A 115343-nucleotide genomic window follows, 5' to 3' on the forward strand; every position below is an offset into this window, starting at 1 on the left:
CTACATCAATACTTCCAGATTCATTTGCTTTGGTTACGACCACTTTCATTCCTGCCATTACTGCACTTGCCGGATTGGTACCGTGAGCGGAAGAAGGAATTAAACAAATATTTCTGTGATGATCTCCGCGAGATTCGTGGTAAGCTCTAATTGCCATTAATCCTGCAAATTCTCCTTGAGCACCGGAGTTGGGCTGAAGTGAGGTTGCAGCAAAACCAGTAATTTCAGTTAACTGATCTTCTAATTTTTTTAATACTTCTTGGTAACCTTGTGCTTGATCAATTGGTACAAAAGGATGAATATTTCCCCATTGAGGGTAGCTTAACGGAAGCATTTCTGCTGCAGCATTTAGCTTCATTGTACAAGATCCTAAAGAAATCATAGAGTGATTTAAAGATAAATCTTTACGCTCTAATTTCTTGATGTAACGCATCAATTCAGTTTCAGAATGGTATTTATTAAATACTTCATTCGTCATGAAATCACTATCTCTCGCTACATTTTCTTTATCGATAATATCTTTCTCTAAAGAAGTAACTTTGATAGAAGCTTTTCCTGCTACGTGAGCAAAAACAGCAATAATATTGTTAAGATCGGTTAAGCTAGTTGCTTCGTTTAAGCTAATAGAAACCGTGTCTTCTTCTGGGTAGTAAAAATTGATTTCACTTGCTTCGGCCACTTCTTTTATTTTGGCAGCATTCGCTTTAATACGAATTGTGTCAAAATAATAATCGTTTTCTTGGTAATAACCTAATTGCTCTAGAGCATCGGTAAGTTCGGCTGCAGAGCGGTGAACTTTATTGGCTATATATTGTAAACCTTTTGGTCCGTGATAGACACCATACATAGAAGCCATTACAGCTAGTAATACTTGTGCAGTACAAATATTTGAAGTGGCTTTGTCTCTTTTTATATGTTGCTCACGTGTTTGTAAAGCCATTCTTAAGGCTACATTTCCGTCAAGGTCTTTAGTTACCCCAATAATTCTTCCTGGGATATTTCTTTTATATTCTTCTTTGGTTGCAAAATATGCTGCGTGTGGTCCTCCATAACCTAATGGAATACCAAAACGTTGCGTGGTACCTACGACTACATCTACACCAAAGTTACCTGGAGCTTGTAGTTTTACTAGGCTTAAAATATCTGCAGCGACAGCAATTTTAATTCCTGCTTCTTTAGCTTGAGCGATAAACGGAGCGTAGTTGTAAACCCTTCCGCTGGTTCCTGGATACTGAAGAATGGCTCCAAAGAAATCTTCAGAGAAATTAAATTCTTCGTGGTTTCCTACAACTAATTCAATCTCTAATGGATTGGCTCTGGTTTGTAATAAAGAAAGTGTTTGTGGTAAAATCTCTTCAGAAACAAAAAACTTTACCGCTTTTCTTTTCTTTTGGTCACGATCTCTAACCGCAAACAAGAGAGTCATGGCTTCCGCAGCAGCGGTAGCTTCATCTAAAAGTGAAGCGTTTGCCAACTCCATTCCGGTAAGATCGGCCACCATGGTTTGAAAGTTAAGAAGGGCTTCTAATCTACCTTGAGCAATTTCTGCTTGGTAAGGAGTATAAGCTGTATACCACCCTGGATTTTCTAATACGTTACGCTGAACTACAGGGGGAGTAATAGATTGGTGGTATCCTAAACCTATATAGGTTTTAAACATTTTATTTTTAGCAGCAAGTTTGGTAATGTGCTCCAAATATTCTTGCTCGCTTAAAGCTTCGTTTAAATCTAGGTCTTTTTGTAACCTTATATTGTCTGGAATGGTTTCGTAAATCAATTGATCTAAAGAATCTACTCCTACAGTTTTTAGCATTTCTGCTATGTTTTCTGGTCTGGGACCAATATGTCTTAATGCAAAAGAATCTGTGTTCATGTATTAAAAAATATAGTTGTGTTTGTGGTTTGCAAAAGTACATTTTTTCTAAAGAAAACAATGTTAATTCTGTAGCTTATCAGTATACTTTAAAAGGCATAGTTAAGGTGTCATTTTAAAGCTTTATTTTTGAATTATGAACCTCTTTAAAAAAGCGATCAACTTTTACATCAACAGTAGTATTCACGTAGCTTTGGCGGTTACTGCTTTAACAGCAGTAACAAGCTTAAGTTTTCTAGGAGTGTTTAATATTAATATTCTTCTTTTCGTGTTTTTAGGGACTATTTCTGGCTATAATTTTGTGAAATATGCAGGGATTGCAAAATTGCATCATTACAGCCTTACAAAGAATTTGAAAATGATTCAGGTTTTTTCATTATTCGCGTTTTTAGGTTTGCTTTACTTTTTTTCTCTTCAATCTACTAATTTTTTAATTCTCACTGGCTTTTTGGGTTTTTGTACCACATTGTATGCTATACCTTTTTTACCAAAGCAGAAGAACCTAAGAAACTTAAAAGGGACAAAAATTTTTATCATCGCTTTTGTTTGGGCAGGAGTTTGTGTTTTACTGCCTCTAATAGATGAGGTTGCTTTTTTAGAATATAAAGTATGGGTAAAATGGCTTCAAGTTTTTTTATTTGTGATTTCGATCACCATTCCTTTTGAGATAAGAGATCTAAAATTTGATGATGATGGTTTAGGTACTTTGCCTCAATTGGTAGGGGTAAAGCAAGTGAAAAGGATAGGTTATTTGCTAATTGCATTGGTAATAGGTATGCAAGGAATTTTAAGTGAATTGGAATTTATAAAGATGTTGCCAGTAATTCTTATCGGAATTTTAAGCGCAATTTTTATAAAGTTAGCAAGAAAGCAGCAGCGTGAATTTTATGCTTCTTTTTATGTAGAAGCAGTTCCTATAATATGGTTTTTATTAGAATTAGGAATAGGGTATATAGAATGGTAGGAGGAGACTTATGAATTTTTAGAACTTGAATTTTGCATTTGCTTTTGAAGTAGTATTTTAAAACTCTCTTGTTCTTCTGGGGTTAAATTACTAAGCTTCGCATTTTTAATTACTTCGCTAAGCTGAGTGTTTTTTTGAGAATATTTTCGGCATTCTCCACACATAAATAAGTGGAATTTTAATTTGAGTTTTTCCCAAATACTTGCTTCGTTATATTGACATTTATCACAGAATACTCCATATTTTTCGCAGAGTGAATGTCGTAAATTGTTTGATGTACTCATATTATAACCATTTGTCTTCCATACAATCAGCCATTTTTTTTCTGGCTCTATGTATAATTACCCATAAATTAGACGGACTAATATTTAAATCATTACAAATTACTTCGGTATCGTAATTGTCAATGGTTTTCATTTTAAAGACTTTTGCTTGTTGTTTTGGGAGGGAAGAAAGACAATTAAATATAGTGCTTTTTAGCTCATCATTCATTAAATTATCTTCAGCAGTAATGTCGTCATGATCAGCTACTTTTTCCTCTAACCAATCTCCATCATCGCCTTCGTTATTATAGTTTATCTTAACTTCAGCTTTTCCTTTATTAGAATTTATTTTACGGTAATAATCAATAATCTTGCGTTTTAAAATGGAAACTAACCAAGTACGTTCGGTGGCTTCCCCTTTAAAATTCTTCATAGATTTTAATCCAGCAAGAAAAGTTTCAGAAATAAGGTCTTTAGCAATATCTCTATTGTTTACTCGTGTTATGGTATAATTAAAAAGAAAATCAGAGTAACGATCTACCCATTTTTCTGGATTAATTTGATTTTCTTTGCTCGGTGGCATGATAGAATATTAATTAGTGCGATAAAGCTACAAATAATATAAGGTATATTTTTGTTGTTAACTGTGAAAAAAAACATAAAATGAAGCAACTTCTTATCATAGGTTACATTTGGCCAGAGCCTGCTTCTTCGGCGGCAGGGAGTAGAATGATGCAACTCATAGATCTATTTTTAGAAAAAGGTTACCAAATAACTTATGCCTGTCCTGCTAGATTTTCTGAATATGCAGTTAATTTAGAGGAAATGGGGATAGAACAAGTACAGATTGAAGCCAATAAAAGTGAGTTTGATAGCTGGTTAAAAGAGCTTGATCCTACTATAGTGATGTTTGATCGCTTTATGATGGAAGAGCAGTTTGGATGGCGAGTAGCAGAGCAATGCCCTAATGCTTTTCGTATTTTAGATACCGAAGATTTACATTTTTTTAGAAAAGCCCGTTATGAGGCGGCAAAGAAAAACAGGGTGTTAACCAAAACCGATTTGTTTTCTAAGGAAGCCAAAAGAGAAATTGCCAGTATTCTACGTTGTGATCTCACCTTAATTATTTCTGAGGCAGAAAGAGATTTGTTAACCGAAAAATTTAAAATAGATAGAGATCTTTTACTCTATATTCCGTTTTTAGTACCTCAAGAGCGTACCTCTCCCTCAACCGAGCTAACTAACTTTGAAGAACGCGAAAATTTTATTTTCATAGGAAATTTTTTACACGATCCTAATTGGGATGCCGTGCTATATTTAAAACAAAGCATTTGGCCTATTATTAGAAAGCAATTGCCAAAGGCAGAGTTGCATATTTATGGGGCTTATGCTACCCAAAAAGTAGAACAATTAAATAATAAAAAAGAGAAGTTCTTTATAAAAGGGAGAGCCACCGAAGCGTTAAGTACTATAGAGAAATATAAGGTATTACTGGCGCCTCTACGATTTGGAGCAGGAATTAAAGGTAAGTTTATCGATGCTATGCTCACGGGTACTCCCAGTGTAACTACTACTATAGGAGCTGAAGGTATATGTGGGATTTACCCTTGGAACGGAGAAATTTCTAACAATGATCAAGAAATTGCCGATGCCGCATTTATGCTGTATACGCGAGAAAAAAGATGGAATAAAGCTCAGCAGAACGGTTTTAAAGTGATTCAGAACCGATTTCAAAAAGAAAATTTTAGCTCTCATTTTTTCGATACAATTAGGCGTTTGCAAGAGCGTCTAGAAAAGCATAGGCAACAAAATTTTATGGGATCTATGTTAATGCATCATACCTTACAAAGTACAAAGTACATGTCTTTATGGATAGAAGAAAAAAATAAAAAGAGCTAATGGCAGGTATTTATATACATATTCCATTTTGCAAACAAGCTTGTCATTATTGTGACTTCCATTTCTCTACAGGGTTAAATAAGCAGCCCCAAATGGTAGCAGCTATTCATAAAGAAATTTTGCTCCGCAAAGAAGAAATTAAAGAGGAAGTAAAGACTATTTATTTTGGTGGAGGTACGCCAAGTTTGCTAACCAAAGATCAAATTAAGGTTTTACTCGATACGATTTATAAGAATTATGATGTTTCGCTTAACGCGGAAATAACTTTAGAAGCAAATCCAGATGATTTATCTCTAGAGAAAATTCAGGAATTATCACAAACTCCAATCAACAGGTTAAGTATAGGAGTGCAGTCTTTTTTTGAAGAAGATTTACAACTTATGAATCGGGCTCATAATCATGAGGAGGCGTTAACTTCTATTCGGGAAGCGAAGAAGTTTTTTGATAATATTTCTATAGATCTCATTTACGGAATACCTGATATGAGTAATGAACGTTGGCAACAAAATCTCGATATTGCTTTATCTTTAGAGGTTCCTCATATTTCTAGTTATGCATTGACGGTTGAGCCTAAAACAGCTCTCAAAAAAATGATAGAAAAAGGAAAAGTAGCTCCTGTAGATGATGCGCTTGCTGCTGCACATTTTAAAATTTTACAAGAAGTAATGAGTTCGGCAGGTTTTATCAACTATGAATTTTCAAATTTTGGAAAACCTGACTACTTTTCAAAAAACAATACAGCTTATTGGATGGGAGAATCTTATTTAGGAATAGGTCCGTCGGCACACGGTTATCATCAAGGGGTGAGAAGTTGGAATGTATCTAACAATCCTAAATACATACAGGCCATCGAAGAAAATCAACTTCCTATAGAAAAAGAAACCTTATCTAGTAATGATGCGTACAATGAATATGTAATGACGCGTTTACGAACGATGTGGGGAATTAGCTTATTGGAAATAGAAGAACTTTTTGGAAATAAATATGTGAATTATTTACAGAAAGAGCTTCCTGTTTTTATAGAGAAAGGACTTATAAAAAAGAATGAAAATAATTATACCATCACTCAAAACGGAAAATTTTTAAGTGATGGTATAGCATCAGACTTATTTTATATAGCGTAGTTTTTGCGTTAGGGATTGAGCGGTTTGTCTAAGCTCTTTTGTTTTGATAAAAACAAAAAGCGAGTAGCGAAAGCCCGACCCGTAGGGAACGCCCAAAAATTAACCTAAAATATTGGCAACCTCTTTATTGATGTTTTCTAAGAAAGTTTCATCTTCTTTGGTGAAAGGATCTGGAGTATTCGAATCAATATCAATTTGTCCTATATTTTCACCATTTACAAATAAAGGAATCACGATTTCACTTTTCACATTGATATTGCATGAAATGTAATTGTCTTGTTCTTGTACATTAGGAACTATAAAGTTGGCATTAGATTCTGCTACCTGACCGCAAATTCCTTTTCCAAAAGGGATAATGGTATGTTCGGTTGGTTCTCCTGCATAAGCTCTTAATTTTAGCTCACGTTTATCACCATTTTTAAAGTAAAAACCTACCCAGTTGTAGTAGGAAATATTTTCTTTTAAGAGAGAGCACACTTCGTTAAGACGGTGATCAATCGATAATTGGTCGTTTTGAATAAGCTCTGTAGCTTTAACTTGAATTTCTTGTAAGGTCATTTTCAATTTTTTACGCAAAAGTATTTATAAAATATCGCTTAGTGAATTTCTAATTCTATAAATTTGTATTAAAAGTTATTCCCTTGATAGAACTTATAAAAAAAAATAAGGCCGTTGTAAAGTTTCTTCTTTTGTTTGGCGGCTCTTATGTGATCTTGGCCTTAGGCTATCAATACTACTTGACTCATTTTTCTTCTCAAGAATACTATCCAGACTATATTACCCATTTGGTGACTAAACAGAGCAAATATGTAGTAGAAAGTTTAGGGTATGATGTGCGTATAGCTCCTCATCCCAATGATTTATCTATGAAGTTTATTATAAACGACAACTATGTTGCTAGAATTGTAGAAGGTTGTAATGCTATAAGTGTTATGATTCTTTTTGTTGCTTTTATTATAGCTTTTCATACTAATTTTAAAAAAACTTTTCTTTTTGCATTTTCGGGTGCCACGCTTATTTATGCTCTAAATATCATTAGAGTAGGCTTGCTTTGTATAGGAATTCATGAGTATCCAGAATATGCTTCTTTTTTACATGACATTGTTTTTCCTGGATTTATCTACGGAGTCGTTTTCTTGCTTTGGATGATTTGGGTGCGAATGAGTACGGAGAGAAAAAAAGTTAACACATGAAAATCATTAAATGGGTTTTAGGAATAGGTTGTTTAATTCTCCTAGTGAGCGTACGCTTATTTGAAGAAGTTCTTTTTCATGATCCTTTGGTAGATTTTTTTAGATCTAACTTTACCCAGGCAGAACCGCCTGCATTGGAGAAATGGAAGTTGATGAGTTTGACCTCTGCCAGATTCTTTATAAATACGCTTTTATCATTAATCATATTATATCTAGCATTTTCAAAGAAGAGTATTTTAAAATTTTCGGGGTTGTTCTATGCGGGAAGTTTTATTATTTTAATAGGTGTTTTCTACTATCTCCTTTCTCCGCTTAAAGCGGAAAACTATATGTTTTTATTTTATGTGCGTCGATTTTTAATTCAGCCTCTCTTCTTAATTTTATTATTACCGGCATTTTATTACCAACAAAACATAAAAAAAACCGACTTGTAAGCCGGCTTTTAAATGATAATTAATAGTTGGAATTATCTTATCCTCTAGGATCTAAAATAATATCTATTCTTTCTACTAAATCTTGTAAGTGGTATCTACTCATTTTATCTGATGTTCTACCAATAGCACGTTGTACTTCTCTTTTCAGATTATTAAGTTCTGCTCTTACTACAGGACGAATATCACTTTGCTCTACATTAATATCACTATGATTAATCCAATTTCTATATTTTGCAGGAATTGATTTTTGCTTTTCTTTCATTAAATAAGCCATTCTATCTACATAGGCTCTTTGAAGGTTTCTTCTATAGATATCTATTGTATTTCCTCTAGAAAGTTCACTAAATACTCCAGATCTTAAATCGCTCATCATATCTAATAAACCATAAGCATTTTCATTGATGGTTTCATTTTCAATTAACCTTGCCATTCTTCCAAAATCTAGAATATTATTTAATGTTCTTACTTGGTAGCTTCTTAAACGCTCCACGCTTCCGTCAAATTCAATTTTATTAAATATAGATGCATCTAATAACCACTCTGGTGTGGTAAACAATTGATCTTGTAAAAAGCTCATAGCTCTTTTTTGTTTTTCCGTGTCAACGTGAGTATAAACCGCGCCTTCTTGATCGTAAGTTTTGTAATGCTCATATACACCTCCAATATTAGCAGTCACATGACCCATATATCTATTATACTGACTTAATATTTGTTTATATAAATCGTTTAAATCTTGATAGTCTTTACCGTCTTCTGCTGTCCATTCTATAAGATTAGGCACTATTCTTTTAAGGTTTTTAATACCATACTCACTAGCTAACATGCTATCATCTCCTAAATCTTCGGTTTGAGAACTTGGGTCGATAGTACTACCACTTTGTTGACTCCCGAAACGATACATTGGGTTTCCTGCATGTTCTAAAATCCATTCATCTAAAATAGGTTTTTCTTCTTTTGCAGATTTATCTAAAATAGGTCTGTAACCCCAATTAATAGAATACTTATCGTAAATACCAATATTTGGCATTAAAGCAACATCACCATCTCCTGGTTGAGCGATATAATTGAAACGTGCGTAATCCATAATAGATGGAGCGGTTCCATATTTTTTAGTGAATTCTGGGTTACGTAAATCTTCTACCTTATAGGCAACACTACTTCCCATATTGTGTGGTAAACCTAAAGTGTGACCTACTTCATGTGAAGAAACAAAGCGGATAAGTCTTCCCATCACCTCATCTTTAAATTCTACATCACGAGCGTCCTCATTGATGGCTGCGGTTTGTACAAAAAACCAGTTTCTCAATAAAGTCATTACATTGTGATACCAGTTAATATCTGATTCTAAAATTTCTCCCGAACGTGGATCACTAACGTGGGGTCCATTTGCATTAGGAATAGGAGAAGCTAAATACCTAACTACAGAATATCTAACATCTTCTGGACTCCAATCTGGATCTTCTTCTTTGCTTGGAGCTTCTTTAGCAATAATCGCATTTTTAAAACCTGCAGCTTCAAAGGCAACTTGCCAATCTTCAATCCCTTGTTTAATGTAAGGAACCCATTGCTTTGGAGTCGCTCTATCTATATAATAGACAATTTGTTTTTTTGGCTCTACTAATTCACCATTTAAAAACTTTTGCTTGTCTTCTTCTTTTACTTCTAATTTCCAACGGTCTAAATAGGTAACCTCTTTACTTTTTTGTGCGCTTAAACCATAATCGGTTTGACTTCTTGCAAACCAGCCCACACGCTCATCGAAATAACGCCTTTTCATTGGAGTTTTTGGTAGCAATATCATAGAGTTGCTAAATTCTAAAGAAATAGAACCCGTAGCACTATTTGATGGTGGTTGCGAAGCGTTGTAAGTTTTTACGTGTCTTACCTCAATGTTTTTAGGGAAACTTCTAATTGTATCAATGTATGATCTATCGTCATCTAAACGAGATATTTTATAGTTTTTTCTTCTTGATTGTGGAAAACCAAGTGCAGCAATATCTTTCTTATATAAATCGGTTACTTCAATTACCGTATTATTATTGATAGAGTCTTTATGGAATGCTTTAATAGGAAAAGAATATAAAATAGGCTCAAAATTAGAGTTGACCACCGCTTCATGAACAGGAAGAGAATCTGCAGCTACCACTTCGTGAGAAACTACTCTAAGTAAAACATCATCGCCTTTTTTTTGCCAGCGAAGTACTTGAGTGTTTTGTTTTCCTCCCCCAAACCCCAGTCCGTTTGCAGTTTTAGCAATTCTTGTCACCATTAACATTTCACGGTTAAAAAGTGTATCTGGAATTTCGTAAAAATACTTTTTGTCTAGTTGATGCACGGTAAATAATCCTTTGTCAGATTTTGCATCTTTGGTAATTACCTTTTTGTAATCTTTAATGTCTCCTTTCTTAGAGGTTTCGGCTTTAGCTTGCGGAGCTTGTTTTTTTTGAAAAATAGCACAACTGCTTAACGAAAGGCTTATTCCGATAAGACAAGTTTTAAATAATAATGATTTATTCATGAATATATAGTTGATTTAAGTGGTACTTACTTGTTTGACCGAAAAAAATAATAATGGTTTAACTCTTTGTTAAGAATTATATTTTCCTCTAGATTAACTTTTAGATGATTAATACTTTGTTGTTGTTTTATTTTACGGAAATCAAATTTTGATACATACTTTTTTTCCATAAATGTTCTCGACCAAAAACTACGCTTTATTATAAAAAAAGGGTCTTTAATCATAAACAACGGAATAAAGTAATACCACTTAATCCCTTGTCGTTTATAAAATGACACCGCTTTTTCTTTTAGTCCTAATTCTTTAGAGGCGGTAATGATAGCACTTCTTTGACATTTTGATCCTTTGTAATGATTCGCTGTTTTAGTATTAAATCCGTAAATGTAAAATAGATCTTTTACTCGTTTATAATTTTGGTAACGTGACCAACCATCCATAAGAACCAAGAAAATATGTACAAAAGAAAATAGAAAGCTTACTAGCCACAATACAGAGAATAAAACGGAGGTATTTTGTAAAGCTTTATATAAAAAGTACCCATATATATAAGATTCTAAAACAAATAAGAATAAAGAAAAATAAAGAAGTTTCCCTACCTCTAAATAAGATATTAACCAATGTCGTTGTTTAGGAAGTTCTTGAGGGAACATATAGTTAGCTTGCTTGATAAAAACACAGATAAGTTATGCATCTAATTTACTATAAAAAAACTTAGTGTTTCTATTTTCTTTAGTCTGTAAAGCCATGAAAAATAAAAATACGTAATCTCATATAAATTAATTAACTTGTTATCGCAACTTAAACAAAATATATAATGGCATCAATTTTAGATTTATTAAAAACAGAAGCAGGTCAAAATTTAATCAATGGAGCAAGCAAAGAAGCAGGCGTTTCTAAAGAAAAAACAGGTTCGGTTCTTTCTATGGCTTTGCCCGCCATATTAGGCGCTATGAAATCTAACGCTAATACCAAAGAAGGAGAAGAGAATCTTAATAAAGCATTAGAGTCTGAAGAACATGATGGTTCTATTTTAAATAACCTTAGCGGAATGTTAGGTGGAGATAACAGCGGTTTATTAAGTAAAGGAGCTGGAATTTTAGGAAATGTTCTGAGCGGTGGAAAAGAATCTGCCTTAACAGCAAACATTAGTAAAATGACAGGAGTAGATGCTTCATCAGTTGGGAAAATCATTAAAATGGCGATGCCTTTGGTTATGGGCTTTCTAGGAAAACAAAAACAAAATAGTGGTGGTGGTTTGACATCTTTATTAGGTTCTGCGATGGGAACAAGTGGAGATAAAGATGCGTCTATGTTAGAAACTTTATTAGATGCAGATGGTGATGGTAGTATGCTGGATGATGTTGCCGGAAAATTTTTAGGAGGCAATAAAAAAGGTGGCGGTGGTCTTGGAGGACTTTTCTAAATAATTTTATCAATATAAAAAATAAGCCTTTTTAAGAATTTAATTTTTTAAAAAGGCTTTTCTTATTAATACTTCAATTTATCTATTTGGTTAGGATGAGATGAAGAGTCTAAAATATTTAAAAGTACCCCATAGACATCTTCTTTTTCTATTTTCGATTTTATCCAAGCATAAAACCCTAACATTAAAATATCGGCAGGTTTTTTTGAAGCATCTAAAAAACTATTTTCTAATTGACGTTTTAATTTTGAAGATCTGTCTTGCTCGGGATTATCGTAATAAGCTTTTATTAATTGTGTAAATTGAAGAATTCGATCTTCACCTAAAGTTTTAAGTCGGTTGCCAAAGCGTTTATAGAAAGAATGAAAGTGTTGATATACTAAATCTACTTTATCCAACTCTATAAGAATAATAATTTGAATCACATTCTTTTTAATTACCCACAATAAATCTACTTTTTTCTCGTACCAGTGATCGCTATGCTGAAATTCTTTTAATAAATGATAAGCTTTTTGATGCTTTTGTTGAAGAATAAAACAAACCGCTAAGGTGAGGTTGAGGTTAGGACTTTTAAGATTAGAATCTTCTAAAGTTATTATAGCGTTTTCAAGTTGATTGGTGTAAATAAGGTCGAGTGCTTTAAGTAAAATTAAATCTTCCTGAAAAATATCACCAAATTTATTGTCTTGAGATTTCTCTTTTAATTCTGCTATAAGTAGAAGTGATTTTTTAAAATTCTTAGTTCTAAAATAAATATTAGCCATCAAGCTTAGCATGTGTAGATAATAATATTCATGTTTTTCTATAAGGTGAGACTTCTTTTTTACGATGCTAAAGAGTGTAGTAGAATACTCTAAAATATCAAAATAATCACTTTGTTGTTTTGCTGCTGCGGATAAAATACTGAGTAGCTGGAATAAAGATTTATAAGTAAGGGTCTCTTCTGCTTTAATATGAAATTTTGAAAACACATTTTCAACTAGCTTTTTCGAGTTCTGAAGCGGATTCTTTTTAAGTCCTGTTTCTATTTCGGCATAAGCCATGTTGAGCTGAAACTCGTTATTAAAAGACGCTAAGTTTTTGTTGGCTTCATTAAAAAGATCAGATAAAGACTTGCTTTTTTGGTGTTTCGCGTATTGTATTTTGGTATGATAAACTTCATTAAGAATACTATATAACTCAAATTCTTTAGCCAAATCTTCTGAACGTTGTAGCGTTTTTACTGCTAAAGGAAAAACTTGCTTTTCAAAAAATATACGACTGGCTAATAATAATTTTAAACATGTGATTTCTTCAGATGTTTCTCCCGAAAAACTTTGCGCAGCAACAACTTCAACGATATTTTCCTGAAGTCGGTTACAGAGCGCATAAAATGCATTTTTGGATGGTTTACCGTAAATTCTTTCATCTAAACGATCTGTTTTTCCTTTACGGATATAATTAAACAATAAAATGTTCTTAGCATCACCGCGTTGATTATTGTCTTTTAAAAATTTAAGAACTTTTTGTTGCTCTTCAGCGCTTAAGGACTCTATTAAATTAATTAACAGCATAATTTAATCGTAAGTTAAATGTGCTAATATACTAGTAAAATTGGCATATGTTTAAATTTTAATACTCAATTAATCGTAAGAATATCTAAAATTTAGATTAGCTGTAGGTTGAAGCTTCTCGCATCTTTGTAAGTACAAACATCAAAAACAATAAATTATGGAAATGCAAACAGATTTTAAAAATGAACAAGTAGAATTAAAGAAAACTAAAAGAAATCCGTTTAACGGAAAACCTACAGGAGCATTTGTATCTGCTTCTTGGTCGGCTTTATTTATAGGAATGATATCCTTTTGTATTGGATTATGGAATGCAGAGATGCTACTTAATGAAAAAGGCTATTATTTTACCATCCTTTTATTCGGACTTTTTTCTGTGATTTCGGTACAAAAAAGTGTGAGAGATAAACAAGAGTACATTCCTGTAACCGATGTATATTACGGTATTAGTTGGGTAACAACCATTGCTTCTATTTTGTTATTAATTGTAGGACTTTGGAACGCCGATTTAGAACTAAGCGAAAAAGGGTTCTACGGCATGTCGTTTACCTTAGCTTTATTTAGTGCTATTGCGGTACAGAAAAACACAAGAGATATAAAATGGATTGATAGAGAAGATAAATAAAACACCAAAACAGAACTTTCAATAAGTTCTGTTTTGATGTTTATAAAACGACTCTAAATAATTATTTAGAGTCGTTTTATAAACATCAAAACAGAACTTATTGAAAGTTCTGTTTTGGTGTTTTATTTATCTTCTCTATCAATCCATTTTATATCTCTTGTGTTTTTCTGTACCGCAATAGCACTAAATAAAGCTAAGGTAAACGACATGCCGTAGAACCCTTTTTCGCTTAGTTCTAAATCGGCGTTCCAAAGTCCTACAATTAATAACAAAATAGAAGCAATGGTTGTTACCCAACTAATACCGTAATATACATCGGTTACAGGAATGTACTCTTGTTTATCTCTCACACTTTTTTGTACCGAAATCACAGAAAAAAGTCCGAATAAAAGGATGGTAAAATAATAGCCTTTTTCATTAAGTAGCATCTCTGCATTCCATAATCCAATACAAAAGGATATCATTCCTATAAATAAAGCCGACCAAGAAGCAGATACAAATGCTCCTGTAGGTTTTCCGTTAAACGGATTTCTTTTAGTTTTCTTTAATTCTACTTGTTCATTTTTAAAATCTGTTTGCATTTCCATAATTTATTGTTTTTGATGTTTGTACTTACAAAGATGCGAGAAGCTTCAACCTACAGCTAATCTAAATTTTAGATATTCTTACGATTAATTGAGTATTAAAATTTAAACATATGCCAATTTTACTAGTATATTAGCACATTTAACTTACGATTAAATTATGCTGTTAATTAATTTAATAGAGTCCTTAAGCGCTGAAGAGCAACAAAAAGTTCTTAAATTTTTAAAAGACAATAATCAACGCGGTGATGCTAAGAACATTTTATTGTTTAATTATATCCGTAAAGGAAAAACAGATCGTTTAGATGAAAGAATTTACGGTAAACCATCCAAAAATGCATTTTATGCGCTCTGTAACCGACTTCAGGAAAATATCGTTGAAGTTGTTGCTGCGCAAAGTTTTTCGGGAGAAACATCTGAAGAAATCACATGTTTAAAATTATTATTAGCCAGTCGTATATTTTTTGAAAAGCAAGTTTTTCCTTTAGCAGTAAAAACGCTACAACGTTCAGAAGATTTGGCTAAAGAATTTGAGTTATATAGTATTCTTAATGAAGTTTATCATACCAAAATACAATACGCGAAACACCAAAAAAGCAAGTCTTTATCTGATCTTTTTAATGAAGCCAACAAAAACTTAGCGTCTTTTAATAACGAGTTTCAGCTCAACATGGCTTATGCCGAAATAGAAACAGGACTTAAAAAGAATCCGCTTCAGAACTCGAAAAAGCTAGTTGAAAATGTGTTTTCAAAATTTCATATTAAAGCAGAAGAGACCCTTACTTATAAATCTTTATTCCAGCTACTCAGTATTTTATCCGCAGCAGCAAAACAACAAAGTGATTATTTTGATATTTTAGAGTATTCTACTACACTCTTTAGCATCGTAAAAAAGAAGTCTCACCTTATAGAAAAACATGAATATTATTATCTACACATGCTAAGCTTGATGGCTAATATTTATTTTAGAACTAAGAATTTTAAAAAATCACTTCTACTTATAGCAGAATTAAAAGAGAAATCTCAAGACAATAAATTTGGTGATATTTTTCAGGAAGATTTAATTTTACTTAAAGCACTCGACCTTATTTACACCAATCAACTTGAAAACGCTATAATAACTTTAGAAGATTCTAATCTTAAAAGTCCTAACCTCAACCTCACCTTAGCGGTTTGTTTTATTCTTCAACAAAAGCATCAAAAAGCTTATCATTTATTAAAAGAATTTCAGCATAGCGATCACTGGTACGAGAAAAAAGTAGATTTATTGTGGGTAATTAAAAAGAATGTGATTCAAATTATTATTCTTATAGAGTTGGATAAAGTAGATTTAGTATATCAACACTTTCATTCTTTCTATAAACGCTTTGGCAACCGACTTAAAACTTTAGGTGAAGATCGAATTCTTCAATTTACACAATTAATAAAAGCTTATTACGATAATCCCGAGCAAGACAGATCTTCAAAATTAAAACGTCAATTAGAAAATAGTTTTTTAGATGCTTCAAAAAAACCTGCCGATATTTTAATGTTAGGGTTTTATGCTTGGATAAAATCGAAAATAGAAAAAGAAGATGTCTATGGGGTACTTTTAAATATTTTAGACTCTTCATCTCATCCTAACCAAATAGATAAATTGAAGTATTAATAAGAAAAGCCTTTTTAAAAAATTAAATTCTTAAAAAGGCTTATTTTTTATATTGATAAAATTATTTAGAAAAGTCCTCCAAGACCACCGCCACCTTTTTTATTGCCTCCTAAAAATTTTCCGGCAACATCATCCAGCATACTACCATCACCATCTGCATCTAATAAAGTTTCTAACATAGACGCATCTTTATCTCCACTTGTTCCCATCGCAGAACCTAATAAAGATGTCAAACCACCACCACTATTTTGTTTTTGTTTTCCTAGAAAGCCCATAACCAAAGGCATCGCCATTTTAATGATTTTCCCAACTGATGAAGCATCTACTCCTGTCATTTTACTAATGTTTGCTGTTAAGGCAGATTCTTTTCCACCGCTCAGAACATTTCCTAAAATTCCAGCTCCTTTACTTAATAAACCGCTGTTATCTCCACCTAACATTCCGCTAAGGTTATTTAAAATAGAACCATCATGTTCTTCAGACTCTAATGCTTTATTAAGATTCTCTTCTCCTTCTTTGGTATTAGCGTTAGATTTCATAGCGCCTAATATGGCGGGCAAAGCCATAGAAAGAACCGAACCTGTTTTTTCTTTAGAAACGCCTGCTTCTTTGCTTGCTCCATTGATTAAATTTTGACCTGCTTCTGTTTTTAATAAATCTAAAATTGATGCCATTATATATTTTGTTTAAGTTGCGATAACAAGTTAATTAATTTATATGAGATTACGTATTTTTATTTTTCATGGCTTTACAGACTAAAGAAAATAGAAACACTAAGTTTTTTTATAGTAAATTAGATGCATAACTTATCTGTGTTTTTATCAAGCAAGCTAACTATATGTTCCCTCAAGAACTTCCTAAACAACGACATTGGTTAATATCTTATTTAGAGGTAGGGAAACTTCTTTATTTTTCTTTATTCTTATTTGTTTTAGAATCTTATATATATGGGTACTTTTTATATAAAGCTTTACAAAATACCTCCGTTTTATTCTCTGTATTGTGGCTAGTAAGCTTTCTATTTTCTTTTGTACATATTTTCTTGGTTCTTATGGATGGTTGGTCACGTTACCAAAATTATAAACGAGTAAAAGATCTATTTTACATTTACGGATTTAATACTAAAACAGCGAATCATTACAAAGGATCAAAATGTCAAAGAAGTGCTATCATTACCGCCTCTAAAGAATTAGGACTAAAAGAAAAAGCGGTGTCATTTTATAAACGACAAGGGATTAAGTGGTATTACTTTATTCCGTTGTTTATGATTAAAGACCCTTTTTTTATAATAAAGCGTAGTTTTTGGTCGAGAACATTTATGGAAAAAAAGTATGTATCAAAATTTGATTTCCGTAAAATAAAACAACAACAAAGTATTAATCATCTAAAAGTTAATCTAGAGGAAAATATAATTCTTAACAAAGAGTTAAACCATTATTATTTTTTTCGGTCAAACAAGTAAGTACCACTTAAATCAACTATATATTCATGAATAAATCATTATTATTTAAAACTTGTCTTATCGGAATAAGCCTTTCGTTAAGCAGTTGTGCTATTTTTCAAAAAAAACAAGCTCCGCAAGCTAAAGCCGAAACCTCTAAGAAAGGAGACATTAAAGATTACAAAAAGGTAATTACCAAAGATGCAAAATCTGACAAAGGATTATTTACCGTGCATCAACTAGACAAAAAGTATTTTTACGAAATTCCAGATACACTTTTTAACCGTGAAATGTTAATGGTGACAAGAATTGCTAAAACTGCAAACGGACTGGGGTTTGGGGGAGGAAAACAAAACACTCAAGTACTTCGCTGGCAAAAAAAAGGCGATGATGTTTTACTTAGAGTAGTTTCTCACGAAGTGGTAGCTGCAGATTCTCTTCCTGTTCATGAAGCGGTGGTCAACTCTAATTTTGAGCCTATTTTATATTCTTTTCCTATTAAAGCATTCCATAAAGACTCTATCAATAATAATACGGTAATTGAAGTAACCGATTTATATAAGAAAGATATTGCTGCACTTGGTTTTCCACAATCAAGAAGAAAAAACTATAAAATATCTCGTTTAGATGACGATAGATCATACATTGATACAATTAGAAGTTTCCCTAAAAACATTGAGGTAAGACACGTAAAAACTTACAACGCTTCGCAACCACCATCAAATAGTGCTACGGGTTCTATTTCTTTAGAATTTAGCAACTCTATGATATTGCTACCAAAAACTCCAATGAAAAGGCGTTATTTCGATGAGCGTGTGGGCTGGTTTGCAAGAAGTCAAACCGATTATGGTTTAAGCGCACAAAAAAGTAAAGAGGTTACCTATTTAGACCGTTGGAAATTAGAAGTAAAAGAAGAAGACAAGCAAAAGTTTTTAAATGGTGAATTAGTAGAGCCAAAAAAACAAATTGTCTATTATATAGATAGAGCGACTCCAAAGCAATGGGTTCCTTACATTAAACAAGGGATTGAAGATTGGCAAGTTGCCTTTGAAGCTGCAGGTTTTAAAAATGCGATTATTGCTAAAGAAGCTCCAAGCAAAGAAGAAGATCCAGATTGGAGTCCAGAAGATGTTAGATATTCTGTAGTTAGGTATTTAGCTTCTCCTATTCCTAATGCAAATGGACCCCACGTTAGTGATCCACGTTCGGGAGAAATTTTAGAATCAGATATTAACTGGTATCACAATGTAATGACTTTATTGAGAAACTGGTTTTTTGTACAAACCGCAGCCATCAATGAGGACGCTCGTGATGTAGAATTTAAAGATGAGGTGATGGGAAGACTTATCCGCTTTGTTTCTTCACATGAAGTAGGTCACACTTTAGGTTTACCACACAATATGGGAAGTAGTGTTGCCTATAAGGTAGAAGATTTACGTAACCCAGAATTCACTAAAAAATATGGAACCGCTCCATCTATTATGGATTACGCACGTTTCAATTATATCGCTCAACCAGGAGATGGTGATGTTGCTTTAATGCCAAATATTGGTATTTACGATAAGTATTCTATTAATTGGGGTTACAGACCTATTTTAGATAAATCTGCAAAAGAAGAAAAACCTATTTTAGATGAATGGATTTTAGAACATGCAGGAAACCCAATGTATCGTTTCGGGAGTCAACAAAGTGGTAGTACTATCGACCCAAGTTCTCAAACCGAAGATTTAGGAGATGATAGCATGTTAGCTAGTGAGTATGGTATTAAAAACCTTAAAAGAATAGTGCCTAATCTTATAGAATGGACAGCAGAAGACGGTAAAGACTATCAAGATTTAAACGATTTATATAAACAAATATTAAGTCAGTATAATAGATATATGGGTCATGTGACTGCTAATATTGGAGGTGTATATGAGCATTACAAAACTTACGATCAAGAAGGCGCGGTTTATACTCACGTTGACACGGAAAAACAAAAAAGAGCTATGAGCTTTTTACAAGATCAATTGTTTACCACACCAGAGTGGTTATTAGATGCATCTATATTTAATAAAATTGAATTTGACGGAAGCGTGGAGCGTTTAAGAAGCTACCAAGTAAGAACATTAAATAATATTCTAGATTTTGGAAGAATGGCAAGGTTAATTGAAAATGAAACCATCAATGAAAATGCTTATGGTTTATTAGATATGATGAGCGATTTAAGATCTGGAGTATTTAGTGAACTTTCTAGAGGAAATACAATAGATATCTATAGAAGAAACCTTCAAAGAGCCTATGTAGATAGAATGGCTTATTTAATGAAAGAAAAGCAAAAATCAATTCCTGCAAAATATAGAAATTGGATTAATCATAGTGATATTAATGTAGAGCAAAGTGATATTCGTCCTGTAGTAAGAGCAGAACTTAATAATCTGAAAAGAGAAGTACAACGTGCTATTGGTAGAACATCAGATAAAATGAGTAGATACCACTTACAAGATTTAGTAGAAAGAATAGATATTATTTTAGATCCTAGAGGATAAGATAATTCCAACTATTAATTATCATTTAAAAGCCGGCTTACAAGTCGGTTTTTTTTATGTTTTGTTGGTAATAAAATGCCGGTAATAATAAAATTAAGAAGAGAGGCTGAATTAAAAATCGACGCACATAAAATAAAAACATATAGTTTTCCGCTTTAAGCGGAGAAAGGAGATAGTAGAAAACACCTATTAAAATAATAAAACTTCCCGCATAGAACAACCCCGAAAATTTTAAAATACTCTTCTTTGAAAATGCTAGATATAATATGATTAATGATAAAAGCGTATTTATAAAGAATCTGGCAGAGGTCAAACTCATCAACTTCCATTTCTCCAATGCAGGCGGTTCTGCCTGGGTAAAGTTAGATCTAAAAAAATCTACCAAAGGATCATGAAAAAGAACTTCTTCAAATAAGCGTACGCTCACTAGGAGAATTAAACAACCTATTCCTAAAACCCATTTAATGATTTTCATGTGTTAACTTTTTTTCTCTCCGTACTCATTCGCACCCAAATCATCCAAAGCAAGAAAACGACTCCGTAGATAAATCCAGGAAAAACAATGTCATGTAAAAAAGAAGCATATTCTGGATACTCATGAATTCCTATACAAAGCAAGCCTACTCTAATGATATTTAGAGCATAAATAAGCGTGGCACCCGAAAATGCAAAAAGAAAAGTTTTTTTAAAATTAGTATGAAAAGCTATAATAAAAGCAACAAAAAGAATCATAACACTTATAGCATTACAACCTTCTACAATTCTAGCAACATAGTTGTCGTTTATAATAAACTTCATAGATAAATCATTGGGATGAGGAGCTATACGCACATCATACCCTAAACTTTCTACTACATATTTGCTCTGTTTAGTCACCAAATGGGTAATATAGTCTGGATAGTATTCTTGAGAAGAAAAATGAGTCAAGTAGTATTGATAGCCTAAGGCCAAGATCACATAAGAGCCGCCAAACAAAAGAAGAAACTTTACAACGGCCTTATTTTTTTTTATAAGTTCTATCAAGGGAATAACTTTTAATACAAATTTATAGAATTAGAAATTCACTAAGCGATATTTTATAAATACTTTTGCGTAAAAAATTGAAAATGACCTTACAAGAAATTCAAGTTAAAGCTACAGAGCTTATTCAAAACGACCAATTATCGATTGATCACCGTCTTAACGAAGTGTGCTCTCTCTTAAAAGAAAATATTTCCTACTACAACTGGGTAGGTTTTTACTTTAAAAATGGTGATAAACGTGAGCTAAAATTAAGAGCTTATGCAGGAGAACCAACCGAACATACCATTATCCCTTTTGGAAAAGGAATTTGCGGTCAGGTAGCAGAATCTAATGCCAACTTTATAGTTCCTAATGTACAAGAACAAGACAATTACATTTCATGCAATATCAATGTGAAAAGTGAAATCGTGATTCCTTTATTTGTAAATGGTGAAAATATAGGACAAATTGATATTGATTCGAATACTCCAGATCCTTTCACCAAAGAAGATGAAACTTTCTTAGAAAACATCAATAAAGAGGTTGCCAATATTTTAGGTTAATTTTTGGGCGTTCCCTACGGGTCGGGCTTTCGCTACTCGCTTTTTGTTTTTATCAAAACAAAAGAGCTTAGACAAACCGCTCAATCCCTAACGCAAAAACTACGCTATATAAAATAAGTCTGATGCTATACCATCACTTAAAAATTTTCCGTTTTGAGTGATGGTATAATTATTTTCATTCTTTTTTATAAGTCCTTTCTCTATAAAAACAGGAAGCTCTTTCTGTAAATAATTCACATATTTATTTCCAAAAAGTTCTTCTATTTCCAATAAGCTAATTCCCCACATCGTTCGTAAACGCGTCATTACATATTCATTGTACGCATCATTACTAGATAAGGTTTCTTTTTCTATAGGAAGTTGATTTTCTTCGATGGCCTGTATGTATTTAGGATTGTTAGATACATTCCAACTTCTCACCCCTTGATGATAACCGTGTGCCGACGGACCTATTCCTAAATAAGATTCTCCCATCCAATAAGCTGTATTGTTTTTTGAAAAGTAGTCAGGTTTTCCAAAATTTGAAAATTCATAGTTGATAAAACCTGCCGAACTCATTACTTCTTGTAAAATTTTAAAATGTGCAGCAGCAAGCGCATCATCTACAGGAGCTACTTTTCCTTTTTCTATCATTTTTTTGAGAGCTGTTTTAGGCTCAACCGTCAATGCATAACTAGAAATATGAGGAACCTCTAAAGATAAAGCAATATCGAGATTTTGTTGCCAACGTTCATTACTCATATCAGGTATTCCGTAAATGAGATCTATAGAAATATTATCAAAAAACTTCTTCGCTTCCCGAATAGAAGTTAACGCCTCCTCATGATTATGAGCCCGATTCATAAGTTGTAAATCTTCTTCAAAAAAAGACTGCACTCCTATACTTAACCTGTTGATTGGAGTTTGTGATAATTCCTGAATTTTCTCTAGAGATAAATCATCTGGATTTGCTTCTAAAGTTATTTCCGCGTTAAGCGAAACATCATAATTCTTATAAATCGTATCGAGTAAAACCTTAATTTGATCTTTGGTTAGCAAACTTGGCGTACCTCCACCAAAATAAATAGTCTTTACTTCCTCTTTAATTTCTTCTTTGCGGAGCAAAATTTCTTTATGAATAGCTGCTACCATTTGGGGCTGCTTATTTAACCCTGTAGAGAAATGGAAGTCACAATAATGACAAGCTTGTTTGCAAAATGGAATATGTATATAAATACCTGCCATTAGCTCTTTTTATTTTTTTCTTCTATCCATAAAGACATGTACTTTGTACTTTGTAAGGTATGATGCATTAACATAGATCCCATAAAATTTTGTTGCCTATGCTTTTCTAGACGCTCTTGCAAACGCCTAATTGTATCGAAAAAATGAGAGCTAAAATTTTCTTTTTGAAATCGGTTCTGAATCACTTTAAAACCGTTCTGCTGAGCTTTATTCCATCTTTTTTCTCGCGTATACAGCATAAATGCGGCATCGGCAATTTCTTGATCATTGTTAGAAATTTCTCCGTTCCAAGGGTAAATCCCACATATACCTTCAGCTCCTATAGTAGTAGTTACACTGGGAGTACCCGTGAGCATAGCATCGATAAACTTACCTTTAATTCCTGCTCCAAATCGTAGAGGCGCCAGTAATACCTTATATTTCTCTATAGTACTTAACGCTTCGGTGGCTCTCCCTTTTATAAAGAACTTCTCTTTTTTATTATTTAATTGTTCTACTTTTTGGGTAGCATAAGCCCCATAAATATGCAACTCTGCCTTTGGCAATTGCTTTCTAATAATAGGCCAAATGCTTTGTTTTAAATATAGCACGGCATCCCAATTAGGATCGTGTAAAAAATTTCCTATGAAAATAAAATTTTCGCGTTCTTCAAAGTTAGTTAGCTCGGTTGAGGGAGAGGTACGCTCTTGAGGTACTAAAAACGGAATATAGAGTAAAAGATCTCTATCTATTTTAAATTTTTCGGTTAACAAATCTCTTTCTGCCTCAGAAATAATTAAGGTGAGATCACAACGTAGAATACTGGCAATTTCTCTTTTGGCTTCCTTAGAAAACAAATCGGTTTTGGTTAACACCCTGTTTTTCTTTGCCGCCTCATAACGGGCTTTTCTAAAAAAATGTAAATCTTCGGTATCTAAAATACGAAAAGCATTAGGGCATTGCTCTGCTACTCGCCATCCAAACTGCTCTTCCATCATAAAGCGATCAAACATCACTATAGTAGGATCAAGCTCTTTTAACCAGCTATCAAACTCACTTTTATTGGCTTCAATCTGTACTTGTTCTATCCCCATTTCCTCTAAATTAACTGCATATTCAGAAAATCTAGCAGGACAGGCATAAGTTATTTGGTAACCTTTTTCTAAAAATAGATCTATGAGTTGCATCATTCTACTCCCTGCCGCCGAAGAAGCAGGCTCTGGCCAAATGTAACCTATGATAAGAAGTTGCTTCATTTTATGTTTTTTTTCACAGTTAACAACAAAAATATACCTTATATTATTTGTAGCTTTATCGCACTAATTAATATTCTATCATGCCACCGAGCAAAGAAAATCAAATTAATCCAGAAAAATGGGTAGATCGTTACTCTGATTTTCTTTTTAATTATACCATAACACGAGTAAACAATAGAGATATTGCTAAAGACCTTATTTCTGAAACTTTTCTTGCTGGATTAAAATCTATGAAGAATTTTAAAGGGGAAGCCACCGAACGTACTTGGTTAGTTTCCATTTTAAAACGCAAGATTATTGATTATTACCGTAAAATAAATTCTAATAAAGGAAAAGCTGAAGTTAAGATAAACTATAATAACGAAGGCGATGATGGAGATTGGTTAGAGGAAAAAGTAGCTGATCATGACGACATTACTGCTGAAGATAATTTAATGAATGATGAGCTAAAAAGCACTATATTTAATTGTCTTTCTTCCCTCCCAAAACAACAAGCAAAAGTCTTTAAAATGAAAACCATTGACAATTACGATACCGAAGTAATTTGTAATGATTTAAATATTAGTCCGTCTAATTTATGGGTAATTATACATAGAGCCAGAAAAAAAATGGCTGATTGTATGGAAGACAAATGGTTATAATATGAGTACATCAAACAATTTACGACATTCACTCTGCGAAAAATATGGAGTATTCTGTGATAAATGTCAATATAACGAAGCAAGTATTTGGGAAAAACTCAAATTAAAATTCCACTTATTTATGTGTGGAGAATGCCGAAAATATTCTCAAAAAAACACTCAGCTTAGCGAAGTAATTAAAAATGCGAAGCTTAGTAATTTAACCCCAGAAGAACAAGAGAGTTTTAAAATACTACTTCAAAAGCAAATGCAAAATTCAAGTTCTAAAAATTCATAAGTCTCCTCCTACCATTCTATATACCCTATTCCTAATTCTAATAAAAACCATATTATAGGAACTGCTTCTACATAAAAAGAAGCATAAAATTCACGCTGCTGCTTTCTTGCTAACTTTATAAAAATTGCGCTTAAAATTCCGATAAGAATTACTGGCAACATCTTTATAAATTCCAATTCACTTAAAATTCCTTGCATACCTATTACCAATGCAATTAGCAAATAACCTATCCTTTTCACTTGCTTTACCCCTACCAATTGAGGCAAAGTACCTAAACCATCATCATCAAATTTTAGATCTCTTATCTCAAAAGGAATGGTGATCGAAATCACAAATAAAAAAACTTGAAGCCATTTTACCCATACTTTATATTCTAAAAAAGCAACCTCATCTATTAGAGGCAGTAAAACACAAACTCCTGCCCAAACAAAAGCGATGATAAAAATTTTTGTCCCTTTTAAGTTTCTTAGGTTCTTCTGCTTTGGTAAAAAAGGTATAGCATACAATGTGGTACAAAAACCCAAAAAGCCAGTGAGAATTAAAAAATTAGTAGATTGAAGAGAAAAAAAGTAAAGCAAACCTAAAAACGCGAATAATGAAAAAACCTGAATCATTTTCAAATTCTTTGTAAGGCTGTAATGATGCAATTTTGCAATCCCTGCATATTTCACAAAATTATAGCCAGAAATAGTCCCTAAAAACACGAAAAGAAGAATATTAATATTAAACACTCCTAGAAAACTTAAGCTTGTTACTGCTGTTAAAGCAGTAACCGCCAAAGCTACGTGAATACTACTGTTGATGTAAAAGTTGATCGCTTTTTTAAAGAGGTTCATAATTCAAAAATAAAGCTTTAAAATGACACCTTAACTATGCCTTTTAAAGTATACTGATAAGCTACAGAATTAACATTGTTTTCTTTAGAAAAAATGTACTTTTGCAAACCACAAACACAACTATATTTTTTAATACATGAACACAGATTCTTTTGCATTAAGACATATTGGTCCCAGACCAGAAAACATAGCAGAAATGCTAAAAACTGTAGGAGTAGATTCTTTAGATCAATTGATTTACGAAACCATTCCAGACAATATAAGGTTACAAAAAGACCTAGATTTAAACGAAGCTTTAAGCGAGCAAGAATATTTGGAGCACATTACCAAACTTGCTGCTAAAAATAAAATGTTTAAAACCTATATAGGTTTAGGATACCACCAATCTATTACTCCCCCTGTAGTTCAGCGTAACGTATTAGAAAATCCAGGGTGGTATACAGCTTATACTCCTTACCAAGCAGAAATTGCTCAAGGTAGATTAGAAGCCCTTCTTAACTTTCAAACCATGGTGGCCGATCTTACCGGAATGGAGTTGGCAAACGCTTCACTTTTAGATGAAGCTACCGCTGCTGCGGAAGCCATGACTCTCTTGTTTGCGGTTAGAGATCGTGACCAAAAGAAAAGAAAAGCGGTAAAGTTTTTTGTTTCTGAAGAGATTTTACCACAAACACTTTCTTTATTACAAACCAGAGCCAATCCATTAGAGATTGAATTAGTTGTAGGAAACCACGAAGAATTTAATTTCTCTGAAGATTTCTTTGGAGCCATTCTTCAGTATCCAGGAACCAGCGGAAGGGTTTACAACTACGCTCCGTTTATCGCTCAAGCTAAAGAAGCAGGAATTAAAATTGCTGTCGCTGCAGATATTTTAAGCCTAGTAAAACTACAAGCTCCAGGTAACTTTGGTGTAGATGTAGTCGTAGGTACCACGCAACGTTTTGGTATTCCATTAGGTTATGGAGGACCACACGCAGCATATTTTGCAACCAAAGAAGAATATAAAAGAAATATCCCAGGAAGAATTATTGGGGTAACTAAAGACCTTGACGGAAATGTAGCCTTAAGAATGGCTTTACAAACACGTGAGCAACATATAAAAAGAGACAAAGCCACTTCAAATATTTGTACTGCACAAGTATTACTAGCTGTAATGGCTTCTATGTATGGTGTCTATCACGGACCAAAAGGTTTACAATATATAGCCAATAAAGTTCACCGCTCTGCAGCCGAACTTACCGATGCTCTAGAGCAATTAGGTTATTACCAAGAAAACGATTATTATTTTGACACAATTCGTATTAAAGCGAATGCTGCCAAAATAAAAGAAGTGGCCGAAGCAAGTGAAATCAATTTTTACTACCCAGAAGAAGACACGGTTTCTATTAGCTTAAACGAAGCAACTAGCTTAACCGATCTTAACAATATTATTGCTGTTTTTGCTCACGTAGCAGGAAAAGCTTCTATCAAAGTTACTTCTTTAGAGAAAGATATTATCGATAAAGAAAATGTAGCGAGAGATAGTGATTTCATGACGAATGAAGTATTTAATAAATACCATTCTGAAACTGAATTGATGCGTTACATCAAGAAATTAGAGCGTAAAGATTTATCTTTAAATCACTCTATGATTTCTTTAGGATCTTGTACAATGAAGCTAAATGCTGCAGCAGAAATGCTTCCGTTAAGCTACCCTCAATGGGGAAATATTCATCCTTTTGTACCAATTGATCAAGCACAAGGTTACCAAGAAGTATTAAAAAAATTAGAAGATCAGTTAACTGAAATTACTGGTTTTGCTGCAACCTCACTTCAGCCCAACTCCGGTGCTCAAGGAGAATTTGCAGGATTAATGGCAATTAGAGCTTACCACGAATCTCGCGGAGATCATCACAGAAATATTTGTTTAATTCCTTCTTCCGCTCACGGTACCAATCCGGCAAGTGCAGTAATGGCAGGAATGAAAGTGGTCGTAACCAAAGCAAATGAATCTGGAAGTATTGATGTAGACGATTTAAAGGAAAAAGCTTTAAAACATAAAGATAATCTTTCGGCAGTTATGATTACTTACCCATCCACACACGGGGTGTATGAATCTGCCATAAAAGAAATTACACAAATCGTTCACGATAACGGCGGACAAGTTTATATGGATGGTGCAAATATGAATGCGCAAGTGGGCTTAACCAATCCAGGAAACATTGGCGCAGATGTTTGTCACCTTAATTTACATAAAACCTTTGCTATTCCTCACGGAGGTGGAGGCCCTGGTGTTGGACCAATTTGTGTTGCAAAGCAATTAGTTCCATTTTTACCAGGAAACCCAATCATTAAAACGGGAGGAGAAAACGCTATTAATGCAATTTCTGCCGCACCATGGGGTTCTTCTTTAGTATGCCTTATTTCTTATGCCTACATTACTATGCTAGGCCCTAAAGGATTAAAATCTAGTACAGAGCATGCTATATTAAATGCGAATTACATTAAAAATCGTTTAGAAGGTCATTTCACTACGTTGTACTCTGGAGAAAGAGGAAGAGCAGCTCATGAAATGATTATCGACTGCAGACCTTTTAAAGAAAAAGGAATTGAAGTAGTAGATATTGCGAAGCGTCTTATTGACTATGGTTTCCATTCTCCTACAGTTTCTTTTCCAGTAGCAGGAACAATGATGATAGAACCAACAGAGAGTGAAAGTAAAGAAGAATTAGATCGTTTTTGCGATGCTTTAATTTCTATTAGAGAAGAGATTAAAACGGTTGAAAAAGAAGAACCTAACAATGTTCTTAAAAATGCTCCGCATACATTAAAAATGCTTACTTCTAGTGACTGGGACTTTCCTTATACTAGAGAAAAAGCAGCTTATCCTTTACCATATGTGTCAGATAATAAATTTTGGCCATCAGTAAGACGTGTAGATGATGCTTACGGAGATCGCAATCTTATGTGTACTTGCGCACCAATGGAAGAATATATGTAAACTCTTATTTATTAAAATAGAAAAGCCTGTAAATTAATTATGGGCTTTTTTATTTTTATAAGTTTTAAACATTAATTGACTCTTAAAAACTAAATATTTTACCATTTTAATAAAAAAGTAAAATATTTTAAAGCTTAAATTATCATACTTGCATTTTTGTAGATAAAAATTTATTAATTCAATATTTTGAAATTTTTTTAACAATTAAAGTCTTCTTTAAGGTTTCTTAATTTTTAATAAAATATTCTTTAGGATATAAAGAAATGACTACATTGTACCAATATTTAGATCTATGGCTGAAGTAATTATAGGGGTTGGAAGCTATATCCCTCAAACAAAAATCATCAATTCTCATTTTTTGAATCATCGTTTTTTAAATGAAGATGGTTCTGCCATTAATGATACTAACGATAATATAATTAGAAAATTTCAAGCCATCACGGGTATAGATGAACGGTTATACGCACCAGAAGGTGTTACCGCATCTAACATGGCAAGCATCGCAGCTCAAAAAGCTATAGAAGATGCTAAAATTGATCCTGAAACGCTAGATTATATCATTGTCGCCCATAATTTTGGCGACATGCAAGATAAAAATGTTCAAGGAGATACTGTTCCTAGTTTAGCGACCCGAGTGAAATATGAATTGAAAATCAAAAATCCTAATTGTGTAGGTTACGATTTACTTTTTGGTTGTCCAGGTTGGCTCGAAGGAATGATTCATGCCAGAGCATTTATAAAATCGGGAATGGCCAAACGCATTTTGGTTATTGGTACCGAAACCTTATCTAGAGTGGTAGATGATCACGACCGCGATAGTATGATTTTTAGCGATGGTGCAGGCGCTACCATTGTAGAATATAAAGATAGCGAAGATGTAGGTATTATCGCACACAAATCGGCTACGTACGCTTCCGCGGAAGCAAACTATTTAACTTTTGATGGTTCTTACAATAAAGAAAATTTGCAACCTACCAAGTATATTAAAATGAGTGGAAGGAAAATCTACAATTTTGCACTTACCAAAGTTCCAGCTGCTATGAAAGCTTGTTTAGATGAAAGTGGATATACTATTAAAGATGTAAAAAAATTGTTAATTCATCAAGCTAACGAAAAAATGGATCAGGCTATTTGCGATCGGTTTTATCAACTTTTTGATGTTCCTGCCCCTAAAAATGTCATGCCTATGAGCATTCAAAAATTAGGAAATAGCTCGGTGGCTACTTTACCAACTTTATTAGATTTGGTCACAAGAAAACAACTCAAAGATCAATCGATAGAGAAAGGAGATGTAGTACTCTTTGCCAGTGTTGGAGCAGGCATGAACATTAACGCCGCTGTTTACAAATTTTAAGCTTACACCATTGTACGAGAAAAATTTTCCGCATAAGCGATACCAAGAAACCCTAGATTTTTTAGAAAAACATATCTCGAAAGATTCTCAACTTTTAGATTTAGGAGTTGAAAACCCGTTAACGGAACGTCTTAAATCGACTGGGTATCAAGTCGAGAATACCAAAGGGGAAGATTTAGATCTTGATTTTTCATCGGTTATTCATTCTAACGCAAATGTTGTTACCGCTTTCGAAATATTTGAACATCTTATCGCTCCTTTTAACGTGTTACGAGAAATTAAAGCTGATAAACTTGTAACTAGCATTCCATTGAGTCTATGGTTTTCTCCTGCCTACAGATGTAAAACCGATAAATGGGATCGCCATTATCACGAGTTTGAAGATTGGCAATTTGATTGGTTATTAGAAAAAGCAGGGTGGAAAATAATCGACTCTAAAAAGTGGACGAACCCTGTGAATAAAATTGGCATAAGACCTTTACTTAGAAAAATAACTCCACGTTATTATATTGTCTACGCCGAAAGAGTATCATAAATGGAGATTTACATCATTATCCCCGCTCATAATGAAGCTGCGTTTATAGGCAAAACTCTGCAGTCTCTAACAAAGCAAACACTTCTTCCTAAAAAAATAATGGTGGTTAACGACCACTCTACCGATAATACCGAAAATATTTTAAAAGCTTTCGCTGAAAAATATAGTTTTATAGACTACATCAACATTTCCTCTAGCGAAGAACATTTACCTGGCAGCAAAGTAATTAATGCTTTTCATAAAGGTCTTGAGAAGTTAGATGACAATTACGATGTGCTATGTAAATTTGATGCCGATCTTATTTTCCCTAATAATTATCTAGCCCATATTTCAAAGGCTTTTCTTGAAAATCCTAAAATTGGAATGGCTGGTGGAGTCTGTTTGATTCCACACAAAAATGAATGGAAATTAGAATCCTTAACCAATAAAGATCATCTTAGAGGTGCTTTAAAAGCATATACAAAAGAGTGTTTTGACAAAATTAACGGACTTAAAAATGTGATGGGTTGGGACACCGTTGATGAACTGCTGGCAAAGTATCATGGATTTGAAATAAATGTTTCTTCAGACCTACAGGTAAAACATTTGCGTCCTACTGGAAAAACCTATCATGCCAAAGCTCGTTATAAACAAGGTGAAGCTTTTTATAAGATGCGATACGGGTTTTCAATTACTTGTATTGCCGCCCTTAAATTGGCGTTGAAAAAGCAACAACCTCGCTTGTTTATTGACTACATCAAGGGGTTTCTTATCTCAAAAAAAAATAACCTTCCTTTTATGGTCTCTCCCGAAGAAGGGAAATGGATAAGAGCTTACCGCTGGAAAAAGATGAAGCAGAAGCTCTTTTAATTTCCGTTTATTATTTCTTTTCTAAAACTTCTTGAATTACCTCTCCCGTTACGGCATTAGGAAATGCGATTCCTAATAAAGCTGAAATGGTTGGCGCAATATCTGTTATTTCTGTTTTTGCATAGGTTTGTCCTTTTTGTATTCCCATACCATAAAAAATTAAGGGCACGTGGGTATCATAGGTCATAGAACTACCGTGAGTACTTCCCACTTCTGAATAGGATATAAAAGCTGGATCATACAAGAAAATTACATCTCCGCTTCTTTGTTGATGAAATCCATTTTCTACAAAGTGTTTTAACTTGTTGTTGCTATTCATAGCTTCCACTTCTCCGCGGGTATATACCTTATAAAGATGAGGCTGACCAATTAAAAAGTCTTTTAGATGATTAGCTAAATCTGTAGCTTTAATGTTTTTCTCTTTCTGTACCTCTTTATCGAAAAAGATCTGATTATTAGAAACATTTTTAATGAGATCTAAAATACCGTATTCTTCTCCTAAAAATTGATTCACTTTTTCTTTCAACGCTTTACTATTCATATAACCCGCAGGAATCTTTTTACTTTTTAAGTAATTAGGTACATGAACGGCTCCGTGATCGGCAGTTAAAAATAAAGTGTAATTACCTTTACCTACTTTTTCATCTAAATTTTTAATCAATCGTGCAATGTCTTCATCTAAACGCACATAATTATCCTGAACTTCTTTTGAATTGACGCCAAAACTATGACCTATATAATCTGGACTAGAATAACTTAGCGTTAAAAAATCGGTGAATTCATCTTGTCCTAACTGCTCTCCATCGATGGCAGCAAGAGCAAAATCGGTTGAAATATTATTTCCGTAAGGTGTTGATTTTAGAATATCGTAATCTCCATTTTCTTCGCTTAATTCTTTTAAGTCATAAGGGAATGTTGCCGTTTCTTTTCCGCGAAAGGGTTGTTCAAAATCATTTTTATCAGCTCCACTTTCTACATAGGTGGTGATATCTTTTAAAGTATTCCAAGGCTTTAAATAACTTTCTACTTTACCTGAAGCATTAAAATCTTTCACCCATTGCGGTAAATCATTTCTATAAAATGAACTGGTTATAAATGCACCTTTATCTTTTCCATAAAACCAATAGGCTGCATTTGCTGTATGACCAGCAGGTAAAATTGCTCCACGATCTTTTAAAGCTACTCCAATTGTTTTCCCTCTAAATTGGGTATGTAAACGATTTTGGTCTGATACCGTTGTAGTTTGCATTCTCCAAGGAGACATTTGCCCTGCAGTAGTTTCGGCGCCAATGGTTTCTCGTGTATCATCTTGTGCGCAATACACATATTCGTTAGAAAACTTATCATACCAACTGTTAGAAATAATACCATGATTTTTAGGTGAAGTACCCGTATAAATAGAAGCGTGACCAGGACCCGTATAAGTGGGCACGTAATTGTAATGATTATTATTACAAGTAAACCCTTCCCCAACTAATTTTTTAAAACCGTCTTCGCGGAAGTGATCCCAAAAACGGGTAAGGTAATCGTAACGCATTTGGTCTACTACTACTCCAACTACCAATTTTGGTTGTTGAGAAAGCGGATTAGTAGATGTAGAATTTATACCGACCGTAGTCGAATTATTTTGGTCTAATTTTGATGTTTTACACTGATAAAAAAGTGTAACTAAAATCAATAAGAGAGTTATTTTTTTCATGAGTTTTCTTTAAAAACACAAAAATACACATGTTAAAAGGATTTAAAATTAATTGTAAGTTAAATACTTTTGTTTTTGGGTATTCTATTTTAGATTTACAAAAAATATATTTGAATGAGGTACCTTCACGATATTGGTGAGTATTTTATAATGTTAAAAGACATCTTTAGAAGGATGACAAAACCTTCGGTGCTTAAAACATTAATCTTTAAAGAAGTTGATGATCTTATTATCAATTCTATGGGTATTGTTATATTCATATCATTCTTTATTGGTGGAGTTGTTACAATTCAAACAGCTTTAAACTTAAACAACCCTTTAATACCAAAAAGTTTAATTGGTTTTACAGCAAGACAATCTATTATTTTAGAATTTGCCCCTACTTTTATTTCTATCATTATGGCAGGAAAAGTAGGCTCTTACATTACTTCTAGTATAGGAACTATGCGTGTAACCGAACAAATTGATGCCTTAGAAGTCATGGGTATTAACTCACTAAATTATCTAGTGTTGCCCAAAATCGTAGCTATGTTATTATATCCTTTTGTTATTTCTATCGCTATGTTCGTAGGGATTGGAGGAGCATATATGGCTGGTGTAATGGGAGGATTTGTAGCGAGTGATCAATTTTTAGAAGGCTTACAAAACGATTTTATACCTTTTCATTTAGCTTATGCTTTTATAAAAAGTTTCATCTTTGCTCTTATTTTAGCGACCGTACCTTCTTATCATGGTTATTATATGAAAGGAGGAGCCTTAGAGGTAGGACAAGCTAGTACCACTTCCTTTGTGTGGACTAGCGTCATTTTGATTATCGCCAATTATGTACTCACTCAATTATTACTAAGCTAATGATAAAAGTAAAAAATTTACATAAAAGCTTTAGCGGAGAAGAAATTCTAAAAGGTATAGATACTGAATTCATTCAAGGAAAAACCAATCTTATTATTGGTCAATCTGGAGCAGGAAAAACAGTATTTTTAAAGTGCTTATTAGGACTAATACTTCCTACCGATGGTACAATTGAGTATGATGGGAAAGCGTACTCTACTTTAGATAAAGAGCAGCAAAGAGAACTTAGAAAGAAAATGGGAATGGTTTTTCAAGGTAGCGCCTTGTTTGACTCTATGAGTGTTGCCGAAAATGTGATGTTTCCCTTAAAAATGTTCACCAAACAACGTAAAGAACAAAGAATGGAACGCGTTAGAGAAGTTCTTGATCGTGTAGATCTACTTAAGGTAGATAATAAGTTCCCTTCTGAAATTAGTGGAGGAATGCAAAAAAGAGTTGCTATTGCTAGAGCCATTGTAAATAAACCTCAATATCTTTTTTGTGATGAACCTAACTCTGGTTTAGACCCTAAAACTGCAATTTTAATTGACAATCTTATTCACGAAATAACTAAAGAGAATAACATTACTACCGTGATAAACACCCATGATATGAACTCGGTGTTAGAAATTGGTGAAAATATAGTTTTCTTAAAAGATGGTAGACTAGAATGGCAGGGAGATAAAAGCATTATCTATAAAACCGATAATGAATCTCTAACTAGTTTTGTATACTCATCAGATTTGTTTCAAAAAGTTAGAAAAGCGCAATTACAAGGTCTTTAAAGTTATTTAACTTTTAGCTTTCGCTGATTTTTTAGGTGAAACTTTCTCTATACTCGATTGCATAGAAATAGTATCTAAACTTAATTTAAACTGAAGCCACCTTTTTAACTTAACCTCATCTTTATTTCTCTTTTCTTTAGTTATACTATCATTCCAAACTACATTAAATTCTGGGATAGTATCAACTTTATTGAAATCTGAAATTATTTTTTGTGCATAACCAAAGGCCCGAATGTCTTCATAATTTAACTGAGCTTCTTTACTAATTTGCTGAAACGGAATTTCATTCTTACTAAATCTAGCTAATTTAGAAACCTCATCTTCCAAATAAGCAATACGCTCATCTTTATTGAGAATATTTAAGGAGTCTCGTCTTTTAAACTCTTTCATATACTCTAACTGATCGTAAGATTCTGTATTCTCATTTTGAAGAATAATAAGTGAAGTATTTTTTAAATTAGGATACCTCTTCATTTTCTCCCTCCATAAGCTTATGACAGAATTAGGAATTTCTTTTCCTAAGAAAGATACTTCAATTTTAGGATCGTTTCCACCATCAAAAGTAGCAATCGTCGAATTCTTTTGAAGAAAAGACTCTTTATAAATCATCAATTCCTCCTCTACAAATTCTTGGGCATCTTGCTTAAAGTAAGACTCCTTTAGCATATTGTAAAACAAATAAATACTAGGAACCATAACTATAATCGCAATCGCCGAAGCCATTTGGGCAATAAACCTTCTTCGCTTAGAATTGGCATATTTCACCAATGGAAAGCCTAATAATTTAGATACTACAAAGGTTGAAAGTGCAATAAAAGTAGCATTAATAGAAAATAAGTAAAGAGCTCCACCAGCATCCGACCAGCTGCCTTGAGCCAAACCATAGCCTACAGTACATAAAGGAGGCATTAAAGCGGTAGCAATCGCAACCCCAAAGATTACACTCGCTATCGTCCCCTTTTTAGTTTTAGCTACAATAAGTGCCAAACCACCAAAAATAGCTACGAGAACATCTAAAATAGTAGGATATGTTCTTGCTTCTAATTCGGCATTACTTCCGTTTAACGGAGAAATTAGAAAGTATAAGAATGCGGTAAGCACACTCAAAACCACCATCACTCCTAAGTTAATAAGAGAACGCCTAAGCATATCTACATCATTAATAGCAACAGATAGCCCCATCCCCACGATTGGTCCCATAAGAGGGGAGATTAACATCGCTCCAATCACTACGGCAGTACTACTTACATTTAGCCCTATTGATGCGACAAAAATAGAGAAGATAAGAATCCAAGCATTATGCCCCTTAAAGGTAATGTCTTTCTTTACAGCTTCTATAGTAGAATCCCTATCGGTATCTGTTCTTATATCTAACAGATCTTTTAGAAACTGTTTGAGGCTATTGAAAGTTCCCTTTAAATCTCGTTTAACGATTTCTTTTTGACTCTCCTCTGCTGGATTGGTATGTGTATTGTTTTCTTCCAAGTACTAAATTAAATAAGTTCGTCTCCAAATTTTTCCTTTACGGAATTTCTCAACACTTTAATTTCTTGTTCGTCTTTCTTAGGACAAATAAGTAAAACCTCTTCATTTTCTACCACAATATAATCATTTAGATCTTTAAGCACCACTGTTTTTCCTTTAGTAGTTCTTATGATATTCCCAGTAGAATTTTCAATGTAGGATTGAGCATTAACGACTACGTTTTTAGCTTCGTCCTTTTCTAATTTATCGTAAAGAGAACCCCAAGATCCTAAATCGTTCCAATCAAATTTTGCGGGTAAGACGGAGACGTGTTCAGATTTTTCCATAATCCCATAATCAATAGATATATTCTCTGACTTGGAATAATTCTCTTCTATAAATTGCTTTTCGGTAGCGGTATTATAATCTTTAATTCCTTCCGCGAAAAGCGAATACATATCTGGTAAACAGTTTTGAAAAGCAGCAGTAATTGCCTTTACACTCCAAATAAAGATACCCGCATTCCATACATAGTTTCCTTGTTGTAAAAAAGATTTTGCCGTCGCATAATCTGGCTTCTCGGTAAAATTGGTTACCTTTTTTATAGGTGTTGCCTCTTGTTCTTGATATTGAATATACCCATAACCAGTATGGGGAAATGTAGGTTGAATCCCTAAGGTCATTAATAAGCTTTGATCTCTTTGGCAAGCATCAAAAGTAGTTTGTACATTCTCAATAAAAGCATCTTCATCTTCTATCCAGTGATCTGAAGGAGCTACGATCATCACTGCATCTGGATTCTCTTTTTGAACCTTTAGAGAAGATAATAAAATACAAGGCGCGGTGTTGTTCATAGAAGGTTCTAAAACAATTTGATGATCTTGTACTTTTGGTAATTGCTCTCTAACTAAGTCATCATACAATTCGTTAGTTAAGATGTATATATTTTCTGCAGGTATTAGTTTTTCTAATCTAGAAAAGGTTTTTTGAATAAGCGTTTCTCCCGTTCCTAACATATCGTGAAATTGCTTAGGATAGCTTTTCTTACTTACTGGCCAAAAACGAGAACCTACGCCTCCTGCCATTAATACTGCAAAATAATTTTTATTATCCATCAATTTCAAACTTTTATTAATTCTACTTGAGCATTAGGTTGAAAAATATAAACTTTTCCACTTTCCATTTCTAAGCACTCATAGCGCTTCACTCTTTTTTTTCCTTTCTTAAATATTTTCCCATTAGGAATTCTAAAAGTGCTTCCCATAGGAATTTCAAATATATAGTTTTTATCACTAGTGGGATCGTATTCTTTTAATGCTACAGATAAAACAGCATCGGTATCACTACTCGCCGTTGGGTTTTTAAAATGTCTTGCTAATAATGGTAATAACCTTGACGGAAATATAGACGGATTTAATAAAGGTAGCATTAATTGTTGAAAGGTATGTTTCCATTCCTTCCCATGGGGTTTTATAAATCTTCCATACTTTTGAAAAGCTACTAAATGAGCAATCTCGTGAACCAAAGTAATTAAAAACCTATACTTATTTAAATTGGCATTGATTGTAATTTGATGCACTTGACCCATCTGGCGGTAATCACCGTGCCGCGTTTTGCGTTCATTTACAATCTTTAAATGAATTGCATGATTTTCGATTAACTGAAACAAAGGCTGTACAGCTCGCTCTGGGAGATATTTAGCTAACACCTGTTGCATGAATCTATTTAAGGAGTAGAATTAGAAACCTGAAGCATTTTACCATTGTAATATTTATTTCCGTTAAGGGAAAAATCTGCTATATATTGAGCCATTTCGTTAGCAGAAGTTGGCGCTTCATAACCAGGAAATGCTTCTTGTAACATTTCGGTTTGTACCGCTCCTAAAGCCAACACATTAAAACTAGGTCCGTTTTCTTTGTATTCTTCTGCAAGTAATTCGGTAAGATTAATTACAGCAGCTTTACTAGAACTATAAGCCGACAAGCCTGCAAACTTCATACTCCCTTGTACTCCGCCCATACTGCTTATGGTCACTACATGTCCGTTTTTGGACATTTTCCCTACCAATTGTTGTGAAAGCTGAAAAACACCAAATACATTGGTTTGATAAACAGTCATGAGTTCTTTAGCTGAAATTTCTTCGAAGGGTTTATTCACCAAACTTCCTGCATTATGAATAAGAACATCTAAACTTCCATCCCATTCTTTCTCCACAAACTCGCTTACTTTATGAAGATCTTCTTCTTCATTTAAATTAAAAGGAAAGCTATGAATATGAGCATGCTGTAAATCTTTAACTGGTTTTTCATTCCGCGAAAGCGCTAAAATTTCATGTCCTTCATTAGCAAGAATCTGCACTAGTTCTAAACCTATTCCTCTACTTGTACCTGTAACAATTATTCTTTTTTTGCTCATTCTTTTATTTTAACTGTATCGTTTTTTCATTCTCATTAGCTAATGCTTCGATTCCTATCACCACTTCTTTTAATAAATTCTCCATATGTGTAGTGTCTAAAAATTCCATTTCATCATCTACATGGTGATAGTAAGGATAGTTAGAAAAATCGAATGTACACAACGTCTGTGCAGGAACATTTAGTTCTTCATAAAAGGGATAATTATCACTTCGTTTGAACAGTTGAAAGGATTTTGCTTTCTCAAAGAAACCAAAGGTATTTTTCCCCGTTTCTTCATTAAAACGCTCAGCTAAAGTAGAATTCTCAAAGCCTGTGAGATAAGCCAGATAATCTTGATGTGGCAGCGGAACCCCGATCATCTCAAAATTAAGCATAAAATAGACAGGTGCTTTTTCTTCTTTTAGTCGCTTTGCTAAATGTTTAGAACCCAAAAGCCCCATCTCTTCAGCTGAAAAAAGCACAAACATGAGACTTCTTTTCGTCTCTTTATTTGCAAAATACTTAGCCATTTCTAAAACCGCTACGCTACCTGCCGCATTATCATTCGCCCCATTGGCAATAGAATCGTTATCTATAATTCTCTTACTTTGTGTTTCTACACCAATATGATCGTAATGAGCCCCCAACACAATAATCTCATTTTTTAATTGAGGATCTGTTCCTTCTTTAAAAGCAACCATATTGTATCCCGTTTTTCCCTTTACCGCAAAACTATCTCGGTAACTTTCAAAATAAGGTTTTAATTGGTAGTTTTTAAAAATATCTTCTGCATAAGAAGCTGCCGCTTCTATCCCTTCGCTACCAGTACTTCTTCCTTTTAATTCATCTGAACTTAAAACTTGAAGTGATTTTTTAATTTCAGCTTCTTGGAAATTGTAATTTTTAGAAGATGTTGATGAATCCACTTTTTCCTTTCCTTGATGCTGTCCACAAGCCGAAATCGCAACGAAAACGATTATATATACTATTTTTCTCATAAGGCTAAAGATAAAAAAATCCCGCTTTTTAGAGCGGGATTTTTAAGGTTTTATAAAACAGTAATGTGGGTTAGGCCAACATGGTTACTGGATTTTCTAAATAACGTTTTAAAGTTTCTAAGAATTTTGCTCCTGTAGCACCATCTACGGTTCTATGATCACAAGCCAAAGTTACTTTCATCGTATTACCAACCACAATTTGTCCATCTTTCACTACTGGCTTTTCTACAATAGCACCAACAGATAAAATAGCTGAATTAGGCTGATTAATAATACTGGTAAACTCTGTAATTCCAAACATCCCTAAGTTAGAAACGGTAAAAGTACTTCCTTCCATTTCTTTAGGTTGCAACTTTTTATTACGCGCCTTTCCTGCGAGATCTTTTACATTTCCTCCAATTTGAGTCATACTCATTTGGTCAGCAAAATTAAGTACTGGTACTACCAAACCTTCATCTACAGCCACAGCTACTCCTATATGAATATGCTTAGCAATTTTAGTAGCATCACCTGTCCATTGCGAGTTCACTTGTGGGTGTTTTCTCAATGCAATTGCAGAAGCTTTGATCACCATATCGTTATAAGATACTTTAGTATCTGGGATCGCATTAATTTGCTTTCGAGAAAGTATAGCGTTTTCCATATTCACTTCTACCGTTAAGTAGTAGTGTGGCGCTGTAAATTTAGATTCTCCTAAACGTTTAGCTATAGTTTTGCGCATTTGAGAATTTTTAATCTCCTCAAAACTTTCTTCTCCTGCTGGCATATAAGCCTCAACCTTACTTTCATTTTCGGTTTTAGTAGCAGGTTCTGATTTTGCTTTCGCGGAAGCTTCTTGCTGTTGTGGTTTATGGTTCTCGATATCTTTTTTAACGATACGACCGTTTTCACCAGAACCTTTTACCTTCCCTAAATCAATACCTTTATCGGCAGCCATTTTTTTAGCTAATGGAGAAGCAAAAATTCTGTCTCCACTTTCATCTTCATGTTGCACCTCTGAAGATTCTTTCTCTTCAGAATCACTTTTAGATTCTTTAGCTGAATTGTCTTTTTTACTGCTTGAAGATTTTTGAGCACCTCCACTGTTATTGTTGAGAACAGCAGAAACATCAGTCCCTTCTGGTCCTATAACAGCTAAAACGGAATCAACTGCAGCAGTTTCACCTTCGGCTACACCAATGTGAAGTAAAGTTCCTTCATAGAAAGACTCAAACTCCATGGTTGCTTTATCGGTTTCTATTTCGGCTAAAATATCTCCTTCTTCTACCTGATCACCTTCTTGCTTTAACCAAGTTGCCACGGTACCTTCTTCCATGGTGTCACTTAATCGAGGCATTTTTATAACCTCTACACCTTCTGGAATTTCATTAGTGTCATCATCCTCTGATTTATTTTCAGATTCTTCTGTCGCTTCTGATTTATCGTTTTCTTTTTCAGATTCCTCTTCCTTTTTAGAAGATTCTTTATCGTCTTTCTTTTCCTCTTTTTTATCCGCTTTAGCAGAATCATCACCATTGATCAAATCTGAAATATCTTCTCCTTCTTCTCCTATAATTGCTAACAATTGATCTACCGGAGCGGTATCACCTTCAGCAACCCCAATATGAAGTAAGACTCCCTCATGAAAAGACTCAAACTCCATGGTAGCTTTATCGGTTTCAATCTCAGCAAGAATATCTCCTTCTTCAACTTTGTCACCTTCTTGCTTAAGCCATTGTGCCACCGTACCTTCTTCCATGGTGTCACTTAATCGAGGCATTTTAATTACTTCTGCCATAAGAATTATATTTTATGAGGAGTGAAAGGGTAATCTTCTTGTTCGTAAACCGCATCGTACATCAAACTCGTTGATGGATATTCAGATTCATCTGCGAATTTCTCACATTCGCTTACTAAATCTTTTACGCGTTTATCTATCGTTTTTATTTCTTCATCGGTTGCCCAATCGTTCTCTTTAATTTTATCTAAAACTTGAGTAATAGGATCAATTTTTTGATATTCCTTTACCTCATCTTTAGTTCTATATTTTTGAGCATCACTCATAGAGTGACCTCTATAACGATAAGTTTTTAAGTCTAAAAAAGTAGGTCCTCCTCCAGTTCTAGCTCTTTCGATAGCTTCATCCATCGCTTCTGCTACTTTTTCTGGATTCATCGCATCTACAGGTCCGCAAGGCATTTCATAGCCTAAACCTAACTTCCAGATATCTTCGTGGTTAGAAGTTCTCTTTACGGAAGTTCCCATAGCATAACCATTGTTTTCTACACAGAAAACTACTGGTAATTTCCAGTTCATTGCCATATTGAAGGCTTCGTGTAAAGTACCTTGTCTTGCAGCTCCATCTCCAAAAAAGGTTAGCGTTACATTATCTCTCTTAAAGTATTTATCTCCAAAAGCCATTCCTGCACCTAAAGGAATTTGACCACCTACAATACCATGACCACCATAAAAACGGTGTTCTTTAGAAAAAATATGCATAGAACCTCCCAAACCTTGAGATGTTCCTGTTTTTTTTCCGTAAAGCTCTGCCATTACTCTTCTAGGATCTACGCCCATACCAATAGGCTGAACGTGATTACGGTATGCGGTAATCATCCTATCTTTCTCTAAGTCCATCGCATGTAAAGCACCAGCCAAAATTGCTTCTTGACCGTTATATAAGTGCAAAAATCCACGTACTTTTTGTTGAATATATACTTGCGCTAGCTTGTCTTCAAACTTGCGCCAAAACAACATATCTTCATACCATTTAAGGTAAGTTTCTTTGGTGATTTCTCTCATGAAAATTTAATTTTATCGCTAAGCCATTTTTAGCGAGAAGCAAAAATAATATAATAACTACTAAAGGAAAAACACTTTAGTGCTTTATAATTTAAAATTACAAAAAACTTGCATCAAAAGCCAAAGGTAAGAGGTCTAACAATGCTTTTGCTTTGATTACATTTCCTTTTTCCCCCATAAAATAAATTTCTATAGGCTGTTGTTGCTTTACCTCATATTCTGCTATAGCTTGCCTACAAGCACCACAAGGAGGTGTGGGTTGTGTAATTACCTTTTGTGGTGATTTTACACATATAGCCATAGAATTAATTTTTTTGTTGGGATGCTGAGAACCAGCATAGTAAATTGCTGTACGCTCTGCACACAAACCTGAAGGGTAAGCAGCATTTTCTTGATTACTTCCCGTTACTATGGTATTGTCGTCGAGTCGTAAAGCTGCTCCCACTAAAAAATTAGAATAAGGAGCATAAGCTTTTTCTCTTATTTTTTGAGCCTCCATCATTAAGGCTTGAGCATCTTTTGGTAATTCATCAATCGATTCAAAAACCTGAACGGTCGTTATAATTTTCTTTTCTTTCATTACACTTTTTTAGGCGGAACAATATAAAGCAAAAAAATGCCGAATTGTAATTCGGCATTTTAAAACTATCTTAAAGAATGTTATTAATATTCACTGTAATCTTCTCCAAAATTGAACGATAAACTAAATCTTAAAGTTCCTTCTAATGGATTAGCAACTGCTTTTGAAGTTGAAAATAAGTAAGAAACATCTATTTGTGTAATTGAATATTTAAAACCTGCTCCTAAGGTTAAGAATTTTCTAAATCCTTTTTCTTCACTTTCATTAAAATACCCTAAACGAAAAGCAAAACTATCTTCATACCAATACTCTGCTCCTAACGACCAAGTAATTTCTTTTAGCTCTTCACTAAATCCATCTGGTGCATCTCCCCAAGAAGAGAAAACTGCCCCAAAAGAACTTTCATTATACCAATCATCTTCAGCATTAATTAAATTATCTCCATTAGAATCGCTCGGTGTTGGCACTAATAATTTATTAAATTCTCCATAAGCTCCAATAGTATTAGAAGCATCTAGAATAAAATCGAATCCTGCTCCAGCTTTAAAATTAGTCGGAATAAAATTTTCTGAACCAGCATCATCATATTTAAGTTTTGGACCAATATTAGAAATATTAACTCCCCCTCTCCAACGACCGTTGAAATCGCTATAAGCAATTTCTTCACTTTGGTAAAAAGCAGAAATATCTACTCCAAAAGAATTAGCAGCACTTGCATCTCCATTAATCCCTGGTATTTTTAAATCTGAACGAATATAACGCCCTGTTACTGCCATCGAAATCTCTTCTCCTAGACGCAAGGCATAAGAAACATCAAGACCTAATTCATTAGGCTCAACTACTCTTGGTGCTTGATCTGGTGTTTCTCTTAACTCGATTTCACCTTGACCAAAATAACGCAAACTAGCAGATACTGCACTACGTTCACTAAAGCGATTATAGTAAGTTAATACTCCTAAATTAATATCGGTTACTAACTCTCTTAAATAAGGAACGTAAGAAAGTCCCACCCCTTGTTGTTTTTCCGCGAAAGCATATTTTGCTGGATTCCATTGTTGAGAGTAAGCATCTACCGGTGTAGCCACCCCTTGATCCCCTAAACCAGACGCTCGAGCATCTCCAGAGATTAACAAAAACGGAACACCTGTAGTAATTACTCGGTCTGAAATACCAGGGGCTTCAGTTTCACTTTGTGCGTTTGCTTTGTAACTAAATAATGTAATAGCTCCTAAAAGGAATATTGTTATCTTTTTCATATGATTTCTTAAATGTTTGCAAATATATAGTTTTATTCGAGTTATAGAATAACCAGCTTTTCAAATTTCTCTACTTTCTTATTGGTTAGCATAGATTTAACCGTTAATTTATAAATATACACTCCTTTTCCTATCGCATCTCCAAAGTCATCTTTTCCATTCCAGGTGATTTCTCTAGATAAAAACCCTTTCGTATTTATTTGTTGGTTTCTCGTCCAAACCACTTTACCGGTAACGGTAAATACCTGTACTTGCACATCTAATAGCTCAAAAGGTCTGTTGTGGTTAAACCAAAACTCTGTATAATTATGGAATGGATTAGGATAATTTAAAACGTTGGTGATTTTTAAATCTTCATCTCCCGCAACCACAAATTGAATTTCTGCTGTGCTAGAATTATTATAAACATCCCAGGCTTTAAAAGTAAGTGTATGTAACCCCTCTTCTAAATCTCTCAATTTATAATTTACATTTCCGCGCATATAATCATCGAGCTCGGTTTCATAATAATCATTGACCACAAAAGGGTTTGTCTCATCGCCATCCAATATTGCTACCAAATCGTGACCTATACCACTGGCCGTATTTATTCCATTTTCATCTTCTAACTTTGCTAATAAAAATGGTGATGAGTTAGTCACTCCGCCAGACACAAAACTTTCATCATTCATATAAAGTTTTATTTGAGGTCCTATATTATCCTCTGGAGCATCTTCATTAATACCCCCTACTAAAATGTCATTATTATACCCTTTATTATCCTCTAACTCATTTTCTTTTTCAGCATAAAAGCTAATTCGACCATTCCCTACAGGAATTGCTATGTCTTTTGGGACTACAAAATCGAATTCAAATTTACCGTTGGTTACCGAGGCTCTTCCCCTAAAAATAATTTCACCTAACGTAGTGAAATCCATAACTAAAAGGTTATTATTACTATCGGATGTACCATCATTTCCTAAAGTTTGCCTGTCTATTCTTTTATCAAAAATTATGGTAGATAATTCTCCATTATAATTAGTCAAAACCCCACCTCCTGGATTTACCACCTCTCCAGCTACTTTAACGTAATCTAATGCTTTAAGTGTATCAATAGATTGCGAAATAGGCACATCATTTATAGCTGTTAAATTAATTTGAGGATCTGGCAGTTGAAGTTTCATCGCAGGGTCGCCCATATAAAAAATAACCCTTCCCCCTCCTCCAAGAGTATTTTTTCCTTTTCTTACGGCTTCAGCAATACTGTCGTCTCCTCCACTATAATTAAATAAGAAAGGAGCAAAATCATTATTGAAAGTCACCCCTGTAGTTACACCTATAGAACGGGTCGTGGTCACCATCGCTACCGACCCTCCTTTTTCTTTAAAAAGATTTACCTCTCCTGGGGAAAGCCTTAACGGATTATCAAAACGTGTGAAATCACAGGTTACAGTTATAAATAGGTTGTATTTATTTTCATTCTGCCAACTTTCTATATCTTGAATAGTAACCAGACGTTCTGAAGCTAATCCATTTTCGTTCCCATGACCCAAATAATTAATTACACTTGTACCCACCTCTACGGCATTCGCTATTTCCTCATTTACCTGAGGGTACCTAAAGCCACCCGAGCTAGAAACTTGCTCATAAGCATCACTATGTATTTTCTTTACATTAATAAAAGGTTTATTTGCGGAAATATCATCCCCCAAAGCATCTAATTGCACCTGTAAGCCATATCCCCCAGAACCCGATTCATCGGCATCATCTGAAATCAAGACAAAATTATTACGCCAACTCCCATAGGACTCTGCATCCTCGTAACCTATAATTTTATCTACCCATATTTTTCCAAGCTCCGGTGTATCCGCTAAAATTCTTCCTACGGCAATATCTAATTTATCCTGGGAGATCATATTACCTTCTTGAGGATCCATCATCCCAAAAAAATCATCTGATGCCGCTGAAGATGTACTCACTCCAAGACTATATAAATTTTGAAATGTAGGTACAATATTATTGTTATTCTCTAATCTATTTTTATAATCTACGGATGCATCGCCAAAAAGTCCTAAATATTTAATACGCTTAGCCGGACTAGAAGCATTGTCATATATATACTTTACAAAATTCCGAATAGCTCCAATATCTTGTTTACCTGAATTAAATTCTGTATAAATATCATCCACCAACACTACTTTTACCGCTAACCCATCACGATCTTTACGGAATTGAGCTAAACGATTAGCTTGATTCAATAAATCTTGATTAGTCACAATCAAATAATCTAAATCTTGAAAATTACCTTGACTATCTCTAAACACATTCCCTTTTAAGTTAACATTTGCTACGGATGCATCTGCCTCTTTGAGTGGAGTATATAAATCGTTATCTGAAATAGCAACATACTCTCTTCTCTCCCCCATCACAGCCTTAAAATTTAAAGTATTAGCATTTTGTGAATTAGAAATAGACTTTACATTATCTCTGTTAGTAATATCCCAGATTTGTGAAATAGACCCAGTATTTTGAATTACATACTCTCCAATTCCCGAGGTAGTCGCTGCATCATTATAAGTAAATTGCATCTGGGTGTTATCCGCAATTAATGAACGTTTAGCCTGAACCCGCAAAAAATCTAAATAAGCTAAACTAGAAGGGTTCCCCGAATTATTATAAACTAAGTCTATCGTAATTTCGTCCCCACTTACATTTATTACTTCATTAATAGCAGAACTTCTTCCGTAAATATCATCACTAATCGTAGAAAAATTTAGATCAATTAAACTTTGCCCGTTAACTGAAACATTCATCATGGTAGAACTTTCGGAAGCCGCAACCACATTACCTATAATTTGTACGGGTTCTGAGGTTACAAGATTTTTAAATGTAAACTCATAAGATTTCTCATTCTCGACATCAAAGCGATCTCCAAACCATTTTCTTCCAGCTTTAGCTATACTATATTCATCAACTTCATACACTTGCTCATCATCAAAAGTATTGATGTTCACTTGCGCACTACCTGTAGGTGCTATATAACCAGAAACCCGCAATCCATTATTTCCGCCAGAGGTTATATAATAGTAAGAGCGATCTGCATACAAATTCTGTGTAGTTTCATTTTCATCACTCCATTTATTATGCACAGCAGTTCCGTAGAATAAAATATAATCGCCTCCATCAAAACTACCGTCTTCCCCCCCTATAACCTGAATAGAGATTTGTGGAATATCATAAAATTCATTTTCATTATTTCTTAACGGAAGCATTTCTCCTCCATGTCCATATATTTTTATAGAATTAGGATTAGATAAATCAACCCCGAGACTATTTAAAAAGGTTTTAGAAAGTTTATACACTCCCGTTTTCGGCACATAAAATCTAGCCCATTCCCCAGAAGCTAGAACAGAATTAGATATCGAAGGCGTGTTGGAAACAGATGATGGCCGACCAGACAACTTAGTGTAAGAAATCGTAATAGAAGAAATTCGTTTTATTTGACCGTTTTGATTCACTAAAGGATTTACAGAAGCTACAAAATAACTATCATCTCTAGCTATAGAATTTACAAGCTTCACTTTTGGAACGGACGGGATTAATTTCTTATCTATCCTATTCAAATCTATTTTTTCATTAGACTCATAGGATACACTTTTAACTTGGTAGTTATTAATAGATCCATTTTCTTTCCATTGATAATTGTAAGTCATTTGCTTAGCGTCATCATCAATTGAAAAATTTGATTTTTCTTGAAAATCATCTGGTATTAAAATAGTTCTTTCTTGGGCAGAAACTGCTATAGTACCAATCAAAAATAAAATGTAGAAATACTTCATCATCAAATTAAACGTTAAATATATTATTGTAGTATATTTACAGCTTTCAAAAATATATTAAATAATCAACATACGATTCTTAAGCTTTAGGCGTTTATCTATTTAAGAATTACGCAAAAAAAAGTAATATATCTGCTAAATTTTCAAAACAAACTTGTTAATTTCACGTTAATTACTATATTGCAAGCCCAAAATATTTACAAACTTACTGTGATATGAGATTAAAAACTGTTTTTAAATCAATCTTTTTAATTGCTATAACTGCTTCTTTTACGGCATGTAACAACTCTGAAGATTACAAAGACAATTCCCGTGCAACCGGATGGAGGCTCGATGGAAAAGATGGTAATTTAAAATACAAAACCGACTACGACGAGCAAGAAACCGGACCTGGTTTAGTATTCGTAGAAGGAGGAACTTTTACAATGGGTAAAGTTCAAGATGATGTAATGCATGATTGGAACAACACGCCAACTCAACAGCACGTACAGTCTTTTTATATGGACGAAACAGAGGTGACTAACCGTATGTATCTTCAATATTTAGATTGGTTAAAGTACACTTTCGACCCAACCGAAGAAAAATATAGAAATATTTATTACGGTGCTTTACCAGATACTTTAGTATGGAGAAATAGATTAGGTTATAATGAAACTATGACCAATAATTACCTTCGTCACCCAGCCTATCAAAACTATCCTGTTGTAGGTGTTAACTGGATTCAAGCTACAGAATTTAGTAAATGGAGAACAGACCGTGTCAATGAAATGGTTTTGGAGGAGAAAGGTTACACAGCAAAAGGAGCAAGGTTTAAAGCTGACCCAGCCTCAACATTCAACTCAGAAACGTACATCAACGCTCCGTCTAAAGTTTATGGAGGTAACGATTCTTTAACTAAAGGAGGAAGAGCTTCAGCAAGACTTGTAGAGGTTGTAGATCAAGATTCTACTCACAACTATGTACAACGTAAAGATGGTGTATTATTACCAGCTTACAGACTACCAACCGAGGCAGAGTGGGAATACGCAGCCTTAGGAATGTCTTCAGTAAGAGAGTACAACAAATATAGAGGTAGAAAAAAATATCCTTGGGATGGACAATACACTAGAGATGGTGGTCGAAGAAAAAGAGGAGATCAGCTAGCTAACTTTAAGCAAGGTGATGGAGATTACGGTGGAATCGCTGGATGGTCTGATGATGGAGCAGATATTACTGCTGAAATCAAATCTTACTCTCCAAACGATTTTGGAATCTACGATATGGCAGGTAATGTTGCCGAGTGGGTTGCCGATGTTTACCGACCAATTGTAGATGATGAGTTTAATGACTTTAACTACTATAGAGGTAACGTTTATACTAAAAATGCGATCAATAAAGATGGTACGGTGAAAATTGTACAATCAGACAGCATTATTTTTGACACATTAAGCAATGGTAGTATTATTGCAAGAGCTCTACCTGGAGAAATCGCACAAGAACCAGTAACCTCTGAAGATACTTACTTAAGAACTCAATTCTCAAAAAGTGACAATAGAGACTTTAGAGATGGTGATGTTAGCTCAAGTAGAGATTACTCTGAAAGTGATAAAACTAGAATGTACAACTCTCCTCAACATAAAGTAAATGTACAAAAAGACAGTACTGGTAACGCTACTGGATTGGATAGACAATATGATACAGACGCTAACAGAACTACCTTAATTGATAATGAAGTTAGAGTTTATAAAGGAGGTTCTTGGAGAGATCGAGCTTATTGGTTAGATCCTGCACAAAGAAGATATTTCCCACAAGATATGGCTACAGATTATATCGGGTTTAGAAATGCAATGTCTAGAGTAGGTTCTAAATCTCAAAAAGGGAAAAGAGCTAGAGACTAATTATATTATTTACACATATCACAAAAAGCCCTTTCCTCACGAAAGGGCTTTTTTTTACCTTTCATTCTATGGATATTTCTAAACTACATCAACTATTTCTAGACAGCACAGGAGTTTCTACTGATACTCGCTCTCTAAACACGAACAATTTATTTTTCGCTTTAAGCGGAAGTCAATTCAACGGAAACAAATTTGCAAAACAAGCTCTTGATAAAGGTGCGACTAAAGCAATTATAGATGACAAAGATTTTGAAAGCGAAAATACCATCTTGGTAAATAATTGCCTTGAAGCATTACAAGCTCTAGCACATTATCATCGTAACTACCTCAAACTAAAAATTATTGCCATAACAGGTAGTAACGGAAAGACAACCACAAAAGAACTCACCACAGCAGTTCTTCAAAAAAAATATCGGGTAGTTGCCACTAAAGGAAACCTAAATAACCATATAGGCGTACCCCTCACCCTACTCTCGATGACCAAAGAAACAGAAATAGGAATTGTAGAAATTGGTGCAAATCACCAAGGAGAAATAAGAGATTTATGTAAAATTGCTAAACCAAATTTTGGCTATATCACTAATTTTGGGAAAGCTCATTTAGAAGGTTTTGGAGGAATTGAAGGTGTAATTAAAGGGAAAAGTGAACTATACAATTATCTAATTTCTAATGAAGGAACAATATTCATTAATACCGAAGATAAAATTCAAGTAGAGAAATGTAATTTCTACCAAAACACCATTAGCTTTGGAGAAATGAAAGAAGCCAATTACACCATTAGCAACCATTCTCACAACCATACAGCTTCCATTTCGCACGATAATAAAATTATCTGCTCTCAGCTCACTGGTAAATACAATAGCGCTAATATGGCTGCAGCTACAGCAATCGGACTATATTTTAAGGTAGAGTTTAACTCGATTAAAGAAGCGATAGAGAATTACGTTTCAAGCAACAATAGATCACAAGTTATTGAAACCGACCATAACACTATCATTTTAGATGCGTATAATGCCAATCCTACTAGTATGGCGTTATCTATAGAAAACTTGAATGACCTACCCTCAAAACAAAAAACGATTATTTTAGGCGATATGTTTGAAGTCGGCCAAACTTCAGATGAAGAACATCAACATATTGTAAATCTTTTAGAAAATCTAGATTTCCATTTAGCCATAGTTTGTGGTAAAAACTTCTACAAAACTCACACTGATAAAGTTATTTCCTTTAAAGAATTTAGCGATATGAAATTATACCTATCTAAACAATCACTAGAAAACAATACTATCCTCATAAAAGGATCCCGTGGAATGCAACTAGAAAGACTCTTAGAGCTATGGACATAAAAAAGGCTTCCTAATTTAGGAAGCCTTTTTTATTGTGTGGGCGCGAAGGGATTCGAACCCCTGACCCCTTGGGTGTAAACCAAGTGCTCTGAACCAACTGAGCTACGCGCCCGTGCATTATAGTAGATTAAAAAAACCTGAAGCAAACTCCAGGTTTAGTGGGCGCTGAGGGATTCGAACCCCCGACCCCTTGGGTGTAAACCAAGTGCTCTGAACCAACTGAGCTAAGCGCCCGCATATAATGCGAGTGCAAATATAATACATTTTAGAGATATCACAAGAAAAAAAATAAAACTTTTAAATTATTTCTGCTACTGTAAATGTACTTCCTCCTACATAAATAACTTCTTCTGAACCAGCATCTGCTTTAGCATCATTTAATGCCTCTGTAACAGAAGTGTACATTTTTCCTTCTAGGCCAAAAAGCGCAGCTTTGCTTGCCAATACTTTTACATCCATTCTCCTTATCACATTTGGCTGGCAAAAATAATAGATAGCGTCTGTTGGAAACATAGGAAGAAGTTGATCTAAATCTTTATCATTTACAAAGCCTAAAACCATGTGAAGCTTTTTAGGTTGTAATTTTTTTAACTGACGCAGGACTATTTCTAAACCTTCCTTGTTATGTGCTGTATCTGCAATGACCTTAGGTTGATCTTGCAATAACTCCCACCTACCTCTTAATCCTGTATTCTTAACCACATTAGCCAACCCATCTTGAAGGTTTTCGGTAGATAAATTCCAACCTTGATCTCTTAGTTGACGGACTGCTACAGCTACGGTTTGCTTATTATTTTCTTGATAATCTCCTCTTAAATCAGATTCTAGATTTACTTTCTCTTCATCTTCAGCTAATACGATTGGTGCTTTCACTTCGTTTGCTTTTTGAATGAAAACATCTTTTGATTCTGCTGAAGTTTCTCCAATAACTACAGGAATCTCTTTTTTAATGATTCCAGCTTTTTCAGTAGCAATTTGACTAATTGTATTTCCTAGAAACTGGGTATGATCCATTCCTATGTTCGTAATGATGGAAAGTTCGGGGTTTATAATATTAGTACTATCTAATCTGCCGCCAAGGCCTACTTCTATAATAGCAATATCTACATTTTCTTGACTAAAATAATCAAAAGCCATCCCTACAGTCATTTCAAAAAAAGAAAGGTGTTGTTGCTCTAAAAACTCTCGGTGTGTCGCTATAAAATCTACAACAAATTCTTTACGAATCTCTTTGCCATTAATCTTAATTCGTTCGGTAAAATCTTTAAGATGCGGAGAAGTATATAAACCCACCTTATAACCTGCTTCTTGTAAAACTGAAGCGAGCATATGACTTGTAGAACCTTTCCCATTGGTCCCTCCTACATGAATGTTTTTAAAATTATTTTGGGGTTGCTGTAAAACTTCCGCGAAAGCGAGAATATTAGTAAGGTCTTTTTTAAAGGCTGATTTTCCTTGGCGTTGGTACATAGGTAGCTGCCCAAACATCCAAGTTAAGGTTTCTTGGTAAGTCATAAAATTGTTACTCAGAAAGTTTAAACTCGTATTCGATATAACCCGTTTGCTTTACAGGGGCGTTGGCATCACTATTAAACTTAGTCGCCAAAGCTGCACGTTTTGCAGGCTCCATAAGACAGGGTGCAGTATTGGTTGTTCCCCGAGAACCAGCAACGGCGTTAATCACTTTTCCTTGTTGGTTCACTTCTATTTTTACTACTACTACACCAGACTCATTGCAGTCTTGTTGAAATTTTTCTTTATTTAAAGGTTTTCTACCTCCTAGACGGTAATTTCCATCCCCGTCCAGACCTTTTCCTTGTCCGTAGTATGAATTTGCATTAGGATCTCCATTGGGATCTCCTTTATCTCCAGCCTGATTATCATTCCCTTCACCTCCATTGGCTTTTCCATCCTTTTCCGGACCGTTAAGAATACTATTTAAAGCATCTGAAGTTGACTTTTCGGGTTGAGGATCTGGTGCTTTCTCTGGTTCTTTTTCCTTTTGAGGTTTTACCTCTTTTACTGGGTCTTGAACTTTCTTTTCCTTTTGAGATTTATCTTTTTTTGGCTCTTTTTCTTTTTCGATTACAGGAGCTTCTTCGGTATCTTGCGTAGCCACTTCTTCCTCTGACGGAGTACTCATTTCTTCTTGAGGCTCGTTAGGTGGTGTTGTATTTTGCTGGGGTGCCGATTTTATAGGCTCTGTAGGTTGAACATCACCTGAACCAACACTACTCGTTCCAAAATTGATCGCAATCCCATTTTCTGGTGGCGGATCTAAATAAGTGAAACCAAAAAACAATAACAATAAAATAAGACCCACTGATATTACCGTAGTAATGATAGCAGACTTCTTCTCGTATTTGGTTTCTAGTAAACTCATATTTATGGCTTTACAGCTAAAACTACTTTATATTTATTTCTTTTAGCAATATCCATCACGCTTACTGCATTCTGAATAGGCACACTTTCTTCTGCGCGTAAAATAATGGTAGGATCTTCTTCTCCCGATAATCTTTTTTGCAACTCTAGCTCCAATTGATCACTAGATACCTGATCTGAATTAATAAAAATTTCTAAGTCTTTATTAATGCTTACCGCTAAACTTTGCACATTACTTGTCTTCCCTTTTGCTTTGGGAAGAATAAGATCTAAAGCCTCTGGTGTAATTACCGGAGATGTTAACATAAAAAAGATAAGCAAGAGAAAAACGATATCTGTCATAGAAGACATGCTAAACTCAGGACTCACTTTGTTTCTTCCTCTTAAGTTCATATTATGCTGGTTCGTTTAGTAAATCTAGAAAATCGACTGCAGTAGCTTCCATTTGATGCACTACTTTATCGGTTTTCACTACTAAGTGGTTATACCCAATATAAGCAACGATTCCTACAATTAGTCCGGCAACTGTAGTTGTCATAGCGGTATAAATCCCTTCTGCTAACGACCCCATTTCGGCTTGACCGCTGCTGGTAGCCAATTCGTGGAAAGCTAAAACCATACCAATTACAGTTCCTAAGAATCCTATCATAGGTGCAGCACCAGCAATGGTAGCCAAAACACTTACGTTTTTCTCTAATTTATACACTTCTAACCTTCCTGCATTCTCTATAGCGGTATTGATATCCTCTAACGGACTACCAATACGTGATATTCCTTTAGCCGTAAGTCTAGCTACAGGGGAATTTTCTTGAGCACAACGTATTTTTGCACCTTCAATATTGCCTGTTGCCACATTATCTTTAATTTGATGCATGAAATTAGCATCTGTTTTTGATGCTGCTTTTACCGCAAAAAGACGTTCGAAATAAATATAAATTGCAGCAACAAAAAGAACAAAAAGAATAGAAATAATAATCGTACCCCCTAAGCCTCCACTAAAAAGTAAATCCATAAAAGAAAGTGTCTTTTCCTCTACGACAGTCTCTCCATTTTGAGCAGCAGCTTCTGCAGTTTCTTGTAAAGTAATCGCCAACATAAGTTTTTTATTAAGTATCTAAATTAGTAACGAAAAAAAGGATTATAAATTATATTAATAGTTAAAGCTAAGTTATAATTTTCTTTTACAGAAAAAATAACACACCTAAATAACCAATAATACTCAACACAATAGTATAAGGTAATGCCATTTTTACCATTTTACCGTAGCTCAAATTAATAAGCGGTGCTAAAGAGCTAGTTAACAAAAATAAAAATGCAGCCTGACCATTGGGTGTAGCTACACTTGGCAAGTTAGTACCGGTATTGATCGCTATTGCTAAACGACGAAATTGATCTGCAGAAATTTGACCTGCATCAAAAGCGTTTTTTACCTCTCCTATATATACCGTCGCCACAAACACATTATCACTTATCATCGATAAAACACCATTTGCTACATAAAATACTACTGGCTGATGATCAGGTTCTAATGATAACGCCCAATTAATAATGGGGTGAAATAAATGTTGATCATGAATCATAGCTACAATTACAAAAAAGACTACAATTAAGCCTGTAAACGGTAAGGCTTCTTCAAAGGCTTTTCCTAAGCTATGTTCTTCAACTATACCCATAAAAGCGGTTTGAATAACGATAAGTCCCAAACCTATAAAACCGACAGGTGCGATATGAAATGCAAGTCCGAAAATGAGAAACACCGCTGAAATCGCTTGGATGATTAGTCCGTATTTTTGCGAAGGGGTACGATTCCTATCCTTTTCTAAGGTATAATTTTCTATAATAGTTCTTGCAGGCCGCGGTAGTTTTCTTCCAAAACCAAAAGTCTTTGTAGTTTCTAAAAATATAGTGGTGAACATTCCAGCCACTAGAACAGGAAGAGTAATAGGTGCCATATGAACAAAAAAGGCAACAAAGTCCCAGCCCATCTTTTCTCCAATCAATAAATTTTGTGGTTCTCCCACTAATGTACAAACTCCTCCTAAAGCAGTACCTACTACCCCATGCATAATAAGGCTTCTTAAAAAGGCCCTAAATTCTTCAAGGGTTTCTCCACTCAACTCTTTACGGTCTAATATACCGCTCGCATTATAGTCGGTGTCGGCAGATTGGATTTTATGGTAAATCCCATAAAATCCAACCGCAACACTTATAAGAACAGCCGTGACAGTCAAAGCATCTAAAAATGCAGATAGAACTGCAGATAAGGTTAAAAACAAGAGCGACAAAATCACTTTTGATTTCACTTTTATAAATACCTTACTAAAAATATACATGAGTAAAGGCTTCATAAAATAGATCCCAGCCACCATAAACATCAGTAAAAAGATGACTTCAAAATTTTGAATCACTTCTACTTTTGCAGCTTCTGGGGAAGTTAACCTAAGTACCAATATTTCTATCGCTAATAAACCACCCGATTGCAGAGGGTAACATTTTAAAGCCATAGCGAGTGTAAAAATAAACTCTGCTATAAAAAACCAAGCAGTAAGGGTTGGCCCTAAAATGTAAAGCGAAAAAACATTAAAAATGAGAAAGAAAACTATGGTATACTTAAACCATACAGGGCTACTCCCCAAGAAATTTTTTAACATGACGATAAGATTGAAACGATAAGCCCAAGGCTTACACCAATTGTTTTAAAGCTATTTCAAAAGCTGTTTTACTAATATTCGTTTTATCGCTATTATGATCGAATGTATTTTGAATAGCATTTTTGATCGTCATAGAAGTATCATTAAAGATAGCCTCATCGGTCATTTGCACTTTTCTCTCCATAAAGTAAGCAAAAACTCTTGCCATACCACAGTTAGAAATAAAGTCTGGAATTAAACTTACACGCTCATCAGTGTATTCCATAATATTCCCAAAGAAAATTTCCTTATCAGCAAAGGGCACATTCGCACCACAAGAAATCACTTCTAATCCACTCTCTATCATAGATGAAATTTGCTCTTTGGTAATTAATCGAGATGCTGCACAAGGCGCAAAAATCTCTGTATCTAAATTCCAAATTTTTTCATTGATTTCCGTAAACGGAATCATTTGATCTGAGACTAGAGTATTCCCATCTTTATTTAAGAAAAGTTGCTTAATTTCTTCAAAAGAGAAACCTTCTTCATTAATCAATCCGCCGTCTCTATCGATAATCCCAACTACTTTTGCTCCCATTTGAGCTAAGTAATAAGCTGCCGCAGATCCCACATTTCCAAATCCTTGCACCACTGCACGCTTTCCTTTTACTTCACCACCGTAGATCTCATAATAATGTCTTACACCTTCCGCTACTCCGTATCCTGTAATCATATCGGCAACGGTGTATTTTCTTGATACATCTGGTGAGAAATCGGTATTTTCTAATACTTTGATTACACCCTGACGTAATTGTCCGATTCTATTAATCTTGTCGGCTTCAGTAGGTTGAAAATGTCCTGAAAAAACACCTTCTTGAGGATGCCATACTCCACAGCTTTCTGTGATAGGAATTACTTCATGAATTTCATCTACATTTAAATCTCCTCCCGTTCCGTAATAACTCTTCAGTAAAGGAGAAACGGCTTTATACCATCTTTCTAAAACACCTTTTTTTCTAGGATCATGCGGATTAAAATTGATTCCCGATTTTGCACCACCAATTGTCGGTCCAGATACGGTAAATTTCACTTCCATGGTTTTGGCTAATGACAATACTTCGTTCATATCTAAACCTTCACGCATACGGGTTCCCCCTCCAGCTGCTCCGCCTCGTAGTGAATTAATTACCGTCCAACCTTCTGCCTCAGTTTCAGAGTCTTTCCAGTTAAAAACTATTTCTGGTTGTTTATTTTCGTAGAGTTTAAGTAGTTCTTTCATAAGTAGGTTAATTTTTTGCTTCGCAAATATAAACAAACCAAAATGTTAAGAAGACTTTAACGCTTAGAAATTTAAGGAAGAAACACCTTGCCTGATGAATGGTTTTTTGAAGCTCCAGTAACCGATTTAAGGACATTTACTTCCTTTTCCAGTTTTAGCACTCCTAAAAAACCAAAGATTAAAGCTTCTTTAAACTCTACAATTTCTTTAGAAGGGATGATCACTTCTACGACACTCATCGATTTTAAAAATTCAATAAGTGTTTTATTATATGCTCCTCCCCCAGTAACCAATACTTTTTTAGAGGAGTCCTTTGCTAAATTATTGGCTATTTGCTGAGCTACATGATAGGTGAAAGTGGCTATTTTATGAGGTGCAGGAATATGAGTTTCTTCCAACAAAGGCATTATATCTTTTACCACCCACTCTACTCCCAACGATTTAGGCGGTGATTTTTGATAAAAACTGAGTTCATTCAATTTTCTCAATAAGTCTTGATCTATTTCTCCCGAAGCAGCTATTCTTCCATCTTCATCATAATCTACACCCATCTTTTGAGATAACACATTAAGTACTGTATTTACAGCACAAATATCATAAGCTAAGCGACTTCCATTTTCTTCCAATGAAATATTTGCAAAACCACCTAAGTTTAAGCAATAATCAAATTCCGTAAAGAGCATTTGATCTCCTATAGGAACTAACGGCGCTCCTTGTCCGCCCAATGCTACATCTTCTACCCTAAAATCACACACCACTCGCATTCCTATTTTTTGAGCTAATACGGGTAAATTCCCTATTTGAATAGTGATTCCCGCCTCAGGTTGATGCAAGACTGTATGGCCATGAGAACAAACAGCTTCTAAACTGCTTACAAAAATGCTATGCCGGCTTAAAAATGAGGAAATAACCGCAGCCAGCTCATCGGTATAAGCAACATCTAGATGAGTTATTTCTTCTTTAGACAACCGTGAGGCTTGAGCTAATCTATCTTTCCATTCCTTAGAGTAAGCTAAGGTTTCTGCCAAGATGATATTAAAACCCCAGCCTTCTTTAGATTTTACAAAATCTATAAGCGCTAGGTCAATTCCGTCTAAAGAGGTACCCGACATGACACCTACTACCCGATAAGTTAAGTTTTCCATATCCGTAAAATTAAAGGTATTTGATTGAATTTTTAAACTCGAAGAAGTATATTTGCCACGTTTTATTAAATTTAAATCAACATCCAATGGATTTTAAGTTAACAGAAGAGCATTTAATGATAAGAGATGCTGCAAGAGATTTTGCTAAAAATGAGTTACTTCCTGGAGTAATTGAAAGAGATGAGAAACAGGAGTTCCCTACCGAGCAAGTAAAAAAGATGGGGGAGTTAGGTTTCTTAGGAATGATGGTATCGCCAAAGTATGGCGGTGGCGGGATGGACACAGTCTCTTATGTCTTAGCCATGGAAGAAATTTCTAAAATAGATGCTTCTTGCTCTGTTATAGTTTCTGTCAACAACTCATTGGTTTGCTGGGGACTTGAAACTTACGGTAATGAAGAGCAAAAGAAAAAGTACCTTACCAAGTTAGCTACAGGAGAATCTATTGGAGCTTTTTGTTTAAGCGAACCAGAGGCAGGTAGTGATGCTACATCGCAAAGAACTACAGCGATAGATAAAGGTGATCACTATATCCTTAACGGAACAAAAAACTGGATCACCAATGGTAATAGCGCAGATTATTATTTAGTCATTGCCCAAACCGATAGAGAGAAAAAGCACAAAGGAATCAATGCCTTTATCGTTGAAAAAGGAATGGAAGGTTTTGAAGTAGGTCCTAAAGAACAAAAATTAGGAATCCGCGGAAGCGACACCCACACCCTTAACTTTAACGATGTTAAAGTACCAAAAGAGAACCGTATAGGAGAAGATGGTTTTGGCTTTAAATTCGCTATGAAAACCCTTTCAGGAGGTAGAATTGGGATCGCCGCACAAGCCTTAGGAATAGCAAGTGGAGCTTACGAATTAGCCAGAGATTATTCTAAAATTAGAAAAGCTTTTGGAACAGAAATTTGTAACCATCAAGCTATCGCCTTTAAATTAGCTGATATGCACACCCAAATTTCCGCAGCAAGACACTTGGTGATGAAAGCTGCTTGGGACAAAGATCAAGGAAATAATTATGATATGAGTGGCGCTATGGCCAAACTTTACGCTTCTCAAGTTGCTATGGACACGACTGTGGAAGCCGTACAAGTACACGGTGGTAATGGTTATGTAAAAGAATACCATGTAGAGCGCTTAATGCGAGATGCAAAAATTACTCAGATCTACGAAGGAACTTCAGAAATTCAAAAAATTGTAATTTCTAGAGGTCTCTTAAAAGACTAGTAATTACAACTTTTTATATATAAAACCTCATCACCACGATGGGGTTTTTTTTTAACGTATTCTAAAAAAAATGCAACCCTCTCTACAGTTCAACTAATCAATTAACCCTTTAAACGAAAAACCTTGAAAAGATAGTTTTTAAGGTTTAAGAACTTATACATTTAGCGCTAATTACTTAAAAAAGAGTTCTAACCAATTTTATTTGAATGAAAAAAGTTTACTTTGCGCTGAGTTTAATTTTATTTATCTCTAGCTATTCTTACAGTCAAATTACAGGAATCTATACGGACTACCAAGGTTTCTGGGAATCCAATTCTGGGAGCATTAACAATACCAAACCAGATAATTCACATCTCTTATTAGGATTTAAGTTTAACGGAACAACTTACTCAACAGGGGTAAATGATGCTGCTTTAACTGCAAACGGTGTAACTGGATTTACCGCAGATAATTTTAGAGGACTTCCACTTTCAGGATTACCTTCTAGTGCCACTGGAGGATCTTATTTTGTGGGATTAGGTCAACTTTACGACGGATTAGATAACGCAATGGACAACGACCCTAGCAACCCTTTTAACCCTATCACTTCTGACGCAGATCTAGCTTACTTCCTAACCGATGGAGATAAAGGGCTTGATTTAGGAACAGGTATCGCTAATACACCAACTGGACAAGAGGTTCGCTTTGATTTAAGTAGCAATAAAATTACCTCAGCCGATATTAGTGACGGTATTCCAGACATCGTGGTTTCTAATATAGCTAACCCTAGCGGTAGTAACAATGATAATTTAAAATTTATTGATGGCTCGGGAGCCACAGTAGGAAACCCAGTTAGTATCAATATGAGCAGCAGCTCTACCAGCCCAATAGTTGGAAGCTGGTTAGTAGATTTTTATAACTTTAACAGTACTTCTGGAGGAGGTGGTTATGTAAAAACCCAAAGAAATTTACGTTTTTTACCGATTGAATTATCTCAATTTGGTATTACAACTACAAATTCTTCTCAAGTAGTCGCTCTTATTTATACTGCAGGAGGAACATCTGACCCCGCATTTATTGCTTACAATGAACAATCTATCGGTGTAGCGAGTAAGCTTGCTATCTTAGCTCAACCTACAGATTCTGAATGTGACGGAACGATGAATTCTAATTTTCAAGTAGAAGTTCAAGATTTTAATGGAGCCTTTATTCCACAAGCTGGTTTCCCTATTACTGCGTCAATATATTCAGGTCCTGGTGAACTTTTAGGGACGACCAAAAAATTAACGGATGCAACAGGAAAAGTAATCTTTGATAATTTAGAATTTGAAATTGGAGGAGATCACAAAATTATATTTGAAAGCTCTAGTTTAGAACCGGCCATTACAGACAATATTGTTCAAAAACCCTCTTGTGGAGATACCACTTGGACAGGAGCTATAAGTAGTGACTGGAGCAATCCAAGTAACTGGGATAATGGCGTACCTAATGCTAATGTTAATGTATTTATTCCTCAACACAATGCACCAGACCCTATCCCTAACTACCCTATTTTAAATATAGATGCTGGAGTTAAGAATTTAACAATGAGTCCAGGAGCTTCGATTAATCTTAACGGATTTTTATTTGCTATCGAAGGATTAGTAACTCAAATTGGAGGAAATAGTTTTCTAGACGGTAGCACACCAGGATCCAATTTATATTTTTCTGGAGGTTCTGCACAATCAATAGATAGCGGACTTCTCAATGGAAATCTAGCTCAACTAACTATTGAAAACTCGGCTGGAGTTGCCCTTAATACCACACTATCTATATCAGAAGTATTAAAAATAAAACAAGGGAATTTTAATACAAACGACAACCTTACATTAGTATGCGATTTCGCTCAGTTAGGAGCTGCTCAAGTTGATCGTGTTGAAGGTTCTATATCTGGTGAAATGACCATCGAACAATGTTTCCCAGCACGAAGAGCGTTTAGACTTGTATCTTCACCTGTTACCACGTCTAATTCAATAAGAGCCAATTGGCAAGAAGGTGCCTCTGGCTACCTAGACAACCCTAACCCTGGATATGGAACCCATATAACCGGACTTGGACCTAACCCAAATACTACTGCTGACGGGACGAACGGTTTTGACTATAACACAAGTGGAAATTCATCTTTATTCACATTTGATAATACTAACGCTAGCTGGACTGCTATCCCAAGCACCTTGGTACCCTTAAACGCAGGTAACCCTTATCGTTTATTTGTTAGAGGAGATAGAAGTATTAATATTTTAAATAACTCAGCTACCCCAGAAGATACAAAAATAAGAGCTACGGGGGATATCCAAACAGGCACAGTAACCTTAACCAATTTTAATGCTAGTGAAGGAGCCTATAATTTCTTTGGAAATCCTTATGCCGCTGCTGTAGATATGAGAAAAGTCTTTAACAACCCACTAACACTTAACACTACTAGAAGTTATTATATTTATGACCCTAACTTAGGAGGAAGTCCAACGGTTGGTCAACCTGGAGGAAGAGGTGCTTTTGTCGCTATAGATTTAGATGATTTATCAAGTTCTGTTTTACAAGGAGCATCAGGAACTTCTGAAGCAAATCGTTTCTTACAACCTATGCAAGCTGCATTCTTTATTACAAGTAATGAATCTGTAGCTCCACAATTGGTATTTAGAGAAAGTGATAAAAATGTTGAAGCAACTGCTACCGATGTTTTCAGACCCGCTTCATTAAATTATAATAGTATTGCGATCAATCTTTATACTCAAGAAGCATTTACTAACCAACAAAGTCCATCAGACGGTTTAAGAATTAGTTTCGCGCCTCAGTTTGATAACGCTGTTAATTATAGTGATACTCCTAAAATGGGTAATTTAGATGAAAACATAGCACGATTAGACAATCAAAACTACCTAGCCATTGAAAAAAGAGAGTTACCTACTGAAAATGAAGAACTACCTTTATTTATTAATCAATACCGTTATGATGACTACGTGTTAAGTATTAATTTAAATGAAGCTTTTGAACATAAGCTATATTTAGATGATGCCTACCTTCAAACTTCTACTTTACTAGGAACAGGAAACAACGCTATTGCTTATCAAGTAGATGCTTCTATTCCTGCAAGTATATCAGGTACAAGATTTACATTGAGATTTGGAGAAGCTAATTTAAATACTGATGCTCAACAAACGGCAGACTTTTACATTTACCCTAATCCAATATCAAACAATACACTGCATATTGAATTACCACAAGCTTACAGCAGTAACAAACTTAACTTGGATATGTTAAATGTAATGGGGCAAAAAGTCCTAAGCAAAACTGTAAACACTACAGGGAAAAGCAAAATTTCACTTAGTAATTTAGCTCTTCCTTCTGGTATTTACTATTTAACGATTACCAATAATGAGAATGGCGTTCAACACACTACTAAAGTTATTAACCCTTAAAAAAGATTATATGAAGCGCTATAAACAACTTATATACATAACACCGTTATTCGTCTTTTTATCTTTTACTAATGTAGCATCTGCTCAACAAATAATAGGATTTATGGATGACGTAGATGATGAGACACCAGCAGCCCCAATAGATTTACTTATTTATACAGGCTTAGCTGCGGGTGCTGCTTTAGGAGTCAAACGATTAAAAAAATAATGAAAAAAAGGTGCTATTTAAATAGCACCTTTTTTTTTACTATAATCCTAAGAATCTTACGTTTAATCGAAAATACTAAATAAGCATTTAGCAAGAAGTTCTAGCGCTATAAATTTGTGCTATACATCAACGATTTAAGTTATGCTAAAACATTACATTCTCAAACTTCTTTTAGTCTTATTAAGCACATTTTATTCTATAACGTCTTCTGCTCAATGTGCAGATGCTAATACAGATCCTTCACCAGGTAGCTTTGTACAAGATCAATGGACAGCTTATGTCTACCAGTTCAATACTTACAATGCAACTAATTTTGATTATTCTAATTACAGAGGCTATTATATCGATTCTGGATATGGAATTAATAACCTAAATATAGATTCAGATACCTATTGGGCAACCAATTCTAATCCTAAAAATCCTACGAACACTAGTTATGAAGGCTGTAGCGTAACCGACAATAACCATTTAGTTTCGTACAAACGAAAGGGATTTCCTACTGGAAATTATGTTATCAACCTAGCAGGACAAAATGGAGAAAGTGGACATGATGATTCTGCTAAATTAATTATCGACGGAACAGAGGTTTGGAGTCATAATAGTTGTTGTGACACGCATTACGGAGTTTGGTCTGGAACGCTAGACAACACAACAGAAATTGAATTTGTATGGGCTGAAAATGCTGGAAATTCATATGGAAGACTTCAAATCGTTGAAGATACCACAGTTCCAGATCCAGAAACTTTCGGAAATAATGAGTGGGTTGTAGCTGTTTTTGACGGAAATAATTTTCAAGAATATGCTGGTACTTACACACATACTGGTTTAGATTTTAACACTTCTACCTTATGGGGAACATCCAGCAATCCTTCGAATGCTCCTGGTTATGTTGGAACATCTGTTCAAAACGAAAATCACTCTTATATTTATAGACGAGAAGGCTTTCCTTGCGGATACTATCAACTTGATATTCCGAGACATGACGATGACGTTGTATTAACGATTGACGGTGTAGATGTTTATCAACTCAATGATTGGGACAGCAACGTGGCTACACCTAATGTATGGGAAGGGTTTTTAGGCACAAACTCTCAAATTGAATTTAGCATAAGAGAGTTTTCTGGAGCATCTATTGGAGCCTTAGCCTTCAATTATTTATTCGGTCCCGATAATGACCCTAATGAATTTGTGTGGACAGGTTCGGTAGACACTAATCCTGTACTATCAGGAAACTGGTGTAGCGGATTGCCTAGTGCGAACGGAACCTCAGATATTTTAGTTCCCGCTAATGTTCCCAACTACCCTAGCCTTCCTTTAACAGCTTCTATCCATGAGCTAACTATTAAGGAAGGAGCTCAAGTAGACCTAACTTCTAATAACACGCTTAGCCTTACAGGAGATTTAAATAACTATGGAAATATTCCCGCTGGAGCAACTAACCTAGAGTTTGCTGGAGCAACACAACAAACCATAAACGGAAATTCTTTTGAAACAGAAAATCTGACTATTGATCAAGGAAGCGATCTTGTAATTAACTTAGCCACCGATGAAATGTTAAGAATTAATACTATACTTTTAGTTGAAAATGGTATCCTAGAAACTAATGATCAATTAACATTAGCCTGCAGATTTGATGACCTTACTCAAAGAGTAGCACAAATTGACGATCTTAGCAATGGGAGTATTACAGGGGAGGTTATAACAGAACAATGTATTCCTGCCACTAGAGCTTTTCGCTTTCTAACTTCTACTGTAACTAGCACAAATACGATTCGAGAGGATTGGCAAGAAGACCCCCTTAACTATACTCATAACCCTAACCCTGGATACGGAACTCACATTACCGGAGTAAATGGTGCTGCTGATGGGACTAATGGTTTTGACTATACACCTTCAGGTAATCCAAGCATGTATATTTTCAATAATATTACTTCTAAATGGGAGAAAATGCCTAACACCGATAACACCTCTTTAATAGCAGGAGTGCCTTATCGTCTTATGGTAAGAGGAAATCGTTCGACCGATATTACTTCTAACCTTAGCCTTCCATCGAATACTATTTTACGTGCTCAAGGGAACATTACCAGTGGTACAGTTACGATGAACAATTTTAACAATGTGTCTGGGAGTGCTAATTTCTTCGGAAATCCTTATCCCGCGGCTATTGATATGAGTTTAGTATTAAAAAACAATATTAACACCACCAATTTTCAATCAGACTATTACATTTGGGACCCAACTATTGGTGGAGCTAACGGACGTGGAGCATATGTTACGATAGATATGGATGATAATTCTGCTACAGCAGGATCAGATGCTAATCAATTTCTACAACCAGGACAAGCAGCATTCTTATTAACAGGATTAGCGAATACACCCCCTCAATTAAACATAGAAGAAAGCTTTAAAAATGTAAATGCAAATCAAACCACTGTATTTAGACCTCAAGCTGCTTTACCTTCTATGGAATTGACTTTATTTCCAACCCAAGCATATATAAACCAAGAAACGGCATCAGACGGATTAAAAATAAAATTTGATAGCAACTATCAAAATAATGCTAGCGCAGAAGATGCACCTAAATTTTTCAATCTAGATGAAACTTTTGCAAGCAAAGCTGGTAGTGATTATTTAGCTATTAACCGTCGTGATTTCCCATTAGATCAAGAGAGTATTCCATTATATTTAGCAGGACACGTTTCTACTCAATACACTTTAAAAATACAAACCAATCAATTACCATCCTATGATATTTATCTCGTAGATCATTATTTACTAAGTGAAACTAAAATAACTTCTAGTACTTTTATTCATCAGTTTAATGTTGATACAGAAATAGATGAAAGTATCAATTCTGAGCGATTTGAATTGAAATTTGTGACCAATAATTTAACAAGCCAACAACTGGAATTGAAGAAACTACAAGTATATCCTAATCCGATTACTGAAGGTTTAATAAACATAGAAATCCCAACAAATTTCTCTAGTGATTTAGAATTCATTATTTACAATATCGCCGGACAAGCTGTTTATGCTAACCAAAAAACAATAGACTCAAATAGAAAGGTAAGATTATCAAACCTTCAATTAAGCACAGGGATTTATATATTAGAAGTAATTGATTCTAAAAGTGAGAAAAAACTTAGTCAGAAATTAATTATTCAATAATCGAAATCTGCTATATTCAAAGTGTTTTCACCTACTTAAACATAGTTCCTACAACTCATATAAAAAACCATTATTACCAAAACCCTAAGCTTAGAAAAATACTAGCCTTAGGGTTTTTTCATTTCACGTCTTAAGCAATGGTCATTTAGCCGAAAAACATACACCTTAATCGAATAATTAAGAGAAGCTTATTTGATTTAAAGTATTGCTTTTAAATTTGTTAGAGATTATTATTAGAAAGTAAAATTTACAATTTATGAAAAATAGAAAATCTTTTTTAATCGCTTTCGCCATAGTAGGTCTAAGTTTATTTCCTACGACAGTTCAAGCTCAACTTCCAGGTTTTATGGATGATGTAGATGATGAAACTGCAATTGCACCAGCTGCACCTATAGATGGATTTATAAGTCTTGCTATCCTTATGGGTGGAATTATAGGATACAGAAAATTAAAGGACGATAAGAATCAACATTAACTAATCTACTTTATTATGAAAAAAAATTACTTTCATTTCATTTCCATGATAATATGTATGATTTTCTGCAGTTTTACCAGTTTATCATTAGCACAAAATGGTCCAGGAGGAGTAGGCTCAGATACCGATAATCCTTTTTGGTTTATCGCCAACACCTTAAGTTCTACAACCGCTAATAACACTACGGTTTCTGTGTTTCCTAACGTAGGTGGTAATACCTTAAATGCTACCCAGAGCATTTCTAATCGTCGTCCTACCTTTCTAACTAATCAATTAAATGGTTTTCCAGTATTGAGTTTTGATGGGAATGACTACTTAGAAATTGCTGATAATAATGTCATCAATCAAGGAGGTCCATATTCTGACAGAACTCTTGTCATGGCTGTTCGCACTGGCGCTAATGTAACAAATCGTCAAGTTATCTATGAGGAAGGGGGTTCCATACGTGGATTAAATATCTATATCGACGGAGGGTCCCTTTATGTAGGGGCTTATAATTTGAACGATGATGATTCAGATACAGCATGGGGATTTACTTCTGCTAGTACTACGATCACAGCGAATACGAATTATATCATATCTTTTAAATTCTCTGGAAACTCTAGTAATACTGGTGTTATCGAAACCTACCTTAATGGAATATCATTTGGAAACCTAACAGGAATAGGTCGACTTTTTAATCATAACGAAGCTATTTTAGGAGCTCAGGTAAATGATACTTATTATCATACTGGATCTGTTAGTGGAGATGGCTCTTATTTTACTGGCCGAATTGCAGAGTTTATTTTTTATAGTAAATCACTAAATAATCCAGAGCTTTATAGTGTAGAAAATTATTTATCTTCTAAATACAATATTAGTTTAGGAGCAAATGATGTTTACCCATATGATGCTCCTGCTGAAAATGATTTTGATTTTCATTTTATTGGGATAGGGAAGCAAAATGCAACCCAACAGCATATAACTTCTTCTGAGGGAACTGGAATTCTGAGAGTTGCTCAAAACACTTCTCTTTCTAATAATGAATTTTTAGCTATTGCTGCAGACGAATTTAACTATACTGCTTTAGAAACTCCTTCTTACGGTTGTTCTAACTCTAACAAATCAATGTATAGACTTACCAGTAATTGGCGTGCAACAAAATTTGGAGCATTCAGTACCGTAGACTTTTCATTACTCATCGATGATTTTAATGAGAATGTAGGAGACAATTCTGAAGTTGTGATGTTTGTAAGCAATAATATTTCATTTACCGGTGCTACCGAAATTAACGCTACTTCTATCAGTGGTGGAATTGCTACATTCAGTAATGTAAGTATCGCCAATGGTGACTTTTTAAGTTTCGGAATTGCGCAATCTAACCCTAATACTGTGTTACCTGGAGGAGTTTCTACTTCATTAAACACCCGTTTCTGGTATCAAGCAGAAGATCTAAACTTAGCTTCTAACGATAAAGTAAGCTCTTGGATAAATCAAGGACAAAACGGTTTAGCGATTGAACAAACTACAGGAAATAGGCAACCCCTCTTTTTAGAAAATCAAATGAATGGCTTCCCGGCCGTACAATTTGACGGTAATAATGATCAACTTATCATTCCGAATAATGCAGAGTTAAATACTTCTGAACCTTATTCTAATCGTACGTTTAGTATGGTTTTTAATTCTGGCTCAAACATTACAAATACTCAAATGCTTTATGAAGAAGGAGGAAACACAAGAAATCTTCAGTTTTTCATAAAAGATGGAGAATTACATTTTGGGGGGTTTAACAACGCCAATGACGGAGCAGGGTCTCCTTGGACTTATACATCCTATAGTACTCCTATCGTGAGTAATACCAATTATGTATTAAGTTATGTATATGATGGAAATTCTTCCACAACAGGAAGTATTCGATGCTATTTAAATGGGGTGTTAGCAGGTACCATATCTAATATTGGATTTTTATATGCCCATACGGGAGATATTACTTTAGGAGGACATACCGATAACATTACAGTAGATGGAAGTAATAGCACAGGAGACTATTTTGAAGGTAGTATTGCTGAGTTTTTAATTCACGACCTCTCACTAAACACAGTACAAGTTAGAGTCTTACATAATTATTACGCGTCTAAGTACAATTTAAATTTAAGCAACAACGACCTTTTTGCTTTCGACAGTGCTGTTGGAGGTGATTTTGATCATAATTTAGTAGGTATTTACAGAACTACCGCAGAGAATAAAAATGTTTCTCAAATAGGAACAGGAATTATCAATATTACCAATCCTTCATCATTAGATACCAATGAGCACTTATTAATTGCTGCTAATCGACAAGGTAGCCCTATATTAGACGCTGCTGATATCGACTGTTCCACGACAGGTATTGATAACCAAAAATTAGCAACAATCTGGCGAGTAGACGAAGGAGGAGATGTAGGAACTGTAGATTTAGACTTTTTAATAGATCAAATTAGCCTTAGTTCAGCTTACTATAATTCTATTGAATTGATAATTGCTGATAATCCAAGTTTTACCACTCCTACGGTAGTATCTGGTACTATCAACTGTAGTAATATGAGTTTTTCAGGGATAAATTTAGACGATGGAGATTATTTTACTTTACGTTACAAGGATGTGCAACCTATAACTTGGGATGGAACTAATTACGCAAATGGATCTGGTATTGACGGGGCTCCAAATAACAATGATCAAGGAAGAAAACTTGTGGTTCTTAATGCTGGAGCAGCTATTACAGAAAATGCTTCGGTGGGATGTATTCATATTGCTTCTGGTGCAGGTGCTAGTTTTGATGCAGGGATTGAATTTTCCATACAAGGTGATATTTATAACTTAGGAAGTATTGATGGCTCAGAAGCGAGCTTTAGGTTGAATGGTAATACTACACAGACTTTTTCTAACAATGGTTTTTCCATGGGAGAATTTGAACTTAACAATCCTTCAGGAGTAACTATTGCTTTAGCTACAGATGAATTTCTATTTATCGATGAGGTGTTGCGCATTAACCAAGGAATCTTAACCACTGGCGGTCAGGTTTATTTAAGATGCGATTTCACTAACGGGCCTGCTCAAATTGACCGTGTGCAAGGAACAATTTCAGGAGATATCACTACAGAACAGTGTTTTCCTGCTAAAAGAGCCTTTAGATTAATTACCTCTTCAGTAGATTCGGGAGAGAGTATTCATGCCAACTGGCAAGAAGCTGCTACTTCTTATACCAATAATCCTAATTCTGGTTACGGTACACATATCACTGGTGTAGATACGAGTTCTGATCAAACCAATGGCTTTGATTACACTCCTTCTGGAAACCCTTCTATGTACACTTATGATAATGGTTTATCTCAATGGCAAAAAATTAATAATACTGATAACACCAATTTAGTGGCAGGAGTACCTTACCGATTGCTTGTTCGAGGAGATCGCTCTATTGACGTAACTTCTAACAGTGCCTTTCCAACAAATACTAGATTAAGAAATAAAGGAAATGTGCTATCTGGAGATGTTATTCAAACTAACTTTAACTCAACCGATGGAGCTGCTAACTTTTTTGGAAATCCTTACCATGCGGCAGTAGATATGGATTTGATTATGACAAATGCAGCAACCAACAATGTTGCTCCGAACTTCTATTATGTATACGATCCCGACTTAGGAGGTTCTCCTACTCCAGGTACTCCTGGAGGTCGCGGTGGGTACGTCACGATAGATTTGTCTGATGGCTCTAATAATAATGCAAGTTCAGATGCAAATCAGTATCTACAGCCTATGCAAGCAGCATTCTTTCTTACTGGAAATGCAGGAACAACACCTTCCTTAGCTTTTACGGAAGCTAATAAGGCTGTCGATGTAGCATCTAATCAAGTATTTAGACCTACACTCGCGATGGGTAAAGAAATTAATATACAGTTATTTACTCAAGAAGCTTTTACCAATAACAAAACATCTTCTGATGGATTGAGAATCAAGTTTTCTGCTCAAGCTAACAATGCTATTGACGCCCAGGATGCTCCTAAGTTCTTTAATCTAGATGAAAATTTGGCACGTATTGATCAAGGAAATTATATAACTATAGAAAACAGAGCACTGCCTTATGAGGGAGAAGTATTGCCGTTGTTTACGTATCAATACCGCTACCAAGATTATGTTTTACAGGTAGATTTAACTGATGCTTTTAATTATGAGGTATATCTAGAAGACGCCTATTTACAAACTTCTACTTTACTCTCTACAGGAACACAATACGTTAACTTCCAAGTTGATGCTTCTATTCCTGCAAGTATAGCCACCGATAGATTTAGTTTGAGTTTTGGCAAATCTTTAAATATCAATTCAAATACAGCTCAAGGAATTCAAGTATACCCTAATCCGGTAACGGGGAACCAAGTATACCTTCAACTCCCTCAACATCATGGAAATCGTATAGAGCTTAAAGTTTATAATGTCTTAGGTCAGCAGATATTCGAAAAAATAGTATCTCCTAACGCAGAGAAAACGCTTCAAATCAATTCAATTCCATTTTCAGCTAGCGGAATGTACTTTTTGAAAATGATTGATCTTGAAAATAATCATACCTATGAAATAAAACTTATCAAGTCTTAATTCTATAGAAGAATATTTAACCAAAAAAGCTGAACTATGATATCATAGTTCAGCTTTTTCATTTTAAGTCGTGCAGTCTTGGTTTTATCTAGTAAGACAAACTATAAGAATGTTTAATAAGGAATATGGAATATCAGCCAGTTTTCAATGTACAGTAAAGTAATGTAGTTTTTACTATGATCAAAGAAAAAAATCTATCAAGGTTACAGAAAGGTTCTGGTTTAAGGTTTAGTAAATAACATCCTAATACCAATCAGCATGGTATTTTTCTTTTCCAAGATAAATATAGACACCAATGCCCACAAATAAATTTGCTCCGTTTTCGGAATTCCCTTGGATATCTAATACCTCACCATTATACCCATACCATTGCCCTATTTGATAGGAATAAGTAAGATCTCCTCCTAGCGCTAAATGAGGTGAAATATTAAAAAGCAAACTTCCTCCTAATAGTAAATTACCCATACGATCATAATTGGAAACATTATTGGGAGAAGCGAGTGATATCCCCGGCCCTGCATGTACTTGAAAGTTGACATATTCTTTGATATAATATGGGAAATTGAAAATATGATTAAGACTAGCCACCCCTTCCAAAGAAAATCGATGAAAACTTAAACCTGCGGTTTGATTTCCATAAGATTGATAAGTATAAGTTCCCGATAAACCGAATTTTTGATTGAGCATATACCTACCTCCTACTTGAAAATTATTAAAGGAAATATATTCAGACCTAGAAATACTTTGGGTGGGAGAAATAGGGATTGAGGCTCCATATTTTACATCTAAAGAAAGCTGATTGTATTGTTGTTGTGCTTGAAGAAACACACCAAATCCGAGGAAAATAATCAATAAGAATAAACGCATATTTGCAAATTTTTCAAATATACTCTTTAAACTTAATATCTTTTATATTAAATCTTTCTTAAGAAAACCATGTTATAGGTACTTGGAATTCAATAAAAATGACTATTTTACTACCTGAAGCTATTTTTTCTGTTAAAGTTGCTATAAAATGAAAGCTAATTATTTAAAATTGTGTGAAATTTAAACAGCTAACTATTTAACAATTAAAATTGTATTTCTTTTTTTAGATTAAAAACTGTTATATATTTGTCAGCAAAACGAAATGTAAAATCATTACATTAATCATTATGAAAAAAATTACTTTTTTATTATCGTGTATCTTGGCATCGTCTATGATCCAAGCACAAGAAACTGAATATAATCACTGGTCTATCGAAGCTGGGGTTAATATGAGTGAGCCAGGAACAGGCTACAGTGAGGATGGCGCTACAGCCTTGTACAATTCTTCTTTAACCGGTTCTATAGGTGGAGAATTGGGGGTACGCTATATGATCAACGAGAAATTTGGATTCAAATTAGGAGGTATGTATTCTCAAATTACGGAAGGAGACAACAGTCTTCCATTTGAAACTACTTACTATAGAGCAAACTTAGAAGGAGTCGTAAATGTAGGATCTATTTTAGGTTTTAGAGAATGGACTCAACGTTTCAACCTTTTAGGACACGCTGGAGCAGGTGTAGCTAATATCAAATTAGGAGAAGATGTTACTTTTGCAGATGAAGATGATTTTAGCGCTATGTTGATGGTAGGAATAACTCCACAGATCAGAATTTCAGATCATATTGCATTTTATGCAGATATGACCCTTTCTGGTAACTTATCTCAAACGTATACTTGGGATGGAAACCGTGCAGATAATGGGGATCGATACTTTGATGGTAACATCGCAACTTTTTCTGCAGGGATTCAGATCTACTTAGGTAAAAAAGAAAAGCATGCTGATTGGGTAGATATGACAACAAGAAAAGAATTAACTCAAGAAATTGATTCTTTATCAAACCGTATCGCTGAAATTGAAACCAACATGATCGATAGTGATCAAGATGGAGTACCTAATTATTTAGATCGTGAACCAAACACTATGAACGGTGTAGCTACAGATACTAAAGGTGTTGCTGTAGATAAAAACAATAATGGAGTTCCTGATGAAATTGAAGGTTCTTTAGACAAGCGTTATGCTAAAGCAAACTCTACAAACGGAGCTGCGAACGCCGGACTTAATGTAAAAACTTTAATTAACGAAGGTTATGTAAATGTTTACTTTGAGTTCAATAGCACGAAACCAGAAACCTATTCTTATGAAGCTATCAATTACTTAGTGAAGTATATGAATAACAATCCTTCAGCTCAAGCTGAATTGATTGGGTATGCAGATGAGATTGGAAATGCTACTTACAACATGCAACTTTCAGAGAAGCGTGCTAAAAAAGTACACGATATCTTAGTAGCCTCAGGAGTTTCAGAAGATCGTTTAGAACATAGAGGAGAAGGAATTGACGACTCTGTGGATAAATCCTCTAAAGAAGCTCGTCAGTTAGTAAGAAGAGTAACTTTTAGATTGAAATAATTCCCCCAATCACTTATATCATTGAAAAAGGCTATCCAAATGGATAGCCTTTTTTGTTTTCAGTAAAATGAGATTGAATTTGGCAAGTATTAAAAGTACAAATTACTCATGAAAAACCAAAATGAAGCCCTCTTCATGAATAAAAATTATTTCCTTTTCTAATCGTATGTAAAGAACTATAATTTTAGGAAATTGTTTGCTGTTTTCATCTAGCTATACTAAAAAATAGATAGGTTCTAATAAAACCTAAATTAGCTTACTCTAATTTTATAGGCTCACCTATATTAGTATATTTAGTTTTCATCTTTTAGAAACGCCACAATACGCGCACAAGCTTTCCCATCTCCATAAGGGTTATGCTTTCCACTCATTTCTTTATATCGCTCTTTATTTTCTAATAGAGAAAGGGTCTCCTCTACAATCTTAGCCGTTTCTGTACCTACTAAAATCACGGTTCCAGCTTCTACTGCTTCTGGGCGCTCTGTATTATTTCTCATCACCAAAACTGGTTTCCCTAAACTTGGGGCTTCTTCCTGCACTCCCCCACTGTCTGTGATAATTAATTTTGACTGGTTCATTAACCAGACAAAAGCGGGATAGCCTAAAGGATCAATTAAATGAATGTTGGGGACCGCTCCTAAAATTTCATTTACGGGTCCTTTGACTTTGGGGTTTAAATGTACAGGATATACAATTTGAACTTCAGGCTTTTTATTAGCGATTTCCTTTAAAGCCGAGCAAATATTTACAAAACCTTGACCGTGATTTTCTCTACGATGTCCAGTGACGAGAATAAGATCTTTCTGGCTAGAAACTATAGATTTTAAGTGAGTAATCTCCTCATTCTCTAAATATTTTACACGTTCAGAGCTTTCCAACAAGGCGTCAATCACCGTATTACCCGTAATGCTTATTTTTGATTCTTTAATATTTTCTAAGAGCAGATTCTCTTTAGACTGCTGAGTAGGCGCAAAATGATAATCTGTTACCCTTCCCGTAATTTGTCGATTCATCTCTTCTGGAAAAGGAGAGTTTTTATTCCACGTTCTTAATCCTGCCTCTATATGACATACTTTAGCTCCGCTATAGAAACTAGCAATAGCTGTAGCCATAGTGGTAGTCGTATCTCCGTGAACAAAAACATAGTGAGGTTGATATTCTTCTAACACAGTTTTTAATTCCGTGATAATATCAGCCGTTAATTGGTGTAGATTTTGATTCGGTTTCATCAAGTCCAAATCATAATCGGGTACAATTTCAAAAAAGTCTAAAACTTGATCTAACATTTCTCGGTGTTGAGCCGTCACACAGACCTTAGTTTCAAAGTCTTGATGATTTTTTTGTAGTTCTTTGACTAAAGGCGCCATCTTTATGGCTTCAGGACGTGTTCCAAATACTAATAAATTCTTCTTTTTCATGAGATGATTTTAAAAATTTAAAGGTACTTATTTAAAATTAACCTATCAACAAAAGTATAATCTAGAAACCGCCTCCTTAAATACTAGATTTGAGTTTACAATAGCTTTTGTATTTGATTTTCTAGAGCACAAAAAATCCGATAAGAATGATTGCTTTACCTACGAACCTACTATGGTTTTCCAAAGAATTTGAATGTCTAAACCAAAGGAATAATTTTCGATGTACTCCTTATTTAACTTTATCTTTTCAGGCCAAATCACTTCTCTGTTATAAGTTACAGGATCCTTTTGTTGAGCCAGTAATTCCTCCTCTTGCTTAAAATTTAAAGTGGCTAAACCCGTAATTCCAGGTAACAAGGATAAAATTTCTCGGTCTTGACCCTGAAGCTGATCTGCAAATCCTGCTACATCGGGTCTCGGTCCCACCAGGCTCATTTCACCCTTTAACACATTCCAAAGCTGAGGAAGCTCATCAATTTTAAATTTCCGTAACCACTTTCCAATACTCGTAATGCGAGGGTCATTCTTTGTCGTGACCGAGTTGATAGGTCCGCTGACCTCTCTCATGGTCTTAAGTTTGTAGATTTTAAAAGGAAGCCCATGCCTGCCTATACGATAAGGAGCATAAATACCTGAAGTGCGGCTACTGATAACAATAGCTAAAAAACTTATAAAAATTAAAGGGAATGTGAGGACCAATCCCACGAAAGAAAATATAATATCAAAACCTCTTTTATTAAGCTTTTCCTTTTTAGTTAACACTTTCTTTTCCTTTTATAGCTGTTCAAAATTACGCAATTAAATTAAAGTTGAAATGAGCTATTAGGTTTAATTCCTTTATAGGAATTAGAAAACGTGAACCTCTTATAAAAAGCAGTCTCCTTATATGCATGTAGTACTTCTTTTTTTCATTAGTATTGATCAGCACTCAAATTCCAAAATAATTTTTTTAGGCTAACTTGGTAATAAATAACTTACGGAGCGTATCTAATTCTTTTTTGTATTTCAAATCTGTTCTTGAAGCAAAGTATAAGGTATTCTCCGTTTTTACTCTTCCTTCCCATAATAAATCAATCTCTTGTCCCTTCAACTCCTTTTTGCATAAAAAATCGGGTACTACGGCTAGGCCTCTGTTATGAGATAAACACCTGATGATAGAGGTGATACTGGGAAGAATATAATTAGGCTTAAAGGAGGGTTTCTGTTTAAAATTTTCAAACCAAAAACGTCTAAAATGCTCCATTTCGTTAGAAGAACTATACCATACGTGTTGCAGTAACTCTTTTTCTAATGCCTTAAAGTCTTGAGATTCTAGATGCTTTTTTATTCGTGTTGTATCGGTCTGATTTCCCGCTATCAATACGATTCTTTCTTTAGAAAAGGGTATATATTCTACCAATGATTTTTTATCCTTTTGTTGATGTGGGGTAATGACTAAATCTAAAATCCCTTGATTTAAGTCATGAATTAAATCGGTATGCGCCCCAAACCGAGCTAACAGATCAAAGTTTAGATGGGGAATTTCGGGTTCTATCACGAGCTGAAACATTTCAGAACACATTCCTATATGAAGTGAGGGGTTTTGTTCTTGTGTAGTTTTTTTAAAATGCTGTTCAACCTTTTCTAATTGACTTAATGCATCGGCGATAGAAACATAAAGTAATTTTCCATCTTCAGTAGGAACCATTTTTCTTGAGGTACGTTCAAATAATTTTTTACCTACGTAAGCTTCCAAAGCATTTAAGTGCACACTTACCCCAGGCTGAGAAGCAAATAAGGCCGTCGATGCCTTTGTCAAAGTCCCCTTCTCAAAAATTTCTTTAAAAGTTCTATACCACTCTAAATTCACCATTTCTATTAAAATTATAATACAAAGATATGATTTGTATTATTTTTACAATACATAAATTCATGATAGTTTTGCATTTCTAAATCTATAAACTATGAAAAATATTTTTATAATCAATGGAAGCCATCCTTTCGCACATTCAGGAGGGAAATTTAATGAATCCCTTTTTCTTCAAACTCAAGCCCAATTAAAAGCATCAGGAAGTTTTCTAATAAAAACTACCCAAGTGGGAGAACCTTATCATATAAAAGAGGAAGTGGAAAAATTTGTTTGGGCAGATTTGATCATTTACCACACCCCTATTTGGTGGTTTCAGCTTCCTTTTGGATTTAAAAAATACTTAGATGAGGTATTTACGGAAGGACACCAAAACGGAATTTATAAAAGTGATGGAAGAAGTAGAACTAACCCTCATCTCAATTATGGCACTGGAGGAATGATGCAGGGTAAAAAATATATACTCACCACCAGTTGGAATGCACCTCAAACAGCTTTTTCTTTAGCTGATGAATTTTTTGAACAACATTCAGTGGATGAAGGAGTAATGTTTGGCTTTCATAAGATGAATGCTTTTACTGGAATGCAATTCTTAGCCAGCCATCATTTTTATGATATGGAAAAAAACGCCGATGTTCCTTTAGAGTTAAAAAACTATAAAAACTTTTTAGCAAAAGTTACCGAAAAGGGTTTTTAATAACTTTAGCTTTCAAGGACTAGAGTAATTCTACAACCCGATGATTTTCAATAAAGCAAAGTTTGTTTCTATTGCAAGGAGTTCTTGTAGGGTAAACAAAAAAAACGGATCAAACACATTCATTTGATCCGTTTTTATAAATTGAGTATCCATTTATTTAAACTCCACAATATCTGCCGTTACATAGCATTTTGTTGTAGAAATAATTCCCAAAAAGCTCGAATATTTAAAATTGACCGTCGTGTTGGCTAAAGTCTGAGCATCTTGTAAGGTATGGTTTTCGAGCATGTTCTGCTTTGCTTCATCTACAATTGCTTCTCTATTCATTTCACCAATACCAAGCACATAAGTTGCCTGAGATTTACCTTGAAGATCTCTTTTTACGTAACTATAGTTATTTGAACTTAAGGAAGCTGAATTATTCATATAGCCCGTAAGACCTGCTGCGCAACTTGAAAATAAAACGCTAATACACATCATTAAGGAAATTCGTAATAGTAATTTTTTCATGAAATTAGATTTAGTGATTAATTGACTTTATTTGTTTTTATAAAGCCAAAGTAATGGAGATGCAATTGAATTGCCTTACGGTTTTCCGTACTCTCATTAAATCTTTCAAAAGAATTATCGAATTATCTTTGTACAAATAGGGATTGATTTCTATATATCTAACAGTTTCGCTTATAGGTTAAGATTTATACTAACAAGCTTTTCAGTACGTGGCCTAAAGCAATCTTAATCCCTACAACAAGATACCTATAGGCAAATCTATTATGAGTTACATTCCTATGTCTTAAAAATCCCATAAGAATTCCTCCTAATTAGCTAACCATTTCAGATGGTGTGAAAAGGTTACTTTTTCAATATTTTGGAAATAAATATATGTTTTTCTGTAGATAATTTCATGAGATATATTCCACTGCTTAAATGGGACATATCTGCTTTTAAATCTTTTCCTTGTGTATGGTTGGTCGTTAGCATTAATTTTCCGTTAAGGTCATAGAGTTCTAGCAAAATATGGTGATAGGTAGAATTTAAGCTTATAATCAGTTTATCCATCACTGGGTTAGGGTAAATTTCTATTTGCTCTAATAAGGCATCTTTATTTTCTAGGTGAGCAATCGATATTGTTTTAGTCATTGTATCCCATTTGCCACATTTATATACCGTTAAAGATACATTATAATCCCCGACAGCTCCATACGAATGAATTGGGTGTAGGTCTGTAGAAGTATTTCCATCCCCAAAATCCCACAGTAAACTGTCAAAATCATCACTCGTATTGGTAAATGTTATTTGATTCCCATTTACCACCTCCGAATAATCTGCCTTTGCAGGGTTCACCGTAAAATCCCAAGTCGGCATTTGATCGAAAACTATATTTTTAGTAGCCATTTTAATCCTATCGGCATCCAGAGTAGACAAACTAGAGTTCCAATTAATTCCTAGAGGATCTTTTTTATAAATCATCGTATAAAACACACAAGCTGCGGCATAAGAACCCTCAAGGGAAGGGTGTGAACCATCACCAGCATACAAATCTATAGTGGGATAGTGTTTTCTAATATACCTCCAGACGGCTCCTACAGGAGCCACCTCAGCTTCATTGGCGGCCGCCATAAAATTGTAGGTATTTTTAATAGCATCATCCATCCCTTCATAAGTACATACCCAAGGAGCATTGCCACAATTGCTACTATCTCCATTTTCTCTTCCCCAAGTCATATAGAACATGGGTTGAGTGCATTCATTATTTGCTCTAATGGCATTGCTTAAAGTAGCCGCATAGGGATAGAGTTCGGTTTGCATTTGCGCATTAGACCAAGAAGTCTCCTGACTTTGGGCTTGTAAGACCACATAATCCCAAGCCTGCGCATTAATTTTATTTAAGGTGGTTGTATGGGTGGCGTGATTCATCAATCGATAGCCTCCAGGCGTATTCGAGTCATATACCAAGACATCCCCCATATCTATAGCAATATTTTGAACAAGTAAGGTTAAATTGTTGACCCCGGTATAACTATTCCCTATAAAGAGTACCTTTTTAGTAGCTTGCCCTTGAGCGGTAAAAACAGATAAGAAAATGAGTAAAGAGGTAACAAAAGCATATTTCATTTTAGTTGTATTTATAAACACCTATAGGCATGGTTAATTATAGTGGAGGAACGTTAAAGAAGTAAATTTAGTAAAAATAGTTTTTATATATCTATTGCATTGATTTAGGTCTTCCCTAGTCTTTTAATGTAATCTTCCTTTAGGTAATTCTCTTATTAAAGTAAAACTTTACCTAATCTTCTAAAATATCTCAAAAACATTCATCCTATAGAGTAGTTCACTTTCATATATTGCTAGATAATAAACTAAAGCCGGTTATTTAATCTTTTTCACTCATTATACGTACCACTCGGTTATACATGATTTCTGATAAATTCCATTGGTAACCCTCAAAATCGACTGTATTGGTCAACTGAATTACTACTGCGTCCTTAGCTTTATGATATTTAGCTATCGTTTGGTATCCTGGGATCAACCCCGTATGTTCATATTTATAAATCGAGGAATATATATCCTGTTCTTTTTTATTCTTAAACACCGTCCCCTCATTAAGTGCTCGTATAAATTTACCTAGATCTTCTGCTGTGGCTAACATAAGGCCATGGTCCTCTGTTTTCAAGTCCTTTTTATAACCCACATAATAACCACTCATAACTTCTTCCATAGGAACATCTTTAATAGAACCATAGGTATGATGAAGCTCTAAAGGTTCTAATATATTTTTTTTAATGTAATGAAATTTATCTTGTCCCGTTACTTTTTCAATAAGATGAGAAAGCAACAAATAATTGGTATTGCTATACTCATAAGCCGTATCGGGTTTAAAATGGGCAGGTAAATCTAGCACCAAATGGAGTTTTTCCTCATCGGTTTGTTTAGGGTACGCCCAATAGTTTTGAATTCGGGTATAATCAGGAATTCCGCTTCTATGTTGAAGCATCATTTTGAGCGTGATTTTATCGGCATTCTCGATTCGCCCTTTTAATTCTGGAAAATAATCAGCAAGGCTTTCGTCTAAAATTACATGCCCGCTGTTCACTAATTTTGCCATAGCAACAGCGGTATAGAGTTTACCTACACTCGCAATTTTAAATAATGAATGCGGATCGGTAGGTGTTTTGGTTTCTCTGTTCTTATAACCCGAGGTATAAAATTTGGGAGGTTTGCCCTTTTCATCAATATAGACTATTATACCATCAAACCCATAATCTGCGGCCTTATCGACTTGTTCTTGAATGGTACTTGGAGTTGGAGTGACCCAAGCTATTACCAAAGGCCATGGAACAAAGAACAAGGAAGCTATGCTACCTAGAATAAATAGAAAACGTAATATTTTTTTTGTCATAGTATTTATAAACGAGAGAATAAGCCTAACTTTGGTACTATAGGTTATCTATTTTGTCCATGGTTCTTTATCAGCCAGGTCTGTTATTTCTTTACCATCATATACACTTATACCTTTCCAGGTACTCAACCAAATCTGTCCCTTACGATCTTCAAAAATATGTTGAATAGTATTGGTTGCCAGTCCGTCTTGGACAGTAAATTGAGTGAAATTCTTGCCATCATAGCGATAAACCCCATGGTTTTCAGCAGAAAACCACACATTACCTTTTTTATCTTCCATAAAATTATAGGCTTCTAATCCCTCAATTCTATTATCCCTGGAATAGTTGTAAAAAGTATTGCCATCATATTTACTTACTCCTCCGTTAAAAGTCCCTATCCATATATTTCCTTTGGTATCTTCAAAAATATCAAATGTCTGATTATCCGTTAAGCCATTACTTTCTGTCCATTGTTTAAAATGAGCATCTTTATAAGTGTAAATTCCATTTCCATCCACCACAAACCACATCGTTCCGTTTCTATCTTGCAAAATCTTAAAAGCCAATTGATCGCTCAACATAGGCTCAGGTTTTTTTACTGTAGATTTAGGAAGTTCAAACAGAGTAAAATTCTTACCATCAAACTGATAAACACCTTCAGTTGTCCCCAGCCACAGAAGTCCTTTTTCATCAATAGTCAAGCCCCAAACTTCATTATTAGGTAATCCTTCATTTGCGGAATAAACCTTAAAATTCTCTCCGTCAAATTTTATAAGACCACTAGAAGTACCCAACCAAATATTGCCCATTTTATCTTCAACTATACCTCTTACAGCCCCAACATCTTTATTGAAATCTTCACTGATGTCAAATTGCTGGAGGGAGTTATTGTCGTATCGAATGACTCCGTTCCCATTGGTACCCAACCAAAAGTTCCCTTGACTATCTTGATACATTTTTCTTACAAACTCAGTTACCCTTCCATTTAAATCTGCGTGCTTTCTATCGGAAGCTATATCCTCTTGATAAATTAATGGAATTTGACCTTGCTTGGAAATATGCGGCGGCTCCGGAGTGCTTTTTTGAGGGGTTTGACTATTACATCCTCCTAAAAGAATTGTCCCCACGAAGTAAGCTAGAAATAAAATTGCTTTTGCTTTATACATAACTTCTGTGATTTATTTAAGATTGTCGTTAAGGGTTTTGGGGTGAAATGAGGAGACAAAAGGAGCCAATTCGAACCCAAAGTTTCTGTTTTTTTACTCTAAATTGCAATTTCCACTTGCCCATTTTACGGTAGATTCTATCCCTTTTTCTCATATTATAAGCAACTATATTATTTTATATAGAGGGTTCAGAAGCATGAGTGATAGCCCTTGTTAAAGATACATTTAATTTTTCTATATATTCCTTTTTCTCAAGCAGGTGGTCGATATGTGCTTCAAATGTCTTGGTATTATTTAAATTCGGAAAGGATAATTTTTTCTTTGCTATTGAATTTGAAATCAAAATATTGAAGTAATTATAATATAGTATGATTTTTTGCAAGTTATCTGTTTTACGGATTTCGAAACCTATTTTTTTAGCGGTTCTTTTATTGATGATGTAGCTTGTCCCCCGAATTATTAGTTTTTTATCAGTCTTATAGTTTGCCATAAGGCGTAACAATCCTTCTACGTACTGTTGGAGTATAAAATTTCTTCTCTCTTTTGCCTTCATGTTTTTATCGAGGACATAATAGTAATCAAATAAAGTCCCTCCGTGAATTTTAAGGGTTCCGTCTTTGGGTTTTTCACTTACAAAGAGAGATGAATAGTAAATTATTCTTCCACTTTTTTTCAAAGATGGCATATCAAAAAAAGGTGCTATTATAGATAAGCCTATGGCAAAGGTTAATATCCCTATCAGATAGATCTCAGCATAAATAGAAATAATTATAGAAGCTGTAATTAATAGCATAAAACCCAAGGCGATTCCCCCTAAAATCCTATTTTGCTCTTTTCTACTTTTGTTGTAAAATCTATGCTTCAATTTTTCCAAACCTGTTTTTTAACAACTTTAGGCAATCATTTTAGGCCATGGGTAATTAATATTCTTAGTTGTCATCTATTCTTGTAATGAATCATTCTAATTGGTCAACACCAATTTTATAGATATTCCCAAAACCGTTTTGTGGACGATGAGCAAATGCTTTTAATGCCTCGATACTTTCTAATTTTTTAGGCCCTAATGTTCTTCTTTCACTGGTAAAATATAAATTACCAGACTTCCAATCTACAAACGGACAATAATCCAATTTATCAGAATTGATGATCGCTCCTAAGTTTTTAGATGCCGACCATTTCCCTAAACTATCTTTTCTACTTATATACAAATCTCCACTCCCAAACCCATCTGATCTTCCAAATGAACTAAAAATGATCAGGTTTTCATCCGGACTTACATAAGCGTTAAATTCATAAGATGCAGTGTTGATTTCTTTAGGCAATGCTTTAGGAGTTTGAAATTTACCGGCTATCCACTCAGATTTAAAAATGTCTTCTTTTCCCATTCCGTTATCTTTTGTCGCGGTAAAAAATAGATTCCCCGCATCGCTTAAAGACGGAAAAAACTCATCCCCTCTAGTATTAATAATTGAATCTAAGGCGACGGGCTCAGACCATCCCGTTTGGGTACGATCACTATACCAAATATTGTAATCCTTTCTAGAGGCATCCCCATAAATAAGTCTGTTAGACGCAAAATACAATCTATTACCCTGCTTCGTATAAAAAGGTTCTATATCTTGATACTCGCCCGATATGTTTAAAATTTGTGGACTTGTCCACTTTCCTTGAACTCGCTTTAGATATACAAGATTTCTTTTCTCTTGTTTGTAATCGCCCAGGGTATAGATCACCTCATCACTTTGAGGCGATACGGCAAAATCTCTTTCGTATAATGAGGTTGATATTATATTTTCACCTAACAATGTTAGACCTTCTGCTGTGGTTTTAATGTCTATTAGACCATCGTGAGATGATCGTGTGTGGGTCTGACAGTTCAGCAACAATAATAATACTAAAAGCAGGCTTGTGTATTTTATTTTATTCAATTCTTCAGGTATATTTTTTTCAAAAACCTAATAAAGTATTTGGATATGTTTAATACCTTAATAAAACCATCACAAATTTCCCTCTTTAGTTATTTAAAACACCACAAAAATCTAAAACGACTTGGTTTTCATTTAAGCTTACCTCTTTAAACTCTTGATGTGCAACTAAGAAAGCAACAATATCAGCTTTTTCTAGAGCTTCTTGATAAGAGGTGATTTTAAATACCTGATGGATTTCAATATTAGGTTCTACAATATAATAATTTTCATCTTGTGCGTCTTGTAATACTTTTTGCACGATGTATTTGGCTGGAGATTCCCTTAAATCATCAATATTAGGTTTAAAAGCTAAGCCCATCAAAGCGATGGAGGGTTTTCTCCCATGCTTAAGCTGGAAGTCATGCTTCGCTGTTTTGATTTGCTCGGCACACCAAAAGCTTTTATAGTTATTGATTTCTCTCGCTTTTCCAATAATCTGCGACTCCATTGGAAACTCTGAAGTGATAAAGTAAGGATCTACAGCAATGCAATGGCCGCCTACCCCACATCCTGGTTGTAAGATATTTACTCGAGGGTGTTTATTTGCTAAATGAATTAGCTCCCATACATTGATATCCGCTTTAGCGCAAATTAATGACAACTCATTCGCAAAAGCAATTTGTACATCCCGACTTGAATTTTCGGTCAGTTTACACATTTCTGCGGTACGGGCATTGGTAGCGTGTAATTCTCCTTTTACAAATGCACGGTAGAAATCGATTGCCCTTTGAGTACTTGCCTCATCCACTCCTCCAATCACTCGGTCGTTATGAACGAGCTCGTGCATCACATTTCCAGGTAGCACACGTTCAGGGCAGTAAGCGATATGAATTTCACCTTCCAGTTCAGGACGATCCGTATAGATCAATTTCATCATTTTTTCGGTAGTCCCTACCGGGGAAGTGGATTCGATAATATATAGGTCGCCTTTCTTCAACAACGGAATTACCGCTTTAGTAGCAGCTTCTACATACGAAATATCAGGTTCGTGGTTTCCTTTAAAAGGGGTAGGCACTACAATCAAATAGGTGTCTGCCTCCCTAGGTTGGGTGTCGGCTTTAAAAAAACCTTCCTCTACCGCTTTAGCTAGGATCCCCTCCAAATCGGGCTCCACAATATGGATTTTCCCTTGATTAAGGGTTTCTACAACTTTTGGATTGATATCTACTCCCCAAACCTGTACTTGATTGGAGGCAATTAAAGCGGAAGTGGGTAGGCCTATATAACCTAGCCCTATGGTGGTAACTGCTGGTGTCAATGTCTTTATTTTTAATTCAGGCTGCTAAGATATAAGCTTTTGAATGAACTAAAAGTGAATTTAATTATTAATTTTAAGCCTCAAGAACCGATCAAGACTGGTTTCTAGATACTTGTACCTATTTTATTAAAACCGAGAAGCAAATAGAATCATATTAATTAAGAAGACATCTCGCTTGAAGACTTACAATGCAATAATTAATTAGGCAATTCACAACTTAACTTCTATGTTCCAAATAAAACTTAATATATTTATAAAAAAATAGTTATGATAAAATCTCTAACAGGTTTTCTCTTTTTACTCTGCTGTAGCATCTATGCTCAGCAAGACATTACAGAACAAGAATTAAAACAACATATTGAATACCTAACTTCCGACGACTTAAAAGGACGATACCCTGGGACACCTGAAAATGATAGTATCGTCGATTATTTGGTTGATAATTTTAAATCGAATGGCATACAGACATTAATACAAGAGTTTCCTGCTGTAATGAGAAAGGATAGCAGTTCGGTTACTACTTGGAATGTTTTAGGATTCCTAGAAGGTAAAAATCCTCTTCTTAAAGAAGAGGTAGTGATTTTAGGAGCACATTATGATCATTTGGGAACAAAGAGGGATCACATCTATAACGGAGCAGACGATAATGCTAGCGGAACTGCTGCTTTATTAGAAATCGCAGAAAAACTAAAAGCCAACGAACACCTGCTTCAACGCAGTGTAATTTTTATAGCTTTTGGTGCCGAGGAACAAGGTCTATTAGGAAGCAAATTTTTTGTTGAAAACCCCATTGTACCCTTAAAAAATATTGTCCTTATGGTCAATATGGATATGCTAGGTCATTTAAACGAACAAAAGCATGTATATATGGGTGGTGCAGGGACTTTTCCTGGAGGTGTAGAACTCATGAAAAATCTAGGAGAGCGTCTTCAATTAAATCCGATTGTACACGCAGGTTCTGTAGGCGGCTCCGATCACGTTTCTTTCTATCAAAAAAAGATTTCAGTTTTAGGTCTACATACTGGAGGTCACGACCATTATCATCAACCCACTGATACCATCGAAAAGCTCTACATCCCGGGGATAGTTCAGGTTTCTAATTATATTTATCAAACGTTAATACATGTTGCATCTTCAGATAAAAAAATGGGATTTATTAAGCAAGAGTAAATATCAACATACCTATTTTTAAACAAAATTAAGTTAAAAAACCTTTATCTATAACTTAGAAATAAGGGTTTTTTATTACATAATAGCTTCTCGCTTACGCGGAATTATTTTGTATTAAATTATTTTTTGCGCTATATTTTTAGCTTCTTTTTATATTTTTACCAAAAGACTTGCGTTAGGGATTGAGCGATTTGTTGAAGCTCTTTTGTTTTGTCATTTCGAGCAGAGTCGAGAAACAAAACAAAAAGCGACTCGCGAAAGCCCGCCCGAACGCCCAAAATACTATTCATGAAACAATATCACGATTTACTTCAACACGTTTTAGAACACGGTAATGAAAAAGGAGACCGCACAGGGACAGGTACTAAAAGTGTTTTTGGCTACCAAATGCGTTTTGATTTGAGTGAAGGCTTCCCCATGGTGACCACCAAGAAGTTGCATTTAAAATCAATTGTTCATGAACTTTTATGGTTTCTAAAAGGAGACACCAACATAAAATACTTACAAGAGAACGGAGTACGAATTTGGAATGAATGGGCAGATGAAAACGGAGATTTAGGTCCGGTTTACGGTCATCAATGGCGCAATTGGAACAGCGAAGAGATTGATCAAATTAAAGATATTGTAGAGACTCTGAAGAAAAATCCTAACAGCAGAAGAATGTTGGTTTCTGCGTGGAATCCTAGCGTAATGCCAGATACATCGGTCTCATTTGATGAAAATGTGGCTAACGGAAAAGCGGCTTTACCACCTTGTCACGCCTTTTTTCAGTTTTATGTAGCCAACGGTAAATTGTCTTGCCAGCTTTATCAACGAAGCGCCGATATTTTTCTTGGCGTTCCTTTCAATATTGCTTCTTATGCATTGTTTACCATGATGATGGCGCAAGTGTGCGGCTACGAAGCAGGAGATTTCATTCATACCTTTGGTGATGTTCACATTTATAACAACCACCAAGAACAAGTAGAGTTACAGCTTTCTCGAGAGCCCAGAGAACTTCCAAAAATGATTATTAATCCAGAAGTGAAAGATATATTTGACTTTGCTTTTGAAGATTTTACCTTAGAAAACTACCAACCACATCCGCATATTAAAGCTAAAGTTGCGGTTTAAAATCTTATCTTATGAAAAAGTATCTATTTATTTTAACCTTAATCCTTACCTCATCGTTTGGATTTTCTCAAACTGCATCAGGTAACAAAGTATCTTCTAAAGAAGTAGCTCCCGTTTGGCCAGGGTGCGAGGAAAGTAGTCAAAAATCAAATTGCTTTAATCAAATGCTAGCCAAGCATATTCAGCAAAATTTTAAATTTCCAAAAGGTTATAGTGCCGAAGATAAAGGTACACGAGTAATTGTAAGTTTTGTTGTAGATGAAACGGGAAAAACCAAAATTCTTGAAACTACTGGCGGAAGAGAGCTTTTACAAAAAGAAGCCGAAAGAAATATTCTTGCCATTCCAAAAATGAAACCGGGTCATCTTAACGGAAAGGCTCGAGCTATAAAATATAAAGTGCCTTTTACTTTTTAAACTCATAACCTTCCCATTTGGAAGGTTTTTTTTTGGCGTTAACATACCTTAAAGATTTTCGTATTTAAAATTGTGTAACTTTGATATGAGTTGCACAAAAACACTCATTATGAAAATACGCCAAGATCTTTTGGAGGAATTAATAGCTACTCGAAATGCTACAGAAACGCTTTGCAAGCCCTTGCAAATTGAAGATTATGTAGTGCAACCCGTAGAATTCGTTTCTCCACCAAAATGGCATTTGGGACATACCACTTGGTTTTTTGAAGAGTTTGTTTTAAAAGAAAACGCTCCCGATTACCAATTGTTTCATAAAGATTTTGCTTTTGTATTCAACAGCTACTATGAAAGTGTGGGCGAAAAGGTTATTAGAACCAATAGAGGAAATTTATCTCGCCCTGGCGTAGAAAAAATCTATGCGTACCGTGCGTATGTAACTCAAGCTTTAATAGATTTTTTAGAAAAAAATGAGATAACTAAAGAATTAGAAGATGTGATTGAAATTGGGGTTCATCATGAAAAGCAGCATCAAGAACTCTTAATAACCGACATTAAATATATTTTAGGCAATAACCCTTTACTACCTGCTTACAGCAACAACTTCGAAGAAAATGAAATTGATAAGCACAATCAAGAATGGTTGAACATTCCTAAAGGTTTATACACGATTGGTCATAGCAATACACATGAGTTTTGTTATGACAATGAGCGAGGCGTGCATCAAGTTTACATCCATGATTTTTTTATTTCTAACAAACTTGTTACTAATGAAGAATATGTGGAATTTATCGAAGCTGGCGGATATGAAAATGTGCTACTATGGCACGCAGAAGCATGGGACTGGCTTCAACAAGAAAACATTAAAGCTCCTGCCTATTGGCATCGCATAGAAGGCAAGTGGTATCAATATACTCTTGGCGGATTAATTCCGTTAACGGAAAAAGCTCCGCTTACCCACATTTCTTATTATGAAGCCTTCGCCTTTGCTCAATGGAAAGAAATGCGCCTCCCAACAGAGTTTGAATGGGAAGCCGCTCAACATAAATTTCATTGGGGAAAACGTTGGGAATGGACCGAAAGTGCTTATTCGCCCTACCCCAATTACAAAAAGCCAGATGGAGCTCTAGGAGAATACAATGGTAAATTTATGGTGAACCAAAAAGTATTGAGAGGCGGCTCTATTGCAACGGCAAAAAACCACACTAGAATCACCTATAGAAATTTCTTTCATCCGCATTTAAGATGGCAGTTTAACGGATTAAGACTGGCCAAATAATTTCCTACCTATCACTATGAAAAAAGAAAATACGACTACATATACTTCAGACTTTGCCCAAGATGTGCACGAAGGTCTTACTCAATATCCCAAATATTTATCTTCAAAATTTATTTATGATGAAAAAGGAGATAAATTATTTCAGGACATTATGAATATGCCTGAATATTACTTGACCAATTGCGAGTTTAATATCCTTAAAAAACATACTTCGCTTATCGCGGATTATTTTAATGGAGAAAAAGGCTTCGATTTGATTGAATTAGGAGCTGGCGATGGCAAGAAAACGAAGATCTTATTACAACACCTCGTAGATAAAAATTACGATTTTAAATATTCTCCCGTAGATATAAGTCAGCATATTTTAGATGATTTAGAAAACTCACTGCAAAAGGAAATCCCTGAAGTTTCAGTAGAAACTTTACAAGGTTCTTATTTTAAGGTTTTAGAAAATTTAGCCGATTATAATACGCGCAAAAAAGCGATTATGGTTTTAGGTTCTAATATTGGTAACCTGATGCACGATAAAGCGATTGAATTTCTTAAAAACATTCAAGTGGCTATGAGTGACGAAGACATGTTATTTATGGGCTTTGACCAAAAGAAAAACCCAGAGACCATTCTCAATGCTTACAATGACCCTGCAGGAATTACAGAACGCTTTAATAAAAATCTTCTAGTAAGAATTAATAACGAATTAGATGCTAATTTTGAAACCGAAAATTTTAAACATTGGGAAACTTACGATCCTGAAACGGGGACCGCAAAGAGCTTTTTGGTAAGCCTAAAAGAACAAGAAGTGGCGATTAATGAACTCAACCTTAACATTAATTTTAAAGCTTGGGAAACGATACATACCGAAATTTCTCAAAAATATGACGATGAAGTCGTAGAATGGCTCGCCGATGAGGCCGGACTTAAGGTCATAGAATTCTTTACCGACGACAAAGGTTTTTATAAAAATTATATTTTTAAGAAGAAGTAAAATAAAAAGAGCCAGATTTTAATGGATCTGGCTCTTTTTTAAATTTTTAAGTTCAGTTTATAACACTCTTTTTTAAACAAATGCGTTCCAACATCTGGCGCGATTTTGTAACTTGTGGCTATTCATACAATTTAAAATTACATTCTTCACTGGACACAGTCTAGAGCTAGCTGAAGAAATTTAATGCTAAGACAAGCACTAGCTTGATTTTTTAATAATTGTTTATTTTTTCTATAATATAAAACTCCTTTTGCCTAAAACTATATTTTCTATAGCAAATTTTTAGCTTCTTATTTAAGAATTTGTCTAAATTATTAAGAATATTAGAGTCTTTAAACTCTCTGTAATCTACAGTATAATTAAGTTTTTTATTATTATGTAGGTCTGTAAAATAAATTGCACCTGAAAAAACGGTCTCATTTACATTATAGTAACTTGACAAAAGTTCAACAAGATCATAATCAAGTGAAGATTTACCAAAATCTTTAAAAATAACTTCCTTTTCTTCCAGTTTATCTGAAACTTCTATGTTTTGACATTGTACATTAAAACTAATAAATACCAGTATTATATAGAAATTTAAAAATACTCTCATAATTTTAACTTTTGCTTAAAGCTCTTCCTATTGTAACATAAAAAGAATAAATAAAATATTTTACAGCATCACTTCCAATTTCATCATTAAATACCTGTATATGATGTAAGCCTTCCATACTGGAATAATAGAAAAAATCATTCCAGTTAAAGTAAGATTCAGGAAAATTTGGATTATTAGTAATTAAAATCTCTGACTTTTGAGAAAAAGCAAAATTGCTTACAAAATATAATACTATTAACATATGGTATTTCATACTATTTTACCTTTTTAAAATATTTACCAACACTTCTAAATCTTCCAACGTATTGTAATAATGAAAGCTAACTCTAATCCCGTTACCGCGTTGGGAGCAAATAATTCCATTTTGTGTGAGTTGATGAAATAATTTTTCGTCTCCATTTATATTAAAAATAGTAGCGTGTTTTTCTCGTTTTATTACACAATCTTCTAACAAACCTAATTGGGTAAATTGTTTTTTCGCTTCCGCGGAAAGCGTTTGGAGTTGTTTTTCTGTTGCTTGTCTTCCTATTTTTTCTTGCAATTCTAAAGCTACTTTTACGCTTCCTATGTTGGTATAATTAAGGTGACCTGGTTCTAATCTTCCGATTAGCGTATTTCCTTCTTCTTTGTATTTTCCTACATGAGATCCAAAACCTTCCGTTTTTGGGGAGATTCTCTGTTCGGCTTCTTTGCTAAACATAAAAAAACCATTTCCAAAACCAGCGTTGAGCCATTTGTAAGCACTCGCTCCCAACACATCTATTCCAGATGTTGAAAAATTAAAGTCTTCAGTTCCTAGATATTGAGTCCCGTCGGCAATGATGAGCAATTGAGGAAATTTCTTTTTAAGTTCTTGTAAAAAAGAAAGGTCTATTTTAATTCCGTTAAGGTATTGTACCAAACTTAGTGCTAAGACTTGTGGTTTTTCAACTTCAATTTTTTGTAAGATATTTTGTTCTAGATGTTCGTTAATCTTAGCATAGTAAATTTTAAAATTTCTAGCTTCTACCGCTAAATTAATAGACGGATAGTCATTTTCTAATAGCAAGAACGAAGTGTCTTTAGGTAAACCTTCTAAAATGGTATTTAATCCAAAAGTGAAATTAGGAACCAACGCTATTCTAGCTGCTTCAGCTGTAAAAAACTGAGCGAGCTTTTCTCTTGTTTCTGCTAAAGTTTTTGCTTCTTTATCTCTATTTAAACTTCCTTGCGTTAATAAGTCTATATTTTTATCTTGCTGATAATCAAAAACCTCTCTTGATAGTAATCCTGTTGCTGCAGTATTTAGGTAGGTATAATGTTCTATAAGCGGGAAGTGTTTTCTTAAATTATTCATAAGCTTGAAATAAATGCTTCAAAAATGTTAAATTTGAATACTACTAATTTACAGTTATTATGAGTTCTACACATACAAAATCTTCTAAAATAGATCCGCAGCAGCGATCACTTATTGAAAACGCTCAACGAAGAATTAAGCAAAAGAAAAAACTTACGGCTCATTTTGTAGTTTTCTTAGCCGGCTCTATCCTTTTTATTATTCTCAATTTAGTATTAAAGTTTGGAGAAAATTTTAATCCATTTAACACAAAATGGTTTGTATGGGCAATTTTAGTTTGGTTTTTCTTTTTACTGATTCATTTCATCAACGTTTTTCTTATCAATACTTTTATGGGAAAAGAGTGGGAAGAAAAGCAATTAGAAAAACTCGTAGAAAAACAACAGTTAAAAATTGAGCAGCTACAGCAAAAAGTAGATAAAGAACATCCTTTACCTCAAGGTCGTTTTCAAGATGACTCTGATTTTAAGAAACCCGATAACCCTTTAATCAATTCTTAATATGCTTACGATAATTGCTGCAGCAGGAGAAAATAATGAATTAGGAAAGGATAATGACTTGGTTTGGCACCTACCCGATGATTTTAAGCGATTTAAAAAATTGACGACTGGACATTGCATTATTATGGGAAGAAAAACATTTGAATCTTTTCCCAAACCTCTTCCTAACCGAACCCATATTGTTCTTACTCGAGATAAAGAATATCAGCCTCAAGGTTGTACAGTAGTTCACCACATAGACGACGCATTGGCTTTTGCCAGTTACGATGAGCAGCCGTTTATTATTGGTGGAGGAGAAATATATGAATTGGCATTGCCTTTTGTTCAAAAAATTGAGCTGACGCGGGTACACGGCAATTTTGAGGTGGATACCTATTTTCCCGATTTTGATAAAAATAAATGGAAATTAACAGAAGAGGTTTTTCACGAAAAAGATGAAAAGCACGACTATGAATTCACCTATTTAACCTACATTAGAAAATAAGATTGATTACCAATTCTCTTTTACATACTATTGCTGAAAAGGAAAAATTTGAAGTTTCTAATATTCAGCAGCTATATGGTGGAGATATCAATGAAGTTTTTCGCGTAAGCACTTCTAAGGGTGAAAAGGTTATCAAACTTAACACGAATACTCATCTAACTCATTTATTTAAAAGAGAGAAAGAAGGTTTAGAAGCCCTTAGCTCTACGCATACATTTATTATTCCTCAAATAGAAGGTTTAGAAGACTTAGAAAACGGTTCTTATCTTGTTATGAACTATATACCTTTAGAGACAGTCACCCAAGATCACTGGGAATTCTTTTCTGAAAACTTGGCTCTTTTGCATCAACAAACACAAGAATATTTTGGTTTCTCTAATGATAATTATATAGGTTCTTTACCCCAAATCAATACGCCTATTTATCAAAATGCGATCGATTTTTACAGAGAATTGAGATTGATACCGCAATTACAAATGGCTAAACAAAATGGCTTCACGTTTAAAAATGGAGATAGGTTTTTAAAAAATTTAGAAAACTTAATTCCTAAAGAAGCTCCAGCATTAATTCACGGAGACTTGTGGAATGGAAATTTTATCGTCACAACCCAAAACCAAATTGCGCTTATAGACCCTGCTACTCATTTTGGTATTAGAGAAATTGATTTAGCTATGATGCAATTATTTGGTGGTTTCCCCGATGCGGTTTTTAAAAGTTATGAGGAACATTTTCCGCTAGAAAAAAATTGGAGGGAGCGCCAACCTATATTTCAACTCTATTTTTTATTGGTTCACTTAAATATTTTTGGGAGCTCTTACTTTCCTCGTTGCCAAGAAATCATTAGTCGGTTTTCTTAATCTCATTCACAAAGCTTAACATTATTACTATATTTTTTAGTATTTCCTTGACGGAAACATTTGATCTACAGCCTTACCTTTAAGAAAAAACTATTGACATGAGTACTGAAAACAAAAACAGTGAAGAAGCTTTAAAGAAGCTAAAAGAAATGACCAGCAATATAGAAACCAGTATGATGATCACCAATTTAGGCGATCATCCTTTAGATGCTGTTCCTATGACGCAAAAGAAAATTGACGACCAAGGAAATATCTGGTTCTTAAGTCCGGGTGATAGCGAACACAATAAAAACATTAGTAAGGATAGTAAAACACAATTATTATACAGTGATCCTTCCGATAAGCAATTTATAAGTGTGTATGGTGATGCTGAGATCGTATTAAAGCAAGAAATTTTAGAAGAATTGTATTCAAACATTTCTGATAACTGGTTTAGCGGAGTTAATGATCCGAATCTAACCGCTATTAAATTTATACCTAAAGAAGCTTATTATTGGGATACTAAGTCTAATAAATATATTAGCTTCTTAAAAATGGGATTTGCAAGTCTTACTGGAAATCAGCAAGATGTAGGAGAAAAAGGCAAACTGAATCTATAGAATTTAGGTTGAGGTTTTGCTCCAAATGAGGTTTAGGTACAGTTCTTGTACTTAAACCTTTTTTATTACATTTGTTTTTCACCTAAAAAAAACAATTATGAAAGCATTTATATATCCTGGGCAAGGAGCGCAATTTTCTGGAATGGGATTAGACCTCTATGAAAAATACCCTCAAGCTCAAGAGATGTTTAATGAAGCGAACAAAATATTAGATTTTTCAATTACTGATGTTATGTTTGAAGGAACCGCAGAGCAATTAAAAGAAACTAAAGTTACTCAGCCTGCTATCTTTCTTCATTCTGTAATATTACATACGATATTAGGAGATCTTGCTCAACCAGATATGGTTGCGGGTCATTCTTTAGGAGAATTTTCTGCTCTAGTAGCTAATAAGACTTTAAAATTTGAAGATGCCCTTAGATTGGTTTCTCAAAGAGCTTTAGCGATGCAAAAAGCCTGCGAACTACAGGAATCTACCATGGCTGCAGTTTTAGGTCTTGAAGATGAATTGGTAGAAGCTGTTTGTGCAGAAACTGAAGGTGTTGTCGTGGCTGCAAATTACAACTGTCCTGGACAATTAGTGATTTCGGGAGAAGTAGCTGCTATAGATAGAGCTTGCGAAGAATTAAAAAAACGCGGAGCAAAAAGAGCTCTAAAACTTCCTGTTGGTGGAGCTTTTCATTCGCCGTTAATGGAACCTGCTAGAGAAGAATTAGCAAAAGCTATAGAAAACACAAGCTTTAGTGAACCTATTTGCCCCATTTATCAAAATGTAAGCACTTTTGCTGTGAGTTCTCCTGAAGAAATTAAGAAAAATCTAATATTTCAATTGACTGCACCTGTAAAATGGACCCATAGTGTAAAAAATATGATTGCAGATGGCGCGACTTCTTTTACCGAGGTTGGTCCTGGCAAAGTTCTACAAGGTTTAGTAAAAAAAGTAGATAGGACTATGGTTACGACCAGTCCTCAATTATAACAAACACAATTTTATGCAAAAACTATTCTCTCTATTCGTTTTCTTATTTACTTGTATTATCTTCTCTCAAACTCCTATTCATTCATTTGAAAGGATTAAAGAAGCTCAAAGTAATTTTTTTCAACTCGATAGAGAGAATATTTTTCTCCATCTTAATAAAACCAAATTTGTCCCTCAAGAGGGAGTTTGGTTTACAGCCTATTCTTATAGCAGTAAAAATCTATTACCCCATTCATTAACTACCAATTTACAAGTCAAGCTATTTGATGAAAGTGGTAAAGAAGTCGCTTCTAAAGTTATTTTTATATACGAAGGCGTTGGGGAAGGTTTCCTTGATATTACCGAACTGGGTTTGACTCCTGGTATATATCAAATTAAAGCTTCAACAAATTATATGAAAAACTTTAGAGAAGATTTAGCTTTTCATGAAACCATAGAAATTCTAGGTAATAACGCTTCCGCGGAAAACTCTTCTTCCGTAAAAAAGGCTTACGATTTGCAGGTATTACCGGAAGGCGGACATTTTTTGGCCCATGTGAACAACAGCGTAGGTGTTAAACTTATTGATCAAGATGGAAAAGGAGTTGAATTTTTAGAAGCAGAACTTAAAAACAGCAAAAACGAAACAGTTGCAAATTTCAAATCAAATTCATTTGGTTTGGCTAAATTTAATTTCATTCCTACGGTGGGAGAAAAATATAAAGTAGTTGTATACCTCGCTAATAAAAATAAAATAACTTCTCCATTACCTCCTATAAATGCAAAGGGAGTATCATTATCGGTTAATAACCTTCATCCCACACAAGTTATTTTATCGATTCAAACCAATACGGAAACTTTAAAAGAAATTCAGCAAAAACCTTATACGGTTTTGGTACATCAAAATGGAAATATGAATGCGATGGAATTTCTTTTTCCCGACAACAATACCCAAGTAATCTTACCTATTAAAAAATCGTCCTTAAACCCTGGGGTTAATACCATTACTATATTTAATGAGGAGAAACAGCCTATTTTAGAGCGATTAGTTTATAAAGAAATAACAGCTAAGAGAATAGACGCGTCTGTTTCTCTAAAGAAAAATCATATAGATTCTTTAGAATATGAAGTACAACTTAAAGATAATATAAAGAAAGGAAGTTTAAGTATTTCAGTTTTGCCATCGGCTACCAAATCTTATACCTCCACCCAAAGTATAGCTTCTGCTTTCTTTCTAGAGCCTTATTTAAAAGGACAGGTAGAAAATGCATCTTATTATTTTGATAAGGAAAATCCGCGACAGCGATTTTATGATTTAGATTTACTTTTACTTACGCAAGGTTGGAGTAAATATGAGTGGAATGATGTTTTTAACCATCCTCCAAAAAGTTTATACAAGTCTGAGGTTGGATTTTCCCTTAATGGAAAGATAAACAACTACAACCCTAAAAAAATTGATCAAATTTATGTAAAATCTAATCATTCTGGATTATTTGAAGTTATAGAACTTGATAATACAGGAAAGTTCACATTAGACAGTTTATTCGTTATTAAGACTGACTCATTATACATAGGCTCAATAAAGAAAAGAAATAATAAAATTAAGAAACCACAATTATCTATTAATACCTTGCCTAATTCTACAGTAGAGAATATTTCTAGAATTAATTTGCAGAATACTATAATTGATGAAGAGAAAATTCAATTACGCTCAAACCTAGAATATTTAATTAGTAACGATATAGAAGAAGTTCTTGATTCAGTAACTCTATATGGCGATAACCTAAAAAGAATTAAATCTTTATCGCACATTAATCCTTTCGAAGACTTTACACTTATTGATAAAGATGATTATTTATCTTATCCTTTTATATTAGATTATATTAGAAAAAAGAATTTTGAGGTTCATAGAAAACCAGGTTCGATAACCATTTATTCTAGACGAATACACTCTTTCATGAAAAATAAACCCACCCTAGTTTTTTTAGATAATGCAGAAATTAGCGGTGATTTTTTAGACCTTTTAACGAGTATTAGGACTGAAGATGTAGAATCAATTACTGTAAATATGAGTGGAGCTGGTTATGGCTCTAGAGGTACAGGAGGAGTGATAAGAATTATCACAAAGAAAACTTTTAATACTATTGACTATAATAAACCTTATTACCAAAAAACTCAAACTTATTTTACCAAAAATGGATTTTCTTCTAACAAATCTTTTTACGCTCCTAAATACAGTACGTTCTCCAGTGAAACTTTTCAACATTATGGAGTAATTCATTGGGTTCCTTCATTAAAATTTGAAGATCAAACTATAAATAGCTTTAAGTTTTTAAATACACTAACTAAAGAACTTACTTTCTATATAGAAGGACTTACAGAAGACGGAAATATAATTTCAGAAAAAATTAAAGTACAACCTTAATTATAAAAATCCAATAAATAAAAAAAGAGGCTTTTTTAAAAGCCTCTTTTTTTATTTATTTGTCTATTCTAATCTCTAGTCTTTCCCTACAAAATCATTCACCATTTTGGCGATATAACGTATTTGATCTTCATCTAATTCGGTATGCATAGGTAAGGCGATTACTTCTTTCACTAATTGATTGGTTACCTTGAAGTCTTCTTCATTATAACGTTCCGCATCAGCGTAAGCTTTTTGAGCATGCAATGGGATTGGATAATAAATACCACAAGGAATATTATTCTCCTGTAAGTGTTTTACTAAAGCGTCTCGTTTTCCATTCATAATACGCAAAGTATATTGATGAAATACGTGCGTATCGCAATCGCTAACCACCTCTGGAGTGATGATGTTTTTATTACTATCAAAAGCAGTACTGTATTTAAAAGCTGCTTCTTTTCTAGCTTCATTATAAATATCTAATCTAGGTAATTTTGCTCTTAACACTGCTGCTTGCAAACTATCTAACCTAGAATTTACTCCTACCACATCGTGGTGGTATCTTTCATACATCCCGTGATTAACAATTCCTCTAATGGTGTGAGCCAACTCATCGTTGTTTGTAAAAAGAGCTCCTCCGTCTCCATAACACCCTAAATTTTTGCTAGGAAAAAATGATGTTGTTCCTACATCGCCAATCGTTCCCGTTCTTTTAATGCTTTTATCGCTAGATCTATAATTAGCTCCTATCGCTTGTGCATTATCTTCAATCACAAAAAGATTATGAGCTTTAGCAATTCTCATTACTTCATCCATATTAGCACTTTGTCCGAATAAATGAACAGGGACAATCGCTTTAGTCTTAGGAGTAATTGCTTTCTCTATGGCTTTCGGATCTATATTGTAGGTATGAGGCTCCACGTCTACCAAGACTGGTGTTAAGTTTAAAAGTGCAATAACCTCTACTGTGGCAGCAAAAGTAAAATCTACTGTAATTACTTCTTCCCCTGGTTTTAAACCAAGCCCCATCATAGCAATTTGTAAAGCATCTGTACCGTTAGCACAAGGTATAACGTGCTTCACTTCTAAATACTCTTCTAATTCTTTTTGAAATTGATGTACTTCGGGACCATTAATAAAAGAGGTGTTCTGTATAATCTCCTGCATCGACGCGTCTACCTGCTCTTTTATTTCTTCGTATTGACCTTTAAGGTCAACCATTTGAATTTTTTTCATGAACTACAATATCTTTTTGCAAAAGTACAAAATATAGCCACTACCCCCAATTTGTTTTTCTTAAGAATAACGTATTTTAGCAAAAAAATAGACTTTGAAGTTTTTATATCGTTTTTTTATTTCAATTATTCAGTTTTCTTTACCATTGCTCAAGGTGATTAGTCCTAAAATGAAATTGTTCGTAGAAGGTAGAAAAAACGTCTTTCAGCAAATTCAGCGTAAGCTATCGGCTAAAAAAGAGCATAAAAGAATCTGGATTCATACAGCATCATTAGGCGAATATGAACAAGCTGTTCCTATTATAGAAGGAATTTTAGCACATAACCCAACAAGTGAAATTATTATTAGTTTCTTTTCTCCCTCGGGCTATGAAATAAAAAAAAATAATCCCTATGCGAAACTCACTACCTATCTTCCCTTAGATACCAAAACCAATGCTAAAAAATTTATAGAAGCCATTCAGCCCGATATCGCTCTATTTATTAAATATGAAATTTGGCCTAATTACCTTGATCAATTAAAAAAAAGAGAGACACCCACTTATTTAGTTTCGGCAAATTTTAGAAAAAATCAATTTTTATTTCATCCTCTTGGAGGGTTTATGTTTGCAGCTTTAAAAAGCTTTAACCATATTTTTGTTCAGCATCAAGATTCTTTACACCTTTTAAAAGATAAAGGAATTCATCATGTTAGCGTTAGTGGTGATACTCGTTTTGATCGTGTTTATCAACAGTTACAAATGCAAAACAAGCTCGCTTTCGCTGAAGAATTTAAGCAACAGCAACTATGTATGGTTTGCGGAAGCACTTGGCCAGAAGATGAAACTCTTTTACTAGAGGTAATACATAAAAACCCCGAATTGAAGTTTATAATCGCACCCCATGAAGTAGAAAAAAAGCGAATTCATTCTTTAACGGAAAAACTAAAGACCTCGTACATCTTACATTCTCAACTTCAAAAATCGAGTTTAAGGGACAAGCAAGTACTTATTATAGACAATATTGGTTTGCTTTCTAGACTTTACGCTTACGCGGATATTGCCTATGTGGGTGGCGCTGCAGGGAATACAGGGTTACACAATATTTTAGAACCCGCCACATTTGGTGTACCTATCATAATAGGAGAAAATCATAAGAAATTTCCAGAGGCAGATCTACTCATAAAAGAAAAAGCGTTATTCAGTGTGACTGATTCTCAGGCTCTTCAGACTATAGTTAAAAAATTAGTTATGGATACTGACTTTAGAATTGACACAGGTAAGAATTCTTTCCGATTCATCGAGAAAAATAGAGGTGCAAAAAATAGAATTATGATGGAAATTAAAGAAAAAATCTTTTAAAACACACAGTATCTACCTCATAAAGAATCATTTTAATTAAAAATTTAATAAAATTTTATTAGAGTTTTCTATTTTAGTATTGTTAAAATATATAATTTAGCCCCAACATTAACCATAACAATTAGCAACAAATGAAAAAATCATTTTTAGCATTAAGCTTTTTAACTTTCGCACTTGTATTTAGTTCTTGTAGAGAAGAAAAGAAATCTGAAGAACAAGTAAAAGAAGTTGAAGTAGTAAAAGAAGTTGAGGTAGAAGCTAAAGAAGACAAAGGAATCTTAGAGCGTACTGCAGAAAAAGTAGACGACGAGGTAAATAAAGAAGTAAATCAAGAAATTGAAAAAATCGGAGACGATAATTAAATTTAATACTAATACACAAAACCAAAAATTATGAAGAAATCAGTAATAATGCTAGCTATGTTATTTGCATTTTCAACAGCATTCACTTCTTGTAGAGAAGAAAACAAAAAAGAAGAAGTTGAAATGAACATGGACGAAGCTGAAAACGAAATGGACGAAGCAGGTAACGATATGGAAGATGCTGCAAACGATGCAGGAAATGCCATTGAAGATGCTGCTGAAGACACTGGAGATGCAATTGAAAACGCTGCCAATGAAACTGGTGAAGCTGTAGACAATGCTGCTCAAGAAGTTGAAGACGAAGTTGAAGGTAACGACGACATGTAATCTTTTTCTTTAGTGAAATAGAAAATCCCTTCCCTTACAGGAGGGGATTTTTGTTTATAATTATATGAATAAAACATTCCGTGTATGTGGGACGAGGCTATTGAAGCTATAAAAGACAACAATACTGTCTGGATAAAAGAAAATCGAATAGATTTCCAGCACTATTTTCAAAGAGAAAATTGTCATCCGCAAGGAAAACTTTCTGCTTTAGCGTTAGAAAAACATTACAAAGCTAAACTCTTTAAAATGTTTTTAGGTAAAAACTATAACGGCCTTGCTTTAAGCTTAGACGAAGGTACCAAATGGATAGAAAATGCTTCCTTTCTTGACGGGAACTGGGGCTGGTTATTGGGTATTGGTGTCGGTGGAGCTTATTTCGCCGATTATTGTAATGAGAAGGTTGCAAAGGAAAATTTTTCTCCTAAAAATGCTTTAGTCGCTGGAAGCGGAAAACCTTCTAGCAAACTAATCTCTCTACCCAATGGCTATGCATTAAGTGGTAGTTGGAAATACTGTAGTGGCTCTGAGCAAGCTTCATTATTTACTGCAGTTACAATTAAAGAAAAGAAACCCATTGCTATTATTATTCCCAGCAAATCAGTTATAATTAAAAAAGATTGGAATGCCATAGGATTGCCTTTAACCTGTAGTCATTCTATAGAAACCCAAGAAGCCTTTATTCCTAAGGATCATTTATTTGATTTATCTACAAACCCTAGATATAACGAATATCCCATATCCACTTATCCTTTTATAAATTTTGCAATAGCTTGTTTCACTCCGGTTATTATAGGAATTACTAAGAATCTTTTTGAAGATATTTCTGAATTTGTATCCAGTAAAGAAGAGATCTGGAAAAATCATCAACCAGAACGTTATGAGGTTATCAGTGTCAGAATCTTAGAAATCAAAACCCACTTAGAAAACACTTCGTCTCAATTTTATCATACATTAAAGAAGAGTTGGCAAAACCATTTAGAAGAACAACCAAATTTAGAAAGCGACCTATCATCAATTGCAAAAGAACTCGCTGCCTACTGCTACGAGGAATCTTTTCAAATAATTCCTTTGCTGGGAATGGTAGCTATAGAGAATGACACATCTATTCAGAGACAATTTAAAAATCTACAAACCGCTTATCAACACATGATATTTAGAAATTTCTCTTAATTATCAATCTATTTTCTGTAATTTTTATATTAGCATAATAACAGTAAAATAATAAGCTCATCTCTTTTAACCTAAACTTACCTTATTAACTCCACTATGAAAAAACTACTACTTTTAATATTCATAATTTTTTCCTCAAATCTTATAAATGCTCAACAAACATTTTCTCATGCTATAGGTGCTACTGGCTTTTTAGGCACAAGAAATGCAAACTTACACGCTGTGGGAATAACTTATTCTCCAAGACTTAATATCTTTAAAACTGGAGAATCTTCCACTATATCTGTTGGTACTAACTTGGGAATTGGATATAATTTGAAAAATAATTTTGCTGACAAAAATCCAATTACATTTCATATACCCATAAGCATCGACTTTAATTTTGGTCTTGCCAGCACAAAAGCCTCATTTACAAAAAATAAATCTGGTGGTTTTTTTGGTTTAGGATATAGCTTTGAACAAGCCGGCTTAAGTCTTGACGAAAACAATATAGAAGAAGACACTTTCGTTAAAGAAAACATCAATGGTCCTATGGTAAATTTAGGATACCAGTTTAAAATCGCCTCTCAAGCATTTGGAATACGGGCTTCTTATTTATATGGTATAGGTGATTTTGAAGGTGGTTATTTAACTTCTCTAACCTTACAATATATTTTTGATTAAACTATATTCACTATTACATATTTCTAACATTAGACTATATAGTAAAATCTTTTCGATTCTAATTTTATATTATCTTTAGGTTTCACAAAACATTTTAATCATAAACTATACAATGAAAAAAACATTCTCATTTCTATTCTTATTTATAACTATAAGCGTTCTCTCTCAAAATAAGCCTAAAGAGCAGGTTGAGAATTTTTTCACTCAATATCAAGAACAAAGCGCAACTATTGCAATTGACAATCTCTACAAAACTAATCAATGGATGGATAGAGCTACCGATGCAATAACAGATTTAAAAAATAAAATGGAGGGTCTCAATACTGATTTTGTAGGAAAATTTTATGGCTATGAGCTGATCTTAGAAAAGAAACTTGGAGAAAGCTTTATTTTATTGAGCTATTTAGGAAAGTATGACCGCCAACCAATTAGATTTACTTTTGAATTTTATAAACCGAACGATACTTGGAAAATATTCGGACTGAAATTTGACGGAGATCTTGATAACGAAATTGAAGAAGCTGCAAAATTATATTACCATCGTCTTGACGATTAAAACAACCTAACTACAATTACAACATAAAACTACTCGATTAATTCTAAAAAACCAAAAAAGCCTTGAAAATCAAAAGATTAACAAGGCTTTGAGTACTCGGGACGGGACTTGAACCCGTACGAACTAATGTTCATTGGATTTTAAGTCCAACGTGTCTACCAATTCCACCACCCGAGCCAATATGTTTTTATAAAGTATATAAATAACTAGTAGACTCTGAGCGAAAAACGGGATTCGAACCCGCGACCTCCACCTTGGCAAGGTGGCGCTCTACCAACTGAGCTATTTTCGCGTAATCTGTAAATGAACGTGCAATCGTGATTGCGGATGCAAATTTAATCCTTTTTTTAGCTTTTCAAAGAAAAATCGAAAGAAAATTTATTTTTTTTCTGTTTTAGACTGCTGCACCCCTAGCATTCTCTTAATTTCATTTAATTTCATCAACGCCTCCACTGGCGTAAGTGTATCAATATCAATATGTAATATATCTTCTTTTATTTCTTCTAATAAAGGATCATCTAATTTAAAAAAACTTAGTTGAGGTTCTTTTTCTGTAGCTTTTTTTACTTGATTACTTAAACCTTCTTCTCCATGAGACTTTTCAAGCTTTTTCAATATCTTATTTGCTCTGTGTAATACCTGTTGAGGCATACCTGCCATCTTAGCCACATGAATTCCAAAACTATGTTCGCTGCCACCCGGAGTGAGTTTTCTTAAAAACAACACATTATCTTTTAATTCTTTTACAGAAACGTTATAATTTTTAATCCGTGTAAACGTTTGTGTCATTTCATTTAATTCGTGATAATGGGTTGCAAATAGAGTTTTTGCTTTAGAAGGGTGTTCGTGTAAATATTCGCTTATCGCCCAAGCAATCGAAATACCGTCATAAGTACTTGTTCCTCTCCCTATCTCATCGAGCAGTATTAAGCTTCTTTCCGATAAGTTATTAAGAATATTGGCGGTTTCGTTCATTTCTACCATAAAAGTAGATTCTCCCAGTGAAATATTGTCACTTGCTCCCACTCTGGTAAAAATTTTATCTACTAAACCTATTTCGGCCGCTTTTGCTGGCACAAAACTACCCATTTGAGCTAACAATACAATTAATGCTGTTTGCCTTAAGATAGCCGACTTACCACTCATATTAGGACCAGTAATCATGATAATTTGCTGCTCGGCTCTATCTAAACTTACATTATTAGAAACATACAACTCACCCGCTGGCAATTGTTTTTCAATTACAGGATGCCTCCCTTCTTCAATGTATAAATCGTGCCCCATATTTATCGTAGGTTCACAGTAGTTTTCTTCTAATGCCAATTGTGCAAAACTTTGCAAGCAGTCCAAACGCGCTACAAGAGAAGCATTTTTTTGAATCACCTCTATATAATCGGCCATCCAAAGCACCATTTTATGAAATATCTCTTGCTCTAAAGCATAAATTTTCTCTTCGGCTCCTAAAATTTTGGATTCGTATTCTTTTAGCTCTTCGGTAATGTAACGTTCGGCATTCACTAGGGTTTGTTTTCTCACCCAACTTTCGGGTACTTTGTCTTTGTGAGCGTTTCGTACTTCTATATAATACCCAAAAACATTATTACTAGCTATCTTTAAACTCGTAATTCCTGTCGCTTCCACCTCACGCGCAAGCATCTTATCTAAATAATCTTTCCCAGAAAATGCCAATTGTCGCAGCTCGTCCAGCTCTTGAGAAAATCCTGTTGCAATCGCATTTCCTTTATTAATATTTACGGGAGCTTCCTCGTGTAAAGACTCTTCTATCTTTTTACGAAGCAAATCACAACTGTGTAAATTTTCTGAAATAACCTGCAAAGCTTCTGCTTCGCTCGATGCGGAAAGTTCCTTAATAGGAAGAATCGCATCTAATGATTTTTTTAACTGAACAACTTCTCGCGGACTTATTTTTTGAGTGGCGACCTTAGAAATTAAACGCTCTAAATCTCCAATTTTATTTATATGTTCCTGTATTTCTTTTCGCTGCTGCGGATTTTTAATAAAATATTTCACCACTGCATGCCTTGCTTCAATCTTTTCTTTATTCTTTAACGGAAGTGCCAACCAACGTTTTAACAACCTTCCTCCCATAGCAGAAAGTGTTTTATCTATCACATCTAAAAGCGTCACCGCCTGTAAAGCGTTTCCTTGATAAAGTTCTAGATTGCGAATGGTAAACCTATCCATCCACACATACTCTTCTTCGGCAATTCTCGATAAGGAAGAAATGTGTTGCAATTGTTTATGCTGAGTTTCGGCTAAATAATGCAAAACTGCACCAGAGGCTATAATCCCTTCGGGTAATCGATCTACACCAAAACCTTTTAAGTTTTTCGTTTGAAAATGGTTGGTTAGCGTCTCATCTGCATAATCGGGTTGAAAAATCCAATCTTCGAGATAAAAGGTATGAAAATTCTCTCCCCATAATTCCGTAAAGTTTTTTCTATTCTTTTTCGGAATTAAAACTTCACTAGGTTGAAAATTCTGTAAAAGCTTATCAATATGTTCTGCATCACCTTGAGCAGTTAAAAACTCTCCTGTAGAAACGTCTAAGAATGAAATTCCGTAAAGTTTTTTTCCAAATTGTACTGCAGCCAAAAAGTTATTGCTTTTACTCTGTAACACCTCATCGTTCAACGAAACGCCAGGAGTTACCAATTCGGTTACCCCTCGTTTTACAATTTTTTTGGTTTGTTTAGGATCTTCTAGTTGATCGCAAATTGCTACCCGCTGCCCAGCTTTTACCAGTTTAGGCAAATAATTATTTAAAGAATGATGGGGAAAGCCAGCCAATTCGAGTTTTTCGCCACCGTTATTTCTATTGGTAAGTACAATATTCAAAATTCTCGCTGCTTTAATAGCATCTTCCCCAAAGGTTTCATAAAAATCGCCCACCCGAAACAACAACATCGCATCGGGATATTTAGCCTTAATGGCGTTATATTGTTTCATTAATGGCGTTACTTTGGGAGCTTTTTTTGCAGTCAAAATTTTTCTTTTTTAATCAAGAAGTAAAAATAAGAATTCTATGTTTCACAGAAGACGTAAAATGCTTTCCTGTTTATAAGTTTTCATTATTTTCGCAGTTATGAAAAATAGAAAATTAAAAAACAGCGAGCTTGACAGAAAATCTATTGAAGATTTTAAAGAAGCTAAAAAAACTCCATTAATCGTTATCTTAGACAATATTAGAAGCCTTAATAATATAGGATCTGTTTTTAGAACTGCCGATGCTTTTTTGATTGAAAAAATTTTTCTTTGCGGAATTACCGCCACCCCACCTCATAAAGACATTCAAAAAACCGCTTTAGGCGCCACCGATACTGTGGTGTGGGAGCATCAAGAAAACACCGAAGACGTGATCAAAGAACTCCGTGAAAAAGGAGTGAAAATTTTGAGCATCGAACAGGCTGAAGATGCTGTAATGCTAAATGATTTTTCTCCTAAAAACGATGAAACCTATGCTATTGTTTTTGGGAATGAAGTAAAAGGAGTACAGCAAAGTGTCGTTTCAGCGAGTGATTATGTTATTGAAATTCCGCAATACGGGAGTAAACATTCTTTAAACATATCGGTAAGTGCCGGTGTAGTCATTTGGGATCTATTTGCGAAAATGCATAAGTAAATTTCTAAAAATAAATCAAGAATAAGATAATAAATATAACCCCGAAAGTTATAAATGACCAAAACACTATCTCCTGTTTTTTATTTACTTTGTTAGCTTTATTTTTAATCTCAGACCTTACTTGTTCTATTTTTTCTTTAGAATATTTTTTTAAAAATGGGCTTTCGCTTTTTTGAGTTTTATATAAATGACTGCTATTCTTTTTAAATTTTTGACGATTAGAACCACGCAAAGCTCTATTTTGCTTCATGCGATTAATCATATCAAAAACGTGACCCGATCCGTAACTCATCTTTAAAATTTTACATTTAAAGTTAGTTTATTCTTGAATCTCTTCCAAAATTTTTAAATAATCCTCTCGGTGTTCTACAAAATCTAAGTGAGAAATATCAATGACTTTTACATTAAGATGTTGCTGGTTTTTTATAAAATTTAGATAGCCTTTATTAATATTTTCTAAGTAATCTGCAGGAATTTTTTGTTCGTAACTTCTACCTCGCTTTTTTATATTCTCTAATAAACGCTCTGTGTTTTGGTAGAGATACACGTATAAATCTGGCTTTGCCAAATCTTTATACATAATATCAAAAAGCTTTTTATAAAGATTAAACTCTTCTTGTTGCAAGGTTACTTTAGCAAAAATGAGGGATTTATAAATATCGTAATCGCCCACCATAAAATCACTAAACAAATCGTACTGTGAAATATCATCGAGCAATTGCTGGTAGCGATCTGCTAAAAAAGACATTTCTAAAGGAAAAGCATAACGGTGTTGATCTTTATAAAATTTAGGTAAAAAGGGATTGTCTTTAAACCGCTCGCAAATAAGTTTTGCCTGATAGTCTTCAGCAATCATAGTGGCTAAACTCGTCTTACCAGCTCCTATATTGCCTTCTATAGCTATATATTTATAATGGTTAAGATTTAGAGTTTTTACTTTCAGTTTTTCAGAAGAAATTTTAATTTGACTTGCGGACAATTCACCTTTTAATTGTTGAATGCTTTTTTGAGATTGAGGATGAATCGTTTCTGCTGCTATTTCCGTTAAGGGAAAAAGAACAAAATCTCGTTGATGCAAATGAGCGTGAGGAATTTCTAAATCTTTTTCGCTTATCAACTCATTTCCGTAAAGAAGAATATCTAAATCTAATGTCCTATTTTGATAGCCATTAATGGAACGCTGCCTCCCGTACAAATTTTCGATATCTAATAGATGTTGAAGAACCTTTTTAGCCGAAAATCTAGTTTTTACAGCTAGGCAAGCATTAAAAAAATCTTGACCTTCAAAACCAAATGCCGCAGTTTCATAAATGGAAGAAATCTGTACGACATCTCCAATTCTTTCTTGAATTGCATCTACTGCTAATTGTAAGTATTGATGTCTATCTCCTTGATTACTTCCTAAAGCAATGTATGTTAGTGTGGATTTTTTCAAAAATTTAACAGAATGGGTTCTACAATTTCACAGCAAATTAAGCAAAACAAATTTACATACTCCTAAATTTGCCGTTTAGAGATATTAACAAATTTAGTTTAATTGAAAGGGAGCAAAAAGTTATTGGCCTATAAAGTGTACTTTATTTTGGGGGCACTATTTATATCGGCTTTAGTGGTTTCTAACTTAATATTTAAAAAATTTTTCTATTGGGATTTTTTCGGTATTCATCGTTTTGAAATATCTGTAGGTATTTTGCCCTATCCTATTACGTTTCTTATCACCGATCTTATAAGTGAAATTTACGGAAAGAAAAAAGCTAACCAAGTTGTCATTGCAGGAATTTTCGCTTCTGTATTTTCATTATTTATTATTTACGTAGCCGCACAAGTACCTGCTACAGCCTGGTCACCTATAGATGACAACTTATTTAATACGGTGTTTGGTTCTACCGCAATTGCTGTAATGGCATCGATGATGGCTTATTTATTAGCTCAATTGGTAGACATACAATTGTACCATTTTTGGAAGAAATTAACCCAAGGGAAACATTTATGGTTACGTAACAATTTTTCTACGTTTTTGTCTCAATTTGTAGATACCTTTGTGGTACTACTATTGCTATGTAGTTTTAATGAAATTGAATGGGATTTGTTTGGTGTTTTACTATTAAGCGGCTTTTTATTTAAAGTATTAATAGCATTACTAGACACTCCTTTTTTGTACCTAGCAGTATATATTTTTAGAAAGAAATTTAACTTAAAATCAACTCAAGAATTAAGCATAGAGTAATTATGAAAAAATCATTAAAAATAATCGGAATTGTACTCGGGGTTTTAATCATCCTTATTTTCTTGGCTCCTATTCTTTTTAAAGGGCCAATTGAAAAAGCAATAAAAAAATCGATCAACAATAATATAAATGCTACTGTAAGCTGGGAAGAGCTAGATTTAAGCCTATATAAAAGCTTTCCCGATGCTTTAGTAACTTTAAAAAACCTTAGCGTTATTAATAAAGAACCTTTTGCAGGAGATACATTGGCTTCTGGAGAAGAAATTAAATTAAGCATGGATATTCCTCAACTGTTTAAAAGCGGTGATGAACCTTTAAGTATTAATGAGCTTATTTTAAATACGGCTTATGTAAATATAAAGGTAGATTCTTTGGGGAATGCTAATTACGATATTGCTAAAAAAACTCCCCCAACTTCTACTCAAGATACTGCTAGCACTGGCGGACTTTCTTTAGATGTTCAGCACTATGAGATTAACAACACCAGAATTAACTATTTAGACGAAAAAACCAAAACGTTTTTAAAAATTTCTGAGTTTAATCATGAAGGAACAGGAGATTTTTCTGCGGCAACAACAAAACTAGAAACTACTTCAGAAGGAATTATCTCTTTTGAGTTAGACAGCATCAATTACCTTAAAGGTCACAAGTTAAAATTAGATGCCGACTTTGAACTCGATTTAGAAAACCAAAAATATACTTTCTTAGAAAACGAAGCTTACATCAATCAATTGCCATTAACCTTTAATGGATTTGTGAAAGTTAACGAGAATAATGACGAGATAGATTTAACGTTTAAAACTCCATCATCAGACTTTAAAAATTTCTTGGCGGTAATACCAGAAACCTATGCTAAAAATCTAGACGGTGTTGAAACCACAGGAGATTTTATGCTTAACGGAAGTATTAAAGGTATTGTAGATGAAACTCATATTCCTCAATTAGATATTTCGGTAAAAAGTGATAACGCTTCTTTTAAATACGCAGAATTACCTAAACGTGTAGAGAATATAAAATTAGATGCTGTTCTTAAAAATGAAACAGGCCTTGTTGAAGACACCTACCTAAACTTAGATCAGCTTAATTTTCAAATAGATCAAGATGTATTTTCTGCTAAAGGAAATTTTAAAAACCTTACCGAAAATATGTTGGTTAACCTTGCCGTGAATGGGACTTTAAACCTTGCCAATCTTAAAAAAGCTTACCCTATCGATTTAGAGATGGATTTAAACGGTATTCTTAAAGCTAATTTCACTACTAACTTTGATATGAACTCTATTGAAAGAGAACAATATCAAAATGTAAAAAGTAACGGTAAAGCCAGTATCACCAATTTTAAATACGTCTCTCCCGAGATTCCTAATGATGTAAATATTGCTAAAGCCAGCCTTAATTTTAACACCACAAAAGTTGCTTTAGAAGAGATGCAGATAAAATCTGGACAAACCGATGCTAATATTTCGGGGTCTTTAGAAAATCTAATGGGATACTTATTTTCAGATCAAGATTTAAAAGGTAGATTTAATGTCCAGTCTAATACTTTTTCATTAAACGATTTCATGGTCGCTTCCGCGGAAGCAAAAACCGAAACAACTCAAGAAAATAAAGTTAGTTCTACCAGCAAAGAAGAGGCTATAAAAATCCCTTCTTTCTTGGATGCCCGATTAGACTTCACCGCTAACAAGGTTTTATATGACGATCTTACCTTAACTAACGTAAAAGGAGCGGTTATTATTAAAGATGAAACCGCAAAATTAGAAAATGTAACTTCTAATATTTTTGGAGGAAATATAGGAATTAGCGGGAATGTATCTACTAAAAATACTACTCCAACTTTTGATATGAATCTTGGATTGAAGAGTATAGACATTGTACAATCTTTTAACGGATTAGAAATTATACAAACTATGGCTCCTCTAGCTAAAGCCCTTCAAGGAGATTTAAATACTACGATTAACCTTAAGGGGAATTTAAATAATGACTTTACACCCATCATCGCAAGTTTAGCAGGAGATGCTTTTGCTCAAATTTTAGATGCAAAAGTAAATTCTGAAAAAACACCTTTATTAGCTAAACTCGACGGAAGGTTAGATTTCATCAATTTAGATAATTTAGATTTAAAGAACCTACAAACCAATTTATCCTTTAGTGATGGTAAAGTCAACGTAAAACCTTTTGATTTTAATATTAAAGGAATAAATATTACTGCTGGAGGTTCACACAGTTTTGAAAATGTAATGGATTATACCTTATCATTAGATGTTCCTGCTAAATATCTTGGTTCTAGTGTTGGTGGAGAAATCGCAAAATTAAGTGCATCAGACCTAGAGACTATGACCGTAGCCCTACCTATTGGCTTAAGCGGAACTTTTACTAGTCCTAACGTAAATGTAAATACTAAACAAGCTGTACAAGAGTTAACACAGCAAATTATTGCTACTCAAAAAGATAAAGCAATAGACAAAACTAAAGATAAAATAAAAGATTTATTGGGTGGTGGTAAAGAAGAGACAACAAATACGACTACTAAAGATACAACCACAACACAACCAAAAGATAAAGAGGATAAAATTAAAGAAGCCGCAGGCAATGTCCTTAAAGATCTTTTTGGAAAAGGAAAAGATAAAAAATAAAACCCTTGGTTAGCGCTTTTTTGCTAACTTACATAAAAAACAGTTTTACTATATGAGACAACTAAAAATTACCAAGCAAGTAACCAATAGAGAATCGGTTTCTTTAGACAAGTACTTGCAAGATATTGGTAAAGTAGATTTGATTACTGCTGAAGAAGAAGTAGAACTGGCTCAAAAAATTAGAGAAGGAGATCAAATAGCTTTAGACAAACTAACTACAGCAAATCTTCGTTTTGTGGTTTCAGTTGCCAAACAATATCAAAATCAAGGGCTTACCTTACCCGATTTAATTAATGAAGGTAATGTAGGTTTGGTTAAAGCTGCTAAGAGGTTTGACGAAACTAGAGGTTTTAAATTTATATCTTATGCCGTTTGGTGGATACGTCAATCTATATTACAAGCTTTAGCAGAACAAAGTAGAATTGTTCGCTTACCGCTGAATAAAATCGGTTCTATTAACAAGATCAATAAAGCTTTCTCTCATTTAGAGCAAACCAATCAAAGACCACCGACAGCTGAAGAGATTGCTAAAGAATTAGATTTGAGTATTAGTGTCGTAAGACAATCTTTAAAAAACTCTGGAAGGCATTTATCTATGGATGCTCCTTTAAGAGAAGGAGAAACCTCTAGCTTATATGATGTTGTGAATAGCGGAGATTCGCCCAACCCAGACCAATCTTTAATGCATGATTCTTTAACTATAGAAATTACCAGAGCTTTAGATACTTTATCTACACGTGAAGCAGATGTAATTAAATTATTTTATGGCTTAGGAAATCACCAAGCTATGAGTTTGGAAGAAATTGGAGAAACCTTTGGTCTTACTAGAGAACGCGTTAGACAGATACGAGAGAAAGGGATACGAAAACTAAAAGATTCATCGAAAAATAAAATCTTGAGAAATTATTTAGGATAATTTCGTAAATAATTCATTTTTACTTCATTTATAGATATTTATTTATATCTTTGCACCTCAATTTTTTTGCAAAACTATTTGTTTTCAATTATTGGACGCGATACTTGAAGTATCATTATAAAATTTAATATTAAAAAAACACTATATGCTAATTGTAAAAGTAAAAGACGGTGAAAAGATAGAGCGTGCTTTAAAACGTTTAAAAAGAAAGTATCGTGATACTAAAACGCTTCAGAAATTAAGAGATAACAAACATTTCACAAAACCATCTGTGGAGAAAAGAAGACAAATTCAAAAAGCTTCTTATATTCAGCATTTAAGAGATCAAGAAGATATATAATAGGCTTTCGCTTATTTATAATATAAAAAAGGTTCGATAAATTTTATCGAACCTTTTTCTATTTGTACTCATTAGCAAATTAGTTTATCTCTAATCTCACATAAAGCCCTTCATTGCTACGTATATTAAATACGGTATTATCTTCAAAGATTAAATATTGCCCTTTAACCCCTTTAAGCACGCCGCTATAATCTAACTTCTTTTGAAGGTTTAAACTTTTAAGCTTCGTTGGGTAAGATAAAACAGGAAAATTAATTTCTGTTTCTTTGTTATTTTTTAAGATATAAGACTCAACTTCTTCGGGTAAAAACTCTACCAATTTATTTCTAGTTTCTTCTAAGTTTACATCCTCAATTTCATTTTTAAGCATGGTTCGCCAATTGGTTTTATCGGCTATATGATCTTTAAGAGCTACTTCGGCAATTCCGGCAAGGTATCGATTAGGAACTTCTAAAATTTCTAAAGCTTCGTGAGCTCCTTGATCTATCCAACGTGTAGGAACTTGAGTCTTTCTGGTTACCCCCACTTTTACATTACTAGAATTTGCTAAATAAACAATATGTGGCTGAAGCTGAACTCTTTTTTCATATTCTAGATCTCTGTCTTCTTTATCTAAATGAGCCGTGCTGAGTTCTGGTTTCATAATCCAATCTCCTGCCTGTGGGATTTCATAAAAACAGTCATAACAAAATCCCTGTCTAAAAATTTTCTTGTCTTTACCACAATTAAGACATTGAAATTTTAAGAATGATAAACTTATTTTTTGATCTAAAATTTGATTTAGGTGAAGAAAATCGTTCTCAAATACTAAGTAGTATTGAACTTTCTCTTTTAATTCGGTAGGCATTTTTTTTAGTACTCCTTCAAATAGCATATTTTTTTTATTTTTACTAAGAAAGTGATTCTATCAACTTTTAAGTTTTATTTTTATAACTTTCAATAAAGGTTTAAATATACACGATTAATGCCAATTCCTATTGTAAATTCAATTGCTTCCTGGTTCTTAAAGAAAAGAATCCATCAAATGGAGCTATTCATAAAATATCCACATGAAGTTCAAAGTGAGATTTTGCATCAGTTAATCGAAAAATCAAAACACACACTTATTGGACA

The 115343-nt window shown here is 34.2% G+C and carries 103 protein-coding genes and 4 tRNA genes (2 of these 107 cut by a window edge); 52 read left to right on the forward strand and 55 right to left on the reverse strand.

Translation table 11 applies throughout. The features are described from left to right. On the reverse strand, positions 1-1873 hold the 5' portion of the coding sequence (gene gcvP / locus FT986_RS08390) for an aminomethyl-transferring glycine dehydrogenase (protein WP_147864691.1). It extends 971 nt beyond the left edge of the window; 1873 of the gene's 2844 nt are visible here — the first part of the coding sequence; its start codon is at positions 1871-1873; its stop codon lies off the left edge, out of view. A gap of 136 nt (positions 1874-2009) precedes the next feature. Between gcvP (FT986_RS08390) and FT986_RS08395 the strand changes: the two genes are divergently transcribed. Continuing rightward, on the forward strand, positions 2010-2837 hold the full coding sequence (locus FT986_RS08395; protein WP_147864692.1) for a hypothetical protein: 828 nt from the start codon (positions 2010-2012) through the stop codon (positions 2835-2837). Between the two features lie 8 nt (positions 2838-2845). Here the strand turns inward: FT986_RS08395 and FT986_RS08400 are convergent, their stop codons facing one another. Both FT986_RS08400 and FT986_RS08405 read right to left on the reverse strand, forming a co-directional pair. Then, complete coding sequence (locus FT986_RS08400; RefSeq protein WP_147864693.1) at positions 2846-3121, reverse strand: hypothetical protein; 276 nt, start codon at positions 3119-3121, stop codon at positions 2846-2848. Position 3122: 1 nt separating this feature from the next. Further along, complete coding sequence (locus FT986_RS08405; protein ID WP_147864694.1) at positions 3123-3683, reverse strand: sigma-70 family RNA polymerase sigma factor; 561 nt, start codon at positions 3681-3683, stop codon at positions 3123-3125. Between the two features lie 80 nt (positions 3684-3763). On the opposite strand from FT986_RS08405, the gene FT986_RS08410 reads away from it, so the two are divergent. Together FT986_RS08410 and hemW (FT986_RS08415) are read left to right on the forward strand one after the other, a co-directional pair. Then, the gene (locus FT986_RS08410; RefSeq protein WP_147864695.1) at positions 3764-4999 is read left to right on the forward strand and encodes a glycosyltransferase family 4 protein; all 1236 of its coding nucleotides are present in this window, start codon (positions 3764-3766) and stop codon (positions 4997-4999) included. Next, positions 4999-6123, forward strand: coding sequence for a radical SAM family heme chaperone HemW (hemW, locus tag FT986_RS08415; protein ID WP_147864696.1), 1125 nt, complete (start codon positions 4999-5001; stop codon positions 6121-6123). The genes FT986_RS08410 and hemW (FT986_RS08415) overlap by 1 nt, the downstream gene beginning before the upstream one ends. A gap of 99 nt (positions 6124-6222) precedes the next feature. Here the strand turns inward: hemW (FT986_RS08415) and FT986_RS08420 are convergent, their stop codons facing one another. After that, positions 6223-6681: a GAF domain-containing protein gene (locus tag FT986_RS08420; RefSeq protein ID WP_147864697.1), complete on the reverse strand. Its 459-nt coding sequence runs from the start codon at positions 6679-6681 to the stop codon at positions 6223-6225. Positions 6682-6764: 83 nt separating this feature from the next. On the opposite strand from FT986_RS08420, the gene xrtF (FT986_RS08425) reads away from it, so the two are divergent. Then, a complete protein-coding gene (gene xrtF, locus FT986_RS08425; RefSeq protein ID WP_147864698.1) occupies positions 6765-7316 on the forward strand; it encodes an exosortase family protein XrtF in 552 nt (183 codons plus the stop codon). Next, entirely contained in the window at positions 7313-7750 is a 438-nt protein-coding gene (locus FT986_RS08430) for an exosortase F system-associated protein (protein ID WP_147864699.1), read from the forward strand. The genes xrtF (FT986_RS08425) and FT986_RS08430 overlap by 4 nt, the downstream gene beginning before the upstream one ends. Positions 7751-7787: 37 nt before the next feature. Here FT986_RS08430 and FT986_RS08435 read toward each other — a convergent pair whose 3' ends face one another. Beyond that, a complete protein-coding gene (locus FT986_RS08435) occupies positions 7788-10268 on the reverse strand; it encodes a zinc-dependent metalloprotease (RefSeq protein WP_147864700.1) in 2481 nt (826 codons plus the stop codon). Positions 10269-10294: 26 nt separating this feature from the next. Further along, positions 10295-10918, reverse strand: a complete 624-nt coding sequence (locus FT986_RS08440) for a hypothetical protein (RefSeq protein WP_187248594.1) — start codon at positions 10916-10918, stop codon at positions 10295-10297. A 164-nt stretch (positions 10919-11082) separates the two neighbouring features. Here FT986_RS08440 and FT986_RS08445 point away from each other — a divergent pair, with 164 nt between their 5' ends. Further along, positions 11083-11691, forward strand: coding sequence for a DUF937 domain-containing protein (locus FT986_RS08445; protein WP_147864701.1), 609 nt, complete (start codon positions 11083-11085; stop codon positions 11689-11691). Positions 11692-11756: 65 nt separating this feature from the next. Here the strand turns inward: FT986_RS08445 and FT986_RS08450 are convergent, their stop codons facing one another. Beyond that, complete coding sequence (locus FT986_RS08450) at positions 11757-13244, reverse strand: hypothetical protein (RefSeq protein ID WP_147864702.1); 1488 nt, start codon at positions 13242-13244, stop codon at positions 11757-11759. A 163-nt stretch (positions 13245-13407) separates the two neighbouring features. Between FT986_RS08450 and yiaA (FT986_RS08455) the strand changes: the two genes are divergently transcribed. Beyond that, positions 13408-13866: an inner membrane protein YiaA gene (yiaA, locus tag FT986_RS08455; protein ID WP_370451164.1), complete on the forward strand. Its 459-nt coding sequence runs from the start codon at positions 13408-13410 to the stop codon at positions 13864-13866. A gap of 122 nt (positions 13867-13988) precedes the next feature. Here the strand turns inward: yiaA (FT986_RS08455) and yiaA (FT986_RS08460) are convergent, their stop codons facing one another. Beyond that, the gene (gene yiaA, locus FT986_RS08460; protein ID WP_370451164.1) at positions 13989-14447 is read right to left on the reverse strand and encodes an inner membrane protein YiaA; all 459 of its coding nucleotides are present in this window, start codon (positions 14445-14447) and stop codon (positions 13989-13991) included. A gap of 163 nt (positions 14448-14610) precedes the next feature. On the opposite strand from yiaA (FT986_RS08460), the gene FT986_RS08465 reads away from it, so the two are divergent. Beyond that, positions 14611-16098 carry a hypothetical protein gene (locus tag FT986_RS08465; RefSeq protein ID WP_147864702.1) on the forward strand — a complete coding sequence of 496 codons (1488 nt, stop codon included), beginning with the start codon at positions 14611-14613 and terminating at the stop codon, positions 16096-16098. A 65-nt stretch (positions 16099-16163) separates the two neighbouring features. Here FT986_RS08465 and FT986_RS08470 read toward each other — a convergent pair whose 3' ends face one another. Then, complete coding sequence (locus FT986_RS08470; protein WP_147864701.1) at positions 16164-16772, reverse strand: DUF937 domain-containing protein; 609 nt, start codon at positions 16770-16772, stop codon at positions 16164-16166. Positions 16773-16936: 164 nt separating this feature from the next. On the opposite strand from FT986_RS08470, the gene FT986_RS08475 reads away from it, so the two are divergent. Beyond that, on the forward strand, positions 16937-17560 hold the full coding sequence (locus FT986_RS08475; RefSeq protein ID WP_187248594.1) for a hypothetical protein: 624 nt from the start codon (positions 16937-16939) through the stop codon (positions 17558-17560). A gap of 26 nt (positions 17561-17586) precedes the next feature. After that, positions 17587-20067, forward strand: coding sequence for a zinc-dependent metalloprotease (locus FT986_RS08480; RefSeq protein WP_147864700.1), 2481 nt, complete (start codon positions 17587-17589; stop codon positions 20065-20067). 37 nt (positions 20068-20104) lie between these two features. Here FT986_RS08480 and FT986_RS08485 read toward each other — a convergent pair whose 3' ends face one another. Further along, positions 20105-20542: an exosortase F system-associated protein gene (locus FT986_RS08485; RefSeq protein ID WP_147864699.1), complete on the reverse strand. Its 438-nt coding sequence runs from the start codon at positions 20540-20542 to the stop codon at positions 20105-20107. After that, positions 20539-21090, reverse strand: coding sequence for an exosortase family protein XrtF (xrtF, locus tag FT986_RS08490; RefSeq protein ID WP_147864698.1), 552 nt, complete (start codon positions 21088-21090; stop codon positions 20539-20541). The genes FT986_RS08485 and xrtF (FT986_RS08490) overlap by 4 nt, the downstream gene beginning before the upstream one ends. Positions 21091-21173: 83 nt before the next feature. Here xrtF (FT986_RS08490) and FT986_RS08495 point away from each other — a divergent pair, with 83 nt between their 5' ends. Further along, on the forward strand, positions 21174-21632 hold the full coding sequence (locus tag FT986_RS08495) for a GAF domain-containing protein (RefSeq protein WP_147864697.1): 459 nt from the start codon (positions 21174-21176) through the stop codon (positions 21630-21632). Between the two features lie 99 nt (positions 21633-21731). Here the strand turns inward: FT986_RS08495 and hemW (FT986_RS08500) are convergent, their stop codons facing one another. Both hemW (FT986_RS08500) and FT986_RS08505 read right to left on the reverse strand, forming a co-directional pair. Continuing rightward, complete coding sequence (hemW, locus tag FT986_RS08500) at positions 21732-22856, reverse strand: radical SAM family heme chaperone HemW (protein ID WP_147864696.1); 1125 nt, start codon at positions 22854-22856, stop codon at positions 21732-21734. After that, complete coding sequence (locus tag FT986_RS08505; protein ID WP_147864695.1) at positions 22856-24091, reverse strand: glycosyltransferase family 4 protein; 1236 nt, start codon at positions 24089-24091, stop codon at positions 22856-22858. Before FT986_RS08505 ends, hemW (FT986_RS08500) begins: the two co-directional genes overlap by 1 nt. An 80-nt stretch (positions 24092-24171) precedes the next feature. On the opposite strand from FT986_RS08505, the gene FT986_RS08510 reads away from it, so the two are divergent. Then, positions 24172-24732 carry a sigma-70 family RNA polymerase sigma factor gene (locus FT986_RS08510; protein ID WP_147864694.1) on the forward strand — a complete coding sequence of 187 codons (561 nt, stop codon included), beginning with the start codon at positions 24172-24174 and terminating at the stop codon, positions 24730-24732. Position 24733: 1 nt separating this feature from the next. After that, positions 24734-25009, forward strand: a complete 276-nt coding sequence (locus FT986_RS08515) for a hypothetical protein (RefSeq protein WP_147864693.1) — start codon at positions 24734-24736, stop codon at positions 25007-25009. Positions 25010-25017: 8 nt separating this feature from the next. On the opposite strand, the gene FT986_RS08520 is transcribed toward FT986_RS08515, so the two are convergent. After that, a complete protein-coding gene (locus tag FT986_RS08520) occupies positions 25018-25845 on the reverse strand; it encodes a hypothetical protein (RefSeq protein ID WP_147864692.1) in 828 nt (275 codons plus the stop codon). 136 nt (positions 25846-25981) lie between these two features. On the opposite strand from FT986_RS08520, the gene gcvP (FT986_RS08525) reads away from it, so the two are divergent. The 4 genes from gcvP (FT986_RS08525) (at position 25982) to FT986_RS08540 (ending at position 31563) form a co-directional block, all read left to right on the forward strand. After that, entirely contained in the window at positions 25982-28825 is a 2844-nt protein-coding gene (gene gcvP / locus FT986_RS08525) for an aminomethyl-transferring glycine dehydrogenase (protein ID WP_147864691.1), read from the forward strand. A 292-nt stretch (positions 28826-29117) separates the two neighbouring features. Then, positions 29118-30179, forward strand: a complete 1062-nt coding sequence (locus tag FT986_RS08530; RefSeq protein WP_147864690.1) for a 3-oxoacyl-ACP synthase III family protein — start codon at positions 29118-29120, stop codon at positions 30177-30179. 10 nt (positions 30180-30189) lie between these two features. Beyond that, positions 30190-30714 (forward strand): methyltransferase, encoded by a 525-nt coding sequence (locus FT986_RS08535; protein ID WP_147864689.1) that lies wholly within the window; start codon positions 30190-30192, stop codon positions 30712-30714. Further along, the gene (locus FT986_RS08540; protein WP_147864688.1) at positions 30715-31563 is read left to right on the forward strand and encodes a glycosyltransferase family A protein; all 849 of its coding nucleotides are present in this window, start codon (positions 30715-30717) and stop codon (positions 31561-31563) included. It abuts the gene before it with no gap. Between the two features lie 10 nt (positions 31564-31573). Here the strand turns inward: FT986_RS08540 and pafA are convergent, their stop codons facing one another. Then, positions 31574-33262, reverse strand: coding sequence for an alkaline phosphatase PafA (gene pafA / locus FT986_RS08545; protein WP_147864687.1), 1689 nt, complete (start codon positions 33260-33262; stop codon positions 31574-31576). 114 nt (positions 33263-33376) lie between these two features. On the opposite strand from pafA, the gene FT986_RS08550 reads away from it, so the two are divergent. Next, the gene (locus FT986_RS08550) at positions 33377-34114 is read left to right on the forward strand and encodes an ABC transporter permease (protein WP_147864686.1); all 738 of its coding nucleotides are present in this window, start codon (positions 33377-33379) and stop codon (positions 34112-34114) included. After that, entirely contained in the window at positions 34114-34878 is a 765-nt protein-coding gene (locus tag FT986_RS08555; protein WP_147864685.1) for an ABC transporter ATP-binding protein, read from the forward strand. The genes FT986_RS08550 and FT986_RS08555 overlap by 1 nt, the downstream gene beginning before the upstream one ends. Positions 34879-34884: 6 nt before the next feature. Here FT986_RS08555 and FT986_RS08560 read toward each other — a convergent pair whose 3' ends face one another. From FT986_RS08560 to porU, 10 genes are all read right to left on the reverse strand, one after another. Beyond that, positions 34885-36363, reverse strand: a complete 1479-nt coding sequence (locus FT986_RS08560) for a DUF389 domain-containing protein (protein WP_147864684.1) — start codon at positions 36361-36363, stop codon at positions 34885-34887. A gap of 8 nt (positions 36364-36371) precedes the next feature. Further along, positions 36372-37457, reverse strand: a complete 1086-nt coding sequence (locus tag FT986_RS08565) for a mannose-1-phosphate guanylyltransferase (protein ID WP_147864683.1) — start codon at positions 37455-37457, stop codon at positions 36372-36374. 5 nt (positions 37458-37462) lie between these two features. Continuing rightward, complete coding sequence (locus tag FT986_RS08570; protein WP_111539407.1) at positions 37463-38059, reverse strand: SprT-like domain-containing protein; 597 nt, start codon at positions 38057-38059, stop codon at positions 37463-37465. A gap of 8 nt (positions 38060-38067) precedes the next feature. Beyond that, positions 38068-38757 (reverse strand): SDR family oxidoreductase, encoded by a 690-nt coding sequence (locus FT986_RS08575; RefSeq protein WP_147864682.1) that lies wholly within the window; start codon positions 38755-38757, stop codon positions 38068-38070. A 4-nt stretch (positions 38758-38761) separates the two neighbouring features. Further along, positions 38762-39736: a M28 family metallopeptidase gene (locus FT986_RS08580; RefSeq protein ID WP_147864681.1), complete on the reverse strand. Its 975-nt coding sequence runs from the start codon at positions 39734-39736 to the stop codon at positions 38762-38764. A 70-nt stretch (positions 39737-39806) separates the two neighbouring features. Then, complete coding sequence (locus FT986_RS08585) at positions 39807-41513, reverse strand: pyruvate dehydrogenase complex dihydrolipoamide acetyltransferase (RefSeq protein ID WP_147864680.1); 1707 nt, start codon at positions 41511-41513, stop codon at positions 39807-39809. A gap of 5 nt (positions 41514-41518) precedes the next feature. Then, positions 41519-42517, reverse strand: a complete 999-nt coding sequence (pdhA, locus tag FT986_RS08590) for a pyruvate dehydrogenase (acetyl-transferring) E1 component subunit alpha (protein ID WP_111539411.1) — start codon at positions 42515-42517, stop codon at positions 41519-41521. Between the two features lie 97 nt (positions 42518-42614). After that, positions 42615-43097, reverse strand: a complete 483-nt coding sequence (gene cdd / locus FT986_RS08595) for a cytidine deaminase (protein ID WP_147864679.1) — start codon at positions 43095-43097, stop codon at positions 42615-42617. An 83-nt stretch (positions 43098-43180) separates the two neighbouring features. Beyond that, positions 43181-44353: a type IX secretion system outer membrane channel protein PorV gene (porV, locus tag FT986_RS08600; RefSeq protein ID WP_147864678.1), complete on the reverse strand. Its 1173-nt coding sequence runs from the start codon at positions 44351-44353 to the stop codon at positions 43181-43183. A 41-nt stretch (positions 44354-44394) separates the two neighbouring features. Further along, positions 44395-48174 (reverse strand): type IX secretion system sortase PorU, encoded by a 3780-nt coding sequence (porU, locus tag FT986_RS08605; protein ID WP_147864677.1) that lies wholly within the window; start codon positions 48172-48174, stop codon positions 44395-44397. A 212-nt stretch (positions 48175-48386) separates the two neighbouring features. Here porU and gldJ point away from each other — a divergent pair, with 212 nt between their 5' ends. Both gldJ and murF read left to right on the forward strand, forming a co-directional pair. Further along, entirely contained in the window at positions 48387-50048 is a 1662-nt protein-coding gene (gldJ, locus tag FT986_RS08610) for a gliding motility lipoprotein GldJ (protein ID WP_147864676.1), read from the forward strand. Positions 50049-50116: 68 nt separating this feature from the next. After that, a complete protein-coding gene (gene murF / locus FT986_RS08615) occupies positions 50117-51394 on the forward strand; it encodes a UDP-N-acetylmuramoyl-tripeptide--D-alanyl-D-alanine ligase (protein WP_147864675.1) in 1278 nt (425 codons plus the stop codon). A 37-nt stretch (positions 51395-51431) separates the two neighbouring features. Here murF and FT986_RS08620 read toward each other — a convergent pair. The 9 genes from FT986_RS08620 to FT986_RS08660 form a co-directional block, all read right to left on the reverse strand. Further along, positions 51432-51506: transfer RNA gene (locus FT986_RS08620), tRNA-Val, on the reverse strand. Between the two features lie 47 nt (positions 51507-51553). Then, a tRNA-Val gene (locus tag FT986_RS08625) sits at positions 51554-51628 on the reverse strand. A gap of 63 nt (positions 51629-51691) precedes the next feature. After that, a complete protein-coding gene (locus FT986_RS08630) occupies positions 51692-52909 on the reverse strand; it encodes a folylpolyglutamate synthase/dihydrofolate synthase family protein (protein ID WP_147864674.1) in 1218 nt (405 codons plus the stop codon). Positions 52910-52916: 7 nt separating this feature from the next. Beyond that, the gene (locus tag FT986_RS08635) at positions 52917-53777 is read right to left on the reverse strand and encodes an energy transducer TonB (protein WP_147864673.1); all 861 of its coding nucleotides are present in this window, start codon (positions 53775-53777) and stop codon (positions 52917-52919) included. 2 nt (positions 53778-53779) lie between these two features. Beyond that, positions 53780-54169, reverse strand: a complete 390-nt coding sequence (locus tag FT986_RS08640) for a biopolymer transporter ExbD (protein ID WP_111539419.1) — start codon at positions 54167-54169, stop codon at positions 53780-53782. Position 54170: 1 nt separating this feature from the next. After that, a complete protein-coding gene (locus FT986_RS08645) occupies positions 54171-54872 on the reverse strand; it encodes a MotA/TolQ/ExbB proton channel family protein (protein WP_111539420.1) in 702 nt (233 codons plus the stop codon). Between the two features lie 85 nt (positions 54873-54957). After that, positions 54958-56427, reverse strand: coding sequence for a sodium/proton antiporter NhaB (gene nhaB / locus FT986_RS08650; RefSeq protein ID WP_147864672.1), 1470 nt, complete (start codon positions 56425-56427; stop codon positions 54958-54960). A 31-nt stretch (positions 56428-56458) separates the two neighbouring features. Beyond that, positions 56459-57685, reverse strand: coding sequence for a Glu/Leu/Phe/Val dehydrogenase dimerization domain-containing protein (locus tag FT986_RS08655; RefSeq protein ID WP_111539422.1), 1227 nt, complete (start codon positions 57683-57685; stop codon positions 56459-56461). Between the two features lie 71 nt (positions 57686-57756). Then, positions 57757-58830, reverse strand: coding sequence for an anhydro-N-acetylmuramic acid kinase (locus FT986_RS08660; protein WP_147864671.1), 1074 nt, complete (start codon positions 58828-58830; stop codon positions 57757-57759). Between the two features lie 86 nt (positions 58831-58916). Here FT986_RS08660 and FT986_RS08665 point away from each other — a divergent pair, with 86 nt between their 5' ends. From FT986_RS08665 to FT986_RS08690, 6 genes are all read left to right on the forward strand, one after another. After that, positions 58917-60059 (forward strand): acyl-CoA dehydrogenase, encoded by a 1143-nt coding sequence (locus tag FT986_RS08665; protein ID WP_147864670.1) that lies wholly within the window; start codon positions 58917-58919, stop codon positions 60057-60059. Positions 60060-60265: 206 nt separating this feature from the next. After that, positions 60266-63496: a T9SS type A sorting domain-containing protein gene (locus FT986_RS08670; RefSeq protein WP_147864669.1), complete on the forward strand. Its 3231-nt coding sequence runs from the start codon at positions 60266-60268 to the stop codon at positions 63494-63496. Positions 63497-63506: 10 nt separating this feature from the next. After that, complete coding sequence (locus FT986_RS08675; RefSeq protein ID WP_147864668.1) at positions 63507-63704, forward strand: hypothetical protein; 198 nt, start codon at positions 63507-63509, stop codon at positions 63702-63704. Positions 63705-63845: 141 nt separating this feature from the next. Beyond that, complete coding sequence (locus FT986_RS08680) at positions 63846-66872, forward strand: T9SS type A sorting domain-containing protein (protein WP_147864667.1); 3027 nt, start codon at positions 63846-63848, stop codon at positions 66870-66872. Positions 66873-67128: 256 nt separating this feature from the next. Next, positions 67129-67347 carry a hypothetical protein gene (locus tag FT986_RS08685; protein WP_147864666.1) on the forward strand — a complete coding sequence of 73 codons (219 nt, stop codon included), beginning with the start codon at positions 67129-67131 and terminating at the stop codon, positions 67345-67347. 15 nt (positions 67348-67362) lie between these two features. Next, a complete protein-coding gene (locus FT986_RS08690) occupies positions 67363-71952 on the forward strand; it encodes a T9SS type A sorting domain-containing protein (RefSeq protein WP_147864665.1) in 4590 nt (1529 codons plus the stop codon). A gap of 243 nt (positions 71953-72195) precedes the next feature. Here the strand turns inward: FT986_RS08690 and FT986_RS08695 are convergent, their stop codons facing one another. Further along, positions 72196-72819, reverse strand: coding sequence for a hypothetical protein (locus FT986_RS08695; protein ID WP_147864664.1), 624 nt, complete (start codon positions 72817-72819; stop codon positions 72196-72198). 287 nt (positions 72820-73106) lie between these two features. Between FT986_RS08695 and FT986_RS08700 the strand changes: the two genes are divergently transcribed. After that, complete coding sequence (locus tag FT986_RS08700) at positions 73107-74387, forward strand: OmpA family protein (protein ID WP_147864663.1); 1281 nt, start codon at positions 73107-73109, stop codon at positions 74385-74387. A gap of 293 nt (positions 74388-74680) precedes the next feature. On the opposite strand, the gene wecB is transcribed toward FT986_RS08700, so the two are convergent. The 3 genes from wecB to FT986_RS08715 all read right to left on the reverse strand — a co-directional run bounded on the left by wecB (position 74681) and on the right by FT986_RS08715 (position 77657). Continuing rightward, positions 74681-75805, reverse strand: coding sequence for a non-hydrolyzing UDP-N-acetylglucosamine 2-epimerase (gene wecB / locus FT986_RS08705; RefSeq protein ID WP_147864662.1), 1125 nt, complete (start codon positions 75803-75805; stop codon positions 74681-74683). 159 nt (positions 75806-75964) lie between these two features. Next, positions 75965-76567: a sugar transferase gene (locus FT986_RS08710; RefSeq protein WP_147864661.1), complete on the reverse strand. Its 603-nt coding sequence runs from the start codon at positions 76565-76567 to the stop codon at positions 75965-75967. 187 nt (positions 76568-76754) lie between these two features. Continuing rightward, positions 76755-77657: a LysR family transcriptional regulator gene (locus FT986_RS08715; RefSeq protein ID WP_147864660.1), complete on the reverse strand. Its 903-nt coding sequence runs from the start codon at positions 77655-77657 to the stop codon at positions 76755-76757. 91 nt (positions 77658-77748) lie between these two features. Here FT986_RS08715 and FT986_RS08720 point away from each other — a divergent pair, with 91 nt between their 5' ends. Then, positions 77749-78348, forward strand: coding sequence for an NAD(P)H-dependent oxidoreductase (locus FT986_RS08720; protein ID WP_147864659.1), 600 nt, complete (start codon positions 77749-77751; stop codon positions 78346-78348). A 153-nt stretch (positions 78349-78501) separates the two neighbouring features. Here FT986_RS08720 and FT986_RS08725 read toward each other — a convergent pair whose 3' ends face one another. From FT986_RS08725 to wecC, 7 genes are all read right to left on the reverse strand, one after another. Next, a complete protein-coding gene (locus FT986_RS08725; protein WP_147864658.1) occupies positions 78502-78858 on the reverse strand; it encodes a DUF6567 family protein in 357 nt (118 codons plus the stop codon). A 342-nt stretch (positions 78859-79200) separates the two neighbouring features. Beyond that, positions 79201-80463, reverse strand: a complete 1263-nt coding sequence (locus FT986_RS08730; protein ID WP_147864657.1) for a T9SS type A sorting domain-containing protein — start codon at positions 80461-80463, stop codon at positions 79201-79203. 259 nt (positions 80464-80722) lie between these two features. Beyond that, complete coding sequence (locus FT986_RS08735; protein WP_147864656.1) at positions 80723-81748, reverse strand: serine hydrolase; 1026 nt, start codon at positions 81746-81748, stop codon at positions 80723-80725. A gap of 48 nt (positions 81749-81796) precedes the next feature. Beyond that, positions 81797-82897: a two-component regulator propeller domain-containing protein gene (locus FT986_RS08740; protein WP_147864655.1), complete on the reverse strand. Its 1101-nt coding sequence runs from the start codon at positions 82895-82897 to the stop codon at positions 81797-81799. A gap of 175 nt (positions 82898-83072) precedes the next feature. Next, positions 83073-83771: a hypothetical protein gene (locus FT986_RS08745; RefSeq protein ID WP_255505938.1), complete on the reverse strand. Its 699-nt coding sequence runs from the start codon at positions 83769-83771 to the stop codon at positions 83073-83075. An 82-nt stretch (positions 83772-83853) separates the two neighbouring features. Continuing rightward, positions 83854-84825 carry an exo-alpha-sialidase gene (locus FT986_RS08750; protein WP_255505937.1) on the reverse strand — a complete coding sequence of 324 codons (972 nt, stop codon included), beginning with the start codon at positions 84823-84825 and terminating at the stop codon, positions 83854-83856. A gap of 85 nt (positions 84826-84910) precedes the next feature. Further along, positions 84911-86122 carry a UDP-N-acetyl-D-mannosamine dehydrogenase gene (gene wecC / locus FT986_RS08755; protein WP_147864704.1) on the reverse strand — a complete coding sequence of 404 codons (1212 nt, stop codon included), beginning with the start codon at positions 86120-86122 and terminating at the stop codon, positions 84911-84913. Between the two features lie 267 nt (positions 86123-86389). Here wecC and FT986_RS08760 point away from each other — a divergent pair, with 267 nt between their 5' ends. From FT986_RS08760 to FT986_RS08780, 5 genes are all read left to right on the forward strand, one after another. Beyond that, positions 86390-87292, forward strand: coding sequence for a M28 family metallopeptidase (locus FT986_RS08760; RefSeq protein WP_147864705.1), 903 nt, complete (start codon positions 86390-86392; stop codon positions 87290-87292). A gap of 288 nt (positions 87293-87580) precedes the next feature. Further along, positions 87581-88405, forward strand: coding sequence for a thymidylate synthase (locus FT986_RS08765; protein WP_147864706.1), 825 nt, complete (start codon positions 87581-87583; stop codon positions 88403-88405). An 11-nt stretch (positions 88406-88416) separates the two neighbouring features. Then, positions 88417-88821 carry an energy transducer TonB gene (locus FT986_RS08770; RefSeq protein WP_147864707.1) on the forward strand — a complete coding sequence of 135 codons (405 nt, stop codon included), beginning with the start codon at positions 88417-88419 and terminating at the stop codon, positions 88819-88821. A gap of 109 nt (positions 88822-88930) precedes the next feature. Continuing rightward, positions 88931-90097: an ergothioneine biosynthesis protein EgtB gene (gene egtB / locus FT986_RS08775; protein WP_147864708.1), complete on the forward strand. Its 1167-nt coding sequence runs from the start codon at positions 88931-88933 to the stop codon at positions 90095-90097. Positions 90098-90113: 16 nt separating this feature from the next. Then, positions 90114-91082, forward strand: a complete 969-nt coding sequence (locus FT986_RS08780) for an L-histidine N(alpha)-methyltransferase (protein ID WP_147864709.1) — start codon at positions 90114-90116, stop codon at positions 91080-91082. Between the two features lie 211 nt (positions 91083-91293). On the opposite strand, the gene FT986_RS08785 is transcribed toward FT986_RS08780, so the two are convergent. From FT986_RS08785 to FT986_RS08795, 3 genes are read right to left on the reverse strand one after another with little or no spacing between them, the layout of a single operon-like run. Beyond that, positions 91294-91677 carry a hypothetical protein gene (locus FT986_RS08785; RefSeq protein ID WP_147864710.1) on the reverse strand — a complete coding sequence of 128 codons (384 nt, stop codon included), beginning with the start codon at positions 91675-91677 and terminating at the stop codon, positions 91294-91296. Positions 91678-91681: 4 nt separating this feature from the next. Beyond that, positions 91682-91921 (reverse strand): hypothetical protein, encoded by a 240-nt coding sequence (locus FT986_RS08790; protein ID WP_147864711.1) that lies wholly within the window; start codon positions 91919-91921, stop codon positions 91682-91684. An 18-nt stretch (positions 91922-91939) separates the two neighbouring features. After that, the gene (locus FT986_RS08795; protein ID WP_147864712.1) at positions 91940-93016 is read right to left on the reverse strand and encodes an aminotransferase class V-fold PLP-dependent enzyme; all 1077 of its coding nucleotides are present in this window, start codon (positions 93014-93016) and stop codon (positions 91940-91942) included. A 59-nt stretch (positions 93017-93075) separates the two neighbouring features. On the opposite strand from FT986_RS08795, the gene FT986_RS08800 reads away from it, so the two are divergent. The 6 genes from FT986_RS08800 to FT986_RS08825 all read left to right on the forward strand — a co-directional run bounded on the left by FT986_RS08800 (position 93076) and on the right by FT986_RS08825 (position 98839). Beyond that, entirely contained in the window at positions 93076-93516 is a 441-nt protein-coding gene (locus FT986_RS08800) for a 2TM domain-containing protein (protein ID WP_147864713.1), read from the forward strand. A 1-nt stretch (position 93517) separates the two neighbouring features. Then, positions 93518-94000, forward strand: coding sequence for a dihydrofolate reductase (locus FT986_RS08805; protein ID WP_147864714.1), 483 nt, complete (start codon positions 93518-93520; stop codon positions 93998-94000). A gap of 2 nt (positions 94001-94002) precedes the next feature. Beyond that, entirely contained in the window at positions 94003-94857 is an 855-nt protein-coding gene (locus tag FT986_RS08810; RefSeq protein ID WP_187248595.1) for a fructosamine kinase family protein, read from the forward strand. A gap of 98 nt (positions 94858-94955) precedes the next feature. Beyond that, positions 94956-95456, forward strand: coding sequence for a pyridoxamine 5'-phosphate oxidase family protein (locus FT986_RS08815; protein ID WP_147864716.1), 501 nt, complete (start codon positions 94956-94958; stop codon positions 95454-95456). Positions 95457-95553: 97 nt separating this feature from the next. After that, positions 95554-96435: an ACP S-malonyltransferase gene (fabD, locus tag FT986_RS08820; RefSeq protein WP_147864717.1), complete on the forward strand. Its 882-nt coding sequence runs from the start codon at positions 95554-95556 to the stop codon at positions 96433-96435. Positions 96436-96448: 13 nt separating this feature from the next. Next, a complete protein-coding gene (locus tag FT986_RS08825; RefSeq protein ID WP_147864718.1) occupies positions 96449-98839 on the forward strand; it encodes a hypothetical protein in 2391 nt (796 codons plus the stop codon). Between the two features lie 75 nt (positions 98840-98914). On the opposite strand, the gene FT986_RS08830 is transcribed toward FT986_RS08825, so the two are convergent. Then, positions 98915-100054, reverse strand: a complete 1140-nt coding sequence (locus tag FT986_RS08830; protein ID WP_147864719.1) for a DegT/DnrJ/EryC1/StrS aminotransferase family protein — start codon at positions 100052-100054, stop codon at positions 98915-98917. 94 nt (positions 100055-100148) lie between these two features. Between FT986_RS08830 and FT986_RS08835 the strand changes: the two genes are divergently transcribed. From FT986_RS08835 to FT986_RS08860, 6 genes are all read left to right on the forward strand, one after another. Then, positions 100149-101393, forward strand: coding sequence for a 3-deoxy-D-manno-octulosonic acid transferase (locus tag FT986_RS08835; RefSeq protein ID WP_255505939.1), 1245 nt, complete (start codon positions 100149-100151; stop codon positions 101391-101393). A 131-nt stretch (positions 101394-101524) separates the two neighbouring features. Continuing rightward, on the forward strand, positions 101525-101755 hold the full coding sequence (locus tag FT986_RS08840) for a hypothetical protein (protein ID WP_147864720.1): 231 nt from the start codon (positions 101525-101527) through the stop codon (positions 101753-101755). A 30-nt stretch (positions 101756-101785) separates the two neighbouring features. Then, on the forward strand, positions 101786-102082 hold the full coding sequence (locus FT986_RS08845) for a hypothetical protein (RefSeq protein ID WP_111540487.1): 297 nt from the start codon (positions 101786-101788) through the stop codon (positions 102080-102082). 84 nt (positions 102083-102166) lie between these two features. Next, the gene (locus tag FT986_RS08850; protein ID WP_147864721.1) at positions 102167-103252 is read left to right on the forward strand and encodes a hypothetical protein; all 1086 of its coding nucleotides are present in this window, start codon (positions 102167-102169) and stop codon (positions 103250-103252) included. 96 nt (positions 103253-103348) lie between these two features. Next, complete coding sequence (locus FT986_RS08855) at positions 103349-103915, forward strand: hypothetical protein (protein ID WP_147864722.1); 567 nt, start codon at positions 103349-103351, stop codon at positions 103913-103915. A 112-nt stretch (positions 103916-104027) separates the two neighbouring features. After that, on the forward strand, positions 104028-104471 hold the full coding sequence (locus FT986_RS08860; protein WP_147864723.1) for a hypothetical protein: 444 nt from the start codon (positions 104028-104030) through the stop codon (positions 104469-104471). A gap of 93 nt (positions 104472-104564) precedes the next feature. Here the strand turns inward: FT986_RS08860 and FT986_RS08865 are convergent. The 3 genes from FT986_RS08865 to mutS form a co-directional block, all read right to left on the reverse strand. Next, positions 104565-104648: transfer RNA gene (locus FT986_RS08865), tRNA-Leu, on the reverse strand. A 42-nt stretch (positions 104649-104690) separates the two neighbouring features. Beyond that, a tRNA-Gly gene (locus FT986_RS08870) sits at positions 104691-104763 on the reverse strand. Between the two features lie 86 nt (positions 104764-104849). Then, positions 104850-107477: a DNA mismatch repair protein MutS gene (gene mutS, locus FT986_RS08875; protein ID WP_370451158.1), complete on the reverse strand. Its 2628-nt coding sequence runs from the start codon at positions 107475-107477 to the stop codon at positions 104850-104852. Between the two features lie 100 nt (positions 107478-107577). On the opposite strand from mutS, the gene FT986_RS08880 reads away from it, so the two are divergent. After that, the gene (locus FT986_RS08880) at positions 107578-108114 is read left to right on the forward strand and encodes an RNA methyltransferase (RefSeq protein WP_147864724.1); all 537 of its coding nucleotides are present in this window, start codon (positions 107578-107580) and stop codon (positions 108112-108114) included. Between the two features lie 4 nt (positions 108115-108118). Here the strand turns inward: FT986_RS08880 and FT986_RS08885 are convergent, their stop codons facing one another. Next, positions 108119-108364, reverse strand: coding sequence for a hypothetical protein (locus FT986_RS08885; protein ID WP_147864725.1), 246 nt, complete (start codon positions 108362-108364; stop codon positions 108119-108121). 69 nt (positions 108365-108433) lie between these two features. Beyond that, positions 108434-109549: a 2-amino-4-hydroxy-6-hydroxymethyldihydropteridine diphosphokinase gene (folK, locus tag FT986_RS08890; protein ID WP_147864726.1), complete on the reverse strand. Its 1116-nt coding sequence runs from the start codon at positions 109547-109549 to the stop codon at positions 108434-108436. A gap of 102 nt (positions 109550-109651) precedes the next feature. Between folK and FT986_RS08895 the strand changes: the two genes are divergently transcribed. The 4 genes from FT986_RS08895 (at position 109652) to rpsU (ending at position 114230) form a co-directional block, all read left to right on the forward strand. Then, positions 109652-110341 (forward strand): queuosine precursor transporter, encoded by a 690-nt coding sequence (locus tag FT986_RS08895; protein WP_147864727.1) that lies wholly within the window; start codon positions 109652-109654, stop codon positions 110339-110341. Between the two features lie 2 nt (positions 110342-110343). Continuing rightward, positions 110344-112974: an AsmA-like C-terminal region-containing protein gene (locus FT986_RS08900; RefSeq protein WP_147864728.1), complete on the forward strand. Its 2631-nt coding sequence runs from the start codon at positions 110344-110346 to the stop codon at positions 112972-112974. 52 nt (positions 112975-113026) lie between these two features. Further along, a complete protein-coding gene (locus FT986_RS08905; RefSeq protein ID WP_111540494.1) occupies positions 113027-113890 on the forward strand; it encodes an RNA polymerase sigma factor RpoD/SigA in 864 nt (287 codons plus the stop codon). Between the two features lie 145 nt (positions 113891-114035). Beyond that, the gene (gene rpsU / locus FT986_RS08910) at positions 114036-114230 is read left to right on the forward strand and encodes a 30S ribosomal protein S21 (RefSeq protein ID WP_111540495.1); all 195 of its coding nucleotides are present in this window, start codon (positions 114036-114038) and stop codon (positions 114228-114230) included. A 79-nt stretch (positions 114231-114309) separates the two neighbouring features. Here the strand turns inward: rpsU and FT986_RS08915 are convergent, their stop codons facing one another. Then, the gene (locus FT986_RS08915) at positions 114310-115104 is read right to left on the reverse strand and encodes a DUF2797 domain-containing protein (RefSeq protein ID WP_147864729.1); all 795 of its coding nucleotides are present in this window, start codon (positions 115102-115104) and stop codon (positions 114310-114312) included. Between the two features lie 90 nt (positions 115105-115194). On the opposite strand from FT986_RS08915, the gene FT986_RS08920 reads away from it, so the two are divergent. After that, a protein-coding gene (locus FT986_RS08920; protein ID WP_147864730.1) for a GH3 auxin-responsive promoter family protein crosses the window boundary here: on the forward strand, positions 115195-115343 show its start. 1372 nt of this gene lie beyond the right edge of the window; only the first 149 of its 1521 coding nucleotides appear in the window; the start codon lies at positions 115195-115197; its stop codon lies beyond the right edge, outside the window.

The organism is Mesonia sp. K4-1 (assembly GCF_008017825.1).
Classification (GTDB): domain Bacteria; phylum Bacteroidota; class Bacteroidia; order Flavobacteriales; family Flavobacteriaceae; genus Mesonia.

What these genes read in the sequence shown, in the direction of transcription:
- FT986_RS08635 (WP_147864673.1), bottom strand. Translation starts at nt 53,777, where the DNA reads ATGAGTTTACTAGAAACCAAATACGAGAAGAAGTCTGCTATCATTACT.
- FT986_RS08830 (WP_147864719.1), bottom strand. Translation starts at nt 100,054, where the DNA reads ATGAAAAAAATTCAAATGGTTGACCTTAAAGGTCAATACGAAGAAATA.
- FT986_RS08555 (WP_147864685.1), top strand. Translation starts at nt 34,114, where the DNA reads ATGATAAAAGTAAAAAATTTACATAAAAGCTTTAGCGGAGAAGAAATT.
- FT986_RS08570 (WP_111539407.1), bottom strand. Translation starts at nt 38,059, where the DNA reads ATGCAACAGGTGTTAGCTAAATATCTCCCAGAGCGAGCTGTACAGCCT.
- FT986_RS08730 (WP_147864657.1), bottom strand. Translation starts at nt 80,463, where the DNA reads ATGAAATATGCTTTTGTTACCTCTTTACTCATTTTCTTATCTGTTTTT.
- FT986_RS08715 (WP_147864660.1), bottom strand. Translation starts at nt 77,657, where the DNA reads ATGGTGAATTTAGAGTGGTATAGAACTTTTAAAGAAATTTTTGAGAAG.
- FT986_RS08675 (WP_147864668.1), top strand. Translation starts at nt 63,507, where the DNA reads ATGAAGCGCTATAAACAACTTATATACATAACACCGTTATTCGTCTTT.
- FT986_RS08585 (WP_147864680.1), bottom strand. Translation starts at nt 41,513, where the DNA reads ATGGCAGAAGTAATTAAAATGCCTCGATTAAGTGACACCATGGAAGAA.
- FT986_RS08665 (WP_147864670.1), top strand. Translation starts at nt 58,917, where the DNA reads ATGGATTTTAAGTTAACAGAAGAGCATTTAATGATAAGAGATGCTGCA.
- yiaA (WP_370451164.1), top strand. Translation starts at nt 13,408, where the DNA reads ATGCAAACAGATTTTAAAAATGAACAAGTAGAATTAAAGAAAACTAAA.
- hemW (WP_147864696.1), bottom strand. Translation starts at nt 22,856, where the DNA reads ATGGCAGGTATTTATATACATATTCCATTTTGCAAACAAGCTTGTCAT.
- FT986_RS08395 (WP_147864692.1), top strand. Translation starts at nt 2,010, where the DNA reads ATGAACCTCTTTAAAAAAGCGATCAACTTTTACATCAACAGTAGTATT.
- FT986_RS08640 (WP_111539419.1), bottom strand. Translation starts at nt 54,169, where the DNA reads ATGAACTTAAGAGGAAGAAACAAAGTGAGTCCTGAGTTTAGCATGTCT.
- FT986_RS08550 (WP_147864686.1), top strand. Translation starts at nt 33,377, where the DNA reads ATGAGGTACCTTCACGATATTGGTGAGTATTTTATAATGTTAAAAGAC.
- FT986_RS08685 (WP_147864666.1), top strand. Translation starts at nt 67,129, where the DNA reads ATGAAAAATAGAAAATCTTTTTTAATCGCTTTCGCCATAGTAGGTCTA.
- FT986_RS08740 (WP_147864655.1), bottom strand. Translation starts at nt 82,897, where the DNA reads ATGTATAAAGCAAAAGCAATTTTATTTCTAGCTTACTTCGTGGGGACA.
- nhaB (WP_147864672.1), bottom strand. Translation starts at nt 56,427, where the DNA reads ATGTTAAAAAATTTCTTGGGGAGTAGCCCTGTATGGTTTAAGTATACC.
- FT986_RS08915 (WP_147864729.1), bottom strand. Translation starts at nt 115,104, where the DNA reads ATGCTATTTGAAGGAGTACTAAAAAAAATGCCTACCGAATTAAAAGAG.
- FT986_RS08880 (WP_147864724.1), top strand. Translation starts at nt 107,578, where the DNA reads ATGAAAAATAGAAAATTAAAAAACAGCGAGCTTGACAGAAAATCTATT.
- wecB (WP_147864662.1), bottom strand. Translation starts at nt 75,805, where the DNA reads ATGAAAAAGAAGAATTTATTAGTATTTGGAACACGTCCTGAAGCCATA.
- FT986_RS08410 (WP_147864695.1), top strand. Translation starts at nt 3,764, where the DNA reads ATGAAGCAACTTCTTATCATAGGTTACATTTGGCCAGAGCCTGCTTCT.
- yiaA (WP_370451164.1), bottom strand. Translation starts at nt 14,447, where the DNA reads ATGCAAACAGATTTTAAAAATGAACAAGTAGAATTAAAGAAAACTAAA.
- FT986_RS08825 (WP_147864718.1), top strand. Translation starts at nt 96,449, where the DNA reads ATGCAAAAACTATTCTCTCTATTCGTTTTCTTATTTACTTGTATTATC.
- FT986_RS08510 (WP_147864694.1), top strand. Translation starts at nt 24,172, where the DNA reads ATGCCACCGAGCAAAGAAAATCAAATTAATCCAGAAAAATGGGTAGAT.
- FT986_RS08805 (WP_147864714.1), top strand. Translation starts at nt 93,518, where the DNA reads ATGCTTACGATAATTGCTGCAGCAGGAGAAAATAATGAATTAGGAAAG.
- FT986_RS08885 (WP_147864725.1), bottom strand. Translation starts at nt 108,364, where the DNA reads ATGAAGCAAAATAGAGCTTTGCGTGGTTCTAATCGTCAAAAATTTAAA.
- FT986_RS08815 (WP_147864716.1), top strand. Translation starts at nt 94,956, where the DNA reads ATGAGTACTGAAAACAAAAACAGTGAAGAAGCTTTAAAGAAGCTAAAA.
- FT986_RS08760 (WP_147864705.1), top strand. Translation starts at nt 86,390, where the DNA reads ATGATAAAATCTCTAACAGGTTTTCTCTTTTTACTCTGCTGTAGCATC.
- FT986_RS08900 (WP_147864728.1), top strand. Translation starts at nt 110,344, where the DNA reads ATGAAAAAATCATTAAAAATAATCGGAATTGTACTCGGGGTTTTAATC.
- FT986_RS08540 (WP_147864688.1), top strand. Translation starts at nt 30,715, where the DNA reads ATGGAGATTTACATCATTATCCCCGCTCATAATGAAGCTGCGTTTATA.
- FT986_RS08795 (WP_147864712.1), bottom strand. Translation starts at nt 93,016, where the DNA reads ATGAATAATTTAAGAAAACACTTCCCGCTTATAGAACATTATACCTAC.
- egtB (WP_147864708.1), top strand. Translation starts at nt 88,931, where the DNA reads ATGAAAATACGCCAAGATCTTTTGGAGGAATTAATAGCTACTCGAAAT.
- FT986_RS08695 (WP_147864664.1), bottom strand. Translation starts at nt 72,819, where the DNA reads ATGCGTTTATTCTTATTGATTATTTTCCTCGGATTTGGTGTGTTTCTT.
- FT986_RS08840 (WP_147864720.1), top strand. Translation starts at nt 101,525, where the DNA reads ATGAAAAAATCATTTTTAGCATTAAGCTTTTTAACTTTCGCACTTGTA.
- porU (WP_147864677.1), bottom strand. Translation starts at nt 48,174, where the DNA reads ATGATGAAGTATTTCTACATTTTATTTTTGATTGGTACTATAGCAGTT.
- pdhA (WP_111539411.1), bottom strand. Translation starts at nt 42,517, where the DNA reads ATGAGAGAAATCACCAAAGAAACTTACCTTAAATGGTATGAAGATATG.
- FT986_RS08765 (WP_147864706.1), top strand. Translation starts at nt 87,581, where the DNA reads ATGAAACAATATCACGATTTACTTCAACACGTTTTAGAACACGGTAAT.
- gldJ (WP_147864676.1), top strand. Translation starts at nt 48,387, where the DNA reads ATGAGATTAAAAACTGTTTTTAAATCAATCTTTTTAATTGCTATAACT.
- FT986_RS08700 (WP_147864663.1), top strand. Translation starts at nt 73,107, where the DNA reads ATGAAAAAAATTACTTTTTTATTATCGTGTATCTTGGCATCGTCTATG.
- hemW (WP_147864696.1), top strand. Translation starts at nt 4,999, where the DNA reads ATGGCAGGTATTTATATACATATTCCATTTTGCAAACAAGCTTGTCAT.
- FT986_RS08420 (WP_147864697.1), bottom strand. Translation starts at nt 6,681, where the DNA reads ATGACCTTACAAGAAATTCAAGTTAAAGCTACAGAGCTTATTCAAAAC.
- FT986_RS08660 (WP_147864671.1), bottom strand. Translation starts at nt 58,830, where the DNA reads ATGGAAAACTTAACTTATCGGGTAGTAGGTGTCATGTCGGGTACCTCT.
- FT986_RS08735 (WP_147864656.1), bottom strand. Translation starts at nt 81,748, where the DNA reads ATGACAAAAAAAATATTACGTTTTCTATTTATTCTAGGTAGCATAGCT.
- FT986_RS08515 (WP_147864693.1), top strand. Translation starts at nt 24,734, where the DNA reads ATGAGTACATCAAACAATTTACGACATTCACTCTGCGAAAAATATGGA.
- FT986_RS08565 (WP_147864683.1), bottom strand. Translation starts at nt 37,457, where the DNA reads ATGGATAATAAAAATTATTTTGCAGTATTAATGGCAGGAGGCGTAGGT.
- FT986_RS08405 (WP_147864694.1), bottom strand. Translation starts at nt 3,683, where the DNA reads ATGCCACCGAGCAAAGAAAATCAAATTAATCCAGAAAAATGGGTAGAT.
- FT986_RS08720 (WP_147864659.1), top strand. Translation starts at nt 77,749, where the DNA reads ATGAAAAATATTTTTATAATCAATGGAAGCCATCCTTTCGCACATTCA.
- FT986_RS08860 (WP_147864723.1), top strand. Translation starts at nt 104,028, where the DNA reads ATGAAAAAAACATTCTCATTTCTATTCTTATTTATAACTATAAGCGTT.
- FT986_RS08630 (WP_147864674.1), bottom strand. Translation starts at nt 52,909, where the DNA reads ATGACTTACCAAGAAACCTTAACTTGGATGTTTGGGCAGCTACCTATG.
- FT986_RS08850 (WP_147864721.1), top strand. Translation starts at nt 102,167, where the DNA reads ATGTGGGACGAGGCTATTGAAGCTATAAAAGACAACAATACTGTCTGG.
- FT986_RS08580 (WP_147864681.1), bottom strand. Translation starts at nt 39,736, where the DNA reads ATGAGAAAAATAGTATATATAATCGTTTTCGTTGCGATTTCGGCTTGT.
- FT986_RS08505 (WP_147864695.1), bottom strand. Translation starts at nt 24,091, where the DNA reads ATGAAGCAACTTCTTATCATAGGTTACATTTGGCCAGAGCCTGCTTCT.
- FT986_RS08430 (WP_147864699.1), top strand. Translation starts at nt 7,313, where the DNA reads ATGAAAATCATTAAATGGGTTTTAGGAATAGGTTGTTTAATTCTCCTA.
- porV (WP_147864678.1), bottom strand. Translation starts at nt 44,353, where the DNA reads ATGAAAAAGATAACAATATTCCTTTTAGGAGCTATTACATTATTTAGT.
- FT986_RS08475 (WP_187248594.1), top strand. Translation starts at nt 16,937, where the DNA reads ATGTTCCCTCAAGAACTTCCTAAACAACGACATTGGTTAATATCTTAT.
- FT986_RS08575 (WP_147864682.1), bottom strand. Translation starts at nt 38,757, where the DNA reads ATGAGCAAAAAAAGAATAATTGTTACAGGTACAAGTAGAGGAATAGGT.
- FT986_RS08790 (WP_147864711.1), bottom strand. Translation starts at nt 91,921, where the DNA reads ATGTTAATAGTATTATATTTTGTAAGCAATTTTGCTTTTTCTCAAAAG.
- FT986_RS08470 (WP_147864701.1), bottom strand. Translation starts at nt 16,772, where the DNA reads ATGGCATCAATTTTAGATTTATTAAAAACAGAAGCAGGTCAAAATTTA.
- FT986_RS08670 (WP_147864669.1), top strand. Translation starts at nt 60,266, where the DNA reads ATGAAAAAAGTTTACTTTGCGCTGAGTTTAATTTTATTTATCTCTAGC.
- FT986_RS08440 (WP_187248594.1), bottom strand. Translation starts at nt 10,918, where the DNA reads ATGTTCCCTCAAGAACTTCCTAAACAACGACATTGGTTAATATCTTAT.
- rpsU (WP_111540495.1), top strand. Translation starts at nt 114,036, where the DNA reads ATGCTAATTGTAAAAGTAAAAGACGGTGAAAAGATAGAGCGTGCTTTA.
- FT986_RS08450 (WP_147864702.1), bottom strand. Translation starts at nt 13,244, where the DNA reads ATGCTGTTAATTAATTTAATAGAGTCCTTAAGCGCTGAAGAGCAACAA.
- FT986_RS08445 (WP_147864701.1), top strand. Translation starts at nt 11,083, where the DNA reads ATGGCATCAATTTTAGATTTATTAAAAACAGAAGCAGGTCAAAATTTA.
- FT986_RS08905 (WP_111540494.1), top strand. Translation starts at nt 113,027, where the DNA reads ATGAGACAACTAAAAATTACCAAGCAAGTAACCAATAGAGAATCGGTT.
- FT986_RS08655 (WP_111539422.1), bottom strand. Translation starts at nt 57,685, where the DNA reads ATGAAAGAACTACTTAAACTCTACGAAAATAAACAACCAGAAATAGTT.
- FT986_RS08645 (WP_111539420.1), bottom strand. Translation starts at nt 54,872, where the DNA reads ATGTTGGCGATTACTTTACAAGAAACTGCAGAAGCTGCTGCTCAAAAT.
- FT986_RS08690 (WP_147864665.1), top strand. Translation starts at nt 67,363, where the DNA reads ATGAAAAAAAATTACTTTCATTTCATTTCCATGATAATATGTATGATT.
- FT986_RS08855 (WP_147864722.1), top strand. Translation starts at nt 103,349, where the DNA reads ATGAAAAAACTACTACTTTTAATATTCATAATTTTTTCCTCAAATCTT.
- FT986_RS08780 (WP_147864709.1), top strand. Translation starts at nt 90,114, where the DNA reads ATGAAAAAAGAAAATACGACTACATATACTTCAGACTTTGCCCAAGAT.
- FT986_RS08785 (WP_147864710.1), bottom strand. Translation starts at nt 91,677, where the DNA reads ATGAGAGTATTTTTAAATTTCTATATAATACTGGTATTTATTAGTTTT.
- cdd (WP_147864679.1), bottom strand. Translation starts at nt 43,097, where the DNA reads ATGAAAGAAAAGAAAATTATAACGACCGTTCAGGTTTTTGAATCGATT.
- FT986_RS08520 (WP_147864692.1), bottom strand. Translation starts at nt 25,845, where the DNA reads ATGAACCTCTTTAAAAAAGCGATCAACTTTTACATCAACAGTAGTATT.
- FT986_RS08845 (WP_111540487.1), top strand. Translation starts at nt 101,786, where the DNA reads ATGAAGAAATCAGTAATAATGCTAGCTATGTTATTTGCATTTTCAACA.
- murF (WP_147864675.1), top strand. Translation starts at nt 50,117, where the DNA reads ATGGATATTTCTAAACTACATCAACTATTTCTAGACAGCACAGGAGTT.
- FT986_RS08680 (WP_147864667.1), top strand. Translation starts at nt 63,846, where the DNA reads ATGCTAAAACATTACATTCTCAAACTTCTTTTAGTCTTATTAAGCACA.
- FT986_RS08435 (WP_147864700.1), bottom strand. Translation starts at nt 10,268, where the DNA reads ATGAATAAATCATTATTATTTAAAACTTGTCTTATCGGAATAAGCCTT.
- FT986_RS08485 (WP_147864699.1), bottom strand. Translation starts at nt 20,542, where the DNA reads ATGAAAATCATTAAATGGGTTTTAGGAATAGGTTGTTTAATTCTCCTA.
- pafA (WP_147864687.1), bottom strand. Translation starts at nt 33,262, where the DNA reads ATGAAAAAAATAACTCTCTTATTGATTTTAGTTACACTTTTTTATCAG.
- FT986_RS08725 (WP_147864658.1), bottom strand. Translation starts at nt 78,858, where the DNA reads ATGAAAAAATTACTATTACGAATTTCCTTAATGATGTGTATTAGCGTT.
- FT986_RS08530 (WP_147864690.1), top strand. Translation starts at nt 29,118, where the DNA reads ATGGCTGAAGTAATTATAGGGGTTGGAAGCTATATCCCTCAAACAAAA.
- fabD (WP_147864717.1), top strand. Translation starts at nt 95,554, where the DNA reads ATGAAAGCATTTATATATCCTGGGCAAGGAGCGCAATTTTCTGGAATG.
- FT986_RS08800 (WP_147864713.1), top strand. Translation starts at nt 93,076, where the DNA reads ATGAGTTCTACACATACAAAATCTTCTAAAATAGATCCGCAGCAGCGA.
- FT986_RS08495 (WP_147864697.1), top strand. Translation starts at nt 21,174, where the DNA reads ATGACCTTACAAGAAATTCAAGTTAAAGCTACAGAGCTTATTCAAAAC.
- FT986_RS08400 (WP_147864693.1), bottom strand. Translation starts at nt 3,121, where the DNA reads ATGAGTACATCAAACAATTTACGACATTCACTCTGCGAAAAATATGGA.
- FT986_RS08480 (WP_147864700.1), top strand. Translation starts at nt 17,587, where the DNA reads ATGAATAAATCATTATTATTTAAAACTTGTCTTATCGGAATAAGCCTT.
- gcvP (WP_147864691.1), top strand. Translation starts at nt 25,982, where the DNA reads ATGAACACAGATTCTTTTGCATTAAGACATATTGGTCCCAGACCAGAA.
- FT986_RS08465 (WP_147864702.1), top strand. Translation starts at nt 14,611, where the DNA reads ATGCTGTTAATTAATTTAATAGAGTCCTTAAGCGCTGAAGAGCAACAA.
- FT986_RS08770 (WP_147864707.1), top strand. Translation starts at nt 88,417, where the DNA reads ATGAAAAAGTATCTATTTATTTTAACCTTAATCCTTACCTCATCGTTT.